Origin of the sequence: Deinococcus aquatilis DSM 23025 (genome assembly GCF_000378445.1) — a bacterium.
Classification (GTDB): Bacteria; Deinococcota; Deinococci; order Deinococcales; family Deinococcaceae; genus Deinococcus; species Deinococcus aquatilis.
Genome location: NZ_KB899700.1, coordinates 1 through 115343, shown reverse-complemented (window position 1 = coordinate 115343; position 115343 = coordinate 1). Strand labels below are relative to the sequence as shown.

General features: G+C 60.5%; 89 protein-coding genes and 2 pseudogenes (1 of these 91 running past the window's edge). 45 read left to right on the top strand and 46 right to left on the bottom strand.

The window, feature by feature from the left end; all coding sequences use genetic code 11:
• The 18 genes from F561_RS0105215 to F561_RS27775 all read right to left on the bottom strand — a co-directional run.
• Nucleotides 1-4331, bottom strand: partial view of a hypothetical protein gene (locus tag F561_RS0105215; protein WP_020621305.1) — the 5' portion only. Its footprint begins 730 nt before the window's first position; the window shows 4331 of its 5061 coding nt (coding positions 1-4331); it begins with the start codon at nucleotides 4329-4331; its stop codon lies off the left edge, out of view.
• A complete protein-coding gene (locus F561_RS0105210; RefSeq protein WP_019008895.1) occupies nucleotides 4328-4807 on the bottom strand; it encodes a hypothetical protein in 480 nt (159 codons plus the stop codon). Before F561_RS0105210 ends, F561_RS0105215 begins: the two co-directional genes overlap by 4 nt.
• Nucleotides 4797-5462, bottom strand: a complete 666-nt coding sequence (locus F561_RS0105205) for a hypothetical protein (protein WP_019008894.1) — start codon at nucleotides 5460-5462, stop codon at nucleotides 4797-4799. The genes F561_RS0105210 and F561_RS0105205 overlap by 11 nt, the downstream gene beginning before the upstream one ends.
• Nucleotides 5463-5702: 240 nt before the next feature.
• Nucleotides 5703-7388 (bottom strand): VgrG-related protein, encoded by a 1686-nt coding sequence (locus F561_RS0105200; protein ID WP_019008893.1) that lies wholly within the window; start codon nucleotides 7386-7388, stop codon nucleotides 5703-5705.
• Entirely contained in the window at nucleotides 7385-7969 is a 585-nt protein-coding gene (locus F561_RS0105195; protein ID WP_019008892.1) for a CIS tube protein, read from the bottom strand. Before F561_RS0105195 ends, F561_RS0105200 begins: the two co-directional genes overlap by 4 nt.
• Before the next feature lie 139 nt (nucleotides 7970-8108).
• Nucleotides 8109-12122, bottom strand: coding sequence for an FHA domain-containing serine/threonine-protein kinase (locus F561_RS0105190; protein WP_019008891.1), 4014 nt, complete (start codon nucleotides 12120-12122; stop codon nucleotides 8109-8111).
• Nucleotides 12119-13108: a phage tail protein gene (locus F561_RS0105185; protein WP_019008890.1), complete on the bottom strand. Its 990-nt coding sequence runs from the start codon at nucleotides 13106-13108 to the stop codon at nucleotides 12119-12121. Before F561_RS0105185 ends, F561_RS0105190 begins: the two co-directional genes overlap by 4 nt.
• Nucleotides 13105-15162, bottom strand: a complete 2058-nt coding sequence (locus tag F561_RS0105180; protein WP_019008889.1) for a putative baseplate assembly protein — start codon at nucleotides 15160-15162, stop codon at nucleotides 13105-13107. The genes F561_RS0105185 and F561_RS0105180 overlap by 4 nt, the downstream gene beginning before the upstream one ends.
• 196 nt (nucleotides 15163-15358) lie before the next feature.
• A complete protein-coding gene (locus F561_RS0105175) occupies nucleotides 15359-15769 on the bottom strand; it encodes a GPW/gp25 family protein (RefSeq protein ID WP_019008888.1) in 411 nt (136 codons plus the stop codon).
• On the bottom strand, nucleotides 15766-17877 hold the full coding sequence (locus tag F561_RS0105170; protein ID WP_157451584.1) for an ATP-binding protein: 2112 nt from the start codon (nucleotides 17875-17877) through the stop codon (nucleotides 15766-15768). Before F561_RS0105170 ends, F561_RS0105175 begins: the two co-directional genes overlap by 4 nt.
• A gap of 50 nt (nucleotides 17878-17927) precedes the next feature.
• Complete coding sequence (locus F561_RS0105165) at nucleotides 17928-18896, bottom strand: hypothetical protein (RefSeq protein WP_019008886.1); 969 nt, start codon at nucleotides 18894-18896, stop codon at nucleotides 17928-17930.
• Nucleotides 18893-24028, bottom strand: a complete 5136-nt coding sequence (locus F561_RS0105160; RefSeq protein ID WP_019008885.1) for an eCIS core domain-containing protein — start codon at nucleotides 24026-24028, stop codon at nucleotides 18893-18895. The genes F561_RS0105165 and F561_RS0105160 overlap by 4 nt, the downstream gene beginning before the upstream one ends.
• Nucleotides 24029-24087: 59 nt before the next feature.
• Entirely contained in the window at nucleotides 24088-24546 is a 459-nt protein-coding gene (locus tag F561_RS0105155; protein WP_019008884.1) for a phage tail protein, read from the bottom strand.
• A 39-nt stretch (nucleotides 24547-24585) separates the two neighbouring features.
• Nucleotides 24586-24777 carry a hypothetical protein gene (locus F561_RS28675; protein ID WP_157451583.1) on the bottom strand — a complete coding sequence of 64 codons (192 nt, stop codon included), beginning with the start codon at nucleotides 24775-24777 and terminating at the stop codon, nucleotides 24586-24588.
• Nucleotides 24774-25247, bottom strand: coding sequence for a hypothetical protein (locus F561_RS0105145; protein WP_019008882.1), 474 nt, complete (start codon nucleotides 25245-25247; stop codon nucleotides 24774-24776). Before F561_RS0105145 ends, F561_RS28675 begins: the two co-directional genes overlap by 4 nt.
• A 7-nt stretch (nucleotides 25248-25254) precedes the next feature.
• Complete coding sequence (locus F561_RS0105140; protein ID WP_026298618.1) at nucleotides 25255-25701, bottom strand: phage tail protein; 447 nt, start codon at nucleotides 25699-25701, stop codon at nucleotides 25255-25257.
• Between the two features lie 116 nt (nucleotides 25702-25817).
• Complete coding sequence (locus F561_RS0105135) at nucleotides 25818-27458, bottom strand: phage tail sheath family protein (RefSeq protein ID WP_019008880.1); 1641 nt, start codon at nucleotides 27456-27458, stop codon at nucleotides 25818-25820.
• A 233-nt stretch (nucleotides 27459-27691) separates the two neighbouring features.
• Entirely contained in the window at nucleotides 27692-27949 is a 258-nt protein-coding gene (locus F561_RS27775) for a PAAR domain-containing protein (protein WP_083922326.1), read from the bottom strand.
• Nucleotides 27950-28143: 194 nt separating this feature from the next.
• Here F561_RS27775 and F561_RS24825 point away from each other — a divergent pair, with 194 nt between their 5' ends.
• Nucleotides 28144-28959 (top strand): Pvc16 family protein, encoded by an 816-nt coding sequence (locus F561_RS24825; RefSeq protein WP_051096823.1) that lies wholly within the window; start codon nucleotides 28144-28146, stop codon nucleotides 28957-28959.
• Between the two features lie 24 nt (nucleotides 28960-28983).
• Here the strand turns inward: F561_RS24825 and F561_RS0105125 are convergent, their stop codons facing one another.
• Nucleotides 28984-29331 (bottom strand): hypothetical protein, encoded by a 348-nt coding sequence (locus F561_RS0105125; protein ID WP_019008879.1) that lies wholly within the window; start codon nucleotides 29329-29331, stop codon nucleotides 28984-28986.
• Between the two features lie 184 nt (nucleotides 29332-29515).
• On the bottom strand, nucleotides 29516-31903 hold the full coding sequence (locus F561_RS0105120) for a putative bifunctional diguanylate cyclase/phosphodiesterase (protein ID WP_245556433.1): 2388 nt from the start codon (nucleotides 31901-31903) through the stop codon (nucleotides 29516-29518).
• A 521-nt stretch (nucleotides 31904-32424) separates the two neighbouring features.
• Here F561_RS0105120 and F561_RS0105115 point away from each other — a divergent pair.
• A complete protein-coding gene (locus F561_RS0105115) occupies nucleotides 32425-33408 on the top strand; it encodes an IS4 family transposase (protein WP_051096829.1) in 984 nt (327 codons plus the stop codon).
• Nucleotides 33409-33546: 138 nt separating this feature from the next.
• On the opposite strand, the gene F561_RS0105110 is transcribed toward F561_RS0105115, so the two are convergent.
• Nucleotides 33547-34449 carry an MBL fold metallo-hydrolase gene (locus F561_RS0105110; protein ID WP_019008876.1) on the bottom strand — a complete coding sequence of 301 codons (903 nt, stop codon included), beginning with the start codon at nucleotides 34447-34449 and terminating at the stop codon, nucleotides 33547-33549.
• A 442-nt stretch (nucleotides 34450-34891) separates the two neighbouring features.
• On the opposite strand from F561_RS0105110, the gene F561_RS0105105 reads away from it, so the two are divergent.
• The 8 genes from F561_RS0105105 to F561_RS30300 are packed head-to-tail and all read left to right on the top strand — an operon-like array spanning nucleotide 34892 to nucleotide 45393.
• Complete coding sequence (locus tag F561_RS0105105; RefSeq protein ID WP_026298616.1) at nucleotides 34892-36523, top strand: tyrosine-protein kinase domain-containing protein; 1632 nt, start codon at nucleotides 34892-34894, stop codon at nucleotides 36521-36523.
• 33 nt (nucleotides 36524-36556) lie between these two features.
• Nucleotides 36557-37993: a lipopolysaccharide biosynthesis protein gene (locus tag F561_RS0105100; RefSeq protein WP_019008874.1), complete on the top strand. Its 1437-nt coding sequence runs from the start codon at nucleotides 36557-36559 to the stop codon at nucleotides 37991-37993.
• Nucleotides 37990-39342 (top strand): hypothetical protein, encoded by a 1353-nt coding sequence (locus F561_RS0105095; RefSeq protein WP_019008873.1) that lies wholly within the window; start codon nucleotides 37990-37992, stop codon nucleotides 39340-39342. The genes F561_RS0105100 and F561_RS0105095 overlap by 4 nt, the downstream gene beginning before the upstream one ends.
• Entirely contained in the window at nucleotides 39339-40514 is a 1176-nt protein-coding gene (locus F561_RS0105090; RefSeq protein WP_019008872.1) for a glycosyltransferase, read from the top strand. Before F561_RS0105095 ends, F561_RS0105090 begins: the two co-directional genes overlap by 4 nt.
• On the top strand, nucleotides 40511-41662 hold the full coding sequence (locus F561_RS24820; protein ID WP_019008871.1) for a glycosyltransferase: 1152 nt from the start codon (nucleotides 40511-40513) through the stop codon (nucleotides 41660-41662). The genes F561_RS0105090 and F561_RS24820 overlap by 4 nt, the downstream gene beginning before the upstream one ends.
• Nucleotides 41659-42693, top strand: a complete 1035-nt coding sequence (locus tag F561_RS0105080) for a polysaccharide biosynthesis protein (RefSeq protein WP_019008870.1) — start codon at nucleotides 41659-41661, stop codon at nucleotides 42691-42693. The genes F561_RS24820 and F561_RS0105080 overlap by 4 nt, the downstream gene beginning before the upstream one ends.
• The gene (gene wecB, locus F561_RS0105075; protein ID WP_026298615.1) at nucleotides 42690-43820 is read left to right on the top strand and encodes a non-hydrolyzing UDP-N-acetylglucosamine 2-epimerase; all 1131 of its coding nucleotides are present in this window, start codon (nucleotides 42690-42692) and stop codon (nucleotides 43818-43820) included. The genes F561_RS0105080 and wecB overlap by 4 nt, the downstream gene beginning before the upstream one ends.
• A gap of 4 nt (nucleotides 43821-43824) precedes the next feature.
• Nucleotides 43825-45393 carry a hybrid nucleoside-diphosphate sugar epimerase/sugar transferase gene (locus F561_RS30300; RefSeq protein ID WP_019008868.1) on the top strand — a complete coding sequence of 523 codons (1569 nt, stop codon included), beginning with the start codon at nucleotides 43825-43827 and terminating at the stop codon, nucleotides 45391-45393.
• On the opposite strand, the gene F561_RS0105065 is transcribed toward F561_RS30300, so the two are convergent.
• Both F561_RS0105065 and F561_RS30475 read right to left on the bottom strand, forming a co-directional pair.
• A complete protein-coding gene (locus F561_RS0105065; RefSeq protein ID WP_157451581.1) occupies nucleotides 45387-46184 on the bottom strand; it encodes a hypothetical protein in 798 nt (265 codons plus the stop codon). The two genes, F561_RS30300 and F561_RS0105065, sit on opposite strands and share 7 nt — an antisense overlap.
• A gap of 29 nt (nucleotides 46185-46213) precedes the next feature.
• Nucleotides 46214-47350 carry an O-antigen ligase family protein gene (locus F561_RS30475; protein ID WP_425386913.1) on the bottom strand — a complete coding sequence of 379 codons (1137 nt, stop codon included), beginning with the start codon at nucleotides 47348-47350 and terminating at the stop codon, nucleotides 46214-46216.
• 657 nt (nucleotides 47351-48007) lie between these two features.
• On the opposite strand from F561_RS30475, the gene F561_RS30470 reads away from it, so the two are divergent.
• From F561_RS30470 to F561_RS0105050, 3 genes are all read left to right on the top strand, one after another.
• On the top strand, nucleotides 48008-48148 hold the full coding sequence (locus F561_RS30470) for a transposase (protein ID WP_157451580.1): 141 nt from the start codon (nucleotides 48008-48010) through the stop codon (nucleotides 48146-48148).
• A 238-nt stretch (nucleotides 48149-48386) separates the two neighbouring features.
• A complete protein-coding gene (locus F561_RS24815; protein WP_040379897.1) occupies nucleotides 48387-50219 on the top strand; it encodes a polysaccharide biosynthesis protein in 1833 nt (610 codons plus the stop codon).
• 369 nt (nucleotides 50220-50588) lie between these two features.
• Nucleotides 50589-52337, top strand: coding sequence for an FG-GAP repeat domain-containing protein (locus F561_RS0105050; RefSeq protein ID WP_019008864.1), 1749 nt, complete (start codon nucleotides 50589-50591; stop codon nucleotides 52335-52337).
• 71 nt (nucleotides 52338-52408) lie between these two features.
• Here the strand turns inward: F561_RS0105050 and F561_RS29885 are convergent, their stop codons facing one another.
• The 4 genes from F561_RS29885 to F561_RS0105030 all read right to left on the bottom strand — a co-directional run bounded on the left by F561_RS29885 (nucleotide 52409) and on the right by F561_RS0105030 (nucleotide 55773).
• Nucleotides 52409-52873 carry a transposase gene (locus F561_RS29885; protein ID WP_019008863.1) on the bottom strand — a complete coding sequence of 155 codons (465 nt, stop codon included), beginning with the start codon at nucleotides 52871-52873 and terminating at the stop codon, nucleotides 52409-52411.
• Nucleotides 52870-53358 carry a hypothetical protein gene (locus F561_RS29880; protein ID WP_245556432.1) on the bottom strand — a complete coding sequence of 163 codons (489 nt, stop codon included), beginning with the start codon at nucleotides 53356-53358 and terminating at the stop codon, nucleotides 52870-52872. The genes F561_RS29885 and F561_RS29880 overlap by 4 nt, the downstream gene beginning before the upstream one ends.
• 295 nt (nucleotides 53359-53653) lie before the next feature.
• Nucleotides 53654-54535 (bottom strand): dTDP-4-dehydrorhamnose reductase family protein, encoded by an 882-nt coding sequence (locus tag F561_RS24805; protein ID WP_019008861.1) that lies wholly within the window; start codon nucleotides 54533-54535, stop codon nucleotides 53654-53656.
• A complete protein-coding gene (locus tag F561_RS0105030; protein ID WP_026298614.1) occupies nucleotides 54532-55773 on the bottom strand; it encodes a glycosyltransferase family 4 protein in 1242 nt (413 codons plus the stop codon). Before F561_RS0105030 ends, F561_RS24805 begins: the two co-directional genes overlap by 4 nt.
• A gap of 1924 nt (nucleotides 55774-57697) precedes the next feature.
• Between F561_RS0105030 and F561_RS0105025 the strand changes: the two genes are divergently transcribed.
• Entirely contained in the window at nucleotides 57698-60025 is a 2328-nt protein-coding gene (locus F561_RS0105025) for a DUF11 domain-containing protein (protein ID WP_019008859.1), read from the top strand.
• 444 nt (nucleotides 60026-60469) lie between these two features.
• Here F561_RS0105025 and F561_RS0105020 read toward each other — a convergent pair whose 3' ends face one another.
• A complete protein-coding gene (locus F561_RS0105020) occupies nucleotides 60470-61309 on the bottom strand; it encodes a transposase (RefSeq protein ID WP_245556431.1) in 840 nt (279 codons plus the stop codon).
• Between the two features lie 440 nt (nucleotides 61310-61749).
• Here F561_RS0105020 and F561_RS29875 point away from each other — a divergent pair, with 440 nt between their 5' ends.
• Together F561_RS29875 and F561_RS29870 are read left to right on the top strand one after the other, a co-directional pair.
• The gene (locus F561_RS29875; protein ID WP_019008857.1) at nucleotides 61750-62187 is read left to right on the top strand and encodes an IS110 family transposase; all 438 of its coding nucleotides are present in this window, start codon (nucleotides 61750-61752) and stop codon (nucleotides 62185-62187) included.
• Nucleotides 62127-62702, top strand: a complete 576-nt coding sequence (locus tag F561_RS29870; RefSeq protein ID WP_245556430.1) for a transposase — start codon at nucleotides 62127-62129, stop codon at nucleotides 62700-62702. The genes F561_RS29875 and F561_RS29870 overlap by 61 nt, the downstream gene beginning before the upstream one ends.
• Before the next feature lie 503 nt (nucleotides 62703-63205).
• Here the strand turns inward: F561_RS29870 and F561_RS28665 are convergent.
• Nucleotides 63206-64639, bottom strand: coding sequence for a hypothetical protein (locus tag F561_RS28665; RefSeq protein ID WP_157451578.1), 1434 nt, complete (start codon nucleotides 64637-64639; stop codon nucleotides 63206-63208).
• A gap of 862 nt (nucleotides 64640-65501) precedes the next feature.
• Between F561_RS28665 and F561_RS0105005 the strand changes: the two genes are divergently transcribed.
• Nucleotides 65502-65762 carry a cold-shock protein gene (locus tag F561_RS0105005; protein ID WP_019008855.1) on the top strand — a complete coding sequence of 87 codons (261 nt, stop codon included), beginning with the start codon at nucleotides 65502-65504 and terminating at the stop codon, nucleotides 65760-65762.
• A gap of 76 nt (nucleotides 65763-65838) precedes the next feature.
• Here the strand turns inward: F561_RS0105005 and F561_RS0105000 are convergent, their stop codons facing one another.
• The 5 genes from F561_RS0105000 to F561_RS0104980 form a co-directional block, all read right to left on the bottom strand.
• A complete protein-coding gene (locus tag F561_RS0105000) occupies nucleotides 65839-67323 on the bottom strand; it encodes a serine hydrolase (protein ID WP_019008854.1) in 1485 nt (494 codons plus the stop codon).
• Nucleotides 67324-67412: 89 nt separating this feature from the next.
• A complete protein-coding gene (locus F561_RS0104995) occupies nucleotides 67413-68540 on the bottom strand; it encodes an FAD-dependent oxidoreductase (RefSeq protein WP_019008853.1) in 1128 nt (375 codons plus the stop codon).
• Nucleotides 68533-69264 carry a class I SAM-dependent methyltransferase gene (locus F561_RS0104990; RefSeq protein ID WP_019008852.1) on the bottom strand — a complete coding sequence of 244 codons (732 nt, stop codon included), beginning with the start codon at nucleotides 69262-69264 and terminating at the stop codon, nucleotides 68533-68535. The genes F561_RS0104995 and F561_RS0104990 overlap by 8 nt, the downstream gene beginning before the upstream one ends.
• Nucleotides 69265-70401, bottom strand: coding sequence for a type III polyketide synthase (locus F561_RS0104985; RefSeq protein ID WP_019008851.1), 1137 nt, complete (start codon nucleotides 70399-70401; stop codon nucleotides 69265-69267).
• 178 nt (nucleotides 70402-70579) lie between these two features.
• Nucleotides 70580-70813: a hypothetical protein gene (locus F561_RS0104980; RefSeq protein ID WP_019008850.1), complete on the bottom strand. Its 234-nt coding sequence runs from the start codon at nucleotides 70811-70813 to the stop codon at nucleotides 70580-70582.
• Nucleotides 70814-70943: 130 nt separating this feature from the next.
• Between F561_RS0104980 and F561_RS0104975 the strand changes: the two genes are divergently transcribed.
• The 7 genes from F561_RS0104975 to F561_RS0104945 all read left to right on the top strand — a co-directional run bounded on the left by F561_RS0104975 (nucleotide 70944) and on the right by F561_RS0104945 (nucleotide 77385).
• Nucleotides 70944-71624 carry a hypothetical protein gene (locus F561_RS0104975; protein ID WP_157451577.1) on the top strand — a complete coding sequence of 227 codons (681 nt, stop codon included), beginning with the start codon at nucleotides 70944-70946 and terminating at the stop codon, nucleotides 71622-71624.
• Nucleotides 71625-71814: 190 nt separating this feature from the next.
• Nucleotides 71815-72693, top strand: a complete 879-nt coding sequence (locus F561_RS0104970) for a hypothetical protein (protein WP_019008848.1) — start codon at nucleotides 71815-71817, stop codon at nucleotides 72691-72693.
• Between the two features lie 174 nt (nucleotides 72694-72867).
• Nucleotides 72868-74157 (top strand): glycosyltransferase, encoded by a 1290-nt coding sequence (locus F561_RS0104965; protein WP_019008847.1) that lies wholly within the window; start codon nucleotides 72868-72870, stop codon nucleotides 74155-74157.
• Nucleotides 74154-75194 (top strand): dTDP-glucose 4,6-dehydratase, encoded by a 1041-nt coding sequence (gene rfbB / locus F561_RS0104960; RefSeq protein WP_026298612.1) that lies wholly within the window; start codon nucleotides 74154-74156, stop codon nucleotides 75192-75194. Before F561_RS0104965 ends, rfbB begins: the two co-directional genes overlap by 4 nt.
• Nucleotides 75191-76090 carry a glucose-1-phosphate thymidylyltransferase RfbA gene (rfbA, locus tag F561_RS0104955; protein ID WP_019008845.1) on the top strand — a complete coding sequence of 300 codons (900 nt, stop codon included), beginning with the start codon at nucleotides 75191-75193 and terminating at the stop codon, nucleotides 76088-76090. Before rfbB ends, rfbA begins: the two co-directional genes overlap by 4 nt.
• Before the next feature lie 24 nt (nucleotides 76091-76114).
• The gene (locus F561_RS0104950) at nucleotides 76115-76654 is read left to right on the top strand and encodes a dTDP-4-dehydrorhamnose 3,5-epimerase family protein (protein WP_040379888.1); all 540 of its coding nucleotides are present in this window, start codon (nucleotides 76115-76117) and stop codon (nucleotides 76652-76654) included.
• Nucleotides 76651-77385: an SDR family oxidoreductase gene (locus F561_RS0104945; RefSeq protein ID WP_019008843.1), complete on the top strand. Its 735-nt coding sequence runs from the start codon at nucleotides 76651-76653 to the stop codon at nucleotides 77383-77385. The genes F561_RS0104950 and F561_RS0104945 overlap by 4 nt, the downstream gene beginning before the upstream one ends.
• Here the strand turns inward: F561_RS0104945 and F561_RS0104940 are convergent.
• Nucleotides 77364-77900, bottom strand: coding sequence for a glycosyl-4,4'-diaponeurosporenoate acyltransferase CrtO family protein (locus tag F561_RS0104940; protein WP_019008842.1), 537 nt, complete (start codon nucleotides 77898-77900; stop codon nucleotides 77364-77366). The genes F561_RS0104945 and F561_RS0104940 overlap by 22 nt on opposite strands.
• A gap of 244 nt (nucleotides 77901-78144) precedes the next feature.
• Between F561_RS0104940 and F561_RS0104935 the strand changes: the two genes are divergently transcribed.
• Nucleotides 78145-79305, top strand: a complete 1161-nt coding sequence (locus F561_RS0104935) for an ABC transporter permease (protein WP_019008841.1) — start codon at nucleotides 78145-78147, stop codon at nucleotides 79303-79305.
• A 38-nt stretch (nucleotides 79306-79343) separates the two neighbouring features.
• Here F561_RS0104935 and F561_RS0104930 read toward each other — a convergent pair whose 3' ends face one another.
• Together F561_RS0104930 and nhaA are read right to left on the bottom strand one after the other, a co-directional pair.
• Nucleotides 79344-80204, bottom strand: a complete 861-nt coding sequence (locus F561_RS0104930) for a site-specific integrase (RefSeq protein WP_019008840.1) — start codon at nucleotides 80202-80204, stop codon at nucleotides 79344-79346.
• A 182-nt stretch (nucleotides 80205-80386) separates the two neighbouring features.
• The gene (nhaA, locus tag F561_RS0104925) at nucleotides 80387-81685 is read right to left on the bottom strand and encodes a Na+/H+ antiporter NhaA (RefSeq protein ID WP_019008839.1); all 1299 of its coding nucleotides are present in this window, start codon (nucleotides 81683-81685) and stop codon (nucleotides 80387-80389) included.
• Nucleotides 81686-81980: 295 nt separating this feature from the next.
• On the opposite strand from nhaA, the gene modA reads away from it, so the two are divergent.
• The gene (gene modA / locus F561_RS0104920) at nucleotides 81981-82751 is read left to right on the top strand and encodes a molybdate ABC transporter substrate-binding protein (RefSeq protein ID WP_019008838.1); all 771 of its coding nucleotides are present in this window, start codon (nucleotides 81981-81983) and stop codon (nucleotides 82749-82751) included.
• 380 nt (nucleotides 82752-83131) lie between these two features.
• Nucleotides 83132-83896, top strand: a complete 765-nt coding sequence (locus F561_RS0104915) for an ABC transporter permease (RefSeq protein WP_019008837.1) — start codon at nucleotides 83132-83134, stop codon at nucleotides 83894-83896.
• Nucleotides 83897-84196: 300 nt separating this feature from the next.
• Here the strand turns inward: F561_RS0104915 and F561_RS0104910 are convergent, their stop codons facing one another.
• Both F561_RS0104910 and F561_RS0104905 read right to left on the bottom strand, forming a co-directional pair.
• A complete protein-coding gene (locus tag F561_RS0104910; RefSeq protein WP_157451574.1) occupies nucleotides 84197-84652 on the bottom strand; it encodes a hypothetical protein in 456 nt (151 codons plus the stop codon).
• 361 nt (nucleotides 84653-85013) lie between these two features.
• A complete protein-coding gene (locus tag F561_RS0104905; protein ID WP_019008835.1) occupies nucleotides 85014-87056 on the bottom strand; it encodes a zinc metalloprotease in 2043 nt (680 codons plus the stop codon).
• 239 nt (nucleotides 87057-87295) lie between these two features.
• On the opposite strand from F561_RS0104905, the gene F561_RS0104900 reads away from it, so the two are divergent.
• The 4 genes from F561_RS0104900 to F561_RS0104885 all read left to right on the top strand — a co-directional run bounded on the left by F561_RS0104900 (nucleotide 87296) and on the right by F561_RS0104885 (nucleotide 91343).
• The gene (locus tag F561_RS0104900; protein WP_019008834.1) at nucleotides 87296-87997 is read left to right on the top strand and encodes a glycerophosphodiester phosphodiesterase; all 702 of its coding nucleotides are present in this window, start codon (nucleotides 87296-87298) and stop codon (nucleotides 87995-87997) included.
• A 52-nt stretch (nucleotides 87998-88049) separates the two neighbouring features.
• On the top strand, nucleotides 88050-89342 hold the full coding sequence (locus tag F561_RS0104895; RefSeq protein ID WP_019008833.1) for an ABC transporter substrate-binding protein: 1293 nt from the start codon (nucleotides 88050-88052) through the stop codon (nucleotides 89340-89342).
• Between the two features lie 188 nt (nucleotides 89343-89530).
• Nucleotides 89531-90475: a carbohydrate ABC transporter permease gene (locus tag F561_RS0104890; protein ID WP_019008832.1), complete on the top strand. Its 945-nt coding sequence runs from the start codon at nucleotides 89531-89533 to the stop codon at nucleotides 90473-90475.
• Nucleotides 90465-91343, top strand: a complete 879-nt coding sequence (locus F561_RS0104885) for a carbohydrate ABC transporter permease (RefSeq protein ID WP_019008831.1) — start codon at nucleotides 90465-90467, stop codon at nucleotides 91341-91343. Before F561_RS0104890 ends, F561_RS0104885 begins: the two co-directional genes overlap by 11 nt.
• A gap of 74 nt (nucleotides 91344-91417) precedes the next feature.
• Here the strand turns inward: F561_RS0104885 and F561_RS0104880 are convergent, their stop codons facing one another.
• Nucleotides 91418-91921, bottom strand: a complete 504-nt coding sequence (locus F561_RS0104880) for a DcrB-related protein (protein WP_083922320.1) — start codon at nucleotides 91919-91921, stop codon at nucleotides 91418-91420.
• A 320-nt stretch (nucleotides 91922-92241) separates the two neighbouring features.
• On the opposite strand from F561_RS0104880, the gene F561_RS0104875 reads away from it, so the two are divergent.
• The gene (locus F561_RS0104875) at nucleotides 92242-93654 is read left to right on the top strand and encodes a mercuric reductase (RefSeq protein ID WP_019008829.1); all 1413 of its coding nucleotides are present in this window, start codon (nucleotides 92242-92244) and stop codon (nucleotides 93652-93654) included.
• Nucleotides 93655-93743: 89 nt separating this feature from the next.
• On the opposite strand, the gene F561_RS0104870 is transcribed toward F561_RS0104875, so the two are convergent.
• Nucleotides 93744-94457 carry an IclR family transcriptional regulator gene (locus tag F561_RS0104870; RefSeq protein WP_019008828.1) on the bottom strand — a complete coding sequence of 238 codons (714 nt, stop codon included), beginning with the start codon at nucleotides 94455-94457 and terminating at the stop codon, nucleotides 93744-93746.
• Nucleotides 94458-94531: 74 nt separating this feature from the next.
• Between F561_RS0104870 and hutU the strand changes: the two genes are divergently transcribed.
• From hutU to F561_RS0104840, 6 genes are all read left to right on the top strand, one after another.
• Nucleotides 94532-96220, top strand: a complete 1689-nt coding sequence (gene hutU, locus F561_RS0104865; RefSeq protein WP_019008827.1) for a urocanate hydratase — start codon at nucleotides 94532-94534, stop codon at nucleotides 96218-96220.
• A gap of 11 nt (nucleotides 96221-96231) precedes the next feature.
• Entirely contained in the window at nucleotides 96232-96828 is a 597-nt protein-coding gene (locus tag F561_RS0104860) for a hypothetical protein (RefSeq protein ID WP_019008826.1), read from the top strand.
• Nucleotides 96825-97757, top strand: coding sequence for an arginase family protein (locus tag F561_RS0104855; protein WP_019008825.1), 933 nt, complete (start codon nucleotides 96825-96827; stop codon nucleotides 97755-97757). The genes F561_RS0104860 and F561_RS0104855 overlap by 4 nt, the downstream gene beginning before the upstream one ends.
• A complete protein-coding gene (gene hutI, locus F561_RS0104850; protein WP_019008824.1) occupies nucleotides 97744-98979 on the top strand; it encodes an imidazolonepropionase in 1236 nt (411 codons plus the stop codon). The genes F561_RS0104855 and hutI overlap by 14 nt, the downstream gene beginning before the upstream one ends.
• Complete coding sequence (gene hutH / locus F561_RS0104845; protein WP_019008823.1) at nucleotides 98976-100508, top strand: histidine ammonia-lyase; 1533 nt, start codon at nucleotides 98976-98978, stop codon at nucleotides 100506-100508. The genes hutI and hutH overlap by 4 nt, the downstream gene beginning before the upstream one ends.
• 917 nt (nucleotides 100509-101425) lie before the next feature.
• Nucleotides 101426-102292 (top strand): site-specific integrase, encoded by an 867-nt coding sequence (locus tag F561_RS0104840; protein WP_019008822.1) that lies wholly within the window; start codon nucleotides 101426-101428, stop codon nucleotides 102290-102292.
• A 290-nt stretch (nucleotides 102293-102582) separates the two neighbouring features.
• Here the strand turns inward: F561_RS0104840 and F561_RS28660 are convergent, their stop codons facing one another.
• A complete protein-coding gene (locus F561_RS28660; RefSeq protein ID WP_157451573.1) occupies nucleotides 102583-102963 on the bottom strand; it encodes a hypothetical protein in 381 nt (126 codons plus the stop codon).
• Between the two features lie 245 nt (nucleotides 102964-103208).
• Nucleotides 103209-104789 (bottom strand): choice-of-anchor I family protein, encoded by a 1581-nt coding sequence (locus F561_RS0104825; protein ID WP_019008819.1) that lies wholly within the window; start codon nucleotides 104787-104789, stop codon nucleotides 103209-103211.
• A gap of 317 nt (nucleotides 104790-105106) precedes the next feature.
• On the opposite strand from F561_RS0104825, the pseudogene F561_RS27740 reads away from it, so the two are divergent.
• The 7 genes and pseudogenes from F561_RS27740 to F561_RS0104790 all read left to right on the top strand — a co-directional run.
• A pseudogene (locus tag F561_RS27740) lies at nucleotides 105107-105756 on the top strand (IS5 family transposase); the annotation flags it as partial.
• Nucleotides 105757-106375: 619 nt separating this feature from the next.
• Nucleotides 106376-106894, top strand: a pseudogene (locus tag F561_RS24795) (transposase); the annotation flags it as partial.
• 83 nt (nucleotides 106895-106977) lie between these two features.
• The gene (locus tag F561_RS28655; RefSeq protein WP_157451572.1) at nucleotides 106978-108378 is read left to right on the top strand and encodes a hypothetical protein; all 1401 of its coding nucleotides are present in this window, start codon (nucleotides 106978-106980) and stop codon (nucleotides 108376-108378) included.
• Nucleotides 108379-108456: 78 nt separating this feature from the next.
• Nucleotides 108457-109062, top strand: coding sequence for an alginate O-acetyltransferase AlgF (locus F561_RS27735; protein ID WP_083922318.1), 606 nt, complete (start codon nucleotides 108457-108459; stop codon nucleotides 109060-109062).
• Between the two features lie 28 nt (nucleotides 109063-109090).
• The gene (locus tag F561_RS0104800) at nucleotides 109091-110512 is read left to right on the top strand and encodes an MBOAT family O-acyltransferase (RefSeq protein ID WP_019008814.1); all 1422 of its coding nucleotides are present in this window, start codon (nucleotides 109091-109093) and stop codon (nucleotides 110510-110512) included.
• 7 nt (nucleotides 110513-110519) lie between these two features.
• A complete protein-coding gene (locus F561_RS0104795; protein ID WP_019008813.1) occupies nucleotides 110520-111620 on the top strand; it encodes an alginate O-acetyltransferase AlgX-related protein in 1101 nt (366 codons plus the stop codon).
• Between the two features lie 28 nt (nucleotides 111621-111648).
• Nucleotides 111649-112941 carry an alginate O-acetyltransferase AlgX-related protein gene (locus F561_RS0104790; protein ID WP_083922317.1) on the top strand — a complete coding sequence of 431 codons (1293 nt, stop codon included), beginning with the start codon at nucleotides 111649-111651 and terminating at the stop codon, nucleotides 112939-112941.
• A gap of 183 nt (nucleotides 112942-113124) precedes the next feature.
• Here the strand turns inward: F561_RS0104790 and F561_RS29630 are convergent, their stop codons facing one another.
• From F561_RS29630 to F561_RS0104775, 3 genes are all read right to left on the bottom strand, one after another.
• Nucleotides 113125-113469, bottom strand: a complete 345-nt coding sequence (locus tag F561_RS29630) for a transposase (RefSeq protein ID WP_211214793.1) — start codon at nucleotides 113467-113469, stop codon at nucleotides 113125-113127.
• 586 nt (nucleotides 113470-114055) lie between these two features.
• Complete coding sequence (locus tag F561_RS0104780) at nucleotides 114056-114715, bottom strand: IS630 family transposase (protein WP_245556434.1); 660 nt, start codon at nucleotides 114713-114715, stop codon at nucleotides 114056-114058.
• 14 nt (nucleotides 114716-114729) lie between these two features.
• Nucleotides 114730-115182, bottom strand: coding sequence for a helix-turn-helix domain-containing protein (locus tag F561_RS0104775; protein WP_019008809.1), 453 nt, complete (start codon nucleotides 115180-115182; stop codon nucleotides 114730-114732).
• Nucleotides 115183-115343 lie beyond the last annotated feature (161 nt).

Below are 115343 nucleotides of genomic sequence, written 5' to 3'. Positions count from 1 at the left end.
TCCGGCCCGCCTGCATTCTGAGTGGTGGCGCTACGCCGATTCGGATTCTGATAGTGGTTCCAGCGGTCGATCTGCGGATTGCTTTCCAGCAGGGGCCGCTCGATGGTGGCAAAGACGCGGGTGGGGAGCGCCCCGTCCACGAACAGGTGAATATTGCCGCTCGCGCCCGTGGCGTACTTCATCGACGCTTTCATCCAGACCAGATCGGCCAACCGGACATCGGTTTCAAATTCCTTGTAAAGCGCCAGGGCTTCCAGCGCCTTCCCGCCTGGGGTGCCGTCGATGGCGTCGCCGCCGCGCTGGAGGTGATCCAGGGCCATGTCGCGGTTGCCGGGGCCGGAATAGAAGCTGGACTGATCGCCCCGCGTGGAGAAGTCCAGATCATCGACCTGCCGCAGGTATTCCAGCATTTTCTGCTTGGCCGGGCTGTCGGGAATCTCGCTGATGCGCGTCTGCAACTTCTGGTCGAATTCCTGCAAGGCCTTCTGCTGCCGCGCCTGAATGCGCTGCTGATGCTGCTGGGCCTTCCACTGCTCGCGGGTGGTGCTGCGGTCAGGGCCAGCCGGGGCATTGGCCTCCGCCGGGACCGTTTCGGGCTGGGTCCCCCCCCGCCCAGTCTGCTGCGGCGCGTCTGCGGTGGGCGGCGTGTTGGTGGGGGTGGATTCGCCGCCGTTATTGGCTCTGGCGTTCTGTTCCGTTGCCGTTGTCGTCCCGGTCTCTCTGACGGGCAGAGGCTCGGTGGTGGCCGCGTTTCGGGGGGTTCCCGCCGTCTGGTCGCCCAGCAGGTGCGGCGGGGTTTCTCCCGGTGTGGTGGGCGTGTTCTGGTGGCCTGCGCTCCCGGCGGGCGGGGCCGGAACATGCGGCGCGGGCATCCCCTTGCCGCCGATGCTGCCCAGTTTGGTGCCGAAGTTGGTCAGCGTTTCGCCTGCGGCCACCACTGCGCGGTTGTTCAGGACCACGTCGTCCAGCCTTGCGTTGAAGCGGCTGAGCGTGCGGCCCGTATTGGGAAACTCGGTCTGGAAGCGGGTGGTCAGGCCGCCCACCTTGTCGTTGAGGAAGGTCTGGATGCGTGGGCTTTGCCCCAGCCGAGCAAGGCCGCTGCCGCCCACGTTCATGGCGAGGTTCTTGGCGATATTGCCCGCGCTGAAGGTGGCCCCGAGGTCGTATTTGATGCCGAACACGCCCTGATTGGCGTACCCGCTGGCGACCTCGCCCGCCAGCCCGACGCCGGTATTGATGGTGCCTTCCAGCCCGAGTGTGATGCCGGTCTGGGCCAGTTTGCCCATGCCACGCGCCACCAACGCGGTGGTGACGCCCTTGGTGAGTGCTGTGGCTGCCGCGCCGCCGACGCCCCCGAACGCGCCTCCGATGGCCCCGCCGAGCGCCGCCGCGCCGTAGGCTTTCCAGCCGCTGAATTTGCCGTCCACCAGATCTTTGAGGCCCTGACTGGCCACTGCGCTGGCCGCTCCGATCAGGATGCCGAGGCCGATCAGGGCCACCACGCCGATGCCGGTGGCAGCCAGGGCCACCATCGCCGCCGTGACCACCACCGCCACCACGACGTCGATCAGGATCCCCACCGCTGCTTTCCAGCGCGGCTTCACGGCGTCGGCAGCAGCTTCGGCTTTCTCGGTGATGGTCGGGTCTTCGGCCTTGTTGCCCCCGCTGCCCTGATCTTTGGCCGCCACCAGCGCGGTCTGAAAGTCCTTGATGGCCTGTCCCAACTTGCCTTTCAGGGAGTCTCCGACCTTCTTGGTGTCGGTCTTGAAACGCTCGCCGGTGGTCTTGAAACTGGCCCGAATGCCCGTGAGCATGGCCGTACTCTGCTGTTTGTACGCCTTGCCCTGCGTTCCGAACGCTGTCCGGGCCTGGGCCGCCAGTTGTGTCAGGCCCGTGCTGGCGCTGGTGGCCGCCGCCGTACAGGCCGTGCGGGCCTGCGTGCCCAGCGCCGTCAGACCGCTGGCGGCCTGCGTGCCCGTGCGGGTCAGACTGCCCGCGCTGCCCGCCGCACTGGTCGTCATTCCCCGGCTGGCTCCCTGCGCGGCCTGCCGCATGTGCGCCAGAAATCCGGCCATCCCCTTGGCAAAAGTGGCCGAGTCCTGATCCAGATGACGGGCACTGGTTGTGCGGGCCGCTCCGATCTGACGGGTCAGCCCTGCTTTGGCCTGCGCCGCCTGCGTGCTCAGGGCCGAAACGCTGCGGCTGGCCTGCTGTTTCACCGCGCCCTGCTGCTGGCGTGCGGTCTGACGTGCCCCGGTCTGAAGGCTGCTGCGGGTCTGGGCGATGCCGGCCACCGCCGCCTGCTTCTGCGCGGCAATGGCGGCCAGTTGCGCCGCTTTCAGGGCGTCGGCCTGCCGGATTGCCGCCTGCTGGGCCGCATTCATCTGGGCAAACAGGGCCGCCTGACTCTGGGCCAGAGAAGCGAGGTACTGCGCCAACAGTTGCCCGTTGCCTTGCAGCACGGCTCCCTTGGACTCCGGCAGTTTGGCGGCCTGTTCGTTGGCCGCCTCCCTGAAGCTCTCGGCAAAGCTCTTGCCCACCTCGCGGGCGGCGTCTACTTTGGCCTGCCGCTTGTTCTTGGGATAGTCCTCCCCGTTTTTGAAGTCTTCCCAGCCGCTCTGTTTGGGCAGAGCCTCAGCGGCGTACTGGCTGGCACGGCTGTTGCCCAGTGCCGTCGCCTGCCCCGCCACCGTGCTGCCCGCCGCCTTCATCCCCGAAACTGCCGCGCTGAATTCCGCGTTGGTGCGGGTATCGAGGGCCGTCTTGGCGCTGGTGAGTTGGGTTTTCAGGGCGGTGAGGGCCTGCTGCGCCGCCTGTTTCTGCCGCGCCCCCTCCTGCCGGATACCCTGCACCGTGCTCCGGTGCGCCGCATTGACCTGCGCCGTGCTGCGGGTCGCGGCCGCCTGTACCCGCGCTGTGGCCGCGCTCGCCGCCGCCGCGATCTGGCTCTCTGCCGTCTTCAGCGCCGCCGCGATGCGGGCTTCTGCGGCCCGCGCCGCACCCTGCACCTTGGCCGCGCCGCTGCTCCGCGCCGCATCAATCTGCGCGGTCTGCTTGCCCGCCGCGTCCAGGGCCGCAGTCAGCGCTTTCTGGTTGGCCTTGCGGTCCTTGTCGGCCTCTTTTTTCAGGGCGGCGGCCTTCACCGTCACGCTGGGCACGGGGCTGGCTCCGCGTTTCTTGCCGGACGCTCTGCTGGGTTGTTTTTCAGACTGGGTTGCGGCCTGCTCCGGCTGGCGCTTCTGTTGCTGCCGCGCCTGCTTCAATTTGCCCCATTCACGAGGCTCAAACACGGCGGCCTTGCCCAGCGTGGCGGTGGGCCGGACATTCAGACCGCTGGCGCTCAGAGCGTCCAGACGGACCAGTTTCAGGTCTTTGGGAGCAGCTTTATTGGCCGGAGCTTTGGCCGGTGCCGCCGCCTGTTTGCTCTGGGGCGTCTTGGCCCGTGGCGCTGCGGTGACTGGTTTCCTGGTCGGTGCAGGGGTGGTTTTGGCCGGAGTGGGGCGGCCCTGAGGCGTGGTGGACGGACGTTTGGTCGGCGGTGTACCTGATCGCGTCGTCGAAACGGCCGTGACGACCGGGCTTCCGGACGCTGCTGGGGCGGCTACGCCTCCTGTTTCGCTCCCGCCTGCGGGCCGCAGCACGCCGCTTGGTGCCGCTTTGGCGCTCACCTGCACCGGGGGAGTGGGTTGTGGGTTGGCGTGTTCGGCCAGCAGCGCTGCGGGGTCGTTCACGGCCCGTTCCAGCGCGGCCCGTTCTCCGGGGCGCATGGCCGAGATCAGTCCGACGACGGCGCGGCCCAGCAACTGACGGTCGCTGGCATCCGGCAGGGCATTCAGCGCGGCGGCGAGGTCGGTGGGGGTGGCCTGCGTGCCCAGTTTGCGGTACTGCTGGGCGAGTTGCAGCGCCAGTTGTTTCATGGTGCCCAGTTCCGCGCCCTGATCCAGTGCCCCCGACGCTGCCCGCGCCTGCCGCTGGCCCTGTAACTGCCCGGCCAGACGCCCCACCAGGGCGGCCAGCGGCCCAGAGGTAGGCACTGTCCCGACGCCAGCAGGCAGGCTCGGCGTCTCGCCCATGTTGCCGAAACTGGGCAGACCAGGTAGGGGCGGGACCTCCGGGCCGTTTTTAAGGAAGGTTGTTGCTGTCCCCGTTCTCAGTGGAGCCGCACTGTCTGCTGTGCCCGTCAGTCCGTCCGGGGCGGGTTCTTCCCATTGCGGCAGACCTGTCCCAGACGGACGGGAGTTCAGGTCGGAGGCGTTGCCCGGCGTGCCTTCCCCCTGCAACCGGCGTTTTCTCAGTTCCTCCTGCCGCTTCTCTTCTTGCCAACCCGTCATTGCCTCACCTCACTGCTGTATTGCCCTGCGTTCCGGCGTCCTGTACGGCGGCCAGAAGCCCACACCTGCCACGCCGCCCAACCCGCGAAGAGGTCCAGCCCCAGGAGTAAGGCCCCCAACGTCAGCGGTAATCCGGTGCCGTCCAAGGCCTGCACGTTGGACTGGTCGGGCAGATAACGCACGGCCACGCGGCCTGTTCGCTGGGCCTGCTGGGCGGCTTCTGCGCCAATCGGCAATGTGCCCACCAACGCCAATGGAGCGGGCAACTGGTAGCGCACGCTGCTCTGCGGCATCAGGCTGCGTGGGCCGGGAGCCGATAAAAATTCGAGTACCCGCGCCTGGACCACCACACCGCGCCCGGCCAATGCCTGTTGCCGCCGCCAGTCCTGCACGAGCGAAAGATGCATCCAGACGAGGGCCAGCAGCAAGACCAGCAGACAGGCTCCGCCGAGCCAGAGCGCCAGATTAGCCTTCATGCTCTGGCTCCAGTGCTATCTCCAGTGGGCGGCCCAGCAGCTCCGCGTAATCGAAACTGGGCAGGGCAGGCAGCGGCACAGCCAGCGGCGCGACTGGAGCCGGGATCTGGCCTGCCAGCGTGCCCTGAATCCACTGCGGCGAGACCCGGCTCAGGAGGCTGAGAAGTGCCAGCATGGCCGGATGCTGTTTCGGGTCGGTGGGCGAGGAGGGGAGACCGGTCTGAACCGGGGCTGGTGCTGCCGCCAGAGCGTCCTGAGCCTGTGCCAGGCGGACTTCCAGCGCACTCAGGCGGGCCTCTGCCGCCGCCAGATTCTCCTGATCTGCTCCCAATGCCGCCGCAAATGTTTCAGGCGTGCGGGCACTGAGCAGATCGCCCAGATCGTCCACGTTCAGTTCCCGTACCAGATGGGCCAGATAATCCGGGTCGCCCAGCAGTTGGGCGGCGGCGGCTTCGGCCTCGGCAGTGCTCAGGCGGTAGGGGGCCAGCGCCGAGGCGGGCAGGCGGTACACCTGACCCCAGAGGTCCAGAACTTCTTGCAGGTCTGCCGCGCCGCTGGGAGGCACTTCACTGGGGCGGGTGGGCCACTGGAACACCGCGCCGCTGAGGGGGTCGGTCAGCAGGACAGGAGCAGTGAGACTGGCTGGATTGCTCATGGGATCATCTCCTTGCGCCGCACGGGTGACAGCGTGTCTATCGCTCGATTTAAACCTGGATTCATCCGTCACCACGCCTTTTGCCTTGCCCACACACCACTGACCACGCTCCTCTCTAAGTACGTCGTCGCTAACATTCCGCTTGATCCCAAAGGGCGGGATAAAGCTCCATTCCCACGACGACATACTTTCTTCGGTACTCGCTCTGCTCGGTTCATCTAAAGATGAACGGCGACCTACTCAGTTCAGGTTGATCAGTGTGCCCTTCACGTCCACGTTGCCGCCGCCGCCATCGATCAGCACGCCACTCTGGGCGCGAATTTCGACCCGGCCTTTGCTGCTCACCTTGATGAGGTTGGCCTTGGAATCCAGCAAGACCTCATTGCCACTCTTGTCTTTGATCAGAATGCTGGGGCTGCTGTCGCTGTCGTCCAGAATGATTTCGTGGCCCAGCCGGGAACGGATGATGCGTTTGGTCACGCGCCCGCTCTTCACGACCTCCGCCTTGGCTTTGGGCGGGGCGTCGCTGCCGTTCCAGAGGCCGCCCAGCACGTAGGGAAAGTGGATGTCGCCCTGCTCGAAGCCCACCAGCACCTCGTCGTTCACCTCGGGCGTGAACATCACCCCCCGCGTGGGGCCGCCGCCCACACTGACCACCCGCGCCCAGTCGCTCTCATCCTTCTCGGTCAGGGCCGGGAATTTGACCTTCACGCGGCCCTGTCCCTGCGGGTCGTCGTTGTTGGTCACGATGCCGATCATGAATCCGGTCTGGCCGCTGCCCGCACTGCCGCCGCCCGCTGCCCCGGACGCCGCCGCCGGGCCGCCCAGCATTGCCGCCACGCCCTCTTCCCGCCCGCCAGAAATGCTGAATTCGGTCACGTAGCCCTGCTGGGTGCGGTAGCGGTGGCGCACGCTGGAGGTCACGTATTCGCCCTCAAAGCGCGTGCCCACGCCCGTGATCTTGATGGTGGTTCCGGCCGTCAGACGCGGCGTGCCTCCGCAGGTTCCGGTGGCCTCCACCAGTCCCTCGGCGCGGCGGTTGCGGCTGGCCTGTGCCAGAGCGTCGGCGTAGCCTTGCTGGCGCACCACCGTCCCGCTCTGGGTTTCGGGGGCGGGCAGATTGAAGGCATTCTGGCTGACCTGCTCGCTGCGGGTCGGGTCCTGCACCTGCGCTTTCCCCTGCCCGCGCTCGGCCTGCGCCACCACCGCCTGCTTTTTCTGCGGATCCCAGCCGCGCACGGTGGTCCGGCTGGTCTGGTCAAGGCTGCTCAGGCGCGGCAAAAAAGCACTCAGGTTCTCGCGCCAGCGCAGTTCCAGGGTGCCCTCACCTTTGGGAGCGTGGCAGTGCAGGGTGTCGCCTTCCACATACAGCACGAACCCCAGCCGCGCCGCCCGCTGCCGCAGGAAGGCCAGATTGGACTGGTTGTGTTGCAGCACGTAGTCGTGCACCGCCCGCGCCTCGCCCACCTCGGCCTTGAGGCCCAGTTCGGAGGCGATTTTGCGGACCAGGTCCATATCGGTCACATTCTGAAAGGAGCGGGTCTGGTTGCCGCGTGCCAGTCGGTGCAGGCGGTCGAAGGCCCGCACGGTCAGGGTCTGGGTGTGGCCCTCAAATTGCGGCTCCACCTCCACGATTTCGCCCCGGAAAATGGCTTCCTGCTCGCCGCCGCGCTGCACCGCCGCCGTCACCTCCAGCCTGGCTCCCAGTTTCAGGCGGTCACTGTCGATCAGGTCGATGCTGGCGTCCCGAAAGGTCACGGTGGCGCTGTCGGGCAGGGTCAGGCTGCTGTCCACCACCACTTCCTGAAGGGCCTGCATCAGTTCGGGCGGCGGGGTCTGACCGTCCAGCGTCAGGTACAGCTGCGCCACCGCGCCGCGCACGCTGCTGGGCACCTGAGCGCCGGAGGAGGGCGAGCTGGCGGTCATGTGTCGTTCCTGTTCTTGCGGAGGTCCAGCCCTCCCCGGCTGGCCCGCGCCGCGCTGCGGTACTGTTCGCTGATCTGATAGGTATCGGCGCTCCCGCCGGGCTTGAGTTTGCCGTTATCGGCCTGCTTGAGCTGCAACTTCACCACGGCCCGCACGGGCATGCCGTTGGGCATGAACAGCGTAAATTGCTGCTCCATACTCTCGATCACGGCCTCGAACAGCCACGTTTTGCCCCAGACGAACAGCACGGTGGGCGGACGGCCTTTTTTGGTCTTGGGGTCGCGCAGCCGGTCGTCGATATAGGTCAGGTTCCAGATTTTGTCGGTGTACTTGCGGACATCCTCCACCACCGTTTCCGAGGGGCGGTCGTAGTAGGTGTCGAAAAACAGTTCCAGCGCCATGTTGCTGGTGTTGCCGCCGCCGAAGGTGAGGTCGGAGGCGTCCTTGGTGCTGTTGTCGGCCTGGCCCCAGTTCACGTTCTTGGTGATGGTGTATTCCTTGGGATTGAACATGCAGGGAATCACTTCACGGGTGGGTTCGAGGCGGATGATCTGGGCTTTGGCGAGCTGTCCGTCGGACATGGGGAAACCTCCTGCGGCCTACGAAGTTCGGAAAGTGGAAGGTGGGCGTGGTCAGTCATGAACCGGAGAAAAATCGTGCTGGCCGAAGAATTGACCTCTGAATCCGTGTCTTCCCACAGCCCACCCGTGTCGCCCCGGTTTACCGGCAATCCTGCGGTTTGGGCGTGTTGGGACGCCAGCCACACCAACGCTCGCTCTGCTGACGCTCACTGTAAGGGCCTGCAAACGACTTGGAATCGGAACTGAAACGAACCACAAAGGAAATATTGTTGGCTTCCCCGTCAGGCACGGTCACGCGGGCATTGACGGTATAGCTGCCGGGGCTGCCGAACACCGATCCGGTGATGGTGCCGCGCACGCCGTCGCGCCGCTCGCCAAAATTGAAGGTTCCGGTGACGCGGGTGCGGTTGACCTTCAGAACCATGCTGCCGAAGCTGTGTTGCCACTGCCCGTCGAGTTCGTGTGGGGCGGTGGGAGCAGGGGTGGCCGCCGGACGCGTCGCAGGCGTGGGACGCGGCGCCACGGTGGGCCGGGATGGGACGGCGGTGGTGGGGGCCGGAGTCGGGGTGGCCGTTGTGGGTGGCGGTGTCGTCGGCCGGGGCGGGGGAGCCGCAGCCACCACACGCGGGGCCGTGAAATTCACCTTGGCGGTGGCTTTCAGCGGGCGCTCGCCTTCGCCCACCACCAGCGTATAGGCGGTATCGGCAGCCACTTGCAGCACCACGCGGCCCGTGGCCGGAAAGCGTCGGCCCGCCAGTGGCCCGATCAGGGGCTGAATCCGCACCGTGTTCACGCCCTGTACCTGCCAGCTCAGCGTGACCGGCTGCGCTCCGGTGATCTGCGGCTTGTCTACCCGGAAGGCCAGAATTTTGGCAGGCGCGGGAAAGGTGATGGTGGGGCGCGGCACAGGCGGCGCGGCACGGGCAGTCACAGAAGGACGGGCTGCCGGGGTCGGCGCCGGTGTTGAGGGGGGAGTGGGCGTCGGGGTCGGCGTCGCCACGACAGCAGGCGTCGGGTCCTGGGTCTGTTCTGGTACAGGATCAGGCACCACTACAGGATCAGGCGTGGGCGGCGGCGTGATCACGATCGGGGTTGGTTCCAGCACGTTCACGCCCGCCGATACGGTGTCCTGCTGACCCGAAGAGTTGGTGGCGATCAGCGTAAACACGCCCGATTGCCCCGGCGCAGACACGGGCAGGCTGCCGTTGGTCGGCAGAGACTGGGTGCCCGAGGCGGTGGTCAGCTGCACCGTCTGGGCGTCGCTGGTACTCCAGGTCACGGTCACGTTGCCGCCCACACTGACCGTATCGGGCGACACCGAAAAGCCTGTGATCTTGGGCGGGCGGGCGCTGATGGTGAGGGCAGCGGTGGCCTGCACGTCTTCCAGACCGTTGCTGGCCCGCAGCACGTAGCTGGTGTTCTGGGTGGGCGACACGGGCACGCTGCCCTGCGGCGGAACGGGGCCGATGGGGTCGATGGTCACGTTGGTGGCGTTCAGTACGTTCCAGCGCAGGGTGGCGGTCTGCCCGGCGGTCAGGGTCTGGGCCGAGAGATCGAACTGGGCCACGCTGGGCGGCAACACGGTCACGTCGGTGCTGCGCGACACCGGGCCGCCGCCCGAATCGGCCTGCAGGCGCACCGTCACGTCTTTGGTGAGGGTAAAACTCTGCTTGCCTTTGGCCGCCACCGTGCCGAACGGCTCGAGCTGCACGCGGTCCACGTTGGTCACTTCCCAGGCCACCGTGATGGGTTTGCCGATCTTGCCGCTGGCCGGACTGACGGTAAAGACCTTGATTTCGGCGGCCCGCAGCTTGGGCGTCACGGTCAGTTCGCGCCTGGATTCGCGCAGCCAGCCGCGGGCCACCAGCGTATAGGTGCTCGCCTGCGTGATTCCGGGCAGGCCGAGCTGACCCGTACCCTTCAGCGCCGCGTTCTTGCCCGCGTCGGAAGGCAGCAGCCGGACGCTGCGTGCCCCGCTGGTGTCCCAGTTCAGCACGAAGGCCTGCCCGGTCAGGGGCGCGTTGCCCTTCAGCGCGAAGGCCGTGATTTCGGGCGGGCGCGTGACCCACCAGCCCAGCAGCCCGAGCAGGACCAGCAGCACTGGCAGCAGCCACAGCGGAATCAATGGATTGTGTTGTAGCCGGGCCAGCACCGGCACGGGGTCGTGGCGGTCGGCGTTGATCAGCACTTTCAGGTTGCGGTGCGTGGTCGTCCCGATCCAGCGAATGGGCACGCGCACCTTCATGGGCTGGCCCATGCCCTGACCGGGATCGGTGTGGACATTCGCCACAAAATTATCGACCCGGATTTTGCCGATGCCCTCGCGCAGCCGCATCCAGATGCCCGACAGCACCGCCCGCAGGTTCACGATGTTGCTGAGGTTGCCGCTGGTGGGCATGGCAAACACTTCCTGCCAGCGCGGTAGCAGGCGGACGGCGTCCTCGTCGTCGGCAATGGTGGGCGAGTACACCAGGGGCGTGTTGCCGCCGTTGGTTACGCTCAGGTCGTAGCGGGTGCGGAACCAGACCCGCCGCAGCCCCGGCGTCAGGGTGGCCTGCGTCTCGAAATACGGCAGCACCGTCCAGCGCATCTCGGCGCGGCCCATCTCCTGCGGATTCTCGCGGGAGCGGGCCACCACCGTCGCCGTGTACTCTCCGGCCAGAGCGTCCGGGGTTCGGGGCACCAGAATGTGCAGTGTGGCTGGTCCCTGCGTGCCGGGATTCAGCTGCACCTCGAAATGGGCGTTCTGAATCCAGTGCTCGGGCACGCCCTCCACGCTGAGGCGGAAGTGATCCACGGTGCGCCCGGTATTCGCCAGCACCAGCGGCAGGGCGCTGGGCACGCCGGGGGTCAGGGTCAGTTCCAGCACCGACGGATTGACCACGATGCGCGGCTGGGCGGCCACCGTGTACGGCGCGTGCAGGTACAGCCAGTACGGGCGCACGTACAGCAGTTCTCCGTAGGGCCAGGTCGCCGGGGTCATCGCCGGAAGCGGCACGGTGTCCATCACGCTGGGGTTGGTGGCGTTCAGGTCGGTGGCGAGCACCTGTCCGGGCCGGAATTCCAGGCTCAGGTGGTGGCGCGAAATTCCGGCATGATCCAGCACCACGTCGTTGCCGGGGCCGCGCCCGATGGTGGCGGTGGGGTTGGGCAGGACCTCGTGGCGCAGCAGTTGGCGGTCTTCGCCGTAGATCAGCAGCCGGGGATGTGGGGAGCGGTCGGTGGGCGGGACCACCTGCGGCTTCTGGGGCATCTGCGCCAGCGGCGGCAATACCACCGTCGGTTCTGGGCCGCTGGGCAGCATCCGGTTGATGATGGCCTGCAAGGACTGTTCCAGCGCCGCTGCCGATGCTGGCCGGTCTTCGGGCCGCTTGGCGAGGCAGGTCAGGATCAGCTCTTCCACGTCTTCGGGCAGGCCGGGGCGCAGGCGGCTGGGCTGCACGGCGGCGCTGTACTGGTGGCGCTCGAAGGCTTCGGCGGCGGTGCGGGTCTCGAAGGGCACGAGTCCCGTCACCAGTTCGTACAGGATCACGCCCAGCGCGTACAGGTCGCTGCGGGGGTCGCCCTGTACGCCCCGGCACTGCTCGGGACTGAGGTAGGTCAGGCTGCTGCCCAGCTGTTCATGGGTGCCGTAGCTGGCCGAGCGCAGATCCGCCAGTCCGAAATCGCTGAGTTGCAGGGTGTAGCCGCCGCGTCCCAGCAGGGCCTTTCCCGGTTGCAGCAGTAGGTTTTCGGGCTTGAGATTGCCGTGCATCAGCCCCATCTGGTGGGCGTAGGCCAGCCCGCTGGCCGCCTGACGCAGCAGGTCCAGCGCCACCAGCAGGTCGGCGGGTTCCTGGGCGCGGCTCTGGAATTGCAGCAGTTGCCGCAGGGAGCCGCGTTCGGCCAGCACCATCCGGTAAAACACCCGGTTGTCCCGCTCGCTGGGCGGCTCGGCGGGCAAGATATGGGCATGGCTCAGCGACATGACCTTGCTCAGCAGCCCCTCGAGCTGGATCAGCAGGTGCGCCTGAGCTTTGTTCGTGTCGGCCAGCACGCGCACGGCGTAGGTTTTGCCGTCGTCCAGATCGGTGGCGGCGTAGACCTCACCGAGCCAGCCCGTGCCCAGCGAGCGCAGCAGTTGATACTGCGCCATGATGCGCGAGGTGGTCATGGGTGGCCTCCCGGTGCGGGCGTCTGCGTGGTCAGGGTCACGAATTCCAGTTCGTAGTGCACATGCGCGGGCGTGTGCTGGCTCACGATGTCGGCCACCAGTTCGCGCCGCTGGGCCTGATCGGTGGGCGGTTCCTGTGCGTCTTCCGGCACCACGATTTTGAGGTGATGGGGCCGGGACGCGTCCTCTTCCAGCGCCGCCGTGACGCCGCAGGCGATTTCCAGCGCCCGCGTGAGGCCGTAACGGGTGCCCCGCCAGCGGTAGAGCGTCATGGATTCGCGCACCCACTCGCGCCGCCGCTGTTCGGGCCAGCGTTCATCCAGGCTCAGGCCCAGCCAGCCGCTCAGCCAGTTCAGAAATTCGGGCGGGCTGGTGCGCGGATCGAAATACATCGCCAGATGATCCTGGCGGTGTTGCAGCGGCTCCCACAGATTCTCGAAGATGCGCAGGTAGCGCCCCGCAAAATCCGATTCCTCGAACAGGGCCGGAAGGTAAGCGAGGTAGCTGCTGGCCCCACCCGACAGCAGTTGTGGGCGCTGGGGCACCCGCGCAGGCCGCAGCGGATGCAGGCGTAGCCCATCGCGCACCCGGGTTGCTCTGTCGGTGGCGGCGGGCAGGGGCACGGGCGCGGCGTCGGCGCTGTAGGTCAGCGAAAAGGGGCCGATCTGGATTTCGTCTCCGGCGCCGATCAGGGTGGGCGAGTGGGCCTGAAGGCGGCGTCCGTTCAGGAAGGTGGAATTGTTGCCCAGATCGGTCAGCAGCAGTTGGCCGCTGTCGTCGCGGGCCAGTTCCGCGTGCCGGATGGCCACCCCCGCGTCGGGCAGGGGCAGGCCGTTGTCTGGGGTGCGTCCCACCGACAGCAGCCGCATCTCCAGCGCCACCGCCCGAAGGGTCTCGCCGCCGCGCCGCACGCTGAGCTGACCGCCGCTGCTGGGTGTGGAGGGGGTCAGCTCCGGTCCGTTCGTTGCGTCTCCCGGTCCGGTCATCCTTCCACCTCCACCCGGTGAATATCGGACACGATCACGGCCTGTGGAGGCAGGTTCAGGCTGCCCGACACGGCTTCATGCTGCTGGGGTTGGCCGGGTTCGGTCAGCACCACCTGAATGTCCTCGACCACTTCCACGCCGCGCAGGCCGCGCAACAGGCCGTACAGTTCGGGCATGCCCAGCGTGCGGCCAAAGGGCCAGCCTGTGCCCTCCGGTCCGCCCGTGTAGGGGTTCAGGTAGGCGTACAGCGCGTTCTGTGCCGCGCGGCGCAGCAGGTCGCGTTCGCTGCGGCTGGCGCCGCTGTGGGCACGCAGCGTGGCGGTCACGCTCAGCCACACGTACTGCGGCTGCCTGAGTTCCAGAATCGTTCCGATGGGGCGGCGTTCATCCAGAAAAGCCTGCGCCTGCGCCCGCAATTCTGCCGAGAGGGTCAGCGATTCGGGCGCGATGCGGCCCGCCGGGTCGGAGGCAGGCGGCAGGGCAGGCAGCACCACCAGCGTGACCCGTCCGGCAGGCACCTGCACGGCCCGCAGATTGCCCGGATAGTTGGCCGCGCTCGCCACCGTGTTGGCGGTCAGGCAGTGGGCGCGGGCCACGCCGTCCAGTTGCTCGGCCAGAAACTCGTAATCGTCGCGGGTCACGGCGCGGGTGCGGGTTCGCAGGATGCGCGGGACCCGCTGAATGGCGTCTTCAAGGGACTGCGCGTTGCGCCCCCCGGTGGCGGGCTTGTGGTTTACCACCCGCGCCACATACGGAATGCTGGACTTCAGCACGCTGAGGGTGCGTTCGGGCACGTTGCCCAGCACGCCGCCGCTGTAGCTGTAACGCCGCATCCGCAGGGTGCTTCCGGCGGGCGGCACGGCCCCGAAGCGGTACACGCTGCCGTCGGGTTGCAGCAGGGTGGGGCCGAAGGTCACGGTGCCGTCTTGCAGGTCCAGCCGGAAATGGCGGTCGTCGGCAGAGGAATCGCTGAAATCGGTCACCGGCGTCCAGATGGTCGTTTCGCTCTGCCGGTCGGAGCCGGGCCGGTCCGAACTGGCCCGCTGGGACACCTCCAGCACATCCTGATCGGGTTCGGGCGACAGGACCGGGCCGTACATCAGTTGAAAGGTCTGTCCCGCGTTGCCGTCGCTTTCGCCCAGCAGCTCCCCGTACACCACCGTGGCGTGGCGGGCAGCCACCGTCGCGCCCCTCGATTCGGCCTGGATCGCTTCCACGTCGGGGCTGACCTTGTAGCCCGCGTAATTCTGCTCGCTGGTCAGGCGGCAGCGCAGCCAGAAGCCCACCTGCCCAAAAAATTCGCCTTCCTGCAAGCTGGGGAGGCGCAAAATCAGTTCGCCGGGCACGTTGAAGGCCGCCGTGCCGTCGTATTCCACCTCACAGGGCACCCAACGCTGCGCCCCGCCCTGCCACGCCTCCCAGACAAAGGGCGGTTCCTGCGGATTGACCCCGGCCCCACCGGCCACCTCGACTGTCAGCACCAGCGCCAGCACATGGTGACTCAGGTCTGCGCCGAAGGCCAGCAGGAAGGCGTCGCCGGGCACCGGCTGGTGGCTGAACACCGGAAATTTCTGTCCTGGCAGGCTCAGGCGGCCCAGATCGTGCTGCACGAACTGGTTGTCTGCCGAGACGGTGTTGGCGCTGTACACGTTCAGCAGTTCGGGCGGGCGCACGGTCAGCGGCTGCTCGGTGCTGAACACGGTGGCCTCCGAGACCTCGGTGCGGATGGTCGCCACCTCGGTGCCCGCCGCGATGCTCAGGGGCGTGTCCTGCGGGGCACTCAGGTAAAAGGTCACGGGCGCGGTGGCGGCGCGGGGTGGATCAAGTTGCAGGCCGATCATCTCAAGGAACGTGATGAACATTTTCTGCGGCACCTGATTCACGCGGGCCAGCATCAGGTCGGTCATCCACGCGAAGACTTCCAGCAGAGCGATGCCGGGGTCGGAGGCGTTGTGATCGGTCCATTCGGGGCAATACACCGGAATCAGGCGCTTGGCCTCGTCCAGCAGGTCATCAAAGCGGCGGTCATCCAGATTCACGGTGGGCAGGGGCACTTACGAACCTCCGCGTCCGGTGGGCACCAGACGGCGAGAACAGAACAGGTGAAAGGAGTGGAAAGGGGGGGGTGGGAGAGGCGTGCCGACAGAAGCTCGGATTTCAGCAGGCGCAGAGAGGAGGAAGGCAGAGGGTAAGAATACAGAGCGGCTGGCTCTGGCATGGGCAAACAGAGTGGGGGAGAAGGGCATCATTCTAGCTCTCTTCGCCTTCCGGCAGGCGGTAGTAGGGGAACACCAGCGAGGCAGGCTGATGCTGCCCGCGCAGGCGATATTCGATGTGAACCAGGATGCGTGAGGCGTCGGCGGGATCGGTGGTGGCGTCTACATGCACCAGTTCTATGCGCGGTTCCCAGACCCTCAGCGCCTCGTCTACGTAATAGGCCGCCAGGCCCAGCGTGGTCGCGTCGTTGGGCGCAAAAATCAGTTCGTGAATGCGGCAGCCGTATTCGGGGCGCATCACGCGCTGGCCTTTGGGGGTCATCAGCAACATCAGAATGCTCTGGGTCACGGCCTGCTCGCCGCGCACCATCGCCACCCGCCCACGCGGATTGACAGCCACCGGAAAGGCCCAGCCTGCACCCAGCACGTCGGTATCTGGGGTCATGCCTGCCCCCGGACGCCGAGTTCAGACGCGCCGCTCTGCGTGCCGGAGCTGCTTCCACTCCCCAGATTCAGGCGGCCTGTCTTGCGGAATTCCAGTTGCAGGGCCTCGCGCATCAGGTTCATGCCCAGCGCCTCGCCCCGCGATACCGCCAGATACAGGGCGTTGACGGCCACGTTGCGGATGCTGCCCCCGGCCAGCGTGACCTGCGCCAATTCACCAAAGTCCAGTCCCTCCACATCCACCCCCGCCGGAAACACCTGCCGCCACAGCCGCTCGCGCTCGCGGGCCTGCGGAGCGCGGAAGGGCAACACGAATTGCAGCCGCCGCATAAAGGCGATGTCCATGCTGCTTTCCAGGTTGGTGGTCAGGATCGCCACGCCGCTGAAGGCCTCCAGCCGCTGAAGCAGGTAATTGACCTGAATATTGGCGTAGCGGTCATGCGCGTCCTTGACCTCGCTGCGCTTACCGAACAGGGCGTCGGCCTCATCGAACAGCAGCACCGCGCCGCCGTCGTCTGCGGCATCGAACACCAGTTTCAGATTCTTCTCGGTTTCCCCGATGTACTTGCTGACCATGCCTGACAGGTCGATGCGGTACAGGTCCAGATTCAGGGCGTTGGCGACCACCTCGGCAGAAAGGGTTTTGCCTGTCCCGCTGGGGCCACTGAACAGCGCGGCCACCGCCCGCCCCCGCCCGCCCGTGGGAGCGCCCAGCAGGTCGTTCACGGCGGCGCGGTGTTGCACGTGCGCCACGATCTGCCGCAGCACGCTCAGATCGGAGTCGGCCAGAATCACGTCGTCCCAGGTGGCTCCAGTTGAGACCCGCTGCGCCAGCCCGCCGATGCGCCGCCGACCCGCCACCCGGCAGGCCGTCCATGCCCGGTCCAGCCGCGCTGCATACCCGGCATTTCCCGGCAGGTCAGCCCGCACCTCCCGCGCCAGCGATCCGATCCGGGCGGCGTCCAGATGGAACTGGTCGGTGAGGCGCTGAAGGGCGGCCAACTGGGGATCAGGCAGGCCCAGAGCGGCGGCCCACAGCGCCCGCTGTTCCTGCACGCTGGGCTTGTGTACCTCCAGCGGCAGCACGGCGCGGGCCACCTGAAGGGGCAGGGCGTCCTCGCAGACCACCACCACCGGGCCAGCGGCGGCGTCCATCGCAGCGGCCACGAGGTTGCCCATCGCGCCTTCCTCGGTGTCTCCGGTGGCGTCCAGCAGCACGGCCATGCCCTTCAGACGCGAATCGCGGGCCAGCGCCCGTAGCCGGGCGGCGCGTTCGTCAGGCTGACCCTCTTTCGCGGGTTGTGCCAAACCTGATGAACCTGGCCCCGATGAGTTCAGTCCCGCCAGATTCACCACCAGCACGCCCGCTTTCAGGCCGCCCAATGCGCGGCGGGCCACCTCCTGCCGGGCGCTGGCATCCGCGCCGTACAGCAGGCCCGCCCGCCCTGCCGGGTCGCCGTCCAGAAAGCCCTGCAACTGGCCCACCAGTCCTTCCTGACTGTCGCTGAGGGCCACCTGTCCCACCAGCGACGCCGGAATAAGCTGGGCCACACCGTCCAGCGCCGGGTCAGGCGCGTCGTGGCCCTGCAAAAAGGCCAGCACACCTGCCGGAATGCTCAGCCCGCGCAGGCTCTGGTCGAAGGTCAGGCCCGCCCGCGTGTCCAGCAGCCCCCAGCGCAGCAGCGGCCCTCCCGGCAAAAAGGCCTGCGGCGACGCTCCTTCCAGTCCACCCAGCCACAACAGGGCCAGATGCGGGGTCAGCGTGCCCATGCTCAGCTCGTCTCCGAATCCCAGTGCCGCCGCCGCCACCCGCCGAAACCGCAGCGGAAACAGTTCGCAGGCCACGCACAGGCCCACCACCGCGCCCTCAAATTCGCTCAGATCAAAGGCGCGGGACAGGCGGTGCAGCCGGTTCTCCCCGCCGCCGTGGACTTGCAGCAGGGCGCTGGCGTCTCCGCTGTCGTCGCCCTCGAAAATCCGCAGAAACAGGTCCACCTCGGCGGCCAGCAGTTGATGCGGCGGCACAAGCTGAGAGAGCGGAGCAGAGGAAGGGGCAGGCGGGGCGCTGGCCTCCGGGTCGGTACGTGATTTGGGGGTTCGGGAGGGCATGGGGAGTCTCGACTTTGAGGAGAAGGGGGCTTGGATGGATAGGGGCGGAGTTACGGGGAAGGGTCGGTGTGCTGGTCGGCCCGGCGCTCTGCGGGCGGGAGGTCGTCGGTCTCCTGTTCCCAGTCGGCAAACAGGCGGATGGTGGCGGCCCTCACCACTTCCAGACGGGCTTTTGCCAGGGCCTCTTCCACCTCCGGGCGGCGGGTCTGGGCCTCCAGCGCCTCCCGTCCAGATTTTCCTCCACCCTGCGATACCCGGACAAACGAGCCGAAGCGGGCGCGGCCTCTGGGGGCCATCATCAACGTGGCTGGCTCAGGGCTGGACTGACCAGATGTGGACTGATCTGAATGGGGAGGGGCAGCCTGCTGCACACTCCACGGGGCCAGCAGGTGACGCTCCAGCCACGCGCTGCGGCCAAACCAGCCGCTCTCGACCAGAAAGTTCTGTTGGAAATCTTGTAGAGAGACGGTCTGCCCGGCAGCGCCCCTTCTGGCCCGGAAATAGGCCCGCAGCAACTCGGTACGCTCGGCCCGGACTTCCTGAAGATCCTCGGGGCGCAGCTCGGATTCCTGCCGGAAATCATCCTCCTGAATCTGCCCGCCGGAGCGCGTCTCCCGGATCAGGGCGCGGGCGCGGTCTCCCTCGATCAGCGGCGCGTCCGCCTCCCCGTGCAGCCGCAGATCAAGGGGGGCGGTTTTCAGAATCGCCCGCAAGGTGTCTTCCGGGGGAAGGGTCTGCTCTGCGCGTTCCTGCGCCGTTCCACTGGGCGCGGCGTGCCGCCCTCGCTGAAGCCTCGCCAGCAGGGAAGCGGACGTTTCTGTCCCGTTATCGTCCTGGGTCTGGTCGGTCTGCCTGGAGGCTGACTCAGCTCCTGTCTTACCTGCATTCGGATCAGCGTCTGGGTCGGCCCAGGTCACGCCCGCCTCGCCTGCCTTCGATGTGGGCAACACCCTGGGCAGCGCGTCCCGCACCTCGCTTGCGTCCTGTCCGTGCGTTTCGTGCTCCGGCAACTGGGTCATGTCCGCCTCCTCATTTCAGTTTCCAGGCGGCGCCTGAGAACGCCGTAGACCTGCTGTGCCAACAGATCCAGATCGGTCTGCTGCGCCTTTGATGGCTGGCGCGAGGTGGCGGCGACTGGGGAAGAAGACGGCGACGAGGTGGGTGCGGCGCTGGGCGATGGGCTGGGCAGGGCCGGAGGAGGGGGCGCGGGTTCTGTCACCTGGCGGTCTGTGGACGCGGCGTAGATCGGGGCCGGGCCACTGGAAGGACTGGCAGCCGGAGGGGGGGCCGCTGGAAGGGCATTCGGCTGGAAGGTTGGAGCCGCTGCCGGAGCCTGGCTGCTGCTGTCTTCCCAGAACGGCATCGGCTCCCAGGGGGCGGGCAGGCGGGCAGGAGCAGCAGTGTTCGGTGCGGCAGCTGGTGTGAAGCCCGTTGAGGCCGGACGGGGCGGCGCGGCGCTCACCGGACGGGGGCGCGTGGCCTGTACAGCGGGGCTAGATGATGGACTGACCCCCAATGAATGGACCGGAGTCTCTGAGCGATTCTGCAGGCTGGGCTGCCCCTGCGCCCTGGCCGATGCCCGCACCGCGCCCTCGACGTGGAGGGCCAGGGCTTCTTCGCCCAGGGAGCTGGCCCTTGCATTGCGGTTGGGTGTTGCCTGCACCAGTTGGGGCACAAAATCGGGCCTGCGGGCGCGGAGGGCGTGCGTCAGTTCGTGGGCCAGCACTCCCAGGCCAGAGGGCGACCTCAGGTCCACATTCGGCCCCAGGATCACGATGTCTCCGATGGTCAGGGCCTCGGCGCGGTGCTGGTTCAGGATCGGCTGTGTGCCCGCGTGCTGCACGACAGGAATATCGTTGACCCGCACGCCCAGAGCATTCGCCATCTGCCGCGACACGGAGGGAGCCAGGACAGAGACTGCCGCCGCAGGCCTTGCCAGAGGCGCAGTGAGCGCAGACAGAGGCAGGCGGGCAGGAGGGAAGGTGGGGGAGAGTGCCGCAGCGGGAAGGGACGTTGCTGGGAGAGCGGCAGGCAACAGTGATGAGGTTGCCTCTGGCTGAACAGAGGGAGCCAGGACAGAGACTGCCGCCGCAGGCGTTACCAGAAGCGCAGTGGGCGCAGACAGAGGCAAGCGGGCAGGAGGGAAGGTAGGGGAGAATGCCGCAGTGGGAAGAGACGTTGCTGGGAGAGCAGCAGGCAACAGTGATGAGGTTGCCTCTGGCTGAACGGAGGGAGCCAGGATAGAGACTGCCGCCGCAGGCGTTGCCAGAGGCGCAGTGGGCGCAGACAGAGGCAAGCGGGCAGGAGGGAAGGTAGGGGAGAATGCCGCAGTGGGAAGAGACGTTGCCGGGAGAGCAGCAGGCAACAGTGATGAGGTTGCCTCTGGCTGAACGGAGGGAGCCAGGACAGAGACTGCAGCCGCAGGCGTTGTCAGAGGCACAGTGGGCGCAGACAGAGGCAGGATGCCAGAAGGAAGGGTAAGGGAGAATGCCGCAGCAGAAAGGGACGTTGCCGGGAGAGCAGCCACCAACAGTGATGAGGTCACCCCTGTTTGAGCCAGCCGCATACCTTCCACATTGACCGACGGAAGCGGCGGCAGAATCAGATTCCCGGCGCTCGGATTGCCACTGTTCAGATTCGTGATCGCCACCTGCTGAAGCGTCTGCGACGGCAGCACTCGGCTCGGCTGAACTTGTCCCAGCTGCGGCGGGATTGGGCCAACAGACAGTGGGCCTGAAAGGTGAGGCATCGGGGCAATACCGGGGAAAGCGAACAGAGAAGGCAGCGACGCGGGCATCGGTTGCAGGGCCAGCGGGCCGGAGCTATACGGCGTGGGCAGAGCAGGTGGCGCGTCAGCAGGAGGCACCATCACCTGACCGAAAGGGTCGGGAAAAACGGGTGCCCAGGGCGCTTCCTGGCCTGTTGGCTCCTGATTTACAATGGCTGACTGCATCGCTTCTGGCAGCAGTTCTGAGGTCTGTCCCTCGGTGGGCTGCACCCTGACTTGCCTTGCCTCCACTGCCTGACGCTGTATGGCGGGTATGGTCTGCACCACGACTGCAAGATTGGAGTGCCCCACAGGAGTTGCAGTGGCTAAACCCAGTGCAGATGGCTGGGTCACTGGGACCATCCCAACGTCCCGAGCTTCCGGGAATCTGGCTGCCGCAGAACTGCTGGAGCCAGGGATCAATCTTGCGGCAATATTTGCCTGTGGTACAGAAACCGCCTGTGGAACCGGAGCGGGAAACGTCGGCGTGGGCAGACTCGGTTCCAGCATCGGTGCGGGCAACGGCATCAGGCTGGGCGTATGAACGCTGGGCAGATCAGATGGTGTGTTGGAAGTGCGCGCGATTGGAAGGGTAGGCGGGGCCTGCAAAGCAGAAGATGCCGCCGGGATGATGGAAACCCCCCGTACCGCCTGGGTTAGTTCGTGTGCAGCGTCGTTTTGGGAGAGGTCGGGTAGGCTGCCCTGAACAAACGGGAGTGGGAGGGAAGCCAACTCTGGTTCTACCCCGGCTGAGGCGTTGGTCGCGGTGGGCTGTGTCTGCTCGTCTGCCAGTGTGCGGCTTTCTGTCGGCACAGGTCTGGGCACAAGGGAGACCGACAGCGGAAGCGCACCGCTGGATTGCACGTCGGGCAACAGGGCCACAGGCAACGTTTCAGCGGATTCGCCTCTCTCCTGTACCAGTCCCAGTGAAGTGGCCCCCGCAGGAGCGGCCACCGTGGGCAGGGTGGGGGCCGCAACGCTCAAAGTCTCTCCGTCTGTGATCTGGGCAGCGGGCAGAGGCCGGGTCGCCGCTGCCAGTAGCTCGGTGCTGGAGAGATTGACACTGGAGAGGGTGTCGCTTGCGGCGTCAATTGTGAGGGAAGCAGGAGCCTGCGTCAGAGGTTCTGGTGCCGCTTCCTGCTCAGCCGTTTTGGCAGCGGCACGCGCCTGGGCGGTGGGCAGGGCACCTTCTGGCACCGGCTGAGGTCCAGGCTGAGGCTCCTGCTCGGTCACCTGTACGGCCGAAGAAGCGTCGTTCACTGGGTCACTGAGCTGTGTAGGGGTGGCCCCGGATCTGGTCTGGTCCACATCTGGTCGATCCATATTCGGCACTGGTGCTTCAGGCTGACCCTGACCCGGATTCATGGCCTCTGCCATGCCGACGTTTCTTGGAGCCAGCGGCAGTCCGGCCAGTTCGACGGGCGGCGCTGAACTATGTCCCTCTTCGTCGCTTTGATCTGCGGTTTGAGACCGGGCCTGCGGCTCACGCGCCGTCTGACCGGGTGAAGCGGGAATTGGGCCAGAGCCAGCGGGCGGCGTACTGGTGGCCTGTCCATCGGCACGGGGCCGGGCAGTGGCGCGAAAACGGGAAGCGGCAGCCGGAGCCGCAGAGGGCACCGTTGCAGGAAGCGGCGGCGTGGGAGTTGACGCTCCGGAGGGACCGGTTGCTTTCTGCACCGGACTGGGCGGATTCGGCGCTGCTGGGGCGCGGCGCAGTTGCCCAGTGGTCAATTCCTCGAAGCTCAGCATCCGCGTTTCGGTGGTGCCCTCCTCTTCGGCGTCGGCCATCCGGTTCAGGCGGTCAAACACCGACATGACCTCGGCGTGCGGCAACTCCTCGAACGCGGGCGCAGTGGGGGCGCGGGGAGAGGGACTGGCCGGGCTGCCTGCGTCGGCCTCTGCGGCAGGACGCCGGGTGGGGCGCGGTCTGCGCGGCAGGATGACTCCGATATCCAGGTCGCCGCCGCGCATGATGGCCTCAATGGCCTTCAACTCGTCGGCCTTGAGTCTCTGCTCTGTGGGCGTGGCAGGCTGGGCCCCGACGGCTTCTGCCGAGATTGGGGGTTCTTCTGGGGCTACCTCAACAGTCTGGGCGGCCTCCACCTGTGGTTCACTGGTCTCCGGCTGTTCTGCCTGGGCGGGCGCAGCAGATGCAGAAGAATCGGTATCTGTCGTGATGGCTGGTGTCCGGGAACCAGCTCCTTGAGTCAGAGCGTCTGGGGCCACAACGGACGGCGGGGACGCAGGCGCGGGAGAGGCGGCCGCAGGGCTGGGATCAACGTTTACCTGTGGCGTGCTGACTTCCCGTAACTCGGCCTGATCTGAAGGCGCTTCAGGCTGTCCCTCTGGGGCCTGAGCCGGAGTCGGAGGGGCCATGTCTGCGGAAGTCGCGAACGGCTGAACAGCGGCAGCAGTCTGAGGTTCGGTTACCTCTGTGGCGTCAGGAGCCAGTGACGCTGCTGGGGCAGCCAGAGCCGCAGCCAGGAGCGGCGCAGCTTCCTGAGGTGGAACAGGCTGGACGGGTGCGATCTCAATAGGCGCGGCCTGAACGGGTACAGACGCAGGGGCCGAGTCGGAATCGGAATTGGCCGAGCCTGCCTGAGACGTCTCCTGAGGCACGGGCGCAATGGGGGCGGCTTCCGGTTCAGGTTGTGCCAGATCATTGAGGGCCATCACTTCCCGGAAGGTGGCGCGGCGCGGTGTGGAGCGGGTGGGCACGTCGGCTGCGGCGGGGGAGTCCTGAGGATCAGTCGGCAGCGTGGAAGCTGACGCCGGATTCACAGCCTCAGCGCGGGTCAGCAACTCCTGAGGACTGGGGAAAGCCGCGTCGGTCAGGGCCTGGAACTGGGCTGTGTCAGCGGTCTGGGTCGGTGGTTCATCCGGTCTGGGCGCGACAGGAGATGCGCCTGATAAAGCAGTCTCTTGTTGGATGTGATCTGAAAAGGGCACTTCTGGAGTTGGTGGGGTCGAAAAAGGCGCAACTGGAAGGGGTGAAATTGGAATGGCAGCAGGGGCCATCTGGGACGCTGCCACCGCTTGCAGCGAGACTGCCTCGGGTTCGGGAGACCGGTTCGCCTGCGGGGGGGCAGAAAGTGGGCGGTTCCATTCCGGCTCGTTGGGGAAGAGAGGAGCAGAGGCTTCCGGCATAGGCACGGCTGAGGGCGGCACAGACACCAACCGGGCAGGGACGCGCCAGACGGTCGGCGCAGCAGCCGGGGCCGCTGGCGCAGAGGAAAACGGTGCAGAGGAGAAGGAGGTCGCTGAAGGCTGTCCCGCCAGGTTGCTGCCCACCAGAGGCGCGGGGCCGACTCCAAACTCTTGCTGCGTCACGGCCAAAAATTCTGGATGGCGCAGGCTGTCCAGACGGGTTTTGAAGGTTGACATGGCCCCTCCTTTCTGGGTGACGTCGTTTGAAGTGGGCTGGGGGGCAGGGGGAGTCTGGATCAGGTATTCAGCAGCAGGACGCCCTGATAGGTCAGTTCCAGTGTTTCTATGGCGGCGGCGTCACCGGTGGCAGCCAGGGCTGGGCCGCTCCATTTGACCGGGTAGGCGTTCAGCAGTTCGTAGCGGGCCAGCAATTCGCCGTTGGTGCGGAAGGTGCGGACCGTGATGGTGCGGCGGTCCATCACGCCCTGCATGATCCTCAGGTACCAGTGCAGCAGTTCGTTGCCCACTGTGACGCCGCGTTTGAGGGTCACGTTGCCTGCCCGCGAGCGCACCGGAATTTTCAGCACACTGTCGTTCACGCCGCCCTCGATCACGTCCATCGTTTCCGTTTCCAGTTGCAGGCCCGAAATTTCAGAAAATACGGCCCGCTCCAGCTGGTCTACCGAGATGTGATACCGCTGACTGGCATGGGCCTGAAAGCGGTCGATCTGGTCTGTGGTGAGCTTGCCCGTCATGCTGTGTCCCCTTCTTTGGGTGTTGGCGTTCCTGGAGATTCAGCGTTCGCCGTCCCGCCGCAGCCGTCCCAGACGCAGGTCTTCTTGCAGCAGGCGGTAGACCCGTTCGGCCAGGTCATCCAGGTCGGTGCCCGCCGGAACCGATGCAGGCCGGGCGGCAGTGGCCTGACTGGGCACCTGATCCCCGTCCTGCCCGCCCCCTGTTGGCCCCGAAGCAACCGGACCGCTCACTGCATCTCTCCCGCAGCCGCCTCGATCCCCTGAGACAGATCAAGTTCAAGAATGGCCTGACAGTGTGGGCACTGCGTTTCGATGAGCCTGGTTTCCATGAACTGGGATTCGGCTCGGCGCGGTTCCTGCATGGCGGCTGAGGCTGGTGCGGGCGCACCGAAAGAAGGCTGGGGCATCCGCGCCCCCGCCGAATTCAGGTTGCTGTACACCTGCTGCAAATAGGAAAAATCCAGTGCTGCCAGCGAGGAGACGAGTTCCGGCGTGATGGTGCGGTACGGCCCCAGCCAGGTAATGACCCGCGCCAGTACCAGGAGGCCGTAGTAGGCCTCGTTGGCACGCACGCGCGGGTCGCCCATCGGCTCGATTTCGTCCAGCGCCGTTGCCAGCCGCATTCCGCCCTGTTGAAAGGCCCGTCCGTCCGGGCTGACCAGTCCCACAGGGAGCGTAAAAGTGTACTCGGCGGCAATCATCCCCTACTCACTGCACGCGCTTGTAGCCTTCGTGCGTGATGGTCAGTTCTTCCACAGCCACCTCGTTGCTCTTGGCGTCGTAGGTGGGGCCGTTGAGCTTGCTGGGCCACGCCCGGTCAAAGGTCCAGCGGGCCACGGCTTCGCCCTTCTGGTTGTACAGCGTGATCGTTCCGCTGCGGCGGGCGGCGTCGATATCGCCTTCCTCGACCTGCCTGCGCCACTGCCACATATCCATGGTGTCGGTGATCCCGCGCTTGAGCACGATGTCGGTGTAGGCCATCGTCCCGGGTTCGCGGATCAGCACGGGGCGTCCGCGCTCGTCGGTGGCCTTGTACTCCACGATCTTGCTTTCGCTGCCCAGGCCGGTGCATTCACGGAAGGCACCCTTCACGCCGTTCTGGAAATCCACGGCGAAATAGGCGGCCACCAACGGGTCTTTATGTGATGCAGTCATGTGTCATCCTCCTCAGAGAAACTAGGGGCCGGTAGAGGCGGCCAGAATAGGGGCGAACGAGGAAATGGTGAGGGGAGGCGGGCAGAGAGAACCTGCTGAACACCGCCCCCAGTGAATTACTGACCGCCGCCGGCGTACTGGCTGAAGCGGAAGCGGATAAATTCGGCGGGCTTGACGGGCGCGATGCCGATTTCGATCTGCAGGATGCCCCGGTCACGCAGTTCGGGTGGATTCAGTTCCTCGTCGCACTTCACGTAGAAGGCCTCGCGTGGGTTCTGCCCGAACAGGGCACCTTCGCGCCACACCGTCATCAGGAAGGCCGTGATGTCGCGGCGAATCTTGGCCCAGAGCGTGTCGTCGTTGGGCTCGAAAACGGCCCATTGCGTACCCTGCTCCACACTCTTCTCGATGTAATTGAACAGGCGGCGCACCGGCACGTAGCGCCAGCGGGCGTCGCTGGAGAGGGTTCGTGCGCCCCACACCCGCACGCCCATGCCGCTGAAGCTGCGGATGCAGTTCACGCCGATGGGGTTCAGGATGTCCTGCTCGCTGCGGGTGATCTGAATGCTCGGACTCAGCACGCCGCGCACGATTTCGTTGGCAGGCGCTTTGTGTACGCCGCGCTCCACATCGCTGCGGGCATAGATTCCGGCCACGAATCCGCTGGGCGGCACCATCATCGGCTGACCGTCGGGGCCGTTGATTTTCATCCACGGGTAGTACATGGCTGCATAGGAGGAATCGAAGTTGGTGGTCTTCTCGCGCCACTCCTTGACCTGTTGGGGCGTCAGGTCGGGCGGCGTGTCCAGAATTGCCATGCGGTTTTGTGCCCGCTCACAGTGGTCGATCAGGGCACGCTGCACTGCGTGGACACCGTTCAGATCGATCAGGCCCTGTTGAAAGGCGCTCATCAGGTCGGGCACGCAGATCATGCTCACGTCTTCGGCCACTTCCAGCCCTTCGATCCCGGTGCGGCCTTCCAGCGACCCCACGAAGGTATTGCTGGGCATGCTCAGGCTGCCTGCATTCAGCGGATTGACCTGATTTTTGAGCAGATATGAGCCGTGTTCCGGCGCACGTTCGGCCAGTGCTCCGATGATGCTGGCCTCGGTCACCTCAATCAGGAGACTTTCGCGGTTCACCACTTCCGTGACGTGGCGCGGGTGCTTTTTGCCAATGCTCAGGTTGGGAAACGTTTCGGTCACGTCGTCGCGGGTCACGCGCAGGGTAAACAGTCCGGCGTCCTCATCGGGGGCTTTGGGGTCTTTGGGTGCCCCGTCTTTTGCAAGCGGGTCTTTGGGCGCGTCTTTTTCGGGCGTGGGCGGCAGCACTTCCAGCTGAATGTCGCTGGTCTGTTCGCCGCGCGCCGCGATGCTCAGAGAGGGCACGGCGCGGCTGGCCCGGCTGGGCAGTTGCAGTGGGCGTACGTCGTCGATGGTTTTGCCCTTGCTGCCTGCTGGGGCCGCCGCCGGAGCGAGGCGCACCACGTAGCAGCGCGTACCGCCGTTGTTGAAGTAGGCGTAGACCGCGTGGGCCAGGTACGCTTTGTCCATATAAGGGTTGCGCGCACCTGTGGCTTCTCCGCTGCCGAAGATTTCAGTGAACTGCTGCCAGTTCGCCACGAAAATAGGCGTATTGGTCGGACCGCTCGGTGCAAATCCGACAAAAGCCGCCGTCGTGGTACTGATGCCCTCGATAGGACGTGGGCCAGCACTCGACTCTTCAATGTAAATGCCCGGGGAAAGAAACTCTGCCATTCTCACCTCTAAGGACCGGGGCATAGATCAACCCATCGGCGCCAAACTATGAAAAACCATGAGTGAATGATGAAGTCGAGGATGGATCCTGCACGCTGAACGGAGCATAGGTAGATTGGCAGCTCAAGATGAGCAAAAGATTATAAATTTTTGTGCTCTGTCTTTATCTCACTCATAATTTATTATTATGTCAATTGATTTGATATAGAGGAAATTAAAATACTGAACTGCTTTCAACCTGCGCTGACCGTGAATTGCGTCGGGGTGAGTAGGGCCGAGCAACCCAGAGTGTCGCCCTGCCGGGCCACGGGTTTTCCTTCAGCACGCACGGTCGGAGATCCACTGACCAACATTTGTGGACCATGAAGCGGTTCTGGGCAAGCGTCGCCCAAACGGGCTATGGGTACGCCCCCCACTAAAACCGTTGCGGCTCCGGTGGTCACGGCTCCCCCATGAACGCTGGGATCCGCTAGTCGGTGAACACTTGGCATCGGCAACCTCCTGTAAGACAAAACTTTGGACTGGGTGGGACGCAGTCAAGTATGCAGCACGCGGGCAGTTTGGGTGCCGTAAGTCCAGCAGGGCAGACTTTAAGGTGTTCTTGAACGATGGGTTCGGCTGCTCCCCGCTCTGTCGACTGCAGTTTTGCGCATTGGCCTCAGCCCGCCGTTGTCTAGAATGCCGCATGCTCAGCCAGATTCACGATGCGTTGCGGACGCTGCTATTTGAAGAAGCACGCCTGCCCGAAGATCAACTTGATATCCGCTTTGGCACGCCAACGGGTGACTGGGTGTCGTCATTGACCCGGCCTACTGTCAACTTCTTTATGCACGACATCACCGAAAATGTGGAGCTGCGCCGGATGGATCAGATGACGGTGCAGGACCGGGGGCGCGTCGTGCAGCATCTCGCGCCGCGCCGCATCAACCTGCGCTACCTGATTACGGTGTTCTTCAAGGCCCAGACCGACGATTCGGGCCGTGATGAATGGGAGGTGCTGTGGCGGGTCCTGGCGGCCCTGATGCGCCATCCCGATTGGCCCGAGGAGGCGCTGCCTCAGGCTGTGCGGCGACTGGGCCTGAGTGTGCATGGACGCGTGGCCCAGCCGGATGGCCCCCGCACCGGGGAACTGTTCAGCGGCCTGGGCCTCAGCCTGCGCCCACACCTGACCTATACCCTCACCGTGCCGCTCGACCTCGATTTGCAGCAGGTGAGCCGCCTGGTGCTGGAGCGCGATACGTCGCTGAATCTGGTGGGCGACCCAGAACCGGCACTTCAGAGCGCCCGCAGTTCGTGGCGGGTGCTGGGCGCGGCGGGCCAACCCCTGGAAGGCGTGTTGGTTACCGCCAGTACGGGCGTTCAGGGCTTCACCGACGAACTCGGGATGGTCACGCTCGATCTACCGCTCAGCGAGGCCCACGCGTTTACGCTGCAAACCCCGGTGGGTGAGGTACAACAGGTGGAGCCTGATGCAGAGACCAACGTGCTGATGTTCGCCTAACGTCAACCGCGTTTCCAGTCCTGTTCAGCGCAACTCGCATTTGTACAGGTAGACCCGGCTGACTTTCAAAAACATCATCAGGAACTCTGTTTTTCCGGCCTGCTTGACGGTGACCCGGTATAGGTCTTTGTCGTTGAAATCGGATCTGTACTGAAAAGAACGGTCCTTGGTCGCCTGTTCCTTGAAGGCCTCATCCATCACGAGCGCCACGATTTTGAACTGTGAGGCGGTGATGGCTTTGGTGGTCGGAGCAGGCTGGGCCTCGATGCTGCCCGCACAGTGGCGGCCCGAATAGGCCAGGGCGTGGGCGTCAATGCCTGCGCGGGTGTTCTGATCCACCGTCTGGGCCTGAGCCAGCGTGCCCTGACCCACCCAACAGAGGGCCAGGCAGATGCCGAGGGCAGTCTTCCTCCCCCTGTTGGCCGGGCCAGTGGCGGGCGCTGAACGCCGCTCCGGCGCTCTTCTGAGGAGGGGGAACCTGAATGCAGTCCGTATCATTCGGGCACTATAAAGACCGTGTGGGCGGCTTCAGGCTGCAAACCCAGCAGGGAGAACCTCAGTCCACCGGACCGGGCGTGAGCACTGGGGCCAACTGCGGGAACGTTTTCATGAGTGCGTCTGCTTCCTGCGGCGGCCCCAGCAGGTAGCCCTGCACGTAGTCACAGTTGTGACGGCGCAAAAAATCCAGTTGTTCAGGGCGCTCGACGCCCTCGACCGTGACGGCCAGATCCAGCGCATGGGCCAGATTCATCACGGCCTTGACCAGCACCTCGTCGCGTATGGAGGCGGCAACGTCTCCGCCGACCTTGTCTGTAAACGTGGCGTCGATTTTCAGGGCGTCCACGGGGTACTGCTTGAGGTAGGCGAGGTTGGAATACCCGGTGCCGAAGTCGTCCACCACCACGCGTACCCCCAACGCCTTGAGACGTTCCAGGGTCAGTTCCGCATCCTGCGCCTGGACCAGCATGCTTTCGGTCAACTCCAGTTCGAGGTGATGCGCGTCCAGTCCTGCCGCGGTCAGTGCCCGGGTCACGGTGTCGATCAGGTCGGGCCGCTGAAACTGCCGGGCGGACAGGTTCACGGCCACCCTGAGGTGAGGCACCTGTGCCACCCACGCCGCCGCCTGAAAACAGGCCTGACGCAGCACCCACGCGCCGATGGGCACGATCAGGCCCGTGACCTCGGCCAGCGGAATGAACTCGCCGGGCAGGATCAGGCCCAACTCGGGATGCTGCCAGCGCAGGAGGGCCTCGGCTCCCACCAATTCTCCGGTGCGGGTATCAAATTGCGGCTGATAGGCCACTCTGAATTCCTGGCGTTCCAGGGCGCGGTGCAGCCCACTTTCCAGCGTCATGGCCGTGAGCGGCTCACCTGTGCCCGTACGGTACAGCGCGTACCCACCTCCCCGCCGCTTGGCCTGATACATGGCGGTGTCGGCCTGCTGAATCAGAAGTTCGGTGCGGGCGCTGCGGCGCGGCAATACGCTGAGGCCCAGGCTGAGTTGCATAAAAATCTCGCGCCCAGCCAGCATGAACGGCTGACTGAAGGTATGGAGGAGGCGTCCAGCCGTCTGCTGCACCTGCTGAGGGGTGGCCGGACTGCCCAGCAGCAGCAAAAACTCGTCGCCGCCCATGCGGGCGAGCAGGTCGCCGGGTTCCAGCGCCCCCCGCAGCCGCACGGCCACCTGCTGCAAGAGGGCGTCCCCGACACTGTGCCCGAGGGTATCGTTGATCAGTTTGAAGCGGTCAAGATCCATCAGACCCACCCCGATCAGCGACTGGCCCGCCTGAGCCTCATCCTTCCCGTCTGCCAGCGCCCGCTCCAGCTCGCGCTCAAAGAGCACCCGGTTGGGGAGGCCCGTCAGGGCGTCATGCAGGGCCAGCCGCTCCAGTACGGCTTGAGAGGCCGAGCGTTCCATGACCAGGGCGGCCAGGCCTGCCGCCGCCTCCAACTTGGCGCGGGCGTCTACATCCGGCCCTGCCGCAGACCGGCTCTCTAACTGCAGGGTGCCCAGCAATTGCCCCCCGCTGCCGGTGATGGCCTGAGTCCAGATCAGGGCGGAGGCAGCCATTCCGGGTACATCCCCATCAGTGGCCTCCGCTTCTCCCTGAGCCGTCAGAACAGTGGGCGGCTCTTCGGGCAGCACGATCACTGCCCGCTGCCCTGCGAACTGCCGCTCCACGCTGTCGACCAGACGGGCCAGCACCTGTGCCAGGGGTGCATTTTTGGCAGCCAGTTCCCACACCTGCGCCCGCTCGGTATCGCCCGCATCGGCCACGGGGGAGTGACTGCGGTGGGCCGCGCTCCAGTGGGCCAGCCAATGGGTCAGGTCACCGTATTCATCTGAAACTGGAGTCAATGACAGTTCGGCCCAGACCACGGGTTCGCCCTCATGCTCCTGGGGGACTTCGACCTGCACGCTGCGGCCAAGTCGCAGGCTTTCACGCAGTTTTCTGATGGTCTGCGCCGAGGTCTGCGGCCCCAACACTTCCTCCAGTGGTCGGCCCAGCAATTCCGCCTCGCTGCGGCCTGTCTCGTGCAGCAATGCTGGATTGACATACAGGATAGACGGCTCATGTTCTTCGCCCTCTGATGCTGCCAGGATCGCCACCCATTCCCGGAACTGGTCGAACGCTGCAATCAGAGAGGGGAGCAGGTGTGTGATGCGCGGCTGGGTCGCCTGAACATTCATCAGATGACGCAGCAGACGGGAAAGCGCGGCCAGGGCTTCCACGTGAAGTTCCCTTTTCGGCTCCCACAGATCGCCTGCACCCCACAGGGTCAGCCTGCCCTGAAGCTCGCCCAGGGCAAAGGTGTACTGCCGTTGCGGCGCAGTGCCCAGGTCATCCGGCACGGGAGATTCCCAGATCAATCCGTCCATCCTGAGATGGAGTTGTGCTGCCTGTGCCTGCCCCAACCTGGCATACAGGGACAGGTAGAGCACCACTGCAGCCTGAAGCTGTGCAGTTTGAGCTGGAGTAGACAACAATGAAACCCAATCGGATGGAGAAACGACTGCAGACAAAACAACCTCAATCCCGAAGATAAGGCTTTTTCTCCCTAGCGTATAGCTGATTCATCACTTGGTGAAGGAATCCCGTCCGATCTTACAACTGACCGAATAAATCTATACAGACTGGGGGTACAAGTATTAAATCTATTCAGGCCAATATGCTTCTTGCCTAGACTAAAGCGACTGATCCTTTAGCTGACCCCTGGGTTATTCTATCTATTGAACAGACCTTCAGTAGCCGACAACTTAGGTTTTACGGTGTCCCAGTCAACGATTTTCGCGAAATTGAGGTTTTGACTGCGATGGAGACGTGAACAGGCGGGAGATTGAGAGGTGTGCAGACCTCATCTCCCGCCTCTCCCCACAGTACCGAACTGGCTGCCGATTTCAAACGCACGGTGCCTTTCCTCCGGATTGACACCCTCCAGCGCCTGATTGACATCGTCCTAGCGATGATCACGGCCCAGAACGTCAACCACCTCAAACTCTCGCCCCACATGCCAGGACACAGCAGTGTGGAAGCGAAAAAACGCCGCGTGGAACGCGGCGTCGGGGATGAGCAGCTCACGATGCGGGTTTTTCTGGCCCTCATTCTGACCCGTATTCCTCCAGGAAAATGGCTGCTGAGTCTTGACCGCACCAACTGGGAGTACGGCGAGTCTCCAATGAATCTGCTGGTCTTGGGCGTCGTGATGGAGGGCTACACCATCCCTTTGGTCTGGGATGCCCTGGAGCACACGGGCAACAGCGATACCAAAACCCGCATGTGGCTGGTCAGCCAACTGCTCCGGGTCTTTCCCGCCTCCCGCTGGCGTGGCCTGGTGGCCGACCGGGAATTTATCGGTGAGGAGTGGTTCCGCTTTCTGCGGAACCACCGCATCAAGCGGGCGGTGCGCGTGAAGAAAAATACCCGGCTGGACGGTCTGCGAGCGTCCGAATGGTTCGACGATATCGCGCCGGGACAGTATCGTTGCCTGGCGGAGAAAGCCTGTGTTTTTGGTGAAGTCATGCAGGTGGTCGCCACAAGGTCACCCGCGGGTGACCTTATCCTCATTGCGACCGATTTCAACGTCTGGGACACGATTTCCCTGTACCGAATGCGCTGGTCGGTGGAATCCACTTTTAGCAGTCTGAAATCCAGAGGCTTTGACCTTGAACGCACTGGGATGGCTGATCCACAAGCACTGGAGCGGCTCTTCGGCTTTGTCGTTTTGGCTTGGCTGAGCTGCTTGCAGGTCGGGGTCTGGAGGTCACAGCACAAGCCCATTAAGACGCTGAAACATGGCCGGAAGGCCATCAGCCTCCCGGCCTACGGAGCGCAATACTTCATTAATGCCCTTCGTTGGGGTCACAAGACGCTCCCCGCACTTCTTATCCTGCTGACCCAGCCTTTATCGCCTCTGGAACAGAAAAAAAGTGGAGTTGTCGGCTACTGAAGAACAGACCTTTGAACAGCCAAAAGGATGGTCCACGGCCCGCAGAGAGAGCTGTTGTCGGTCAGATCAGTCTTGCCTGCCTGGATTATTTGCTGGCTGGGTTCTGAGCCATTCTGGGGGTGAATGTTCCAGTTGAAATTACGCTGCCCAGCGCCGCAACTGCCGCAGCATCAGCAGGCCAGCAGTGATCAGCAAGCCTGCCCGCAACACCTGGCCGCGTGGACTGAGGGGCGGCAGATGAACCACGCCGCTCGTGTCCGTAAGGGCAGGGTGCACCACGTACCGTCCCTGTACTGGACGGGCCACCTCATCAAAGTTCCTGGCCAGACGGCGCAGTTCGTCCCGCAAATGTTGACCTCCCTGAGGGTCGCCGTGTCCAGTTGCGGCCAGAGCAGGTTCCAGTGCCGCCAGCCGCTGCACCGAGGCGCGGGCTTGGTCCCAGTCAGGCGTGTAGTAGGCAGGCGGGCGGTGAATCAACTGGGGCCGCAATGTCAGGGCACCGGTGACCCGCTCCTGTACGGTGGTCACGAAGGCGTCGCCGGCAATCAGCAAGCGGTCTGTCTCTCGCCACAGTGAGACATGGCCCGGCGCGTGCCCCGGTGTGTCCAGGAAAGTCCAGCCTTTCAGCGCTGCCAGTTCCGGGAGCTCGCTCAGCGGGCGAATCTGCGGGCGGAAATTAAAGGGGCCGGGCACGAACAGCGGCGAGAGGGCGCTCATGCTGCCGCCCACGGTCGGGTCGGGCGGTGGGTAGGCCGACTGCCCGGTGAGATACGGCAGTTCCAGGGAGTGGGCATAGATGGGCGTGCCGGGCCACTGCTTCAGCAGTCCCCACAGGCCGCCGATATGATCCAGGTGGCCGTGCGTGAGCACAATGGCTTCTGGGCGTGCGCCTACGCCGTAGCGGGCCTGCGCCGCCCGCCCGATCAGGGGAGCGCTGCCGGGTGCGCCCGCATCCACCAGGATCCAGGCGTGTCCCGGCTCGCCCAGAAAAAAGGCATTCGCCAGGGGGAGCCTCAACCGTTCGACATCGGGTGCGAGCATGTGCCGTCCACCGAAGGCTGAGACGCGGTGGGGAAGGCCGGTACTAAACTGTGCAAGTGCCATGATCCACTGTGCCTATAGAGGCAGGGGTGTGGATGATAAGGTGCCCAGTGGACTCTTCAGAATTCACGTGGACCACAACTGGCCGAGGTTGACAACCTCTGGAGCAGTGGCCAGGAAACAGGTGCGCGCTGCCACCAGCATCCAAGACCTTCAAAGAAACGGTGTTCAGAACGGGTAAAGCCATGGCTCAGGGCCTGAAACGTTCGCTAGAGTGTGTGCGTACGGCGGCTTTAAGGTCGGAGAACACCGGCCTAGGGTTTAAACAGCGTTATGATGGGGCAAGTGGAGCAGTCGGTGGGTTGTTAAAAAGAGAGCTGTCCAGGGCTGCCGCACCATCAGGCAGCCCTAGGGCTGCCTCTGGTATTTGAAAGAGGTATGTATGAATGAAACCCAATTTCGAGAGGTTGACCTTAGTTTTCTGTGGCGCGCGGTAAAGCGGTATTTACCGTTGGTGATCGCACTTCCTTTGTTGCTGGGTCTGTTGACGTTTGCGCTTACACGTCAGCAACCCCCAGTCTATGAGGCGACCGCAACGCTACTCGCCACGAACTCTCAGGGTGCACAGGACGGGTTGACCAGCCAGGCCTTGGTCAGCGCGCCACCTCTGCCGGAAGGGGTGTTGCCGCAGGCACTGCAGAGCGATCAGATTCTTGGCCCGGTTATTGAGGCACTGGGCAAAGAGAGCACAGTCTCCCAGACTGAACGAGACCGACTGACGCAGCAGCTCACAAGAGAGTTGCGTGATCAGAAACTGGAGATATTGACACTGGCCTCGCGTCTAGATTTCAATGGGAACGGCACCTATACGCTGCGTGCTAGGGCGCGGGATTCGCGGGCTGCTCAACTCCTCGCGAACCTGACGAGCCGTGCTCTGGTGGATTGGGACCGCGGGCGCGGCTTGGAAACCATTCGCCGCGGCCTGCAGGGTTTTGACGCTCAGCTCACCGAATTGGATGACCAGCTCGCCGGGGCGGGTTCCACGCCAGCGGAGCGGCAGTCTCTTCAAAGTCGGCGCGCCCGCATTCAGGACAGCCGCACCCAGCTCGCCATCTTGGAAAACTCTGCTGTGAGCGTGCTCGCGCCCTTGGTGGCTGCCCAGGCTCCGCGCCTACCGGTCGCTCCCAAACCGCTCCGGAATGGAGTGCTGGCTGGCCTCGTGGGCTTGTTGCTGGCGGTGGCCGTCGCAGCGCTCTCCAGCGTGTCTGACCGCACCATTCGTCATGAGGATGATCTTCTGTTCTTGAACCTGCCGACCCTCGCTACCCTCCCCCGGGTGCGTCGGCGTGACGTGGTGCTCCGCGGCATTGTGCACGCGACGCGGCAGGCGGGTTCATATGAGGCCATCGGCTTTTTGCGGATCAACCTGTTGTCCGCCCTCAAGGATCAGCCACATCCGGTCGTCATGATCACCAGTACCTTTCCGGGTGAGGGAAAAAGCAGCGTGACTGCCACTCTCGCAGACGGCCTTGCCTCCAGCGGTCAGCGGGTCCTGATTATCGACGCAGATCTGCGCCGCGGCACGCAGGCAGAAGTGTGGCGTAAATACGCTGCTGCCACGACTTGGAGGCCGCTGAGCGGTAGCGGGGGAGCACGAACGACCCAACAAGCCCTGCTGCGGCCCGGAGATGCAGAAGTGTTGCGGGTAGAGGACAACGTCGACATGCTGCCGGCTGGTCCAGGCCTGACCAACAGCCTAAGCGTCTTCAGTCAGGCTGACCTGACTGCTGCCCTAGCCATGTGGCGTCAGCACTATGATGTGGTTCTGGTCGATACAGCTCCTCTCCTCGCCCTTGCTGATGGCCTGGTAGTTGGCCGATATGTGGATGGCGTCCTCATGGTAGTTGAATACGGTAAAACGAATGTCAAGGCGACAGCCGCCGCCTTGCGCCGCGCCCAGGGCAGCGGCCTCAGGGTGCTGGGCTTCGTTCTCAACAAGGCCGATGTGGCGGATGAAGGGGCCTATGGCTACTCTTCCAACTACTCTGCGATCTCTGAGGGAGTCAGAGCGTGAACAAAGCGGTTTTCTGGTCTGATGAGTACACCGATGACCATCTCTGACCAACAGCTGCGCCGCGCTTCCCAGATTACCTTCATCAGCACCCTGATGAACTTTGCGGTCCTCACCCTACAGTTGCTCGTCATCACGCCGCAGTTGATCCGGACAGTCGGCACAGAGATCAATGGTGCGTGGGTAGGTTCAGGTGACCTGCTCCTCTGGCTCCAAGCGTTTGATTTTGGCCTGACGAATTATGCGATCCAGAGAATGAGCGCTGCGCAGGCCCGTGAAGACCTCTCGGAGGTCAGTGGATGGTTCTCGGCCACGCTTGCCATGCTGACGGTACTCGCCCTCTTGATTGTTCTCTTGGGTCCCTTGGCTGCCAATGTTGTGTACCGTCCTTTTGACCTAGCGCCCGGCGCCGAAGCCGAACTCCGGTCAGCGTTTGTCTGGGGCCTAGGAGCTGTAGCGCTTACGATTGTCAGTTACGCCTTTACAGGTTTGGCCCGTGCCCTACAGGCACCGACCATGACGATGGCCTCTGTCATTCTTGGTAGCGTCTTGGGGCTGGCCGTGAGTTGGTGGGCCCTGACACACGGCGCCGGCGTTAAAGCTGTGGCGTACGGCATGGTTGTCCGTGCCGCCGTCAACTTGGCCGGTGGCCTCCTGGCCTTTTCTCTGTTTCACAGGCAGAACTTGGTTCAGCTGCGCATGCCCGGGCGCGTTCATTTACGGGAGGGTTTGGCAGTGATGCCGTACAGTGGATTCGGCGCCCTGGGTTACGCTGTCAGCAACCAGAGTGACAACTTTCTGGTGGGTTCTCTGTTCGGCGCGAATGCTGCGACGCAGTTCAATACCATGCGCCGCGCGGCGGATGTGGCCCGCAGCATCATTGAAACGCTCGGGTACGCCAACTTTGCGGCGTTCAGTCATGTCTTTGCCCGAGATGGTGCCGCCGGCAGCGTCCTCATGTACCGGCGGCTGCTGAACCTCCACAGTCTGTTGTCGCTGGCGCTCTGCGGCGGCTTCATCGTTCTCAATGAATGGTTCATGGGCTGGTGGGTTGGCCCGCGGTTCTACTTGGGCGGTGCTGTGAACGTGCTGATGGCCTTGCAGATTTTCTTTACGACCCGCTCCTACCTGCACAACACTCTCAACCGTGGCATGGACACTCCCCAGTTCGCCTTCGTGATGCTGGTGGTGGAAGCTATCACAAAAGTGTTGTTGGTGCTCCTGATTGCGCGTGCCTTTGGTATCCCGGCACTCCTTCTGGTGGCCCTAGGCGTCGCAGCTCTCAGTATGATGATCATGGCGCGGCGCAACGCAGCCCGCCTTGGCAAGCTCGACTGGCAGTGGGTGGCAGTCACTGCTGCCATCGGTCTGATCGGTTTTGCCCAAACCATTCACCTCTTTGTGGGATTGACCGTCCTTATTGTTCTGACCGGCGGCTTGTTCCTGATGCAGCGCCGTGAGGTAACCGCATGACCGCCCTAAAACGTATCCCTCTGGCGGCGACTCAGCCGGTCACCCTCACACGTCAAACGTCCCTAGCTGTATTGATAGGTCCCCTCATCTTTTTCGAGCTGTATCTCTTAATGACGATTCTGCTCTTCCGGTATGGGCCGTGGCAGTACTTCAACAAGAGTAGCAACGAGATTCTTTTCTTCGCGCTGCTCTACCAGTTGGCCTTGGCTGCCGGATACTTCGTAGCACACGGAATCTACCGCAGACCTCCATTACAGAAGGTCAACATCAATCAGCTCATCACGGTATCGATCGTGGCCAACCTGCTGATCTTTCCTCTGACGTCCTTGGGACGTACAGGAGAATTGTTCCCCAACGTTCTCGCTGGACTAGGTGATCCTGGGAACGCCTACACGCAATCGCTCATTTACCGTGAAACTGGCGTCGGTGCAGTCTTTGAGTATTTGCGGATTATCTTAGGGCCTTTACTGTATTTATATTTTCCGTTGGCTGTGTTCTATTGGGGTCGCCTGAGCAAAAAAATACGATTCTGGACAGTGATGCTCGTTCTTCTTAATATCGCGCTCTTCATTGCTATGGGAACCAACAAAGCTATTGGTGATTATGCAGTGACAGTGCCTCTGCTGATGCTGACAGCGATAGCGGCAGGCAATCTCAGGTTGACCTTAAAGCGGTTGTTGCTGGGATTTGTTCTCGTGGTGGGACTCGTGGGCATGTTTGGCAGCTTCTTTTCGGCCACCATGACGTCCCGTGCAGGGTCCTCTATCGCGTCTGGATATTTTCCGGCCGGCAATACCCGGGTCGATCGGCAGCATCCGTTGCTGCAGGGCCTGCCAGAAGCAGGACGGCCCCTCGTCGTGGGCCTGTCAAATTACATCACGCAGGGGTATTTCGCCATGGGCTTGGCACTGCGTGAACCGTTTGTTCCGATGTATGGCTTGGGCACCTCTCCGTTCGTTCTGCGCCAGTATGAAGCCTTGACCGGGACGACAGGTCTTGAAGAACAAACCTACCCCACCCGCATCACGAAGTACGGTTGGCTTAAAGATCAGTACTGGTCGTCTATGTATCTGTGGTTGGCGTCCGATCTGAGCTTCTGGGGAATTCCTTTTTTCTGCTTCTTTCTGGGTATGGTTCTGTATACGTCTTGGCGGGACACCATTGAGACGCACAACCTTTGGGCGTTGAATCTGGTCGCGCTCAACATCATCGTGCTCTTTTATTTCTCCTCCAATAACCAGATAGGTCAAGCGGGCGAGCCGCTGTGGACCTATATCGTGGTGTTTTTCTTGTGGCTGAGCTCTCGGCGCGGTATACGGTTTACTCTGGCAAGTCGGGGGTCAAGTTGACGGAGCGAGAGTTAAAAATTCTTTTTATTGGGAGCGTGGTTCCAGATACCGCCGAGTTCCGGACACCGGCCTTTTCACGGGCAGGCAATCTGGCGCAGCAGGGCCTCCTTGACGGCATGGCAGACGCCGGTGCCCAACTGAAGCTTCTCAGCTTCCAACCTGTTCCAGCGTTTCCGCGTAGCCGGCAACTGACGGTGCTAGGGCGGTGGCTCGGCGGCCGGCATCAGCAGCGGACTCTGCCTTTTTTGAATCTGCCCTACCTCAAACAGATTTCTCTGGCGGGTGGCATTCTGTTTGCCGGGATGGCCGCAATCCGGCAGCAGCGCCCAGACTACTTGATGAGCTATAACGTCAACAGCTTCGTCTCTGGTCCTCTGGGCGTTCTCTCAAAGGCCTTCCATATTCCCTACATTCCTGTTGTCTATGATGTCGATGTCCCAGGATCGACCGTCCCTGACAGGTTGTACCAGCGTTGGGAGTATGCCTGGGCACGGCGCGTGCTTCCAAGATTGCGGGGGGCAGTCGTCGGTACAGCGCTGATTGGTCACAATCTGATGCCGGGCCGTCCTAGGGTGATTGTTGAGGGCGGTCTCAACTGGAGCCAGCAACAATATGCTCCCGGTACTCCCACGCAAGACCCTACCTTTGACATCGTCTTTGCCGGTGCCCTAGAACGGTACAACGGAATAGACGTCATGCTGGAAGCGCTGCAACACTTGCCCAGCGACGTGCGGCTGCATATTGCCGGGCAAGGCGCACTGAAGAGCGCAGTGGAAGCCGCCGCTGTAAATGACCCGAGGGTTATCTATCATGGACTTCTGGATATGGCTGGCTTGCGTACGCTGTACGCTCAAGGCGACCTGTTGATCAACCACCGCAGTGATCTGCGCCTTGATAGCCGTTATGTGTTTCCATCCAAATTGATCGAATACCTTGCCAGCGGTCTCCCGGTACTTTCTACCCGCTTCCGCAGCCTTCCAGATGACTATCTGCCTTTCATGGGCGTTATTGCCGACGAATCTTCTCAGGCCCTCGCTCAAGCTGTCAGGGACGTCATGGCTGAGCCACACACCGCTTGGAACCGTGCTGCCAGAGGGCGCGAGTTTGTCATAGCGCATAAGGCCTGGGCAATACAGGGAAGGCGTATTCTCGACTTTCTGGAGATGGTATGAGCGGCAACCTAAATTACGATGTTTTGATCGTATTGGATTACTATCTTCCGGGCCGGAAGGCCGGCGGTCCGGTGACGACTGTCGCCAATATGATGGAAGCCTTAGGCGATGACCTTAAGTTTTTAATTGTGACGCGCCGGCATGACATAGACGGTACCGTCTATAGCGATCTGGAACCAGGTCGCATTGCCCGGATGGGGAAAGCTGATGTCCTTTACCTTGACGGCACTCAGCAGAGCAATCTGGATCTGCTGCAGTATGCACGTCTTTCGGGAGCACGCACCCTCTACCTGAATTCCTTTTTCTCCCCACTGTCTCTGCGGTTCTTGCTCATGAAACGACTCGGCTTGTTGAAAATGAACGTGGTCCTTGCGCCGCGCGGAGAATTTTCAGCAGCTGCTTACGCTCTTAAGGGGCCTAAGAAACGTATTTACCGCTATCTCGTCGACCGGCTCGGCCTGCTTAATGGCATCCGTTGGCAAGTGTCTAGTGAGCATGAGGAAGCAGAGCTGCGCCGCGTCCTGGGCCTGCGCGAAGACGTAATGATTGCTCCCGATCTCTTCGCGGCGCAGGACGTTCCTACTGGAACCCATGAGGGCGGCCTGGTGTTCATTTCGCGGATTTCGCCCAAGAAAAACCTGCATTACGCATTGGATTGTCTGCAACATGTTGAGCTGCCGGTCTCCTTGGACATCTATGGTCCCTTAGAAGATTCTGTATATTGGGCGGCCTGCCAAGCGCAGATTCGCAGGCTGCCTTCTCATATCACTGTTCGCTACTGCGGGACTCTTGAATATGATCAGGTGCAGGCAACCTTCAGTCGTTACGCAGCGTTCTTGTTTCCAACCTTGGGGGAAAATTACGGTCACGTGATTCCTGAAGCCCTTTCCGCTGGCACGCCTGTCATTCTGAGTGACCGAACCCCTTGGCAGGATCTGGAAGAGGCTGGGGTAGGCTGGGTGCGGTCCCTGGATCAACCTCATACCTACGTTGAGGCGATTCAAGACGCTGTTCTCGGGACGCCTGAGCAACGACAGGAACGCGCAGTGCGCTGCGCTGCTTATGCGCGGGCCGTTCGGACTGACCCAGAAATTCACCCGAAAAATCTTAAGCTATTCACTCAACCTTTCAGAAGAGGTATGCCATGAATGTAAACGACTTTGCAGGAAAGACCGTCATGATTACCGGAGGCACAGGCTCCTTCGGCCACGAACTTCTTGACCTTATCCGGGAAACCGAAGTCAAGGAAATCCGTATTTTTAGCCGTGATGAGCTGAAGCAAGAACTTATGCGCATCAAACTCAAGGACAAGCGCGTGAGGTTCCATATCGGCGATGTTCGTGACCGTGACAGTGTCGATCAGGCGATGCGCGGAGTCGACCTGGCTTTCCATGCCGCAGCCCTCAAGCAGGTGCCGTCTTGTGAGTTCTTCCCTATGCAGGCCTTGATGACGAATGTGGTCGGTTCCCACAATGTGGTCGAGTCGGCCATCAATCACCAAATCGAATCCTTGGTTTGCCTGAGTACGGATAAAGCCGTGTTGCCTGTTAACGCCATGGGAATGACGAAAGGCTTGATGGAAAAAGTCGCCCAAGCGGCCGCCCGTGGCCTCGGGGAAGGTGATACCAAAGTTAGCTCTGTGCGTTACGGCAATGTGATGTACTCACGCGGCTCAGTGATCCCGCTCTTTATCAGTCAGATGAAGCAGGGCCTCCCGTTAACGGTCACGGATCCGGAAATGACGCGGTTCCTGCTGTCTCTGCGCAGCGCCATCGACCTCGTATTGTTCGCTTTTCAGCACGCCAGTCAGGGTGACGTTTTTGTTCGGAAAGCTCCTGCCAGTACAGTGAAGGACCTCGCACAGGCGCTCAAGAACCTCTTCCGTTCCGATGTGCCGATTGAGGTGATCGGTACCCGTCACGCTGAGAAACTCTTCGAGACCCTTGCCACTGCGGGGGAGATCGCCCGCGCCGAAGACATGGGCGCCTACCTGCGGGTCTTTATGGATGACCGCGATCTCAACTACGCGAAGTACTTTACAGAAGGTCGTCCAGACGAGCTCGTCCTGGACGATTACACATCGCACAACACAGAGCGTCTCACTGTGCCCCAGATCGAGGAACTGCTTCTTTCCCTTCCTGATGTGCAGCGTGAGCTGCAGCTCGCAGGTCTGCGTTGAAACGTTTAAAAGTGATGACCGTTGTCGGTACCCGGCCAGAGATCATCCGGCTCTCCCGGGTCATCGCCAAGCTGGATGAGCATACCGATCATGTGCTCATCCATACGGGTCAGAATTTTGACTATGAACTGAACGAGATCTTTTTTCAGGAATTAGGGGTACGCCGCCCTGACGCGTTTTTGAACGCTGCGGGTGCAAATGCTGCCGAAACGATCGGGCAGATTATGATCAAGATCAACCCGCTGCTGGAAGAGCACCAGCCTGAAGCCTTGTTGCTGCTGGGTGATACCAACAGCTGCCTCACAGCGATCCCTGCCAAGCGCCTCAAAATCCCCATCTTCCACATGGAAGCTGGCAACCGCTGCTATGACCAGCGCGTACCTGAGGAAACCAATCGCAAGATTGTCGACCATACAAGTGACATCAACCTGCCTTACAGTGATATCGCGCGGGAGAATCTTCTGCGGGAGAACTTCGATCCGGCCCGGGTCATTAAGACGGGTAGCCCTATGTTTGAAGTGCTTGAAGCCTACCGTGATCAGATTGCCGCTTCACCAGTTCTGGGTGAGCTTGGTTTGGAACGCGGCCAGTACTTCGTTGTGAGTGCCCACCGGGAGGAGAACGTTGATGCCCCTGAGCAGCTCGCGCGGCTGGCAACCACCCTGGATGCCCTTGCTGAGAAGTACGGTCAGCGCATCATCTTTTCCACCCATCCCCGCACCCAAAAACGCATCTCCGCTGCTGGCCTGAAATTTCATCCGCTGGTCGAGTTGATGAAACCCTTGGGCTTTTTCAGCTACGTGCACCTTCAAATGCACGCCCGCGCTGTCCTCTCGGACAGTGGCACCATCAGTGAAGAAGCGTCCATTCTGAATTTTCCTGCTCTAACGCTGCGCGAAACGCACGAGCGCCCAGAAGGGATGGAAGAGACGGCCGTGATCATGACAGGACTCAATCCTGACCGTGTACTGCAGGCCGTCGAGGTTCTCGATACCCAGGCACGCGGTGACATTCGCCAGCTGCGTCTGCCGGCCGATTACAGCATGCCGAACGTCTCTGATAAGGTGTTGCGGATTATTTTGAGCTACACGGATTACGTCAACCATTACGTATGGCACCGCGGATAAGCCCGTGAGCAGCGCCACTGCACTGATCGTGGGGGCCAGCGGCTTTGTCGGCAAGGCGCTGTGCCGCGACCTCTTGGCCCGTGGTTATAGAGTCATCGCTGCCGCTCGGTCTCCGCAGAGTCTGCCTCCGGGGGTTGTCCACCAGCCTCTGGGTGACCTGAGCAGTGACCTGGATTGGGCGGGGATGCTCAGCGGTGTTGACTACGTTATCTATCTTGCGGCGCGGGTGCACGTCATGAATGACACCCACCCTCGTCCCCTTGAGGCCTACCGGGCACTCAACACTGCTGCGCCACTTGCCCTTGCACAAGCCGCTGCAGCCGCTGGGGTGCGACACTTCGTGTACCTGAGCTCTGTGAAGGTGAACGGCGAATTGAGCGACCGACCTCTGACAGAAGTCGATCCACCTGCACCCACAGATCCTTACGGCATCTCTAAGTGGGAGGCTGAACAAGCTCTCCTGAACCTTGGGGCACGTCAGGGCTTGCCCCTCAGTATTCTGCGTCCTCCCCTGGTCTATGGCCCTGGGGTCAAAGCCAATTTCTTGCAATTGATTGGCGCTGTAAAGCGCGGGGTTCCTCTCCCGCTTGCCTCTGTCGGTAACCGCCGGAGCATGGTTTACATAGGTAACCTCACGGACGCCATTGCTTTCGTCATGGGGACTCCCGCAACTGCTGGCCATACCTTTTTTGTCGACGACGGACCGGGCCTCTCCACAGCCCAACTCGTGCGCCACATAGCAGCAGGCCTCGGACAATCCGCGCGTTTGTTGGCGTTTCCCCCGGTCTTGCTCGAACAGGGAGGAGCGTTGATCGGCCGCTCGGACATGGTCCGCCGGTTGACACGTTCCTTAGAGGTAGATTCCGGCCTGCTGCGTACTTTCGGTTGGATTCCCCCCTACTCCTCTGAGGTGGGGCTACGCGAAACCGTAGCTGACTTTGTGCTGAAGGAAGCGGCGGCTTCATCTGGAGGTCCTTACCGTCTTACTGTGCGTCAACGCCTTTACCTCAGGGCCCGGCGCCTTGTTGAGCCGTTGCTTGCTGGCGGCGCGCTACTCGTCTTGGCACCGCTGCTGCTCTTGCTCGCCCTGATGATCCGTGTGACCAGTCCTGGACCAGCGCTATTTGTGCAGACGCGTGCTGGGCGCGGCCATCGTCCGTTCCAGATCTACAAATTCCGGACGATGCGCAGTGACGCTCCGCAGCTCTCCACTGAAGAGATGCGCCGTCAAGGCCTCAGCCCCATCACGGCGCTGGGGGTTGTGCTTCGGCGTACCAGCCTTGACGAATTGCCGCAGTTGCTCAATGTCTTGAAGGGCGAGATGAGCTTCGTTGGCCCTCGCCCCGCCCTCATGAGTCAGGCTCCTGTCTTACAAGGCCGTGAGGGATGCGGGGTTGATCAGTTGCCTCCTGGCATTACTGGCCTCGCTCAGGTCAGGGGAAGAGACGACCTTAGTGACCAGGAAAAGGTTCGGTATGACGCCACCTATCTGCGTCACCTTGACCTGACAGCTGACCTGCTGATACTCCGTGAGACCCTCCGGAGCGTCTTGCGGGCCAAAGGCACCTATTGAGTGAGAGGGGTGAAGTCAACACGGTCAATAAAAAGATTGCGGTACTTCACCTGTCGCCCGGCAAAGTTTGTAACGCTCAGCTGAACAGCTGAAGCAGTCCTTAACGGAAGGCGGAATGATGCCCGGCCCTTGATTTCTTGATTTAGCAGAATGGCTCCTTCCTGCTGAACCAGAAGTTGAGGGCCGGTACCATTGACAGCCGGTCCACTGACAGTCAAATACAGGTCTCCTGCTTCACAGGGCTCAAGACGTTGCCCCTTGAGATCGTACACAGCTCCTGTCGTGGCTCCCTGGAATGTGATGCGTTGCTGGTCACGGACAAGGGCGGACGTGCAGCGTGTCCGGCCCACAACTGCCAAGCGCTCGAGCGTCACTATTCGGTACAGGGCGTCAGTCTCGTCGTTCGGGAACGCCAGAATCACCCGCCCAGACAGGCCAACATCCAGCTCGAAGGTCTGGGGTTTATCAACGAGCTCTTCACGCTGCCCGGCATCCGTTCGCAGCACGAGGAGAGGCGCGCCGCCATTGGTTGCCAGGTCTCCGCGGGCTTCAATGATCAAGCGTCCGGGTTGGCAGTAGTTGAGCTCCACACTTCCAGGAATAACAAAATATCCTTTGCTGCCTTGCCACTCTCCCGGCAGTGCTGGCGGTTGTGAACTGACGAAATTTGATGCCCCTGGCGTACACGTGCCTTGCCGGAAGGGCGTGAACTCTGGTGAGGTGGGAAGAAGACGAATTGCCACTCCCAGCATCACAAGCACACCGATTGGCAACAGTAACTTAAGCAGCATGACGCTGAACCGAGTCTCCCCTGTGGGTGTCATGGCTGTCCCTCACTGACCCGAACCTCAGTTGTCCAAGTTCGGCTGGCCAGAGAACGAGTGTGCCATGGACTACTTGTCCCCGGCCAGAGTCGCAACTCAAGGCGGTACAGGCCTTTTGGCTCCGTGGCCGCTTTCACTTCACCCCTGCCGACCTGAGAAGGACTGGGTAAGGGCCCGATCAACCACTGCCAGGCCGATGGTTGACCTGCAACGACGGTGAAGGGCTTACTGGTCACCGTAACGCAGCTTATGCGGCAAGCCCGGAGATGTGCACGGTACTGGCCTGGAGGCGCGCGAAACTGCGCAGCGGCAGCGTACGGTTCGTCACTGCGCCACTGTGTTGGAGCGATCAGTCCCACGATGTGCAGCGCGCCTGGTGGCGCGCCTGACGGCACGAAACTGGTCCAGAGAGGAAACGCAGTAATCAGGAGTATGGCTGCGCCCCAGCCTGCCGCAGCAGGAAAACCAACTCGCCAGGACAGTTTCCAATTACTCAAAGCCCATCCCGCTGTAAGCCAGAATATTTCTGAGAAAAATGGCCCAGGAACTGGCGTGACATTGTCCGTCAAATCTGCAAATAGGAGTCCCACAAGCAGAGTTACGGTCAAAGGGCGTGCAGTTGTCACGGCGCCCACCACTGCGCCACCTAGGAGCAGGAAGAGTCCGGCTGTCCCAATGAGCCCCGTTTCTCCTAAAGCTTGCAGCGCTCCGTTATGGGCGATGACCCAAGTATTGTTGACCTGCTGCAGGAGAGCGGGACATCCAATGCCCCGCACCTCTAGCGCTTCAAACCATGTGCAGCTCCCCCCGGGTGGGGCAAGGCGAGGTCCAAGAAGTAATGAACCCGTTCCACTCCAGGGGAATGCCTGAATCACACTGAAAGCGTCATTCCAGACGAGGTCACGTCCAGTCAGATCTAGTGTGCCAAGCCGCTGTAGAGCAGTGCCCTGCAGGCGTTGCGGCAGCGCTCCGAAGAACACCAATAGCGCTGCTGGTAAAAAGATCAGAGCTGCAAGCTTCAGAGGCCTATGGCTGCGCTGTTGCTGGTAGGCAACGAGGACCAGTATGCCGAGCAACGCCGTGATCAATGGTCCACGGCTCCCGCTTAGTAGAGCTGTAATGAGCGCCAGCATGCCCAAAGGAAGCCGCCAAGCTAAACCCAGTCGCCAGCTCTCTCCTTTTTCTCGTGCCAGTGCCAGCCATAGGCCCACCGCGCCTGCCAAGCCCAGAGCCACCGGTGTGTAATACGGATGACTCAGTCTCAATTGCGTCAGGTCCCAACCCTGCAGTGCCAAACCATTTAAAAGTGCTGTGAGATAGACAACAGTGAGCCCCCAGCGCAGTGCATGGAGGTGCACTGGATGGCCAAGGGAAGCGCCCAAGGCCAACAATCCCACCACCATGGAACTGCGCAGTAAGGCTGTGCCTATTGCCAGCAGAGGCTCCGGGCTCAGAAGGGCGGCGAGCACCTGCGCTGAGAGATAAAAGCCGATTAAAGCCAGAGCCAAGCGTGACAGGTTATGCCATTGGCGAAGACCGAAGACGCTCAAGATAGCCAGAGGGGGCACAATAGGTAGCAGGGTCAACCAAGCGAGCCAGGTCCAGCTTGCTCTGGTGGTAGGCGGGTGATGAAGGGGCGTAGTCATGCCGACTCATGGTACGTGAGACTTCTCCATAAAAGCGTTCGTCAGCTTGACCAGCTGTTGGAGTGACCCCCTCGGACAGAACCACAGGCCAAGACACTTCGCCCCTGTCAGCGGATACGCTGATTGCATCGCGAAGGAGATCAGATGCCAGGACGAAATCACAGCCGCGAATTCAAACTTGAGGTGGTCAGCCAGATCAACACCGGCCAACACACCACCGCCCATCTCAGCCAGACTCACTCCCTAGCTCCGAGCTTGATTCATCGGTGGCGCAAAGAGGTGTAGGCGCGTGGGGAAGCCGCTTTTACCGATGGTGCCACGACGGATCGCAGCGACGAACTCCGGATTGCCGAGCTGGAACGGTACTGCGGTCAGTTGGCTCTGGAGAACACGATCTTAGATAGAGTTATATTGAGCTGATATTCCTGCACTAATCTATGTCCTCCGCACCTCGCTAGGAGTGCACAGCATAGGTGGGCTGCGGTGTGAGCCGCTTAATCTCAGTTCTTTAGGAGTTTGTACCATGAAGGCGAATCCGTCACTACTAATAAAATTACTTTTTGACTTGGGATTGTGGACGGTGGCGGCTGTATTGGCTTATGCCTTTCGTAAGCCATCCATGTTGTCTTCCGGAATTCCAAGCAATGTATGGGGATATGTGCTTATTAGCATGGTGGTCATGAGCTTGATCGCTTGGTATTACCATTTGCCTCGGCAGGTTTGGCAACGTGTGGGTACCTTGGATCTGCTTGTGCTGGCACGTGTGGTTGTGATTACTACTTTGATCATGTTTGCAACAGGGTTTTTTCTACAAGAATGGTTGCAACTTCCACGGAGCGTACCCTTACTGGCTGGAGTATTAGGTTTTCTGATGATGGGTGGAATACGCCTTGCTACCCGTTTGATGAACGAACAGGTGCGGCGGCAGGTGGCTGGTCCTCAACAACGAGTTTTAATAGTTGGTGCAGGCGATGCAGGTAGTCTGATTGCCCGTGAAATGCAACGTCATCCAGAAGCAGGACTTTTACCTATAGGGTTCTTGGATGATGAACCGAGTAAGCAGCGTCAGCGGGTGGTGGGCCTCACAGTCTTTGGTCAAGTTGAGGATTTGGTCGCTATTGCGCAACGTGAAGGCGCACAGGAAGTATTGATTGCAGTGCCGTCAGCCACAGGTGACTTTGTACGGCGTGTCGTAGATCTGGCGCATCAAGCGCATATAAGACATCGAATTATTCCTGGCATGTTTGAAATTTTGAATGGTACCGTCAGCATCAATCAGATCAGGGACGTCAATCTGGAAGATTTGTTACGCCGTCCTGCCGTTAGACTGAATACGGATGAGATTGCAGGTTATCTTCGGGGCAGAGTCATCTTGGTGACAGGTGCAGGTGGCAGTATTGGGTCTGAAATCGTGCGGCAAATCGCAGCGTTCACCCCGTCAACTATTTTGCTCTTTGGGCGAGGAGAAAATAGTATTTTTAGTATTCAACAAGAACTCTCCCGTACTTGGCCAGAGATTAAACAAATCGGGTTGATTGGAGATGTGCGCGATGAAACCCGCTTGAGCGCAGTCTTCAGGGAATATCGTCCAGAAGTCGTATTTCATGCAGCGGCCCACAAACACGTGCCGTTGATGGAACAGAGTCCTTCAGAAGCCATACTGAATAACGTTATCGGTACACGCAACGTGGTAGATCTGTGTTTAGAGTATGGTGTTACGCGTCTAGTCAATATCTCGACTGATAAAGCTGTGAATCCCACGAGTGTTATGGGTGCTTCCAAGCGTGTGGCAGAAATGGTCGTATCAGCAGGAGCGGCACGTACCCGTGAAACCCAGAGTTTCGTGTCTGTACGTTTTGGGAATGTGTTGGGCAGCCGCGGAAGTGTTGTTCCTACCTTTATGGCACAAATTAGAGCAGGTGGCCCCATTACTGTGACGCATCCAGAAATGGTTCGCTACTTCATGACTATTCCGGAGGCGGCACGCTTGGTACTGCAAGCGGGTGGTTTAGCTGAAAATGGCAAAGTATATGTACTTAATATGGGTGCGCCTGTTAAAATCTCTGACCTAGCACATGATGTTATTCGTCTCAGTGGTGCTCAGAATGTCGACGTAGTGTATAGTGGTATCCGACCTGGTGAAAAGCTTTACGAAGAGCTGCTTACCAATGGAGAGGGAACGGCCACGACCACCCACAGTGAAATTTTTAGTGCCAAATTGGGCAAGGTTGACCCTGGCACTATTTTGGAACAATTGCGGTTGCTCTACACGCATGCCCAAGAAAATGATGCGGTCGCTATTCGCAGTGATCTGGCTCAGATGATCCCAGAAAACAAGTTCGGGAGTATTCGGTAACGTTGAGCTTTAAAGCGGCAGTCGACTGAGAGCGGGACATTGTTGCTGAACTCTTCTTGCACTCAACCCGTTTTGAGGGCAGTGAACGAAGGGTTCAGCTCTCTTATGGTGATCTGCCGGCAGATCAGAGTCGACGTCCCCACAATCGCCCACAGGCCGCCGTGCGGTCTGCTTTGTTGTGCATTTTTTGAAGACGGCTGTTCTCTACACTCTGCAGCAGCGAACAGAGAGTAGTTTAGATGTATGAAGAGCAATTTGTTCAGAGCATCGCTCCTCGGTTTCTCACTTATAGCCTGCAGCGCTCCGCCTGCTGTAGAACCCACGCCCCAACCGCCACTCTCTCCTGAACCCATCCCGCCGGCACCCTCAGTGCTGACCCTGAACCGGGTTCTCGGGGCGGTGCCAAAGGACGTGTATTACTCCAACGAAATTACCGTCGATTGGATCACCCAACCGACAAGCATCACTTTTAGCGGCGGTATGCTGATTATTAATGGTCTACCCGTGTATGCGTCGGACGCCTTCGTCTTTCCAGGTGACCGGGTGAGCGTCGCTTTAGAAGCACCCGGAATCTGGGACAGCACTGTGCAGAGCACTCTGACCGTGGGTGACCGGCAGGGCGTTTTTGCCGTCACGACAGCCACAAGCGAGAACACACTCCCACCTCTTCCAAAGGAGAAGCAACTTCGCTCGTTTTTGCCAGTGCCAATTGGCGGCCGCGTCACCAGCGAGGCGGTCGCGCACCCTCCTTACCGTCAGCCAATGACAGTAACTGTCAGAGGCGGGGAACTTTTCGTCGACGGCAGGCAGGTTGTTTCCAACACTGCAGTGATTGATTACGGACAGAGTTTCCGCATTCGCCTAACGACTCCTCCAGAGGGCGACGCGACGGTCTCTGCGACTGCTGAGTTTAATGGTGTGACCTACACCTTTTCCGCCACAACACCTCGGTCACACTTCAAACTGCCGGCTCCCACCACGGCTGTAGTCTCTCAGGAAGCGAGTTTTGTCGACGCTCGGGTCACAGACATGAACGGCGACCGTATAGATGACCTCGTTATTCTCAAAACTGTGCCGGACTCCAGCCGCGTAGGCGCTCCTGTACAATTGATTGCCAGCACGTACTTGAGCGACGGCAATGGGCACTTCACCACGGGCGGCTCCTGTCAGGACAGCTTGGCTTTAGGCTCTCAAGGGCAGGTCGTCGCTAAAGACCTAAACGGCGATGCGAACGTAGACCTCCTCATCACGAGTCGACCTGACGACTTCCGAAATTTACAGAGCCGTCTGAGTGTCTGTTTCGGTGATGGAACAAGGATTGCCAGACCCAGCCGGGAATTACTGCAGGTGAACTTCCGCATCGCTAAAATCGAAGCGGGAGACATTGATGGTGACGGTCAGCAGGATCTGGTCGCCATTGATGCAGACCGCCGCCTTATCTGGATGAGGAACAGCAACGGCATGTTCCCCACCGTGCAGGATATCGCCTATGGGATTGGTGGGACTCCTACTGAGAGCCTGACTGTTAGACCCGTGACCTACAATGAACAGGCGGATATTGTGGTGAATAAACCTGGTTGCCACGTATTCTCAGCAGCCAACGGTACCCCCGCTTCCTTAACCCAAGGAGACGTTCTTGGAACTCAGGTCGTAGATATGGACGGCGACAGTGTATTCGACTTGATTGGCATAGGGGCTGGCGCCGACAGGAGCGTGACGATCTGCTACCGCCAGGCAACCGGCGGCGTCTCCCGCACGCATACCAGCCAAGCACTTGTGTCTGGCATGTACCGCGGTGGACAGGCCCTCCGTGCCAACGAGGACAACTTTTCAGATGTCGTTACTGAAATTGGTGAGAAGACTTCGATTGCAGACACAGCTGGGATCAGCGTTTTCCCAAACAATGGAAAGGGAGAGTTTGGCTGGCTCGTTCCTTCTTTCCAGGGCCGATACGGCATTGAGTACGGTTTTCCGGATTTAAAACACAATAGCCGGGTAATCAGCATACTGAAAGGACAATTCAATACTGACCGGAAAGAGGATTTGATCATTCTCGTGCGAAGTGAAACTCACCCTATGGTGAACGACCTTTACGCTGTCTCTTTCTTAAAAAGGTAGCTTCAGCCATACGATCCAATACAGGGTGAGGCGATTTCGTACACATGGAGTTAAGCCTAATCTCAATAGACTCAGTACCCGACACTTTCTGAATTGAGCGTCTGGCTGGATTTCAGAAGCCCAATGAGTTGAAGTGCTTCCGCCTCCCCACGCTCGTGGATGCGGGCGAATGTCCGCACGAGGGTTCGGAGGCCCAGCGTCACCACACTCCAGGCTCGCCGACCATGTACTTTCACGGTGCACGTTTGGAGAAGACCCACCAGCACGCACCAGACGTACGCCAGGGTCAGCAGGCAGAGCAGGCGCTCCACGATCACGTGGAGCGTCATGTGGGTACTTTCCAGCTTGAATCCCTTGCTTTTCAAAGCCCGGAACAGACACTCAATGCGGAACCTCTTGCGATACCCGGACAGGATGCGGCTGGCAGAACCGGAGGTGCTGGCAATGACCAGCGCCTCTCCATCCTGGGTGTACGTCAGGACGACATTCATCGGTTGACCGTAAACCTCAGCCTGATCCACGAGGATACCTTTCATCCCTGGCTGCAGTCCCTGCAGCCAGTCTCGTGGAGGAGAGCCGTCAATGAACGTGTCTTGTCGGAGGCGGACACAGAGGGGAATCCCCGCACGAGACAGCTCAGTGATCCAGTCTTCAGGGTGAATTCACGATCGGCATAGAGCATGGCGATCTCCCGACAGGACAGGAGGCACAACACATCACTTATCAGGGTCAGCCGGATCTCGGTGCGGCTGCTGCCCCCATGGGGCAGCAGCTCGAAGAGCAGTGGAATGGCGACACCACGCCACAAGACGGCCAGTACCAACGCGTTCACATCTAACTGTCCCAGCTTCCAGTGGGTATGGTCAAGGATAAATTCCCGCTTCCGGGCCTCCAGAAGCAGCTTCAGCACAACCACTGCGACATCAGCCGGGCACAGGGGATGATGGTTGAAGAACCGCTCCATTCGGCGAATAACCGAAGGGCTGAGCGCTTCCCGGGAAGCGCTCAGCCCGCTCCGCATGCCGGACGTCCTTGGTTTGGAGGAGTGCCAAGACGACGAGAGAAAGGAGCTCCACTTAGTTTTTGCGGTCTTCCGGGAAATGAGCAAGAAAGCAGCGCGTCAGATGGGTTAGCGTGGCAGGAGACGCGCTCTGTTCTGACGGATCAGACGAGAGATTTCAACCCGTCAAAAAGTGTCGGGTACTGAGCGGCAAATCATATACAGCATTGAACAAACTTGGTCCGTTCATGACGCCGTCAGTTGTGCATGGCCGCATTACAAGTGCGGTGACTCATCCAGGATGGTGTCATGAACATCAGGTCGACGTGAGCGTGCGCGTGGTGGCGGGAGGTTGGGCAGCCATCTCCTGAACCATTTCGGACCAGCTGGGCGGCTTATACCCGAAGTCATCACGAAAGCGGCGTGAATCAAGACTTCGGTCAATGACAAACTGATCGTCTGGGACTACCTCCAGATCCAATTTATACGCATCGCATATCAAATTTAACAGGTCATATTTATTGATAGGTTCACTGGAGACTTGATAAAGACCAGAGGCTTGAGGATGCTGGGTCAAAAGTTGTTCAATCACTCTGGAGAGCTCCAGTGTGGTCAGGCCACTAAAAATTGCTTGCCGGAAGCCCTTGGTTTGCCCCTTTTGCGCCAGGACCCACTCGAGTAAGCTGGTCTTACGCGACAACTCCGGTCCGATTATCGATGTGCGGAGCGTTAGCGTATGTGGATCCGTCACTTCACCCAGCAGTTTGCTGCGACCGTAGAGATCATCTGCATCTGGAAAATCCGTTTCCTGATACATGCCTTGGCGGCCAGAGAAGACGCAATCTGTGCTCAGGTGCACGAGACGCGCGCCGCCCAAGCGGGTGAGCTCTGACAGTCGATGAGGAAGAAGAGAATTGATTTCCAGACTGGGGATACTCTCTTTAGCAGAGTGGCGTTGCTTGACAATCCCGACTGCGTTTACCACTGCGTCTGGTCTGAAGTCTGCCATAACTTCTGCCAAGCGGTCACTTGAACGTACATCAATGCCTGTGTACATATTGTCACGGTTGAATAAACCGTAATTTGCGTAAGAGCTGAAATCCTGACGAACTGTAATGCGTACATCGTGTCGCTCACGTACAAGTTGATAGAACTGATGACCGAACATTCCGTCGCCGCCGAGAATTAGGATTTTCATTGTTTGTTCTCCTCGTGATGTATGACAAGTTCTTCGAGTGTTTCTTCCAGCTGCGTCAGAAGGTGGTTACGCTCGAAATGCATAAGAAAGTATGCTCGGCCGCGTGTTCCCATTGCCGCGCGTTCGGTGGCACTGCAGGCAGCAAGTTCCCGTACCGCATCTGCCAGAGCCTGAGGCCGCTCTGCTGGTACGGCTACACCTGCACCGGCATCTAGAGTCACGCGGGCCCCTTCTCCATTCAAGGAGGCGATAATGGGTCTACCACACGCCAAATAAGACTGTAGCTTTGAAGGTATAGTTGCTTCAAATGCTGGGTCATCTTTGAGGCTGACTAGGAGGGCGTCTGCTAAGGCGAAGAAACGTGGCATGCTTTGCGCTGGATAGCTGCCGAGCAGTCGGAACTGCGTGCCCAAGTTGCGGTGGCGGATCTGGTCTTCAAGCCATCCGCGTTGTCGCCCATCACCGAGAATAATCCAACGCACTGGGGCGTCACGGAGTAGATCAGCCGCTGCCACAAGGGTTTCTAGGTCTTGGCTGACACCCAAGTTTCCCGCAAACATAACATTCATGATCCCGTCATCCGGCACCAGATGACGCTCTGGTGCGTCGGCTGGTACTTCAACAGGTTGGTAAAAGGACTCCGCACTGTTGGGTAGGTACCGGATACGTGAGAGCGGCGTGCCATGTTCAACTAAAGACCGGGTGAATGCTCGTGACTGCACCAACAGGAGGTCACAATGGGCGTAGATCCAGCGCACCAGTTGGCTGACGAGGTGCAGGGCCCGTGGATAACTCAGTGTGCCCGTCGCAACGAGACTTTCCGGCCACAAATCCTGCACCCAGAACGCCACTGGAGCACGAAAATATCGTCGCAAGATCGCTGCGGGGACCCCGATAGTAATGGGCGAAGGCTCAAAGACCAGGATGACATCCGGCCTTTGGACCATGCGGGGGCCGAACAGGGATGCACTTAGCGCAAAAGACAGATAGTTCAGAATCAGGCGCATCCCTCGGCCATCACCTCGGGGAGCTAATGGAACACGCTGAATCTGTACGTGCCCGAACTGTTGACTCTGAGGCCGAGGTGACCTATATCCCTCAAAAAAGCGGCCTGACGGATAGTTAGGAAAACCTGTCAACACCTCTACCTGGTGCCCACGTTCCTGCAATCCCTGAGCAACATCATTGATGCGAAATGTTTCCGGCCAGAAGTACTGCGTCAAAATCAGAATATTCAAATGCTGTTCCGTAGTTTGAAGCTCAAGAATGGATCCATCATGCTCCTAATCTCCCCTCCGCTTCTCGGCACACCTCTTTAAGTTTAGCTCAAGGTCCCAGTTGAGTTTGTCTGGGAATCGCGCACTTCCAGTTACGCGGGTTTCCGCCAGCCTGAATTCTACTGGGCTCTTGTGCTGAGGAGTCGAATGTCGTTGGAGGTTGGCCGGATCAGATTGACCCCGTTGCGAACATGCTAACAGGGTCTTCAGAAGGATAAGTTGGTGCTCCAAGAAATTCTTCAAGCAGCATTGCGAGTCTTCGCCAGTGAGGTAAGTGCAGACCAAGGCGTGACATAGCCATTCGAACCTCGGCCATGGGCCGCCAGTCATGACGGAACACGAATTGATAGCTGGCGGTCCCGCAGAGTCTTTCCAGAGTTCCCACCTGGCCGGGACACCTTGGAGTGAACCGAGCACGGTCCTATGGGAAGACCTCGCGGTTGAAGTGCGGTCGCTGCTTTCGTCACTGTTCACCAGGATCGGTGTAGGGCGGCCCTCGGCCTACAAGACGGTGACGGCTTCGTTAAGCGTGAACCTGGCGAGGTGCATCGACAAGCTACACACCACCCGGCTGCCTCAGACCACGCGCGAAAGAACGTTCAGCTCAGAGTCAATCAATAGATGCCCTCTGGGAGGGAAAAGCGCGTGGCATTGATCTGCGCCCGGCGTCCTGCAGTCTTAGGAGTAAGCACCCATCTTTGAAGGTTTCTCGTTTTCCGAGACTGCAGGGGACAGCAGTGCAGTTCACGCAGCGCCGTGTGGATGCTCTGCAGGCCAACCTTTTCGCTTGGCCAGCACCTTTGCCCCGAAGCCGGGTACAGTAACGCGGTTTGGCGGACCTGTTCGTCAGGTGATCCCGGTGCTACCGCGCAGCGCAACTGCGCACTGGTCTCATGGTCTTGGCGTCGCCATTATAGAAAATCTGTTTATTGGGCGAAACGCCGTGAGCTGGGTCTGCTGCAGAATCATCAGTTCTGTCACTGTCCGAGCCACCGCACTTTTGGCGCGGTAGCCAATTCCAGTTTCTCCTCTGCCATGTGCTTGAGCCGGTCGTTCTCCAACAGACTGACCCCTACCCCCTGATCCGGACGGTCTCCGGTGAGGCGGGCACGGCCCGCCTCCAAGAACTGAGCTGGGGATCAGGAGGTCATCGACAGTGTGCTGCCGGGCCGCTTTTGCCACGTCCAGTTCGCTGTTTAAGACGCCTCCGGACAATCGTTTCCCTGGCGTCGGCCATCTTGATTTTTCGCTTTGCTCGTCCCTGGCTTCAGAAGAGCCAGCTTCTGAAAGTCATTCTTTGAGGCATTACGCCGGCAGAGGACACTCTCATGCTTGTGTGTTTTTCGACACTTATGGCAGTTAAGATGGGCAAATATGAGAAAGAGGGGAATATTTATATGAGAGACACATTTAGATTGCGTGATATATGATCCATTTTTAAATATTTTCGACTCATATGTGAATAAAACCTCTTCAACGCCCACAAATTATGAAGGCCGAGATAAGTGTAGATGAGGAGATGAACTATAGCTGAGTATCTAATGGCCAGCCTTTGTGTCTAGACTAGTCGAGCTCCAATTAAGTGCGGCCGCAGAGCTACTGAATCCCAGTAGTTCATGTGTGGACGCTGAAATGCTGTTCGCGTTCTTTGTATCTAAGTAGTGTTCAAGGAGAAAGTATGAATCATAAGTTAGGCTTGCTTGGCATTACCGGTCTTCTCCTTCTCGCATCCTGTGGCACTACCCCGACCACGGGAGTAGCCCCAACTCCCGCACCTATTGCCACTACTCCTTCAAATCCCACTACACCAGGACTGAAGCCCAGTGTTGTTCAAGGCGCCTACTACCTGACTCCTGACGGAGTGCGGGTTACCATCACACCAGACATGCTGCAGAATGCCGGCACCCGCTTTGTCTTCTACGCATGGCTGGAAGATGAGCAGGGTGGCATCAATACCGCTAATGTCGGTGGTACCAGCTTCGCTGATCCTGGCCTTCCCACAGCGAGTGAGCGTACCGAAGTGGCACCTATCCAGAACCAAAATCTCTTGGCTGGATACGTCGGCTATAAGGCTGACAACGGACAAGTCTATCCTGTCATCGGTGCAGGCGTGCGTTGGGATATTCAAGACCGTGGACCTACGACCATCCAGTTTTCGGCGGCCGATGATGGTGGCGGTCCCGGTGGTGATGGACTTGGGCCGCAATACATCAACGACCGTGCCAAGAGCGCATGGACCTATACGAACAGCTCAACCGGCAGCAATGCTCGTTTTCCAAGCCAGCCCACCAAGCCGTTCTACAACCTGACAGGCATCGGAACTCCCGATACCAACGGCTTTACGTGGTCTGCCTTGTGGAGTCCTGACGAAGTTTCGACCAATGCGCAAGTTGTGGCAATTGCATACATCAACGGCACAGAAGTCGACAAGTTTGTGCTCAACAAGACCTTTGCTCCCAGTGCTGCGCTCAACATCACGAAAACGATTGACAATGCCAATGCAGGTCTCAATGAATCGCGCAACTTTACGATCACTGTCACCAACACTGGCTTGGCCGCTGCGACCAACATTCAGCTCAATGATGTGCTCCGTTCTGGCAATGCAGATACGTACTCGTCGACTGCTCCTGCAGGCACCACCGCCAACGCGACGGATGGCTTTACGGCTGCATTTGACCTGCAACCGGGCGAGAGCCGCAGCTTTGTCTTGCCTGCCCAGGCCAGTGCTACCGGCGTCTACTGCGACGTCGCAAGCATCACGAACTTCGTCAACGGCGACTTCGGTCTCGTGAACCCTACGGCTGGTAGCCTCCAAGCGGAAGCTTGCTTGACGGTAACTGCTCCTCAGTTGAACATCATCAAAACCTTGGTGGACGCCGCTGGCAACCCCATCGCCAACAACCAAACGGTTGGAGCAAATACTCCTGTGTTTGCCCGCATCACAGTGACCAACGGCGGAAACGCTGTAGCCAACAATGTGGTGTTGCGCGACGCCTTGAACACGCCGAACGGCAGCACGTATAGCATTGTCAGTGCACCTGTGGCTTCACCTGCTGGAGTGGCCATCACTCAAGATGCACCGACACGCGGCTTTAGCAGCGCTCCATTTACGCTGGCTCCTGGAGCTGCACAGAGCTTCACTTTCTCGGCAGCGGGCAGTGCCCCGGGCACCTACTGTGACATTGCTGATTTCACGAGCAGCAACGGTAACCCCAACACCAATGTCTCTGAAAACGTCTGCTTTACCGTGGTAACACCACAGCTGACGATTGACAAGTTCAACACTCCTGTCGCAGGTGGGCGTGCCACCAACACGCTGTTGCCTGGGGACAGCTTTAACAGCACCATCACGATTGCGAACAGCGGAACCGGTCCAGCCACCCAAGTGGTTGCCCGTGACTTGCTCTCCCGGATGGCTGGCGGTACTACATCTGGTGTGAACTTTGGTAGTGGCACTTACACTCTTCGGACCGGTGGGGTCGTCAACCAGACCGGAATGTTGACCAGTGATGGAAACTTTGCAACTGCGCCGAGCCTCACGATTGCTTCTGGCCAAACCCTCACTCTGAACTTGGTGAGCAGCGTACCTGCTGGCGCGCGTGCCGGCGAGTACTGCGACACCGGTAGTTTCACCAGCAGCAACGCTGGCACGGGTCAGGACATCGACTGCGTCAATGTGGTTAACTTCGTTTCCGAGCAAACTCAACTTACCGATCAGATTGATCCCATCCGTCAGGGTGACACTACCGGCACCGTACTCTCCAGCGCCCTGATTGTAGAGCTGTCTTCCAATGAGGGAGCGCGCAACAACGCAATTACGTACAATTTCGGTACCACTGACCCCTTCAATCAGGTCACGCCTGGTGTCTTTGGCTTTGACAGCACTGCTCTCTACTACGATCCGACCCCGACTCGTGATCCCCAAACCGGTGCAGTCACAAGCGATTTCCAGAGCCCGACCGCCAGTCTGCTTGTTAATGGAACGGACTTCACGTTGAGTGCCGCCGCTGGCGTCGGCCGTCAATCGGTTGACTTTAGGGATGATTTCGTCATCCAGCCTGGTGGAGTTGTCTACGTGAGGACCCACGTATTTGCACCCGCAGGAACGGTAGCGCGTCAATATCAGCAGACGCTGTACTGGACCAACAACGCTCAGTTCACGGGTGTGGCTCTGCAAAACTTCAAAGCTGAATCTACGACTGTTATTCCTTAAACCTTTTCAACCTGTATCACATCTATAGAGGAGCTCCCGATCAGGGGAGCTCCTCTTTATGGTGTATGGCGACACATCAGCTGTGGGGTAGCTCACTTCTTTGACGATATGAGTCTGCTCAGTCTCAGCCGTGAGCACAGTGTCACGGCGTTCGCGCGTCCTGGTGGACCTTTCTTACCAGGGGAAGTTTTCACGCGTTGTGACATTCAACACGCGGCACCAAGGCGTCCATTTGGAACTCCTCTGGGGGCACTTGGATGAAACGGAAGCGCATCAACTTTCCTTCGCAAAAAAGGCCCCAGCTCTCCTCAGGACATACCGTTCCTGACGGGCAATATCTAATGTGCGTTGGAGCTGTTTAATCTCCACTTGCTCTGGGGTTTGCCCCGCTTTCCCATGACCAGGAAAGACTACTGCCATCTGGCTTGCGAGCGCAATGACGCCTCAGTACCCGACACTTTCTGAATTGAGCGTCTGGCTGGATTTCAGAAGCCCAATGAGTTGAAGTGCTTCCGCCTCCCCACGCTCGTGGATGCGGGCGAATGTCCGCACGAGGGTTCGGAGGCCCAGCGTCACCACGCTCCAGGCTCGCCGACCATGTACTTTCACGGTGCACGTTTGGAGAAGACCCACCAGCACGCACCAGACGTACGCCAGGGTCAGCAGACAGAGCAGGCGCTCCACGATCACGTGGAGCGTCATGTGGGTGCTTTCCAGCTTGAATCCCTTGCTTTTCAAAGCCCGAAACAGACACTCAATGCGGAACCTCTGGCGATACCCGGACAGGATGCGGCTGGCAGAACCGGAGGTGCTGGCAATGACCAGCACCTCCCCATCTCGGGTGTAGGTGAGGACGACATTCATCGGTTGACCGTAAACCTCAGCCTGATCCACGAGGATACCTTTCATCCCTGGCTGCAGAGACTGCAGCCAGTCTCGTGCAGGAGAGCCGTCAATGAACGTGTCTTGTCGGAGGCGGACATAGAGGGGAATCCCCGTACGAGACAGCTCACTGATCCAGTCTTGGCCAATGAATTCCCGGTCGGCATAGAGCACCGCAATCTCTTGGCAGGACAGGAGGCAAAGCACGTCGTTCATCAGGGTCAGCCGGATTTCGGTGCTGCTGCTGCCCCCGTGAGGCAGCAGCTCGAAGAGCAGTGGAATGGCGACACCACGCCACAAGACGGCCAGCATCAGCGCGTTCACGTCTGACTGTCCCAGCTTCCAGTGGGTACGGTCAAGGATGAATTCTCGCTTCCAGGCCTCCGGAAGCAGCTTCAGCACAACCACTGCGACATCAGCCGGGCACAGGGGATGATGGTTGAAGAACCGCTCAGCCAGCTCCGCATGCCGGACGTCCTTGGCCTGAAGCAGCGCCAAGACAACGAGAGAAAGCAGTTCCTCTTGGTTCTTGCGGTACTCCGGAAAGTGGGCACAAAAGCAGTGAGACAGTTGGGTCAGCGTGGCAGGAGACGCGCTTTGTTCTGACGGATCAGACGAGAGATTTCAACCCCTCAGAAAATGTCTGTATGTCAACAATAAGGTGAGGAGAGAGCGTCGCCCTCAAAATGTCTGCGCTTGTCGCCTGTACCCGAATTGCGCGTTCTCTGTCTCAACGGCACCACACCGCTGCTCTTCGCTTGAGACCAGGCTGCCTCCGGGCCCGATCCAGAACAGACCTGCGCGGGTGGGGGTGAAACGCCGAACATCTTCTGGAGGACGCCATGATCATTCTTGGACTTGATCCCCACCCCACGACCCATACCGCCGTTGCTCTCGATTCGCGTGGAGTGGTACTGGACAGCCTCAGCGTCAAGAACGACGCCGACGGCCTGAATCAGTTGTGGGCTTGGTCTGCTCGTTTTGAAGAGCACTGCTGGGCCATTGAAGGTGCAGGCAACCGGTATGTGGCTCTCCTGCTGGCCCTGCTCTTTGCCAATGATCAGTCGGTGTATCACATCCACCCCAGCCTGACCAGTCAGTACCGTGCACGGCGGGGCAAGAAAAAGAACGACCTGGTCGATGCCGAGAACGTCGCCCGGGTGCTGTGCTGGCCAACCCGCAACTCCCGCCCGACCAGCTCAGCGAGCAGCGTACCCGTTTGCAGGAATTGTCCCGCACGCGGGACAAGCTGGCTCAGCAGCGCAAAGCGAACCAGATGATGCTCGAAGTACTTCCAGAGACCACGGCTGTCTCGCTGAGCACCGTCCTGCAGGCGGTGTTGACTTCTCTCGAAGCAGCATTGAAAGAGCTGGAACACGCCATGGCGACCCTGGTCGCTCAGGTGGCTCCCACCCTGTTGACGTTGCAGGGGATTGGCGTCCTGCTGGCCGGCACGGTGCTCGCCGAAGTCGGTGACATCAAGCGGTTTGAGACTGTCAATCATTTCGCCAGTGATTGCGGCGCTGCCCCAGTTGAACGGGGGAGTGGGAAGAACACGCGTTGGTGCGTGAGTGTCGGTGGCCACCGACAGCTCAATCGGGTGCTCCATCTGATGGCCTTGACGCGCCTGCGCTGTGATGAACGTGAACGCACCAAAACATTCGTGACCAAGAAAGAACAGGAGGGAAAAACGAAACGAGCGGCACTTCGAGCACTCAAGACCTACCTGGCCCGCGAGCTGTACCGAACCTCGCAGGCCCGTCACCTGGGCGGCCCCATCCCCGCCCCTTCATAGGATCTTTTTGGGTCTTTTCTCTGCCGACTTGACATACCAGGTTCGGGTACTGAGCAATGACGCAGTGCTGAGGTCCTGCCCCTCAAGTTCTTGGTCACCTACACACAGGTCAGATCAGGCTCATTCACGAGCCGGACGGCTTCAAATTCTTCGGTGTACTGCTTGCGTTCGAACATGCCTCACCTTGGGTCAATTCTCAAGGCGTTTCTTTAGGTCCGCCAAAGCCAGGTATCCTCACTCTGACCAATCTTTCTAGAAAAATTACAGGCCTCGATTTTGAAGGAAGAAAAGCAGAAGGGGTAGTCGAAGGTTTCATAGAAGAAATGTCCTGAAATGCAGGCAGGGCAGAGGGTGAACTGTCGTTTATCTACACAATGGGCAGCGGGCAAACTCAGTAGGTGACAACTTCACTTCCAGCAGCTTCCTAGGGTGGTTGTCAGCGCCTGACTTGGCTGGCACACAAGATATCTGGTAGCGAAACACGACAGTCAGGACGACGAAGTTCAAATAACATTGGATGCTTCAAAACTCACGCCATTGAAGCTCAGCTCCAGTAGAGGAACAGAAAGTTCTTCCGCAAGACTGATTCGCCCGGTATCTGCCTCAATAATGATTTGCACCTGTGAGAGGCCTTCAACGGTGCGCGCTTGGACAGTGAATGTGTCGGTTACGGACGGCCTGAATCCCACGGGGAGGACACCTAAGGTTGCGTCCTTTTGGGTAGTACCGCCATTGAGACTGCCACTGAGGGTCACTGTACCGTGCAGACCGTTCGGTTTTTTTATAAAACGAACGGGGGGTCTCCCAGCCGTAACTTGTCTTGAGGGCTCCAAGTATAGGGTCTTGTATATCCCCATGGTTCCCATGCCTTGGTCATCTACTTCAAACCCTGGCGTAGTTTCCCAGATATTGGGTCCTATTATAGTATTTTTGGCATTTCCATCGATACGAAGCCCTGGGGTTTTGTATGGAGCGCTGATTGTATTGTTATATATTTGTGTACCATTAGTAGCTCCGAGCCGGAGAGCACTTATGCTCGGAGTTATGGGTGCTAAGTAGTTTCCAGCAACGGTGGCTCCCTCTATTTCCTCGCCAGTTTCTCCTCCTTGCAAGTAAACAAGAGCATTCCCGACTCCCTGTCCTTTAGACCCAAGTTCCATGTTGTTGTTGACAATTCGAACCCGTGTGCCAGTCATGATGTAGAGGCCACCTGCATTAGTAAAGTTGCAACCAGAGATTAGCAACTGACTGGCATCAGCTCCGCTCCTTTCTATTGTGTTCAGTTGAAAGACAATTCTCCCCTTTCCAGTAAAAGTAATGTCTTCAAATGTTATGGAATCTCCACCGCCAAACACCTCGACTCCACCGTCTATGGTGCTATTTGTAAATACACTTGTGAAAAATGCATCTCGCTCATCTAACTCATTAGTTATTTTTAAAGCCGCCGCAGATGAACTGCGTAAGAGTACTCTGGTCATCTCAAAGCGGCTCATGCGCCGCCCCTCACCAGTGAGGTTTAAATGCAGCGCATGTCGTCCACCATTTGCAACGAGCACTAGATTAGAAACTTGAGTCATTTCTCTTACATTTCCATCGTCTGGAGGAGAAATGGTCAATAAATCTGTGCTCGGTAGAACATCAGGCAGAAAAGTCACTGGAGCATAAATTCCTCGACCAATTAAATTTGCTTGTCCATCAGTGGTGAGCCCGGGAGTCATGCCGCCAAGAGCTAGATTGGCCTGGGTGCCGTCAAGTGTGCTCTCAAGTGCGGACTCCATTGATGCCGGTGATGACTGAACATTCCGAAAATTGGATGACTTTGACTCATCTGCAGCATGTTCTGTCTCTCGAGGCATAGAGCGGGGAAAAACAATAATTAAAGCAATGGAGAGTGGTAAAATCATCCATTTTGCTTGGGTCGACTTCCGAAAAGCCATAGTCTCACCTTACGGGCACTACATGAGCAACCACTCCACTCAGGTTTGGAAAATAGATGTTCCACAGCCGGGGAGCTTCCTGACTTCTCTTGAAACTGTTGGGAGCCGGGCAGAATACCTAGATTGAGAAGAATGGACATCGTATTCCGGCAGGATCGCTTCGACGAAGCGTGAAGTCAGACCACACCAAACTCGACTTCCTCCAACATGTATCCCCACGTGCTGACGTCCTCCTCTAGGTTGACGTGCCAAGGGCCAACGGATCAATCGTGTTTAGACGTGCCCGCAATCGGTTGGCGTGCCCGGCAGGTCGTCATCATCCGTCTTCAGCACTCAGCGGAAACGGCACGAATCTCCTGTGGTACATCACCATGCACCACAACAATGCCTCAAGAGAGGTGATCACGATGATGATGCCTGTGGCGTCCCCCGCCAGGGCATGACAGGTGCGCGAATCAATTCACACAGTCGCACCAACATCAGTTTTGCCGACGCATAGCCCTCGGATGTCTCCGACCTGTATGAATCGGAACTCCTTGGCCATATAGAAACGGAGGACGAGGTTGTTACCATCGGTAGCGTGATTGGGTAGCCCCACCTGCGTCAGAAAGACCGTGGTCCTTCGTGAGTGGCCATGTAGTCAGGGCAGCGGGTGAAGGGTTCCGCATCGCTGCACCCAGTATTGGTTCATGCGCCAGCAAGTTCAAATCATCGGGAACTTTGCCTCTCAGGCTACCACTGTACATATCCACCTCAAAGAGGTATAATTCTCAAAGAGTTTTCCTCAGTACGCAGTGAACAAGGGGCGCTCCAGGTAATCTACCTGACGCCTTTTCGTATTTTGGGATTCGAGGAGTAGAACATGGCCGTAGGTAAAGTGAAATGGTTTAACGCAGAGAAAGGCTTTGGCTTCATCGAAACACCCGGCAGCCCCGACGTGTTCGCGCACTTCAGCGCCATCCAGAGCAGCGGCTTCAAGAAGCTGAACGAAGGCGATGAAGTGGAATTTGAAGTGGAAGAAGGCCAGCGCGGCAAAGGCCCCCAGGCCAAGAACATCGTTGTCACGAAGGCTGCTCCTGCACCTGCGTTCAGCGACCGCCCTCGCCGCGACGACCGCTGGTAATCCAACCCAATCTTCAATCTAGAGAAGGGAGCCTTTGCGGGTTCCCTTCTTTTTGGTCTGCTTCCCGACTCTGCTCCTATCGCAGCAGCTTGAGCAGGGCTCCATAGAGAGCGAAGAACTGCCCCTCATTCAGGGCGCGGACATCGTTCCAGGTGGCGCTAATACACAGAACACGGCCCATTTTGGTCGTCACCTGTGTGGTCAGATTCAGCACGCCAACTTCGCTGCCGCCCTTGTAGCTCACGCGTTCAAAGTCGCTGGGTGCGGCCAGACCTAGATTCAGTTGTGTCTCGGGCAAGGGGGCAACGTCAGCCATCAAGTCACACAGGCGCTCGGTGCTGGCGAACCATTCCACATCCTGTGCCACTGGGCCGCCTGCGAACACGCTGACACTCGGAAGCGGCGCGGTGGCGGCCTGGGCCAAGACGGAGCGCCGCTCTGCCCGGTTCAGGCCCGCTGAGCGGTAAGCCCGTAGCAACTCCAGATTGGCTGGATTTTTCAGGGCGAACAGTTCGCGGGTGTTGGGGATGGCAGTCTGCCCCAGCCGCGCCTCGACTCCTGCGCGGCCCACCGTCCGCAACAGCAGGTCGGTCGCGGTGTTGTCGCTCACGCTGATCATGCGGGCGGCCAGATCGCGCAGGGTATAGCGGTTGCCTGCTGGCTCATTCTGAAGTGTGCCGCTGGGCAGGCTTTTGTCGGTTTCCTCCAGCGTCACCTCGTCTGTCCAGGCCCGCTGTCCTGCATTGATCTGGGCCTGCAACTCGCCTAGAATCGCCAGCTTGAAGGTGGAACCCACCGCCAGCAGACGGCCTGGATTCAGGGCGGCGAGCGGCTGACTGCTACCCACCTCCCGCACCAGCAGGTTGACCCGGCCCGGCAACCCGGCAAAGGCCGCCTGAGCCTCGGTCAACGATCCGAACGAGACTTCGGGCGTGACTGGGGCGATGACCAGGCCTGAAATCTTTCCCTGATTGTTGAGCGTAAAGGTCGTGACATTGATTGCGCCGCGTTCAAAAATGACCTGTGGGACAGGCTTGGAGACATCCACCCGGACGTAGGCTCCCAGCTGGGCACGCACACTGTCCACTGTTTCTTGCAAGGTCGCGGCAGGCACCGCAGCCAGAAAGTCTGGAGCGAACAGGGCGGCATCTACCTGATCCGGTTTAAAGATATGGGTGAGGAGGGAACTGGCCTGAGAGGGGGCAGTTGGCTGGGCGGCGGCTGAAGCTGGGCCGGGCACCGCGCCGAAACTGGTCAGGCGGCCCTGCGCATCTACAGGCGCGGTGGTAACCAGGAGTGTGCCCCGCTCGAACACGGTCAACGGTTGCCCCTGAGTGGTGTCCAGCCGTACAAACGCGCCGTACGCCTTCCGAATCCCGGCCAGTTGTGCGGCAATGGTTTCAAAAGGCACCTGCGCCAGAAATTCGGGGGCGAACCAGTCGGCCTGTGGCTGCTCGGCCTGCAGTAGACGGGTCAGCGCCTGATCTGAGGGACTCAGGGGACTCTCCTGGGCGGCGGCAAAGGTGGCAGCAGTCAGAGCAATCAGCAGAGAAGGGCGCATGTCTGACCGTACCAGAAGAGAAAAGTTTTGTGCTGAACTCTGCCCAGAAGTCGGCAGTGCCGCATGCTACTGGCAGCTTTTGTGCTGCGCTACAGCCACCGCATCGTGAACGCTTTTGCCAGAAGGGGTTGTGCGCCTGACCTCAGCAGTGTGCCCACCAGTCGCTCCCGGCGCTGCTGCGCGGCTCCCCGTGCAGGGCGTCCGAAAAACATATTGGCCTCAGCCTGCCGGGTGGCAATCAGGGCCGACCGCCGCCGCCTGCGTCCGAAGTCAGCCAGCGCCGATTGCCCCGCTCCACCACCCAACAGGTCTGCCAGTGCCGCTGCGTCCAGCCAGCCCAGATTCATGCCCTGCCCCCCAATCGGGCTGACCTCGTGGGCCGCGTCTCCGATCAGGATCAGGCGGCCCCTCACCATCTGGGCGGTGAGGTGGTGGCGCACCTCGAAGGCGCTGAGCATCGAGCATTCGCGGTGGGGAAGGTAGTACCCCCCGCGGCTGTGCACGAGGGCGGTCAGGTCGGCGGCCACTGCATCGGTCAGGAGCGAGTCTGTGCGGGCCACCCAGCGCCGAAGGCCCCCCGGCAACGGAAAGGATTCCAGCACCCCGCCTGCGTGCAGTCCGATGACTGCCGCCTGCCCGAACACGGTGGTATCGGGGAAATCGCCCATCAGGTACTTGTCGGCGTAGGTGGCCCCCGGATAGGGAATCCCGGCCAACTGACGCGTGAGGCTGCGGCACCCGTCAGCGCCCACGACGTAGCGGGCCTGTGCTGTATGCGGCTGCCCGTGCTGCTCATACCTGACCGTGACGTGTGAACCCTCCTCCTGCACGGTCTTCACCTCTGCCTGTCGCCGCAGGGTGCCGGGGGCCAACCGCTCCAGCTCTGCTTCCAGAATCTGTTCGGTGCGCTGCTGGGGAAGCGACAGGATAAACGGAAAGCGGGCCGATACTGAGCTGAAATCCAGTTCGCCCAGCACGGCTCCGCGCTCGCCACGCACGAGGCCGGAGGTGATCGGCACGCCCGCCGCCAGCAGGGGAGAGGCGATGCCCAGCACCTCAAACGCCTCCAGCGCGGGGGGGTGGATGCCGATGGCCCGCGAGTGTGCCCCGGCCTCGGCGCGGCGTTCCAGAATCTGGACACTCAGGCCACGCGCAGACAGCAGGCAGCCCAGAAACAATCCGACCGGGCCGCCGCCCACGATCAGCACGTCAAGCATGGTCGGCCCGGTAGGTCAGCAGCGTGCGGTAGGGCCACTGCCGCTGCACCTGCCACCCTCGCGGCGCGGTCCTCGCCAGTTCCGGGGCAGTAAAGCTGCGGCGAATAGACAGCAGTCCGTCTTCGCGGATAAACGACCCCCGGAACCAGGGCCCGATGCCCACAGCAAAAGCGGCGTAGGCAAGGGCGCTGCGCTCCAGATCGCTGTGAATCACGGCCACGCGGCACAGTTTCTGGCTGTCGTCCAGCAGGGCCGCCAGTTCGGGGGCCGTCAGGTGATGCAGCAAGTGGTTGGAGGTAATGAAGTCGAAGCTCTGGCCTTCCTGCACGAGGTCGCCGCTGAACGCCTGCCGGAACCTCAGGCCCTGCTGAGGCGGCAGGCTGGAGGCATAGGCCACTGCCCGGGCATCGGCATCTATGGCCGTGATCTGCAACCGGAAACCGTCGCGGGCGGCCCAGTGCGCCAGTTTGCGCGGCACGTCGCCGCCGCCCGACCCAATATCCAGCAGAGAGGCGGGCTGCACCGAGGTGGCCTGCTGCCGCGCCAGATGGGGCCGCAGGTGCCGCAGATACACCTGCCGCCAGCCCGACACCAGTGCATTCACGGTGGAAAATTGGGCATAGGTGCGGTGCAGCGTAGCGAGGTCGCAGTCCGGCTCATCCATTCGTTCCCGCAGTTCAGTGGCGCGGCGGCCAAAATTCAGAGGAGTCAGCGCCAGCGTCATTCAGTCCAGCCCCGAGAGTTTGGTGAGCAGGCCCGATTCGACGGTCAGGCCCGGCCCAAAGGCCATCGCGCACACCCGCTCCTCGTCGTGGGCGCTATGCAGCAGGCTCCGCAGAATGAACAGCACAGTGGCGCTGCTCATGTTGCCGTATTCCCGCAACACTTCCCGCGAGGGCTGCAGTTGCTCGGCACTGAGGTTCAGGGCGCCCTGCACCTTGTCCAGAATGCTGCGTCCCCCAGGATGAATGGCCCAGTGTTCGATCTGGCTGTGAACGGCCTCAGCCAGCGCAGGATCACGCGCCAGCAGCGGCACCAGGGCACCCGAAATATGCGTCTCAATGATGGACGGCACGTAGGTACTCAGCACCATGTCGTAACCCTGATCCCCGATCGTCCACGCCATATCCGCCTCACCCACGCCCGCCGGTGTGAGGGTAGTTTCAAAGTGATCCATCCTGAGCACGGGCGTGCCGGGACTGGGCCGCCGGGCACTGACCAGCGCGGCGGCGGCGCCATCGGCAAACACGGAACTGGCGATCAGGGTATCGGGGTCGTTGGAGGCGTGCATGTGTAGGGTACACAGTTCGGCGCTGACCACCAGCACCACCGCCGTAGGGTCAGCCTCGCAAAACGCCTTGGCCATCTTGAGGGCCGGAAACGCCGCGTAGCAGCCCATGAAGCCCACATGAAAGCGCTGCACGTCGGGCCGCAGACCGAGTGCCCGCACCACGGCATAATCGGGACCGGGGGCAAAAAAGCCGGTGCAGGACACCGTGACCACATGCGTGATGTCACCCGGCTGAAGGCTGGGGCTGGCGGCCATGACCTGCCGGGCGGCCTGCACGAACAGTCGGCTGGCTTCGACGATATAGAACTCGTTGCGTGCGCCGGTGGTGGGCTTGAGCATCTGGCGCGTGGCGGGGTCGTAGAAGAGGCCCGCCGCTTCGTCGGGGCCGCGTTTGAACTCTCCGATGGCGCTGTGGCGCTGATCGATGCCCGAGGCATTGAAAATGGTGCCGACAATGCGCTGCCCGAGGCGGTCAAGTTCCGGCTGGGCTTTCATCACCTCCCGGATCACCGACTGCGGGTAGACATGCGGCGGCACCGCAGTTTCGATGGCATGCAGAAAGACAGACATGGTGCAGGCTAGAGTGGCAAGCTGACTGGCTCTGTCTTCTTTCTTGAGGTTGTATTGGTATTTACGGCAAAAATCATCAGAAAGCTGAACCGTTAAGTTTCAATCAAGGAAGGGATGAATCCCGATCTGTCGGTTCAGTAAGCAATTACGCCGATACTTCCGGCCTGTCCGACCTCTCTTAACCTCTTTCGCTGCATTCCTGCGCGGGTGTAAAGGAACGGATCTCGTATTCCAGGTGAACAGGTAGCTCAGGCTCGGCCTGTCGGCGGCGAAGGTGCTCGGCCTGCGCCAACACGTGCACGGCCTGGGTCACCTTGCCGATCCACAGTGGGCCTTCATAGACCACGGTCGACCGCTCGCCATCTGCCCAGCGCAGCGCGACCAGCCATTTTTTGGCCTGTAGGACGGACACCCGTCATGATGGCCTGAGTTCTCCGATGACTTTGTTACGTGTGACACAGTATTCAGCCATTCGTGCTGTCAGTTGAGATGAACGGGGCTTTCACGCCTCCTCTTCTTCCAATGATCTAAGCTGGTCCTGAATGCACCGCCTTCTTCGCTCTGCAAGTCGCCGCCTCTGTTGCCTGACGGTGGCCACCATGCTGGGCAGTGCGGGCGCACACGGCGAGGCCGATTCCGACCTGCGCGGCGTGACGCTGTGCCTAGACCCAGCGGCGGTACAGGTGACCTTTGAGGCCGTGCCGCCTGAGCGTGTGGCACAGGCCCGGCCCCAACTGGAAGCGGCCCTGACCCAACGCCTGACCACTGCCCTCGAACAGGACGGGGTGCGCTCCGAGCGGCGGCCCTCCTGTACCGGGCAGGTCGGCCAGACGAGGATGCAGATCAGCGTGCGTTACCTTGATCCGCGCAGTTATATCGGCTACGGCCAGAACACCTACAGCTACACGGTGTCGCTGAAGGTCAACGGGGCAGGGGCGGCAGCCACCCGTCAGAAGCGCGGTTTCAGCGCCGGATGGTCCGAACTGTACTCGGAGACAGGCACGCGGCGACCCTTTGAGGCCATCATCACCGAATGGGGCGAGGAACTGGCCCGCGACCTGACCGCTGTGTGGCGGCGCGACAATCCCAGCCTTCCCGAGCGCCTGATCCGGCCAGGGCCGCTGCGGTCCACGCTTCTGGCGGCAATGGTTGTCATCATGCTGATTTCATCAGTTGTGCTGGTCCGTTTGTTGAGAAGGGGTCAATCCCGTTCGACAGGATAGGAGACCATTATTTCTTGCAGCACAGTCATTAAAACTGGTCTGCCAACGTTAAGAAAACCTGTGAAGTGTAGTCAGCGCGGCGTCATGCTGAGGCGGTAGACCGGGGAGAACCTTCCGGTAGGAGGGAGTCTCTCACCGTGTGGAAGTCCCGGAAGTCCGGCTTTCCGCGTCCCGCCTCACAAGGAGTGCTATGTCTAACGCTTTTTCTGCCCGCCGTACCCACCTGATCCGTCCAGCATTGGCCCTTCTGACCCTGGGCAGCCTCGCGCCTCTGGCCGCCGCCCAGAACCGGGTCCAGGCCCAGTCCATCGTCGTCAATCCGACCGTCGTGAGCCTCACGCTGATCAATGCCGACACCGAACGCCCTGTGCCCGGCTACGATCCGATCGCGCCGAATGCCACGCTCGACCTGTCCAAGTTGCCGCCGCGCCTGAATGTGCGGGCCAACACTGCGGGCAAGGTGGGCAGCGTGCGTTTCGGGCTGGACAATCAGGGCAATTTCCGCACCGAGAGCAGCGGTCCTTACGCCCTGTGCAGTGACAGCGGCGGCAATTATGCGGCCTGTGCCCCCAACGTGTTTGCACCCGGCAATCACCAGATCAGCGCCACCAGTTACGCGTCCGGCAACGGCAGCGGCGCGGCTGGCCCCTCGGTGCGCGTGAACCTGACCATCGTCAGGAGCGCGGCTCCGGCGCTGGCCGTGACCAGCCTGACCCTCATCAACGCCGATACCGACCGCCCGGTGCCGGGGTATGACCCCATTCCTGCTGGAGCGCGGCTGAAGCTCTCCGCCCTGCCCCGCCACCTGAACGTGCGGGCCAACGTATCGGCGGGCGTGGGCAGCGTTCGCTTTACGGGCACCGGCAAGACCGTGCTGGAAAACGAGGCGCCTTTCGCCCTGTGCGTCGATGGCCGCGACAACTCCGGCAAGAAGGGCAACTACTACGCCTGTGACGCCAGCGTGTTTTCGCCCGGCGACCACCGGATCGTGGCGACTCCATTTTCCAAGATGTTTGCGGGCGGCACGGCTGGCGCGGCTGTGACCTGGAGCTTTACAGTCGATAGGTAAGCGCGGCAGGCTTGCCTTGGAGGCGTCAGGGTGGGGCAGATGGGGAAAACCTGTCTGCCCCACCCACTGCGTTATGAGGCAGGCCAGCAAAATGGCTGGGCCGTGTTACAACAGGGCCGTGTTACCACCTGAATTCGCGGCACAGCCAGCACAGGGAGGCGTCTGCTGAAGATTTTGATTGCTTCACAACCTATTGCGGGCCACCTTCAACCTCTTCTGCCTATCGCGCAGGAACTGGTGCGGCGGGGTCACGAGCTGCGCTGGTACACGGGCCGCAAGTATGCGGCGGCGGTGGAGCGCACCGGGGCCGTATGGGAGCCGTTCATTCATGCCCGCGACTTTGACGATGCTCACTTTGAGACGGCGTTTCCGGGCCGGGACGCCCTGACGGGGTTACGTCAGATCAAGTTCGATATTCAGCACGTTTTCGTGGGGCAGATTGAGGCGCAGTTCCGGGACATCCAGATTCTTCAGCGCTTCTGGCGGCCCGACGCGGTGCTGGCCGAACAGACCCTGATCGCGCCGCTGCTGCTGGCCGAAGTGGGTGGCCCACCCTGCGCTCTGCTGGGCGTGTTGCCGCTGGGCATCGTCAGCACCGACACTGCGCCATTTGGACTGGGCGTGCTGCCGAACGCCTCGGGCTGGGGCCGCCTGAGGAACCGGGCGCTGCACTGGGCGGCACCACACCTGATTTTCGGGGCCGCCTCGCGCCAGTTGGCAGGCCAGTGCAGGCGGATGGGGGTCCGGCCCCGCCCATTTGTGCCGCCCACCGCCCCGCACCTGATGTTGCAGGCCAGCGTGCCGTCCTTCGAGTACCCAGCCCACGATCAGCCGCCGCAACTGCATTTCATCGGCCCGATGACCCCCCCCTTGCCTGCCCGGTGGAGCCTGCCGGAGTGGTGGCCAGAGCTGACCGAGCACCCCAAAACCCGCCCGGTGGTACTGGTGACGCAGGGCACGCTGGCCACCGATCCCCGCGCCCTGATCTGGCCGACCTTACAGGCGCTGGGCACCGAAGACATGCTGGTGATCGCCGCGGGCGTGCAGGACACGGCGCTTCCCGGCCCACTGCCTGCCAATGCCCGCACGACGGCTTTTGTTCCATTTTCTCTGCTTCTGCCCTATGTGGATGTGTATGTCACCAATGGCGGCTACGGCGGCGTTCAGCAGGCACTGGCACACGGCATTCCCATTGTGGCGGCAGGCACCAGCGAGGACAAGGCGGAAGTTGCCAACCGGGTGCAGGTGGCGGGCGTGGGCCTGAATCTCCGAACCCACGCGCCCACGTCCGCCAGGTTGCTTGAAGCGGTGCGAACCCTGCTGCCCGTGCAAAATCCAATGCGTGCCCGTGCCCGCGCCCTGGCTGCCGAGATGGGCCGCCACGACGCCCCCAACGAGGCTGCGAGTCTGGTCGAGCAGTTGGCGAGAACGGGCCAGCCGGTGTATGCGGGAGGGACGCAATGAGTGGGACGTTGCCCCAAAATCTTCTTGTCACGGGCGGATGTGGTTTTATCGGCAGCAACTTTGTGCGTTTCTGGCTCTCGCGCCATCCACAGTGCCGGATCGTGGTCTATGACCTGCTCACCTATGCGGGCCGCCAGGAAAATTTGGCCGACTGCTGGGCGCACCCGAATCTACAGCTGGTGATAGGCGATATTTCCAACCAGGAGCAGGTTCTTCAGGTCTGTCAGGATCACGCCATTGATCTGATCATCAATTTTGCGGCTGAAACGCACGTCGATCAGTCGATTGTGCGTCCCCTCGTTTTTACCGAAACCAATGTGCGCGGTACTCACGTCCTGCTGGAAGTTGCCCGTGAACTTGAAATCCGGTTTCATCAGGTGTCTACCGATGAGGTGTACGGACATGTGCCCGAGCCGCAGCAGCGTCTAGAGCAAGACGCTCTGTCGCCCCGAAGTCCTTACGCCGCCAGCAAAGCCGCAGCAGACCAACTGGTTCAGGCCTATTTCATCACCTACGGGCTGAGGGTGACGACGACCCGTGGAAGCAATACAGTCGGTCCCTATCAGCATCCTGAAAAAGCAGTGCCCCTTTTTTCTACCAACGCCCTCCTGGACAGAGAGCTGCCCGTTTATGGCGACGGCCTTCAGCAGCGCGACTACACCCATGTGCATGATCACTGCACAGGCATCGAAGCGGTTTTGTTGCATGGGCAACCAGGAGAAATTTACAACGTAGGTACTGGAGCAGAAATCGCCAATCTGGAGATGGTGGCCGTGATTCTGGACACTCTCGGTAAAGACCACCGCCTGGTCAAGCATGTCAAAGACCGTCCCGGTCATGATCGGCGGTACTCGGTCAATGTGACCAAGTTGCGTGCCCTCGGGTGGGTACCCCAGTACACCTGTCAGCAGGCGATTGCCGAAACCGCCCAGTGGTATGCCGGACATGCCGACTGGTGGCAACCGATTCGCGAGGGATCTTTTCGTCAGTATTACCAGGAGCAGTACTCCGCCCGCCTGCCGGATACCGGGGCATGACCGCCCCCCCTGTCCGCCGGGGAATCATCCTGGCCGGAGGCGCGGGTACCCGGCTCTATCCGGCGACGCAGGCGGTGTCCAAGCAGCTTCTGCCGCTGTACGACAAGCCGATGATCTACTATCCGCTGACCACGCTGATGCTTGGTGGCCTGCGCGAAGTGCTGATTATTTCTACACCCCGCGACACCCCGCTTTTTCAGCACCTTCTGGGAGACGGCTCTCAGTGGGGTATTTCGCTGAGCTACGCGGTGCAGGATCAACCTCAGGGAATCGCTCAGGCGCTCCTGATCGGAGCAGATTTTTTGCGCGGTCAGGCGTGCGCCCTGATTCTGGGTGACAATGTCTTTTACGGCAACGATCTGGCGCAGTATTTGCGTGCTGCTCACCAGCAGGTCTCTGGGGCAACGATCTTCGGCTATCAGGTGCGCGACCCACACCGGTACGGGGTCATCGGCTTCGATGCTGAAGGCCAGGTGAACTCCTTGCAGGAGAAACCGGCGCATCCCCAGTCTGATTTCGTTGTCACCGGGCTGTACTACTACGATGAACAGGCCACCCGGATGGCGGGCCAGCTTGAGCCTTCGGCCCGTGGAGAACTCGAAATTACGGAGATCAACCGTGCCTACCTGGAGCAGGGACAGCTCAAGGTGCAGATGCTGGGGCGAGGATTCGCCTGGCTGGATGCAGGCACCCATGACAGCATGCTGGAGGCCGGAACCTTCATTCAAACCATCGAGCGCCGTCAAGGGCTGAAGATTGCCTCGCCGGAAGAAATTGCCTGGCGGCAGGAGTGGATCACCACGGCGCAACTGCTTGAGCAGGCCCAGCAGTACGGCAACAGTCCGTATGGACAGTACCTTCTCAAAGTGGGCCGGGAAGGCCGGGCGTCCCCCTGAAACCGCCGGGACGAGGATAAAAGGATGAAAATTTTGTTGCCTCCATCGATCCAAGATGCACTGACTTTCGAGACCTACCCGCCCCCGCCCTCCATTACGGGAGTCCGGATACAGCCGCTACGAAAGATACGGAGTTCAAACGGCGCTTTTATGGAGTACCTCCGCCTGAACGAAACGGGTGTAGAGGGGCTACCGGACCCGTTGACTCCACGCCAGATCAGTGTGGCCTGGGCAGCGCCGGGGCGGGTCAACGCCTTTCATATCCACGTCAAGACAGAGCAAAACGAGCTGTGGTGTGTCCTGACGGGTCAGCTGCTGGTCTGGTTGGTTGATGTCCGCGCCGACAGCGCCACACTGGGCGTCAAGCGCAGACTGATTCTCACCGGAGAAGAACCTGCGTTGCTGTCGATTCCCAGTGGAGTGGCTCACGGTTATCAGGCAGGGGATGCGGGCGCGACTCTTCTGTATACGGCAGACGCTCAGTTCGACCTTCAAGACCCCAACGAGGGCCGCATCCCCTGGGATCATTTCGGGCCTGAGCTGTGGGATGAGGACCGGGGGTGAAGATCTTGCTGACGGGTGGCAGCGGCAGACTGGGAACAGAACTGCGTGCACTGCTTCCGAACGTTGTTGCACCCACGCACGCTGAGCTGGACATCACGGACGCTGCGCAGGTGGACAGGGTGGTTGCTCAGGAGCGTCCAGAGCTGATCATTCACGCCGCTGCCTATACCGATGTGGCCGGGGCAGAGCGTCAGCGGGAAGCCTGCTGGAAGGTCAATGTGGAAGGCACCCGCCATGTGGTTCATGCGGCCAATGCGCTGGGCAGTCGGCTGGTCTATATCAGCACCGATTATGTTTTTGATGGCATTCAGGGCGATTACCGGGAAGAAGATTCACCCGGCTTGCCAGTCAATTATTACGGCCTTACCAAACTGGTCGCGGAGGAAGCGGCGCGTGCGGCGAGGCGTCATCTGATCATTCGCACCAGTTTTCGCCCCCGGATGTTCCCCTACGCTGTGGCCTACAGTGACGCCTACACCAGTCAGGATTATGTGGATTTGATCGCTCCTGAGATTGCGCTGGCCGTATTACATGTGGCGGAGTTGGAAGTGGAAACCCTGCATATTGCCACCGAGCGTAAAAGTGTGTTTGAGCTTGCCCGCCGCCGCAGCCCGGAGGTTCAGGAGGGAAGCCGCACCACGGCGGGCACACCGCTTCCCCGCGACGTGAGCCTCAACGTGCAGCGTTGGCAGAGGTTGAAACGCCGAATTCAGCCCACCCCCAACCTCTGAAGCCGTGACCGCATGGTGCGCTGGAGCAGCACCGGATAGACCTGGAAAAACAGGTTGGCCCCCAGCAGCCACGCCGCCGTGTTCCAGCTCCCGAGCGCGGCGGCGGCCACCACCAGCCCGAAACCGATGGCCCCCAGCAGTACATGACTGAACTCAGCCTCCCGCGTCGCCCGCTCGTAGGTGACCAGCGATGCCCGCCTGCCGCTGAAGCCCTGTGCTGTGCGGCGAAACTGCTCCCATCCGACCCAGCGCAGGAGTTGCATGTAGCGCATCACGCCCAGCGCCCGGTAGGTGCCTGCCTCCCAGCCGCGTACCCGGAACCAGCGGCCCCGCAACTCTGGCTGCACAGCCCTCAAGACGAACAGCGCCCAACGCATCAGGGCGATATGGACGGTCACGGCAAACAGCGGCCCATGGATGCCGAAGATCCGCGCTGCCAGCCAGCCCACGGCCGCCACCCCCACCAGTCCCGGCACAGTGCCCAGCCAGGCCAGATGAGACGAAGGTTGAGGCATGGGCCGAGCATAGCGGTGATAAATGGAGAAATGCGACCAGACCGCCGGGGCACTGCCGGGATAGGTTGGCAGATGTGATCCTGCCTCCGGCTCTCTCCTCCCACACGCGCAACAGCGCTGGACATGCGTCTGTACTGCATGGCCTGTCAGTTTGCTTCCTCTGGGCTGCAATTCAGGCAGGTCCAGCAAGAAATCCGGTCGCCCGGTTGGACGCCCGCCCGAGAAGCTTTCAGGTGCAAGCCGTATGAAGAGCAGAGACCTGTGGATCTTGGCGTGGCGCGGCCTGATTCGCCGTCCTGTTCGGGCGGCCCTGACCACAGCGGGGCTGGCGGTGGCCGTGGCGAGCATGGTGCTGTTCCTGTCGCTGGGAGAGGGCGTACGGCGGGTGTTTACTCAGGAGGTGGGCAGCATCGGCCCCGACTTGCAGGTGTCGCTGAACGGCTTTGCTCAGGGGCTGCTGCCTGCGCCCAATCTGGAGGCCAGCACCGCCGACGATCTGCGGGCCCTGACAGAAGAACTGGGGTTTGCCCAGATCACGCCTGTCGTGACCAACCTGCGTCAGGCCCTTGACCCCAAGCAGAGCGCCGTGTTTTACGGTCTGCCTGCCGAAAGCGGGATTCAGGCGCTGTTTTCTGGGGTGCAGGCGGCGCAGGGTCGGCTGCTGCGGCCCGCCGACGAAGGACAGCCTGTGGCGGTGCTGGGAGCCAGAATTGCCCAGAATCTGGGTCTGAAACTGGGCAGTTCGCTGCGGCTGAACCGGCAGGCCAGCGTGCGTGTGATCGGCATCATTCGCCCCGAAAACAGCCTGACCGATACGTTCATCTTCCTGCCCATCGGCACCCTGCAAGCCGCGCTGGGAGCGCAGGGCAAGGTGTCGCTGGTGGCGATCAAACTGCTGCGGCGGGCCTCGGCAGGCCGCACCGCCGACATCCTCTCGGGGCGGCTCAAGCTGGAAGTCCAGACCCAATCGGACTTCGTGGGCTTTGTCGACCGCGCCCTGAAGATCAGTGACGCCGCCCGCCTGGGGATCTCGTTGATTGCCGTGCTGGTAGGCGGTCTGGCCGTTGCCAACACCGTCATGATGGGCGTGTTCGAGCGAATGCGCGAGTTTGCCACCCTGCGGGCTGTGGGGGCGCGGCCTGCGTTCGTGCGGGCCCTGGTCCTGGCTGAAAGTGTGCTGCTGGCGCTGGTCGGGGGCGCAGTAGGAGTCCTGCTGGGCTGGGCGGGAACCGGGGGCGTCAACCTGTACACCCAGAATCTGGCGGGCATAGACGCGGCGGCCCTCACGCCCCGGCTGCTGGGGCTGGCGTTCGGAATCTCGTTGGTGTTGGGGCTGGCAGCGGGCCTGCTCCCTGCGCGTGCAGCGGGAAAAGTCCAGATCGTATCGGCTCTGGGCCGGGCCTGAGTCTGCCCAGGTCAACCCGGCAGAGCGAGTCTTGAGCCTCAGCTTTCTTCTCTCCCGCGTACTCCCAGGGTCTGTGCCACATCCAGCGCCAATTTGTAGGCCTGAGGATCGCTGAATCCAGCTTGCTGAGCAGTCAGGTCGTGGTCGCGGAGGCCGCAGCGCCTCAGCACGGCTGGACTGACAAACTCCACATTGGCAGCGCGGCAGAGTTTGAGTGTCTGTAGCCTCAGGGCGTCGAGGCTGTCATAGGGAAAAATTTGCAGCTCTTCGGAAGCGTGGAGCGGGCCGCCTGCACGGGTCAAAAGTGGCTGAAGGGCGGCCTGTGCCGAAGCGCTGAGTACGCTCAATGTGCGGCGGCGCAGCAGGGTTCCCCGCGCCGAATCGAGCGCCCCCCAGCGCAGCGCGATCAGTTCGCGGGCCTGCATCGCGTGTTCATAGGTCAGGGTCAACGCGGCGCAGAGCGTGTCGTCCAGGGCGGCGGCGTGCAGGAGCAACTGCCGGATTTCGGCGGCAGAGGGCAGCGGATCGGTGGAGCGTACCGGCGGCGGCGAGGGAAAGTCACGCAGGGGGTCACGCCCGATCAGTTCTTCCCGCAGCAGCGCCTGGTACACGCCCCGCAGGGTGCTCAGGCGGGCAATGACCGTGTTGGGGCTAACGGTTTTGCCGTGTTGATGGTGGTGGAGCGGCCCATACAACCACGTCTGAAAATCGGCGGGAGGATGCAGCAGATTCACATGATCGGCCTGCGCCTGAGCAAAAATCGCCTTTAGATTGGCCCGCACCTGTGGCAAGGGGCGGCTCAGAAGTCCAGCCGTATGCAGCGTGGCAGTCAGCTGCTCCAGATCGGCGTCGCGAAGTGCCTGAATAAGCACCAGAGCGCGTTCTTCCTGTGGATTCATGGTGATAGGAGTGTAGATCCGGGAGAATTGTTGTGTATTTATTTGTATACACGATCTTTCTGATTATCCCGCCTTCAGATTCTCGGTCTGTACAGCACCCACATCAAAGGCGGACGCCTTCGCAGACGCCCGCCTGATCAACCTCAATATCCTTCCGGATTTCCACGTCGGTCAAGCTCAGCTCAGAGATTCGCCTCTGCTTTTATCGACGCCGAATTCTGTTTCTCCTGACGGGTGGCCATCAGTAACCAGACTGCGCCCAACACCGCCGCAATCACCGAGGCGATCAATACACCCAGTTTGGCCTGGGTCAGCAGCGCCGCATCGTCAAACGCGAGGTTGGACACGAACAGGCTCATGGTAAAGCCGATGCCTGCCAGCAGCCCTGCGCCGACCATCTGCGGCCAGGTAACTCGCCGGGGGAGGGCCGCCACACCCATCCGTACCGCCAGCCATGCACCCCCCACCACGCCCAGCGGTTTGCCCAGCAGCAGGCCCAGCGTGACCCCCAACGACACGGTACCGAGGCCGCCCGACGACACGGCGACGCCCGCGTTCATCAGCGCGAAGACGGGCAACACGGCAAAGGTGACGACCGGGTGCAGGGCGTGTTCCAGGCGGTGCAGCGGACTCTGAGAGCGCTCCAGCTGGTCTTCGAGATCGCGCAGGCGTGCCCCGACCTGCTCGCCGCGTCCGGGTTTGGCCGCGTTGGTCAGGGAGGCCAGGTATCCGGCAGGGTCAGGCTTGCGAATCGGCACGGCGAAGGCCAGCAGGACTCCGGCGATGGTGGCGTGTAGCCCCGACTGCAGGACGAAAAACCACAGCAAGATGCCCAGCACGGCATACAGCTTGAGGCTCACCACGCCGCGCCGTCCGCATACCAGGGCCGCGCCCCAGGTCAGGGCGGCCAGTCCCAGGAAGGCGAGCTGCACCCCGGAGGTGTAAAACAGGGCGATGACCAGCACCGCGCCCAGATCATCCACGATGGCGAGGGCGGTCAGGAAGACCTTGAGGCCCACAGGCACGCGTGAACCCAGCAACGCCAGCACGCCCAACGCAAAGGCGATATCGGTCGCCATCGGCACGCCCCAGCCCGAGGTGCCCGGCCCCCCTGCGTTCAGCAGCGCGTAGATCCCCGCTGGAATCAGCATGCCTCCCGCCGCTGCCGCTACAGCCAGGGTGGCCCGCCGCCGGGAGGCCAGTTCACCGATCAGCAGTTCACGCTTGATTTCCAGCCCGACCAGCAGGAAAAACACCGCCATCAGGCCATCGTTGACCCAGTGCTCCAGCGAGAGCCTGAGGGACGACTCACCGAGGTTCAGAGAAAAGTAGGTCTTTTGAAAGGTGGCGTAGCTGTCACGCAGGGGCGAATTGGCCCAGACGAAGGCGATCAGCGCCGTGCAGACCAGCAGCAGGCCTGCAAAAGCTCCATTGTGAACAAACCGGGCAAAGGGAGAAGCAGCAACAGGGGACGGTGACATAAAACCTCCAGAACAGGGACAGCGGATCGAAAAGGGGACAGCAGCAAATGTGCCTGAACCAAACAGATGCACAGAGAAGCGAAAAAAAGACACGACATAAACAAAAGCGGAGGCCGATATGCGGACTCCACCAGGTCAACGTATGGCCGTTGGCACCTGCCGTCAGAACGGCGTTACTGTGAATCAAGTGTACGGCACCGCAGGCAACGACTGTAAGGAGATAAGGTGTCGGTAAAGACAGAGCAGTGGGATGAGGCCGCGCCCCTGGCTCCCACACCACGACATACTTGAGCCGATGCGCTCTTTTGTTGCTCTGCTTTCTCTCAGCCTCGGCGCGGCTTCCCTGAGTGGTGCCCAGGCTGCCCAGCTCACCGTGTTCGCGGCGTCCAGTCTCACCGACGCTTTTACCGAAATAGGTCAGAAATTCGATGCCCAGACCGGAAACAGGACGGTGTTTCAGTTCGCCGGCTCGCAGGCCCTCCGCACGCAGTTGGAGCAGGGCGCACAGGCCGACGTGTTCGCCAGTGCCAACGCCGCCCAGTTCGACCCGCTCGTCAGGGCAGGCCGCGCCGCACCGGGTCAGACTTTTGCCCGCAACCGCCTGACCGTCATTGCGCCCAGAAGCAGTTCGGCAGTCAAGACGTTGGCCGACCTCGCCCGCCCCGGCGTCCGGCTGGTGCTGGCCGACAAGAATGTGCCCGTCGGAGACGCCACCCGCAGAGCCTTTGACCTGATCACGAAAGCCGGAACCTACGGAAGCGACTTTGGCAGGCGTGTGCAGGCCAATGTGGTCAGCGAGGAACCCAATGTGCGGCAGCTGGCCGTGAAAATTCAGCTGGGACAGGGGGACGCGGCAGTGGTCTATGTCAGCGACGTGACGCCCCCCCTCAAAAAAGACGTGAGAACCATCGGCCTGCCGACGCGCTTCAATCCGCTGGTCAGTTACCCTGTCGGCCCTCTGGCCTCCAGCCGGAACCCAGCGGCGGCGCGGGCCTTCATCGCCTACGTGCTGTCTGCCGAGGGCCAGCGCGTGCTGGGCAAGTGGGGCTTTGTCAGGGCACGTTAGAGCAGGGGTCCAAAGCACCGCGTCAGACAAGAGACTTCCGATACTTCCATTCGGTCAACAGCAAACCATACTTTTGACCACCGCTCTCGATTGGCCGAGATGGATGGGCCGGGATAGATTGGCGTGGTGTCTGTGCCGCGCCGCGTCCCCCGTCCAGTTGATCGACCCGGCCTGCAACGTTCCGGCCAGTTCCCGTATAGCCGCCAGCCAGCCGCCTCGGCGTTCAGCTCAGGGAAGCTGCCTTTTGTCCCAGCCGCTTGCCTGCGCGGGTATTCAGGTCACTTCTCGCCAAATTTCAATACGGCGGGATTCGCCTGGGATCGGTCCGATAAGTTCCGACCCGGCCAGGTCAGGCCATAAAACGCCCGTCCTGGCCGCCGTTGCCACTGGCCCTGAGCGCCGTCCTGGTGGTCTTTTTGCTGTTGCCGACGCTGGTGCTGCTGGGTCGCGGGATCACCGCCGACTTTTTGCCCACGCTGCTGAGTCCAGTGGTCGTGGACGCCCTGCGGGTCAGTGTGTGGACTTCGGGCCTGAGTCTGCTGCTGACAGTGTTGCTGGGCACCCCCACGGCCTGGCTGCTGTCCCGTCGCCGCTTTCCCGGTCACGCGCTGCTGGAAACGCTGCTGGACTTGCCCATCACCTTGCCTCCGGTGGTGGCGGGTGTGGCGCTGCTGCTCACTTTCGGCCAGTCGGGAGTGCTGGGCCGCCCGCTGGAACTGGCCGGAATCGGCCTCGCCTTCAGTCCGGCGGCGGTGGTGCTGGCCCTGCTGTTTACCAGTGCGCCCTACTACGTTCGCACAGCCAGAGCGGGCTTTTCTGCCTACGACCCGGACATAGAAGCGGCGGCGCGGGTGGACGGGGCCGGGGGCGCGGGCGTCTTCTGGCGCATCACCGTCCCCCTCGCGTTGCCATTTTTGCTGGAAGGCCTGGTGCTGGCCTGGGCACGCTCGCTGGGCGAATTCGGAGCCACCATCCTGTTTGCCGGATCGTTGCAGGGCCGAACCCGCACCATTCCCCTCGCCATCTACAGCGCCCTGGAAAGCGATCTGCGGCCCGCGCTGGTGCTCAGCGCGATCATGGTGGCCTTCGCCTTCGGGGTGCTGCTGCTGGTGCGCGTCCTGACGGCGGGGCGGCGCGGGAGCTGAGTGGCCCAGAGTTCCTTCTCATACCAAATTGCGATGATTCGTGAGAATCATCCGAGCAGAGCGAGTAGCAAAAAGTACGGGCTGGCGGCGATGGACGAACATCTGGTGCTTTTCCGGATGTTCGGGAATCAGAGCAAGTCCGTATCAACTGTTACTCCGGGAACTGACCTGAAGGCGGCAGATTCGGCAAGCGGCAAGGCAGACCTGCACAGCCCCGAACAGGAACGAGGACCAAAAAAAGTGTGCCGTGGAGGGCATTCCCCCACGGCACACCTGAAGTCAGAAGCTGTTGACCACGCGCTAGAGCTTCAGCGCCGCCTCTGTACGCAGGGCCGCCGCCCGCACGAGGCGCGTGACGGTGGCGCGGTCTGGAGTGGTCAGCAGCGCGGTGACCGTTTCTGCTCCCAGCCATTGCCCGTAAGCCAGGCGGGCCAGTTGTGGTGGGCCGTCCGGGGTTGCCAACCGGGCGCGGGTCAGCAGGGTGCGCAGGCGGGCCGTCTGAGCGGTACGGACACGCTCCAACTGTTGCCGCTGGGTGGCCGACAGTTCGGCGTTCAGCTCGGCATTCAGGCGGTCGGCATCACCGATTTCCAGGGCGGGAGCCGCCTGAAGCGAGTCCAACAGGGAAGACAGCCGCTCACGTTGACTGGAGGTCAGCATCAGTGCGGGGTCGGTCAGTTGGCGCAACGTGACCAGAAGTTCCAGCACCGGGCGCACGGCATTCAGGCGGGGGTCAGTGCTGGCATACGGATTCATGGACGTCCCCTGAACAAGTGGCGAGCCAGGAACGGTGCGGGGAGAGGTGAGCAGAGGGGAAGTGGCCTGCGCTACAGACTGCGGGGCCAGAAAACCACCCGTCAACAGACTCAGGAGGGCCGCTCTCAGCCACCCCGACATCCGGCCTTTCCTCCCAGCTTTCATCTGCAATTCAACCATCTGCCCTCCCTCCAGACACAGCGCCGCAACCCAGCACAGGGCGGGAGGGTCGTGGCCCTGTCCGCCCTGCGGGTGTGGTTTTCCGGTGTGGGTTCACCAGCCTATGGTGATGAACCGAGATGACCAACGTCTTATTGAGCTGCTTCAGACCGGAGTGGCCCGTTCAGCAGACCTCCTGGCGTTACTTCGACAGGCGGAGTTTGGTCAGGTAATCGTTGGTTTCAGGCCGAATCGCCGTGCCCTTCACGGGCAAGAAGTTGTTGACGCGGCGGGGTTGGGGTTTGGCGGCGGTAGAGAGACCGTCCAGACGCTCGTACCACTTGTAGGCTTCCACATTCACGCCAGCGCTGCGGGCCGCTTCGATCACGGCGCGGTAGCCCTTGTGCGCCTGCGACGCTGCTTCCAGATAGTTCATGTTCTGGTAGTTGCCCAGCGCACTGGCAAACAGCGTATCGGCGTTTCCGGCGGCAGCATTGACTGCCTGTACCTTGCCCGCTTCCTGCACCAGCTCCAGCACGGCGTTGGTGTTGTTCAGGTAGGCAGCGGTCAGGTAACGGTACTGGCTGTCGAGGTTGAACTGGCCGAAGCCGCGAGTCAGGTCGTTGTACGACATCACGGTGTTGCTCATGTCGCCCGCATTCACGAAGGCGAAATCGGCGCTGGGGCCGTAATCGGTGTTGGTCTCGGCATCGTAGCCGTCATGGGGGTGAGACAGGCTGAAATGGTGGCCGGTTTCGTGTGTAATGGTGTCGGTAAAGCCGTAGCCTGCGACTTCATTCAGGTCAGGCGTCAGGAAGCTGTAAACCAGGGCCTGCGTGCCGGTCACGCCGTCGTCGATGGCCACGCCCAACAGTCCGGGCTGGGTGTTCTGATCGTCGTTGAAGGCGTAGATGGGCACCTGATAGGCGGTCAGCGTCTTGTACTGCTCGCGCACCTCGTTCAGGCCCAGATTGAAGAGGCGGTCACCCGTGTAGTCGGCCCGGTCGGGGGAGCAGATATCGTTGATCGTTTCAGGAAACAGGCACTTGTAGGCGTCGAACAGGTCGCCCGTGAGCGGCGTGGTGCGGACCGAGTTGGTCAGGGTGGCAAACGGCTGAAGCGGCTGCAAGCGGCTCTGAGACAGTTGCGCTTTGAACACCTGATCTACGGGCTTGGCCCCGGCTCCCTGCTCGAAGGCCACATTCAGGTTGATGTTTTCGGGCATGTTGGGCGGCGTCAACGAGGCGCGGTAGATGGGCGAGGGCGTAAACAGCAGGTTCAGCGCCACATAGCGCGTGACCAGGGCCAGATCGGGGCCGACCTTGGTGAAGAAACGGTAGGTGGCCTTGCGCGTGCCGTATTCCCAGATGGGGGGCATCCGGTAATCGGGCACCCCGTCCCCGTCGACATCAGCAGAGGTGACGTCCCAGTTGTTTGTCCACGCCTCTGGGTTGGCCGAGAGATCGTAGAACCACACACGCTGGTTTTTGCCCTCACGCGGCGTCCCGCCCCAGGCGTTGGTCCGGCGCGACGCTCTGGCCCCGAACGCGGTGTTGGTATCGCTGTCTTTGGCTTCGGCGCGGGTGTAGCTGTGGAATTTGAAGTCGGACCGTCCGTACCAGTTGACCAGAAATACGGTGTACTGGCTGCTGTCCACGCCGATCCTGGCGGCGTTGTCGGCCAGCCAGTTCTCGGCCACCGCGCCGTCGACTTCCAGATTTCCGGTCACGGGGCGGGCAATGTTGGTCGCCGGGGTTTCGCAGTTGGGAGTGCTCCCGTCTGCGGGCACGTCCTGACAGTTGTAGGCTTTCTGGTAGTAGGTCAGGGCCTTTTCGCTGCCATTGTTCGTCAGATACGAGAAAAAACCGTCCTCGAAGCTCTGGTTGGCGTACACGAAATTGTAATCGTACTGGTAGCTGTTGCCGGTGGGTTCCAGCGTGCCGTACGCCGAAGGAATCCGGGCAATGTTGCGCCCGGTCGCCGGCAGGAGGCCATCAAAATCGCTGACATTCACGTCGCGGGGGCCTGCCACCTGACCGGGCCGGGTCGCGTCGTAGCCCACCATGACGACATTGACCTTGATCTTGGCCTCAATTTCCCGGTGCTGACCCGGCTTCAGGGTATTCAGGTTGAACACGTCAGGATTTGGCGGGACGACAGGGCCAGTCGGATCGGTGGGGCCGCCGCAGGCAGAGAGAGTCAGGGTGAGGCCCAGCAACGTCAACGCACCAAATCTTGCTTTCATCGTTTCTCCTTTAAGCTGTGAGGCACAGAGTAGACACCCGTCCCCCTCCTGTTGATGAATCTGCGTTGGGAATAAGTCCATCTCAGTGTCATCTGTGGGTTCCGGTACGATACCACCACCGAGAAAATTCCGTAGAGCTTTGCCTCTCTGCCCAGCGACTGCCCTTTGCAACCCGTTCTGATCGCCGTTCCTGTTCTCTCCTGACACGGCCACCGCCGCCACGCTTTACCCTGACGGCCATGACGCCTTTGCTGCTGGGCCACCGAGGAACCCCCCGCCTCCACCGCGAGAACACGTTGACCGGATTTCAGGCCGCGTTGGACGCCGGACTGGACGGCATAGAACTGGATGTGCGCCGCCTGAACGACGGAACGCTGGTTATTCACCACGACGCCGCGCTTCAGGATGGCCGCCAGTTGCCGCAGATGCAGAGCGCGGAACTTCCCGCCGACGTACCCACCCTGGCCGCCACGCTTGCCTGGGCCGCCGACACGGGCGCGTACGTGAACATAGAGATCAAGGTCGAGGCCACGCGCCCCGACGACCGGGTCCACCGCACCCTGGACGCGGTACTGGCTTATGGCCTGCGTGAACGCGTGATCATCAGCAGTTTCAGCCCGCTGGTGCTGGCGGCGGCGCTGAACCATTCACCCTCCATAGAGCGCGGCCTGCTGATTCACCGGGCGTACCGCTTTGGCCCGCTGGACGCCGTGCCTGTGGTGATGCGGCGCCTGAAGGCAGCGGCCCTGCACCCCATGTTCCCGCTGATCGACGAACGCCTGATGACGCAGGCGCGGGCGCACGGCTGGCGCGTGAACACCTGGACAGTGAACGATCCAGCAGAGGTGGCGCGGCTGGTCGCCCTCGGCGTGGACGGTCTGATCGGAGATCTCCCGGAAGTCTTGCTCACCGCCCTTTCAGCAAAACAAATGACAGTCTAGTCAAGTGTGAGGTGGGTTGCTCTTGACAAGGCGCTGATAGGAGGCGTCTACTTTGGTCAACGTGAAAACTATCTTGCTGACGCTGGCCCTGACGGGTACAGCCACTGCCCAGACCACCGTTGAATTCTGGCACTCTTTCGGGGACGCCAAGCGCACAGGCTGGATTCAGGCCCGCGCAGACGAGTTCAACAAGGCCAACCCCGGCATCAAGGTGGTGCCCAGCTACAAGGGCAGCTACAACGACAGCCTCCAGGCCACCATCCTGGCCGCCCGCCAGAACAAGGCCCCGGCACTGGTCCAGATTTTTGAAGTGGGCAGCCAACTGGCCCTCGACAGCGGCGCGTTTCAGCCGGTCAGCGGCATCAAGGCCGTGGATTTCAGCGATTACATCAAGCCCGTCATCAACTATTACACCATCGGCGGGAAGGTCAACAGCTTGCCCTTCAATTCCAGCAGCCCGGTGCTGTATTTCAACCAGGAGCTGATGAAAAAGGCGGGCCTGAACCCCAAAACGCCCCCCACCACCTACAGCGGCCTGCTCAAAGCCTGCCAGAAGATCGAGGCCGCCAAGCTGGGCGCGACCTGCTTCGGCATGAGCCTGAACGGCTGGTTCGTGGAACAGTGGATGGCGCAGCAGGGCGCGTCCTTGCTGAACAACGGCAACGGGCGTCAGGGCCGCGCCACCGCCACCAACCTCGACAGCGCCGCTGCCAAGAACATCTTCAGCTTCTTCAAGACCTTGCAGGCCAACAAAGCCTTCACCTACACCGGCAAACTGGAAGACTGGGACGGTAGCGACGCCATCTTCACCAACCAGAAGACCGTGTTCCACATCACCTCGACTGCCGACATCGGTAACATTCGTGACGCCGCCAAAACCAGTGGATTTACGGTGGGCGTGGGCGTGCTGCCCATTGCCGACGGCACCAAGCGCAACGGCGTTGTCATCGGCGGCGCGTCTCTGTGGGTTTCCAAGAGCGTGAGCAAGGCGCAGGCCGAAGGCGCACTGGATTTTGCGCTGTACATGACCAACACCAAAAACATGGCCGACTGGCACAAACTGACCGGCTATTACCCCGTGCGCCAGAGCAGCATCGAGCTGCTGCGTAAGCAGGGCTGGTTCACGCAGTCACCGCTGCAACTCGTGGCTTTCAACCAGCTCACCAAAACCGTGCCCAGCCCCGCCACCGCAGGCGGCCTGAACGGCGCGGCCATCCAGACCCGCAAGATCATCGAAGAAGGAATCCAGAAGGTACTGGCGGGCCAGAGCGTAGACGCCGCCATGCAGGAAACCAAAGCCCGCGCCGACGCCGCACTGAACGAGTACAACGCCAACTTCAAGTAAGAAGGCTGGGAGCGATGGGTTCTGAGCCCTAAGCTCTGGCCCCTGACCACAGCTCCAGCCGACTGACCTTCCGGCGGCCTGCGTTCCCTGCATCTGGGAAAGCGGGCCGTACTCGGTCTATTCAACTGTCCACCCAGTGTTGCCCGAGCAGCGCTGTCTAAGGAGTCCCTGCCTGTGAGAACCCGATCATGCTGAAGCCTGCTGCCACCCGTGCCCAACCCACCACCGAGGCCGAAGAACGCGCCGTGTTCCGGGGCGTGGCGCTGCCGTGGGCGTTCTTGCTGCCCAGCCTCCTGATTCTGGCTGTATTCGTGTACCTGCCCGCGCTGCAAACCCTGCGGCTGGCCGCCTACCGCGCCAACGTGATTCTGGGCACCGAGCGTTTCGTGGGGCTGGCGAACTTTACCGAATTGCTCCTCAGTCCGGCCTACCGTCAGGTGGCGCTGCAAACCCTCGTGTTTACGGTACTGACCGTCAGCCTGGGCCTGCTGTCGGCCTTGGGGCTGGCGTGGCTGGCGAGCCGTCCCATTCGCGGGGCCAACACCTACCGGCTGCTGCTGATCTACCCCTACGCCCTCAGTCCGGCCATCGCCGGTACGCTGTGGCTGTTCCTGTTCAATCCGGAGATCGGGGTGGTCAACCAGATTCTGGGCTCGCTGTTCGATGTGCGCCCGCGCTGGCTGGATACGCCCAGCCTCGCCTTCGGGCTGGTCACGCTGGCAGCGATCTGGAAAGGGCTGGCCTACAACATCGTGTTTTATCTGGCCTCCATTCAGAACCTGCCCGGCGACGTGATGGAAGCTGCCGAAATCGACGGCGCGTCGGGGGCACAGGTGTTCTGGCGGGTGGCCTTTCCGCTGCTCACGCCGATCACCTTCTTTCTGGTGTTCACCAACATCATTGCCGCGCTGTTCGATTCCTTCGCGCTCACCGACATTCTGACCAAAGGCGGGCCGTACACGGGCAACGCCGGGGCCACCACCTTCCTCGTCTATCAGCTGTACCAGGACGGTTTCGTCAATTTCAAAACCGGAGCGGCAGCGGCTCAGGCGGCCCTGATGCTGGCGCTGGTGGCCTTCATCACCTGGATGCAGTTCCGGGTTGGAGAACGGCAGGTGCACTATGGCGCGTGAGTTGCGGGGAGGCGCGGTGGGCGTCGGACAGGTCGGCGCAGGCCGGGGCAGAGGCAGGCATGGGCGCGTCTGGGTCACGCATCTGGCCCTGATCGTGGCAATCCTGATTATCAGTGCGCCGCTGCTGTTTGCCCTGATCAAATCCACCCAGATTTCCAGCGATGTTCTGAGTCCCAAACTGTTGCCGGGCGGCGCGTTTTTCGACAACCTGTCGGGCGTGTGGGTGGACGCCAAGCTGGGACGATACATGTTCAACAGCACGGTGCTGGCCGTATCCGTCACGGTGGGCAAAACCATCCTGTCCTTGCTGGCGGCCCTGGCCTTCGTGTATTTCCGCTTTCCCCTGAAGGGTCTGGCCTTCACGCTGGTGCTGCTGTCGCTGATGTTGCCCACCGAGGTGCTGATTATCGCCCTGTTTGATCTGGTCAGTCAGGATCTGAAGTGGGCCGATACCTACGCCGCGATCATCGTGCCGTTTCTGGCGAGCGCCACAGGAACTTTTTTGTTCCGGCAGCACTTCATGAATATCCCCACCAGTCTGGCCGACGCCGCCCGCATCGACGGCTGCGGCCCGCTGCTGTACCTGACCCGCATCCTGATTCCCATGAGCTGGAATACCATCGGGGCGCTGGCCGTCATTCAGTTCGTGTATGCGTGGGATCAGTACATCTGGCCGCTGGTGATTTTGCAGAACGATGACAAACAGGTGGTACAGGTCGGTTTGCGCCGTCTGATCGAAGTGGGCGGCCAGACCGACTGGGGCGCCGTGATGGCGGGCGCGATCGTGACCATGATTCCGCCGCTGATCGTCTTTACGGCCCTGCAAAAGCAGTTCAGCCGGGGCTTTGCGCTCACGGAAGACAAGTGAACTGAAGCCGTTGGAGGACAGAGGCAGGCCCAGAGCAACATCCTGGGCCTGCCTCTCTTTGTGCTTGTGCCGGCTCAGCGCCTGAACTTGAAGCTCTTGACGAATGCGGCCATCACCGGGGTCAGGCTGGCCCTGTCCTTGAACTGTGTGGTGCCCGTCAGCACATACGCCTTGCCGCCCGACAGCGCAAACGTCTGCATAAAGTACAGGTTGAATTCACCCTGTCGGCCACTGAAAATCTGTTCGCGCCCCGCCACGCCGCCCAGCGTTACGTTGCGTGACGACACCAGTTTGTAATCGGTGATCACACGTTTCAGGGTGCCCTGCGCGGCCTGCGCGTACTGCGAGATGGTCACGCCGGCTGGCAGCGGCTCTACAGTCACGTTGCTATTTACCGAGAACTTGCCGCCAGAAGTTGGGGCGACGAAGGCCACGACCACCCCCGGTACGCTGACCTGTTTCCAACCTCTGGGGGCCGTGACCGCGAACCCTTCAGCAGCGTTGACATATTCAGCGCCTGCCACCGAAACCGAAGCGAGGGCAGCCAGCACGACTCCAGACCGTAAAGAATGTTGCATGGGCTGAGCTTACGGGGGAGCCTGCCGGGTCGTCTTGGGAAAATCTGAGGAGAGGGTTCATGGGCCGGGAGGCGCGTGGGCTGAGGTGGATTCTGCGTCCGTCTGAACCTTACCTGAACCTTGCGCCCTCACGTTGCGTACCTTGATATAGAGGATAGAGATGTGCGGTTGCTTGAGCAATCTGGCTGGAATGACTCTGCGTATTCGCCTATTCCGCGCTTATCCCACCCGGTCTTTTCCCCGTTTCCACTCCAAAGGATATTCCATGACCCAATCAATCTCTGATGCCGTCGCCCCTCGCCCCCCCCATGTGACCGCCCATGCCTGAGGCGCTGGTGATCGGGGCGGGGCAGTCAGGCGGCCCGCTGGCAGGCGCACTGGCCCGCGCGGGGTGGTCGGTGACGTTGGTGGAGCGCGAACATGTCGGCGGCACCTGCGTGAATGAGGGCTGCACGCCCACCAAAACCATGATTGCCAGCGCCCACGCCGCGCATGTGGCCCGGCACTCGGCGGCCCTGGGCGTCCATGCCGGGACCGTGCGGGTTGATCTGGGCCAGATTGTGGACCGGGTGCAGGGCATTGTGGGCAGTTTCCGGGAGGGCAGCGAAGCCGGAATTGTGCAGGCGGGCGTACAACTGGTCTACGGCAGCGCCCGTTTTACTGGTGTGCGGGAAGTGGAGGTGGCCCTGAACGGCGGCGGCACACGGCAACTCCGCGCGGATTCGGTGTTCATCAACGCCGGGGCCAGACCCCGCATGCCCGAGGTGCCCGGACTGGCCGATGTCGGGGCCATGACCTCGCGGGAAATCCTGCACCTGCGCGACCTGCCCACGCATCTGCTGATTCTGGGCGGCGGTTACATCAGCCTCGAATTTGCTCAGTTGTTTGCCCGCCTCGGCAGCCGGGTCACGGTGATCGACACTGGCCCGCGCCTCCTGCCCCACGAAGATGAGGACGTGGCAGCGTCCCTGCGGCAGGCCCTGGAAGCAGAGGGCGTGGGCTTTGTGCTGGGCGCACAACTGGCCCGCGCCGAACGCAGCGGGGAAGAGGTGACGCTGCATCTCACCGGTCAGGATGCCAGTCAGGATGGCGGCCGGACCCTCTGCGGCTCGCATCTGCTGGTGGCCGTGGGCCGGATTCCCAACACCGAAACCCTGAACGTGCAGGCCACCGGCGCGGCCCTGGATAAGCATGGATTTATCGTGGTGGACGATCACCTCCAGGCTGCTGAGGGCGTGTATGCCCTGGGAGACATCAAGGGCGGCCCGGCCTTTACCCATATCTCCTACGACGATTACCGGATTGTGCGCGACGCCGTGCTGCACGGCCAGCAACGCCGGGTCAGCGAGCGCCCCGCGCCCTATACGCTGTTTACCGACCCGCAGCTGGGCCGCGTGGGACTGGACCGCCAGCAGGCGCAGAAGCTGGATCGTCCCACCCGGATCTACACCCTGCCGATGACCTCGGTGGCCCGCGCCATAGAAACCGGAGCCACGGCTGGACTGATGCGGGCTGTGGTGGACGACCAAACTGACCAACTGTTGGGCGTGACCGTGCTGGGACCGGAAGGCGGCGAGATCATGAGCGCCCTGCAACTGGCGATGATGGGCAGCCTGACGGCGACCACGCTGCGGAACGCGGTCCTGGCACACCCGACCCTCAGCGAATCCATCAACAACCTGTTTATGGGTGTGCCAGAAGTGGTACAGGGAAAGCGGGAAGCGGCGGGCTGAATCCACCTGCTCAGGAAGGTCTGCAAGTTCCGCACAGAGGCGGAAACCGACATGTGCGGCACTCTGTTTAATTCCAGATCGGTGCTGTCCTATCCCGGCAAAGCCCAGGGCCGCGTTGCCTGCCGGGTGCGGGCCAGCACGCGCCGTTCCCGCGCCAGGTAGCGGCTGGACGGCAACTGCACCCCAAAGGCGGCGACCACTTCACCTTCCCAGAACAGGGGCAAGCCCACGGCGCAGTGACCGGGAATCCACTCCTCTATCGAGTGGGCGTAGGCGTCGGCCCGCACGCGCTCCAGCTCTCCGGCCCATTCGTCGGGCGTGGTGATGGTGCTCGGCGTAAACCGCTCGAAGGTGGGTAGGGGTGCGCCGCTGTAGGCATACAGGATTTTCCCGGCGGCGGTGGCATTGGCGGGCAGCGTCACGTCGGTCTGCACGGCGGTGTGGTGCGCTTCCGGGTCGCCAAGGGCGCGGTGGATACACACCACCCGGTCTTCTTCGAGCACACACAAAAACCCCAGTCCCCGTGTGGCCTGTGCCAGATCGGCCAGGGCGCTGCGGGCACGCGAAAACCAGGGCAGCGCGTCGGTCAGCAGCGCCCCGAAATCGGCCAGTTGCCAGCTCAGGCGGTAGCGCCCGCCCGGAATGTGCCGCAGGAATCCGGCCCCCGCCAGCCCCGACAGATAAAACTGCGCGGTGGAACGCGGCCAGCCCAGATGCGCGGCCAGTGGGCGTGATCCCCATTCCGGCTTCTGCACCGTGAAGGCCCGCAATACGGTGGCGGCTTTGTCCAGCGAGGGCGACATGCAGCCATCCTACCGCGCAATATGGTTGGACACACACCTTGAGGGGAGGGGGTCTGAGGCCGAAGACTGGAGCCATGACCTCTGAACCTGTTTCTGTGCCTCAGGCCCCCGTGATCCGCGCCCCACGCGGCAGCACCCGCACCGCCAAAGGCTGGATTCAGGAAGCCGCCAAGCGCATGCTGATGAATAATCTCGATCCCGAAGTGGCCGAGCATCCCGAAGACCTGATCGTGTACGGTGGGCGCGGCAAGGCGGCGCGGGACTGGCCCAGCTTTCACAAGATCGTGGAAGTGCTGGACCGACTGGACAACGACCAGACCCTGCTGGTGCAGTCGGGCAAGCCGGTGGCGGTGCTGAATACGCACACCCTCGCGCCCCGCGTCCTGATCGCCAATTCCAACCTCGTGCCGCACTGGGCCAACTGGGAAACCTTCGACAAACTCGATCAGGCCGGACTCATGATGTACGGCCAGATGACCGCCGGATCGTGGATTTATATCGGCACGCAGGGCATCTTGCAGGGCACCTACGAAACGTTCGCGGGCGCGGCGGCCAAGCATTTCGGCGGCACACTGAAGGGAACGATTACGGTCACGGCAGGCTTGGGCGGCATGGGCGGAGCGCAGCCCCTCGCGGTCAAGCTGGCGGGCGGCGTGTGCATCTGCATCGACATAGACGAGAGCCGCATTCAGAAAAGGCTGGATACGCGATATCTGGATATGGTCGCGGGTAGTCTGGATGAAGCCCTGGCGCTGGCCGAGGCAGCCAAAGCCGAAGGCAAGGCCCTGAGCATCGGCTTACTCGGCAACGCTGCCGACGTGATACCCGAACTGGTGCGCCGCAACTTTACCCCCGACCTGATCACCGACCAGACCAGCGCCCACGACCCGATGTGGGGCTACCTGCCCAAAGCTGAGGCCGACGAGGACGTGAACGAACTGCGCCGCAGCCAGCCCGACGAGTATCTGCGCCGTGCCCGCGCCGCGATGGCCGAGCATGTCCGGGCCATCATCGAACTCCAGAAGCGGGGGGCGGTGGCCTTCGATTACGGCAACAACCTGCGCGAACAGGCCCGGATCGGCGGCGTAGACGACGCATTTTCCTACCCCGGTTTCGTACCTGCCTTTATCCGCGATTCCTTCTGCGAGGGGCGCGGGCCGTTTCGCTGGGTGGCCCTCAGTGGCGATCCCGCCGATATTTACGCCACCGACAGGGCGCTGCTGGAACTCTTTCCGAACGACGCCCGCCTGCAGGCGTGGCTGACCTATGCCGCCGACCAGATCGCCTTTCAGGGCCTGCCCGCCCGGATCTGCTGGCTGGGCTACCGGGAGCGTGATCTCGCCGCCAAACTGTTCAATGAAATGGTGGCCGATGGCCGTCTGAGCGCTCCCATCGTCATTGGCCGCGATCATCTGGACGCCGGAAGTGTTGCCAGTCCCTACCGCGAAACTGAAGCCATGCTGGACGGCTCTGACGCCGTATCCGACTGGCCGCTGCTGAACTTTGCCACCGGGGTCGCCTCGGGCGCAGGCTGGATGAGCTTTCATCACGGCGGCGGCGTGGGCATGGGCTACAGCCAGCATTCGGGCCTCGTGGCGGTGGCCGACGGTTCCGAGGAAGCCGCGTGGAGACTCTCACGCTGCCTCACCAACGATCCCGCGATGGGCGTCATTCGCCATGCCGACGCGGGCTACGAACTCGCGCAGAACGTGGCGCGGGAACGGGGACTGGATTTGCCGAGCCTCGGCATTCAAAACAGGTGAGGAGGAATCTCATGGCGACCCCGAACGTCGTATACCTGCTGACAGGTGTGTTGTCTCTGGCGGTTTCTGCTCAGGCACAAAACGACCCGCCACCTGCACCAGTGACCTACACCGTGACGCTTCGAAGTGGTCTGAAGGTCGCGGTGCCCGCTCCTGCTCCCATTGCCCATCCGGACGGCGGCTGGGTCACCTGGCAGTTTGAGCGCAAAGCCGCTTCTGCAGATGGGCGGTTTGTGGCCGTGATGTTTCTCAAAGATGCGGTCTTTGCCAAAGACAACGTCACCGTGGTGAGTCTCGTCAAGCCGGATGGGAAGATCGTGTCCCTGCCCAACAGCGATGTGAACATCCTGAACTGGACGCCGGATGGTCAGTACCTGCTGGGGGGCGGCGTGAATACCCTGCGCCTCTGGAACACCAACGGCAAGGTCAGAAGTCGTGTGCTGGACAGTATCGGTGCTCTGGATACCACACCTGGTTTTGCCTGCGTCTCGCCACTTTCCTTTGATGAGGCTGCCGTGACCGTTCAGCGTCTCCGTCTGCCTCAACTTCGGCCCGCAGGTACGTTTTCCCTGCCCAGAGCACCCACCCAAGAAGGATTTTGCCGATGACTGCACCGACCCACCTCCCCTACGGCGGCATCGCCACCTTCGCCCGCGCCCCCATCGTCCACCCGGATAGAGACTGGCAAGCCTTCGCCGCCGTGCTGGGTATTCCCTACGACATTGCCCTCGGCTTTCGCCCCGGTGCACGTTTTGCCCCGCGTGCCCTGCGGGAAGCCAGCCTGCGTTCGGTGCCGCCGTTTACGGGTCTGGATGGGCGAGTACGGCTTGACCCGGCCCAGTACCCAGACCCGCTGATCGTGGATGCGGGCGACGTGATCTTGCCCAGTCTGGAATCCGAACTGGCCCGCGAGCGCATCACGGCGGCGGCGCGGGCCGTCAAATCGCGCTGCCGTCTGCCCATCTTTCTGGGCGGAGACCACAGCGTCACCTATCCGCTTCTGCGGGCTTTTGCTGACGTTCCCGACCTGCATGTGATCCAGCTCGACGCCCATCTGGACTTCACCGATACCCGCAACGATACCCGGTACAGCAATTCCAGCCCCTTCCGGCGGGCCGTGGAAGACCTGCCCAACCTCGTGCATATCACCACGTTTGGCCTGCGCGGGCTGCGCTTTGACGGCGAGGCGGTGGCGGCGGCGCGGGCGCGGGGGCATACGCTGGTGCCGATGGAAGAGGTGGAGGCCCAGTTTCAGGACATTCTGGCTGGCCTGCCTGCTCAGCGTCCGGTGTACCTCAGCGTCGATGTAGACGCCTTTGATCCCGCCGTGTTGCCCGGAACGAGCAGCCCCGAACCCGACGGGTTTTCCTATGCGCTGGCCCTGCGCCTGATCCGCGAGGTGGTGCGCCGTCATTCGGTGGTGGCGCTGGACGTGGTGGAACTGGCCCCCAACCTCGATCTCACCGGACGCAGCGAACTGCTGGCTGCCCGCCTGATCATGGAAACGCTGGCCGAGGTGTTCGATGTCCGCTCGTGAAAGCCGGACTCTTTTCGTGGGGATTTCCCAACTGGTCACGCCGCAGGCTGGCCCCCAGCGCGGCGCGGCCATGCGCGACCTGACCCTGGTTCCGGGGGCGGCGATGGTGGTCGAAGACGGCGTGATCGTCTGGGTCGGCCCCGAGAGCGAAGCCCCGAAAAACGCCTTCAACTCTGATCAGGTGCGTGATCTTGGCGGTGTGGCGGTCACTCCTGCCCTCACCGACCCACACACCCACGCGGTCTGGGCCGGAGACCGACTCGGGGATTTTGAAGCCCGCGTGCAGGGTGTCCCCTACGAAACGATCCTGGCGCGGGGCGGTGGCATCCGCTCCACCATGCGGGCCACCGCTGCCGCCAGCCTGCCTGAACTGGTGACGCTGGCCCTGCCGCGTGTGCAGGCGCTTTTGCGTTCCGGCGCGACCACCATAGAAATCAAGAGCGGCTACGGTCTGGATTTTGACGCCGAACTGCGGATGCTGGAAGCGGTGCGTCTGCTGCAAACCCAGACATCAGCCACGCTGTTGCCCACGCTGCTGCTGCATGTTCCGCCCGCAGAGGGCCGCGCCGAATACGTGCAGGACGTGTGCCTTACCCTGATTCCTCGCGTGGCAGGAGAGAGGCTGGCAACGGCGGTGGACGTGTTCTGCGAGCGCGAGGCGTTCAGCGTGGAAGAAACCCGCCAGTTTTTCGCGGCGGCCCGTTCACATGGCCTGAACCTCAAACTGCATGCCGACCAGTTTCATGCCCTCGGCGGCACGGAGCTGGCCTGCGAACTCGGGGCGCTGAGCGTGGATCATCTGGAAGCCAGTGCAGAAGCGCAGATTGCCGCGCTGGGCCGCAGTGCTACCGTTGCCACCATTCTTCCGGGTGTGACCCTGCATCTGGATCTGCCTGCCGCGCCCGTCCGTCAACTCATCGAAGCAGGCGCGTGTGTGGCGCTGGGCACTGACCTGAACCCCGGCAGCTCGCCGCTGTACAGCGCACAATTGGCGTTGGCGCTGGGCGTGCGCCTCAACCGCCTGACCCCCGCCGAAGCCCTGACCGCCGCCACTGTGAACGCCGCCGCTGCACTTGGGCTGACCGACCGGGGCGCACTCGTTCCCGGCATGCGGGCCGACTTTCTGACTCTGCATTCCGCCGACTGGCGCGATCTTCCCTATACGTTGGGCACAACTCCCATTCAGTTGGTTGTTGTGGCCGGACAGGAGCTTTCTCTATGATCTTGGATTCTATTCTGACCCTCTCCGACTTTGAGCGGGTGGTGCGTGGACACGAAGAAGTAACGCTGGCCCCCGCCGCCCGCGAACGCATTCATCTGGCCCGCGCTGTTATCGAGCGCATCGTGGACGGCACCGAGGCGGTGTACGGCGTGAATACCGGCTTCGGTAAATTTGCCACCATCGGCATAGACCGGGGCCAGCTCGAACAGCTTCAGCACAATCTGATCGTGTCTCACGCCATCGGCATGGGTGCGCCGCTGCCCGCCGAGGTGGTGCGCGGCATGCTGCTGTTGCGGGCGCAGTCGCTGGCGCTGGGTCATTCGGGGGTGCGTGAAGAAGTCGTCGATCTGTTGCTGGCGCTGCTGAATGCCGGAGCGCATCCGGTCATTCCGGCTCAGGGATCGGTGGGCGCATCGGGCGACCTCGCACCGCTGGCGCATCTGGCCCTGGCGCTGATTGGTCGGGGCGAGATAGAACACGCCGGACAGGTGCGCCCCGCCGCCGACGTGCTGGCCGAGCTGAACCTCACCCCACTGACCTTGCAGGCCAAAGAGGGCCTCGCGCTGATCAACGGCACGCAACTGATGGGCAGTCTGCTGGCCCTCAGCGTGCTGGATGCTCAAACCTTGCTCCGCACTGCTAATCTGGCGGCCGCCATGACCATTGAGGGCATGCGCGGTAGCCATCAGCCTTTCCGCGATGACGTGGTGCGGTTGCGGCCCCATCCCGGTGCGTTGGAAGTGGCCGCTGAACTTCGCTCGCATCTGCGAGACAGTGCCATTGCTCCTTCTCATGCCGATTGTGGCCGGGTTCAGGATGCCTACAGCCTGCGGGCCGTGCCTCAAGTCCACGGAGCCACGTTGGATGTGCTGCATCATGCCGAGCGCGTGCTGGCCGTAGAATTCGCCTCTGTCACCGATAACCCGCTGGTGTTGCCCGCGACCAATGAGGTCATCAGTGGCGGCAACTTTCACGGGCAACCGCTGGCGCTGACTGCCGACGCGCTGACGGTGGCCGTGGCCGAACTCGCCAGCATTTCCGAGCGCCGCTGCGAGCAATTGCTCAATCCGGCCCTCTCTGGCCTGCCCGGATTCCTGACGCCGCAACCGGGCCTCAGCAGCGGCCTGATGATCGCGCAGTACACCGCCGCCGCCCTGGTCAGCGAAAACAAGGTGTTGAGTCATCCGGCCAGCGTGGATAGCATCCCCACCAGCGCCAATCAGGAAGATCACGTCAGTATGGGGGCGCACGCCTGCCGCAAGCTGCGCGACGTGCTGGACAATTCTTTTGCAGTGATCAGCATCGAGTTGCTGTGTGGGGCGCAGGCGCTGGAGATGCAGGCCATGAAGTTCAAGCCGCTGGCTCCCGGTGTGGGCGTCGGGGCAGCGTATACCCGTATTCGGCAGGAAGTCGCCACGCTGGATGCTGACCGCTACTTCAAACCTGAGTTGGATGCTTTGTTGAAGGCTGTGAAAAGCGGAGCGGTGATCCGTGCAGCAACCAGAACTGTAGCTGACTTGTCGGTCTGAATTACGTAATTCAGAGGATGGTGGCGGGCATCTTCTGGGATGCTCGCCCTCATTCTTCAATTTGACACTTATTGGGTTTGGCAACGTCCAACTCTTAGGCTGTTGTGTGGCCAGTTGCCTTAGGAGTAGCACCCAACCCTTGTTCTCCCTTCAAAAGGTTGCCCTCTAGGCCAGAATCAATGAGTTCATACGGATTTCCAGAAGGCGAAATCTTAAAATAGGAGCGCTCCGTAAATTGCTGTCTGAAAAGTATGTCCTAGACGCCTGAAATGCATCAGCCTCACAGGAAGGCCAGGAAGCCCCCTCAAACGATGATCGAGGGCAAAAGGACCTGGGAACAAAAGAGAATGGACAGGCGATAGCGGAGTATATTTTCAAACTAAGTTGGATTAGTACGAAAAACACCTTCCAAGAGTCCAACCGTTGCCAGATGCCAGATGTCTCCTGTAGTGGCAAGTGTAAAGCCAGCGGTATATGACACTACTTCCCTGAATTTCTTGTGTTGGTTGTTTCAGACCTTGCCCTCTATGTCGTCCTGAGTTTTTAGGGGGCGTTTTTGCCTGGACACATTGCTTCAATCGAGGCTATTAACGATATGTGCGACAGTTAGGAAGGATATTTTTATGTTGGAATAACAAGTCTACAAACCAAGACCAAGACTTCAAGTCATCTTCCAGACTCGACATACCACTGTAAGCGGATATCAGCTTCAATCTAAAAAAGTTTTCCCAACCCTAGAGGAGGTGAAACCGCCTAAAGGTCTGGGGGGTTCAGTCTTACATCCGGCTTATGCGAGCGCCTGAGCAGGCAGCAACATATGACCTCCACCATCAGCTACTGATCTGACCAAGCTCTCCACACTGTAGCTTAACGCTTACACTTGACATAATTATTCCTGCGTAATTTAGACTACAGCTATGCATCCTGCTGACGAGCATGCCCAGAAACTGACCCTTGCTCTGCGAAAGTATGATCTTGACCACCTGATTGCCCTGTTACCTGATCTTTCACCAAGCCAGCCTAAGCATGTACTGCGGGCACATCTCAAATTCGTGTTTGAACAGGCCCAGAAAGACAAGCTGGATCTACTTCATCCACCCGCTGATTTTCAGACGTGGTTACAGGAACCGCTCAGGCGCACGCGTCACGCCGATAAACAAGCGCAGCCCAACACGGTCCATGCCCGCGCTACGTTACTGACACGACTTTACCGCCTGCTCCAGGAAGCAGGATTGATCCAGCAACAGCCGTTGCAGGGGCTTCCGCGCCCCACAGTCGTACCGACCAAACGGCTGCCGCATCCCGACACAGTTCGCCGCCTTCATCTCCAGACCCAACCTGATGCTGCACTCCACGGAGCGCTGATGTTGATCCATCATCTAGCCTTCACTACAGGTGAACTGCTGGCTCTGGAGTGGGAACACATCGACTTTCCGCGCAACCAATTGTTGCGTCGCCGCACGGCCTCTCCCCTGCCCGATTCTGTACGGCAAGCTCTTGAACGCCTGTCAGAAACGCAGGGCGGCCCGCTCTACGCCAGTGGAAAGGTCTTACCTTACCCCACCGATCAGGCGTTCAGACAGGCGCTCTGGCAAGCCAGTAAAGATGCAAACACCGATCTGGTGCCGCCCGCCACTTTGCGTCTGGCTGGACTACATGCCAATGGGCAGCAATTGACTTCCATGCAGGCAGGGTTTATTGATGAGCGAGCTTTTGAGGATGCCCGCATCGTAGTAGCAGCCCTGAGTATGGAGAATGAGGGGGAAGCGGGGCAACAAAAATAAATTAGATTGAGAGAAAAGTGCTGTGCCACAGAGGTGTGTCATGTAATGCAGATGCCGCATTGTTATTACCAAATAATTTCAGCCGAGCAGTTCATTCGTACGCAAAGTTCAACCATTCCAACTTTGTCGAAGGACGATACAACCCGCAGTTCTGGCTGCTCAGAGACTTGATGTAGGGCAAGATATCGGGCTAAACCACTTACCCTACGAAACTTTTCATCAGCTTGGGTACCTCACGGTCCAATGCACGCAGGTACACGCTGGCTTTGGCCGCAAAAATCAGCACCGATTCACGGTAGGTATGAAAGCTGGTTTCTACCGTATAGCGACATCTGTCCGCGTGGATCATGGGGACGCGACAGGTCATCGTTGCTCAGGGCATTCAGCGCACCAAACAGTTCAGCATCCAGTTGGGCAAACCACGCCTGAATCTGGGCAGTGGTCTGAATCTCTTGAGGAGTCACCATATCAAATTTGAGCTTCAGAGTCCGAAACGGCTCGCTGTAAGCAGCCTGAATTTCTGCCTGTTCCAGCAAAAGACGGCGCACAGTCAGGGCCGCACCACCCGGCGAGAAGTCCAGGTCGGCATCTGTTATTTCACCAAATACACTGTCACGGAGGGTGTGGGTGAGGTCGATCAGGTGAGTACGCTGCTCGGTCAATCGGTTCATAATCTCTCCGCAGGCTGGTCAATACTGATTGTCTTCTAACGTAGCTTATTTTATCATTTTGCGCTTAACGTAATGCAATCTGCTCATCCAGTCCCGTACAGACGCCATAGAGCGAGAGGAATAGAGGAGACGTAGGGCACAGTCACCTTATGCGTCAGCTCTCCAAAAACAGCCTGAAGTAACCCCACTCCGTGCCAAAAAGAGGCGGAGTGGGGCGGTTCCCGCTCAGGAGGCCGGACTTAACTTTACCGACTCTGAAGCGCCTTAGTCACGTTAATCAAGCTGACCGAACCTGCCGGGTCGATGGAATAGTCGTCGTTCGGTTCACCCTCGTTGGCGACCAGCAGCAGTGAGCCGTCGGGCGTGAAGGTGAGCATATCGGGTAGTGCGCCGACAGTCACGGCAGGAGCACGTTCGGTGCCGTCGCTGTTCAGGAAAGCCACCTTACCGGGATTGGTTTTGACGGCGTCCTGTACGGCCACCGCCACCACACCGTTTTTGACCGTCACGCTGTTGGCACTGGCCCCGTACCTGCTCAGGTCGACTGTGCCCACCCGTGCAGGCCTGACCGGGTCGGCAATGCTGAGCATATCCAGCCCACCGGTTGCTCCATTCACCACGAACAGACGTTTGCTGGCAGGGTCGTAGGCGGGAATCTCGGCTGCTCCCTTGTCGTAGGAATAAGGCGTGACCTGATGGCGGCCCAGCAGGGTCAGGTTGCCCGAATCAGCCACGCTATACAGGGTCGTGGAGCCACTGACCTCGTTGGCAACGACCAGCATATTTTTGCCGCTAGGACTTTCAGCGGCGGGAATGAAGAGAAGCCCTTCTGGACCGAGGTCGCCTGCCAGACCGCTGTTGGGGGCAGCAGTGGGAGTCACGGTGTTGGCATAGGCCACAAACGCTGGGGCAGCGGGCGTGCTCACGTCCAGCACCATGACGCCGCCCGTGCGTTCCAGACCCACAAAAGCCAGGGTTTTCCCGGCCACCTGACCCACCGTCACGCCTTCGGGTTCCGGGCCTTTATTGTCGCTACGGGTGTCACGGGTACTGTTGGTGCCGCCCGAATTGAAGCTTGAGGGCGTCAGCTCCGCCGTTTTGCGCTCAAAGAGGTCGCCCGTATCGGCCACGCGGGTCAGGTCAGTTGTCCAGACACTCATGCTGCGGCCCCCGAAGGACACCAACCGGTCAGCGTCCCCGTCACCGTCCACATCGGCATCTACCCGACTCACCAACAGGCGGCCCAGCGCAGCGTCCTGCTGCAGGGCCGCAGCGTTGGGAAAGGTGGCCGCATCCAGCTTCAGGTCAGAGACCTTGATGGTGTCGGTAAACGCCGCGTAGTCGCGAGTATCGCCCTCGTTGGCCGTCAGAAGATAGGTCTGGCCGCCGCTGGAAAAGCTGGCGATGGCGTCGGGCATATAGGCACCCTGCACGGGCCAGTTCTGGATGTTGATGCCGCCGTCCCTGTCACTGGCGTCCAGCCCCATCCCCACCGCCGAGTGATCTTTAAGGCCCAGCGACTTCAGACCTGTCCAGGTGGCAGTAGTCAGGTCGAGCGTCGCCACTGCGTTACTTTCCTGCACCGTCACGTAGGCAGTTTTGCCGTCCGGCGCAACCGTGATGTATTCAGGCTCGGCGTCTCTGGACAGCAGGCCGCCAGGAGTCCCGCCGCGTAGCTTCAGCGTGGGCTGCTGGGCGTCGAAGCTTTCAAACCCCAGGGTCGTGACCAGCGCCAGATCGGGGGTCTGCGGCTGCACGCAGGCCGTCAACGAGACACTGAGCGTGAGTGTCGCCAAAGCCAGCCGGGCCGGAACAGGAAGTCTCATACGGCCCGGTTTATCAGGGGAGTTTCAGCGGGAGGTCAAGCCTTCATCCGGCACTACTCGATCGGCTGGATTTCCGACAGGGTGGTGGAGGCCGACTCGGTGCGCTGCTGACGCAGATTGCCCAAATCTTTTGTCTCAAGCGGCAGGTGCAAGCCCCATTCCCACGACAACGTACTTTTTTCGATACTCGCTTCACAAAGTGAATCTATGGATCAAGTCCGCTCTACTTCATTTCATATGCATCGTTGTCTACTCAGCCCACAGGGACAGCCTAAGTCCACCCCTAAACCTGGCTCCTCCCTAGAGATCATCCGGAAATGCGTACCAGGGCCCAGTGGGAGCGACTCCCGCGGCCGGATTATCCGCCCAAGTCCACCTGTTTCGAGCGTTTTCAAGAGTGGAATGAGCGCGCCGTATTTCCGAATGTTTTGGGGCAGCTCTACGAGTTGCTGGAGGAACAGGAATTGCTCGATCTCCGGGAAGCCTTCATTGACGGCACCTTCAGTGCCGCAAAAAAGGGGGCTCAGACGTCGGCCCGACCAAGAAGGGCAAGGGCACCAACATCATGCTGATGATGGACGCGAGCGGTCTGCCGCTCGCTGTCCACACGGTCTCAGGCAGCCCCGGTGAAGTGACGCTGGTTCACGACACTCTGGAGACGTCTTTCGGCTTGGACTTCCCACGCCGGTTGATTGGGGACAAGGCCTACGACAGCGACCCTTTGGATGCAGAACTGGCCACGCTGGGGATTGAAATGATTGCGCCGAATTGCAGAAACCGGAAACACAAAACGCAAGATGGACGACCGCTGCGCCGCGACAAGCGGCGCTGGAAAGTTGAGCGAACCATCGCTTGGTTGCCATCGTTCCGCCGTGTCCGAACCCGCGACGAGCGCAAAGCCCAGAACTTCTTGGGTTTTGTTCAGCTAGCCTGCATCCTCATCCTGCTGCGCCGAATTTCCGGATGATCTCTAGAAAGAGGTGACCGGAAACAAACAGATGAGTGCGCTTAGGGCTGCTGGGAGAATCTGTCTTTGTTCACTGGAGACTGCATGTGAGGCAACCTGCGCGCCGAAGGTCAGTGAAGAGCGTTCTGAGGCTCAAGCTCCTTGCTGTCCTCTGCCGGCTAAGCATCACTCTAACGGGAAGCGCTGAACGCCTGTTCTTACCGAAGTCAAATGTTCTCTCAGACTCATGAACACTAGGTGCGTTCTCGCGCCTCGGCTCTCTGCTTCATGACCCTACGGTAAGAGTTACGAGACGTTGAGACGTGCAGACTGGCTGCACGTGGCTCAAGTTCTCGGGGTGCGTCCTTTCACTCTACTGGATGCTCACGTTCTAGCACGGCTTGACCGTCTTCTCCTCTTCCTGCTCCTCGGTGTCATTCTTGCCCATTTGGCCCGTCGCCGTTTTGTGACGTTCCGTTCCCAAGAGAAGACCTCGCAGATACGTTTGAAACGTCGCTCGCTGTGTGGACGCGTAAACACCGCGTCGAACAGCTGTCAATACTGCTCCAACGGTTCAGGAATGAGTTGCTGGGTGTTTATTCCCTAGCTTGCACCCGTTCCGTGAGTCAACGGAGTACCAATAACTCATCTGGAGACCATCGTTTGTCCAGCAGAGCGCTGTACCGAAGTGATCATTGATTCCATGCCGCTTCCCATTCGTCGTCCTAAACGTGGGAAACGCTGTGCGTTTCCCGGTGCACGTTGGGGTCATGGCACTTAAGGAGATGTCTACGGCTACAAATTGCACGCTTAGGTTTCACCTGCCGGGCAGGTCATGCAGTACCTCATCCAACCGGCCAACTTGTATGACACCACCGTTGGGTACGAACTGAACCGCCGATGGCCTGACTTTGACAGCCCAAAGATCATTGGCGACAAGGGCTACGGCAGCTTAGGTTTTGTCTTTCCGCCCAAAACCAATACCAGATACGACACCGGGTGGCGGGAAGACCGCCACCCAAAATTGCGGAAACGAATTGAAACGGTGTTCTCTCAACTCGTTGAAGCTCAGATTCGCTCTGTCCAAACCAAAACCCTGCTCTCACTTCGCTTCCGAGTTGTCCTAGCCGTACTCGCCCACAATCTTACCCAGCCCTAAACGGGGTTCCTTAACGCTTCTGTAACGCCAGCCAGCGCACACTTGCCGCTATCTTCTCCAGACCAAGTAAAGGATGTGTCGTCGTGAAACAGCTACTTCTTTTGTCCCTTGTTTTGACAGCGAATTACGTCGTTGCACAGGGCACAACTAGCCAGGGTCGAGCATTTGATAGCATCCAATTAACAAACAGCACCGTCTCTTATAGTCTTTCCACTACTTCCTCATCTAGTCAGTATGCGAGACGTAATATCAACTATCAACTTACTCCTCCACCCCAAACATATGATGTTTTAAGTGATGAATCGGTTAGCTATAACGGGCCACTAATTATTAGGCAAGGAGGATCATATAGCGGGAATTGGGAGAGTCAAAATCCAAAAGTACCCGTAATTGACATTCGGACCAACGAACCGGTCATCATCGAAAACTCGAATCTACGTGGGCGTGGAAACTTGATTAGTGGCTTTGGAAGTCGAGTAACAATACGCAATGTTAACGGCTATGGGCTTAATCCCAACGTTGCTGGCCAAATAGTAGGCAAATTTGCCAATCTAGAAGAATTCAAGAACATTATTATCGAGAATAATTATATAGAGGGCACATCTGGTATCTATATCAGAGAGTACAGAGGCGACCCTAGAAAATACGAAGGTGTTCGCATTCTGAGAAATTATATTCTCAATACCGATGGACGTAGAAGCGATGGAGAGGGTGGATTTACCGATAAGCGAAAGATTACACAGACCATATTTTTTAATCATGTGCAGCGCATTCCTCAAGCTGAGATTGCTTGGAATCAGATCATAAACGAGCCTGGTAAAAGTTTAACAGAAGAGAATATTAACATGTACGTCAGTAGTGGTATACCTGAAAGTCCAATTCTTATCCATAACAATTATATTCAAGGGGCATACAACGCTCAACCTTGGCGGGATAAAGACTACTCGGGCGGGGGTATTTTACTCGGTGATGGAGTGACAAAGAATCCGAGTGAGGCTGGACATATACGTGTCTATAATAATCAAGTAGTGAATGCTTCAAACCATAGTCTAAGTATCACTGGCGGCATTGACAACCAAATATACAATAACAGAGTAGTTTTTAGTGGGCGTCTACCTGACGGGCGCATCATTGCCGATAACTTAACTGCGGGATCGATTATATGGGACTCAAATAACCAGATGAAATTTAAGCCTCCTACTTTCTACGGAAATATTTTGAGGGACAATTATTTTGCTGTAACGAATTTAAAGGGAGATGGTAGTTTGTACTTCAATCAGCCTTGGTGGACACCCAGCTGTAAAGATGAAGGAATGACTTGTAGCCATAACATTGATGGAGGGCAAGCGACAATGGACATGGAAAGGAAGGAATACGAGCTGTGGCTCAGCAAAGTGCTTGTGCATAAAGTTAAAATTGGTTCATCGACTTCAACTATGCCTACCACCTATACGCTGTTTCCTTACCGAGACTCTTCAGAATAAAACGACGATAGTGTGAATTTTCAGATGCAACCGCTTTAACCACCTCTATAGGGGAAACTAACATAAGGAAGTGTGAAAATGAGAAAAATGGGATTTGTTTTCGTGTTGATGGCAATGACTACCTCAGCAGCTCAAGGATTAGATTCACTCTATGCACCTGCTCCGCCAGCAAACAGTGCTTTTGTCCGCGTTCTCAACGCTACAGCAGTAACAGTCGATGCTACAATCTCAAATAAAGTAATCAGTGTGCCGAAATTTGGGGTAGGAGATTATCTAGTGATACCAAGAGGTAATATTCTTGTTTCATCGAAAAAGTCCAGCGCTACTTTTTCTATTAACGAAGGTAAGTTCTATTCAGCAATATGGAACGGGAGAGCCTTCAAAATGATAACCGACGTCAGCCATGACAATCGTGCGAAAGCCCTCTTGATTGTCTACAATATGAGCAGCTTTCCAGGCTTAGATTTAAAGACTGCCGATGGTCAATTGGCGATTGTTACAAAAATACCAGCAGGAGAGAGTGGCTCTCGAGCGGTGAATGGGATCACTGTAGATTTAGCTGCCTTCAATGGAAACAAAATGCTGACTAATTTTAAGGGCGTGTCGTTGGAACGCGGCAAAGCTTACAGCATTGTTATTACCGATGCAGGCTCAAGCTTGACGGTCAATACCACTGCTAAGTAGCGCTGTCTCGCTTAGATAGAGGTCATATATGGTCTTCAGCTCCAACGTTTTCCTGTTCTTGTTTCTACCACTGTTCCTGATCGTCTATTACCTGTTGCCTTTCAAGGGGCGGAGCGCGTGGATTCTGGTCGGCAGCTACGCCCTGTATTCGTGGTGGCGCGTCGATTTCCTGTGGCTGCTGGTGGCCATCACTGGCGCGGCTTACGTTTACGGCCTGGTACTGGATAAACAGCCGGACGGCCCCCGACGGCGCTGGACCCTGACCTCGGCCCTCGTCCTCAACCTCGCTGCCCTGGGCTATTTCAAATACGCCAACTTCGGCATCGACAGCTTCAATGCCCTGACGACCAGCCTTGGCCTACAGGCCTTCAGTTGGACACCCATCCTGTTGCCCATCGGCCTGAGCTTTTTTATCTTCCATGCCATCAGCTACATCGTGGATGTCTACCGCCGCGAAGAACCCCCCACCCACAAGCTGCTGGATTTCGCCGCCTTCATCGCCCTGTTTCCGCACCTGATCGCAGGCCCGGTCCTGAAATACAACCTGCTGGCCGACCAGTTCCGTACCCGCACCCATACGCTGGAAAAGTTCAGCTACGGCGCCACCCGCTTCATGACCGGCTTCGCCAAAAAGGTCTTGATTGCCGATACCATCGCTCCACTCGTCACCGCCAGCTTTAACCAGCCCAGCCCGACGATGGGTGATGCGTGGTTGGGAGCCTTGGCCTATACCTTGCAACTGTATTTCGACTTCAGTGGATACAGCGATATGGCGATTGGCTTGGCGGCCATGATGGGCTTCAAGTTCCCCGAGAACTTCAACCATCCGTACATCAGCCGCTCGATTACCGAATTCTGGCGCAGATGGCATATGAGCCTGAGCAGTTGGCTGCGCGAGTACCTCTACATCAGCTTGGGGGGCAACCGGCATGGTCGCGCCCGGACGTACCTGAACCTGTGGCTGACGATGGTGCTGGGCGGGTTGTGGCATGGGGCCAACTGGACATTCGTGCTGTGGGGCGTGTGGCACGGCAGCATCCTCGCCATCGAGCGCCGGATGAAAGAGGCCAATCTATGGAAACCCAGCCCAGCGTGGTTGACCATTCCGGGCACGCTCTTGCTGGTGATGGTGGGCTGGGTGATGTTCCGGGCAGACAACGTGCCGGACGCCTTCCGGATGTACCGGGGCATGCTGGGTCTGAACGGCGTGGGACTGAGCGATACGTTGGCCTGGCAGGTCAAACCGAGCGTGCTGGTCACGATGCTGCTGGGCGGTGTGTTGGTGTACGCCGCGCCTGTGTGGGGCCACCGGGTTGGGGATGTGGGCAGCAAGCTCTTGCGTCCCCGTCTGGCGGTGGCTGCGACGGTGGTGCTGTTGCCGCTGTTCGTGGTCGCCATCTTGAAATTATCGGCGCAAAGCTATACCCCCTTCCTCTACTTCCAGTTCTGAGGTTTGCATGACTGAATTTGCCCAGGACACGATCAAACCGAACATCAACAACCCCGCCGCGCCCCGCCTGTTGCATTGGTTGCCCGCCGCCTTCCTGTTAAGTGTGGTGGGTCTTGGAGCCGTCGGAACCCTGACCAGTCCGGGCTTTCGGGAGCGGGTCACAGGAAAAGACCTGATCACCGGCACCTGGCAACTGACTTGGGAAAAGGGTCTGGATGCCAAGGTGCCCTGGCGAGATCCCAGCGTGAGTCTGTGGGGCAGCCTGAACTATCGCCTGTTCGGGGAAGCCCGTGACGGCGCACTGGTCGGCGAAGACGGTTGGCTGTTCACCAGTGAGGAGTACCAGAGTGGGCCAAACGACGCCGCAGAGATGGCTGCCAAAGTGAAGTACGTTCAGCAGGTTCGAGCCGAGCTTGCCAAAGACGGAGCGAAGTTGGTGGTTGCGTTGATTCCGGCCAAAACCCGCCTGTATCCCGAATTCTTGTCTGCCCACGTGCCTAGCCAGAAGGCCAATGTTTACGCTTCTTTCCAAGCAGCACTGACTCAAGCGGGCATTGCCGTACCCGACCTGCTCGCCAGTTTTCAGGCCGAGAAGCAGAAAGACGCCGGAGACCTGTTCTTCCGTACAGATACGCACTGGACGCCATATGGGGCGATGGTGGCAGCCCAAACATTGGCTCCGGCTATCAGAGACTTGGTTCCCGATTTGCCGCCTGCCCAATATGCAGTGGAGGCCAAAGCAGCTACCGCACGCAGCGGCGATCTCCTCCGTTATGTGCTTGGCCCAGTGCCGGACGAGGTTCAGGAATTGGAGTACACCCGCACCGACGAGGGCGAAGGCGGGCTGTTGGGTGACGAAATTTTGGCTGTCACGTTGGTGGGAACCAGCTACAGTGCCGAAAGCAAGGACAACGTGTGGCATTTTGCCGAGGCGCTCTCACGAGCCTTGGGTACCCAAGTGCTCAACGCCGCGCAAGAAGGCAAAGGCCCCCTCGTACCCATGCGTGAATACCTGACTGGTGAAGACCGTAAAAACAATCCACCACAGGTCGTGATCTGGGAATTTCCAGAACGGTTCCTCTCTCGTTCTTACGCCTCTTCACATTAAGTGCGATCTTTCCTTTTTAGGAGCGTCTATGCCTATAAGAAGACCTTATATACTTTTGGCCTTACCATTTTTGGCTATCCCGGCGGTAGTCCAGCACGCATCAGCTGCTCCTGATGAAACCCCAAAACTATGTGAATCGGTAAGTAACTTTGAGGACAGTAACTATATAACCAGTTTGGGCGACCGCCTATTGGTTAAATCTGGATTTGAATACTATTGGGGAATATCAGAACAAGATCGAGCATATATGAAAGAAATGCAAATCCTTATAAACAAATATAATTTGAAAATTATTGCTCTCCCAATTCCGTACCAAGCTGAAATCTATGTTAACGACAGGAACAACCCTGTTACAGCTCTATACAGTCCAGATAGGGCCGCAAAAAACTATAAACTTCAACTGGATAATTTAAATTTACATGGCTTCTATGCAATTGATATAGCTTCCCTAGCGAAATCATCTATAGGAAAGTACGACTTTTTTGCTAAACGCGACCATCACTGGACTGGATTGGCCATGGAATCTGTAGCCAACAGTATCGAGAAGCTTGTAGATGAAAGAGGTTTTGAGATTCAGAGAAATGCCCAAACTGATTTGAAGAGATCTATCACTGACTATACAGGTTCAATTGCAGAAAATCTTAACAAAAGATGTGGGTTTAAATTTTCATCTCCAGAGCAGAGGACGTTTTACACCCTGTCAATAACTACCCAAGAGTCGCTCCTTGGAGACACCAATACGGATGTGGTTATGGTCGGAGACAGCTATAGCATCCCCTTTTTTGGCTTTGACAAAATAGTCAGCGATAAGCTAAAGACGCCTATTATCAATCTCAGTGTCAACGGAGGTGGTTGCTGTAGCTCAATCAACGGATATTTTGCCAGCCTAAAACCAAATGATCCAAAGCCTAAGCTGGTCATCTGGACGGCCTTAATGGTACTAACTAACGCTAATCAAATAAGGGAGATGAAACCAAGCATTTATCAGGCTTATGAGCGTACGGCTCCTATTCGGGACTTTCTAGATTCAGAATCAAATGGTTCAGCATGGACATTTGAATCAACGCTGGACGCGAAAAAAAGATATTATATTAAGATAAAAGCCGAAGGGAAAAAGATTGAAAAATTAAAATTGGATATTAACTACGGCAAAGAATCAGAGAGCATTACACTTTATAGGAAAGTAGATCAGCAGAGCCAAAGCTACACGACAGAATTCTATTACGAATTAAAACCGAATGTGTCATATATAGATTCATTGCTTTTTGATAAGTTATCCGGGACTAATTATAATGTAGGCTTGTATAGCTATACTAAATGAGGGTCAAATCCATCTTTTAGGATCTTTGATAAATATTCCGCACTCAATATATCAGTTTTCTATAACATAATGAGTCAGTTATTATTGATATCGGTTCAAATACAAGTTACTACCCTCTTTATTGATCTTGGCTGAAGTTTACGACGGAAGGTAGCTGTAAAGCAGCTGTTTTGGCAACCGGATCTACCGGACGCGCTGCCAACCAATTCGGAGGCGGGCCTTCAGCTCCTTCAACGTTCGCGCACAGAAGTTGCCTAAAACATTGCGCTTCACGTAGGCCCACACCCGCTCGATAGGATTGAGCGCTGGTTTATAGGGCGGGAGAGAGGACAAGGACAGACGCGTTTCACCCGCAACGAAGGCCGTCACGGCCTTCGTTTTATGAATGCTGGCGTGGTCCAACACCACGAGGAAATCGCCTGAAACGTGCGTTAAGAGATGTTGAAAGAAGCGAATCACTTGGGGGCCTGTGAAGGCCCCCTGCTGCGTGTGCTGCAGAAACTGACCTGCACTGGTGATCGCACTCAGGGTGGATACCTTATCTCAACGTTGAGGGCGACAGCACCAAGGCAGCAGGGGACTGCTGTTCGTGCCGAGTCATCACCTTTTCCTGACATTGAAAGGCGCAACAGGCGATGCATTTTCGGCAGAAAATGGTCATCACCCGCCTGAGTTTCGGCGTATGCTGCCCTCATGGCTCAGTTCATGACCGAGCGGCGCTCCACGCGTCGCGGGCGGGCAGCCTGAACGGCCCCTTGACCGGGGTCTGACCCGCCCACATTCACCCGCGACGCGCGGGGTGAATCCATCCGGAACCGCCCTTCACGTGAGCATGTCCGTCATCATCGCCAGCGCATCATTCGCCGCAGACTGCGGTACGCCTACGTGGGGGAGCGGTCCCTCAATCCGATCTGGGGCTGGGTGTACGCCGCCCGCGGACAGGCCAGCAAGAACAACACCGTGTGTTCGTGTGGGCTGTGCCGCGCCGAGAAATATCGGGATCGGCCTCGGCACAAGCACGGGGAAGAATCAAGAGGAGGGACAGGCACGCACCCTGTCCCTCCCTTGTTGACCGGTGTTGTTTCGACCAGACTAAATTCTCTCTAGTACAGTGTCAACCGATCATTTTAGGGTACAGGCGGCAAAGTTTGATCCGGGCGTCTGGGGTCGTGAATTGCCAGCGGATGGGGATGGCCGCCGTTGTGCGGCGGCCGATCCAGTGAGCCACAGTGCTCTCCAAAGCGGCCTGATCGCCGACCCGTTCCTGAAGCGCCTGGCGAGCGAGCGCCGAGAACTCCAGTTCCTGCATGTTCAGCCAGGAGCCGTGCCGAGGCGTGAAATGGAAGTCAAACCGCGCGGCGAGCCGCCGCGCTTCGGGGGCGGGAAAGGCGTGATACAGCGCCGCCTTGGAATGCGTGGAGAGATTGTCCTGCACCAGGACAATCTGCACGGCATCGGGGTAGGCCTCTGACACGCGCTTCAGAGCGTGGGCGTCGTCGATGCTCGTGCGCCGCGCGGTCACCCAGGCGTCGCGGCGGCCCGTCAGCGGCTCGACCCATCCAAAGACGTTGGCCGTACCACAACGTTCGTACTCGCTGTCCTGGCGCTGGAGCCGTCCAGGCGCAGCCTGGACAGGTTGCAGCACGTCCCGGATCAACTGGCAGGGCTTCTCGTCGAAACAGATCACCGGGAAGCGAGCGTTCACTGGACGCTCGTAGACGTCCAGCACGTCCTCCATGGCGCAGACGAAGGCCGCGTTCTGTTCGGGTGGAATGCACCACTGCTGTTTCAGATGCGGCCTGAGTGAATTTTTTTCAGCGTTTTCCGCACCGTCTCGCGGGAGATGCTGTCCACGAGCTGTAATCTGACCAACTCATCGCTCAGCATCTGCAGCGTCCAACTGGACTCGCCGTTCGGTGTCTCACTGCAGGCCAAGGTGATCAGCTGGGCTTCGACCCGCCCGTCCACTTTCTGCGGGATGCCCTTATCTTTGCGTGGCGCCCGCTGCAGCACGGCCTGCAGGCCGTGCTGCACGTACCGTTTGCGCGTGACCTCCACGGTATGCACGGTGATCCCCAACGCCTTGGCGATGTCGGCATCATTGCGGGATTCGCCCTGTTGGTCAGCCATCAGTAACAGCCGCGCCCGCGTAATAGCCTGTGCGCTCCGTGTTCCACTGCGCGTGAACGCCCGCAGTTCCGTCCGTTCAGCCTCTGCCAGCCTGACCAGATGCTTCTTCATGCCTCAACGTACCCGAAGTCATAGGTTATTCGGTTGACGCTGTACTAGTGGGTCACTTGCCACGGGTGTAGGCGTTCACTGGACGGCCTGCAGGGTGTTCGCTCCAGAACCTCCCAGAGGGTATCTCCGTGCATAGGCTCGCTGACGGCGAGCCTTTCTTT

Excerpts from the sequence above, each read along its gene's own strand:
- F561_RS0105210 (WP_019008895.1), bottom strand. The coding sequence starts at position 4,807 with ATGAAGGCTAATCTGGCGCTCTGGCTCGGCGGAGCCTGTCTGCTGGTC.
- F561_RS0105205 (WP_019008894.1), bottom strand. The coding sequence starts at position 5,462 with ATGAGCAATCCAGCCAGTCTCACTGCTCCTGTCCTGCTGACCGACCCC.
- F561_RS0105200 (WP_019008893.1), bottom strand. The coding sequence starts at position 7,388 with ATGACCGCCAGCTCGCCCTCCTCCGGCGCTCAGGTGCCCAGCAGCGTG.
- F561_RS0105195 (WP_019008892.1), bottom strand. The coding sequence starts at position 7,969 with ATGTCCGACGGACAGCTCGCCAAAGCCCAGATCATCCGCCTCGAACCC.
- F561_RS0105190 (WP_019008891.1), bottom strand. The coding sequence starts at position 12,122 with ATGACCACCTCGCGCATCATGGCGCAGTATCAACTGCTGCGCTCGCTG.
- F561_RS0105185 (WP_019008890.1), bottom strand. The coding sequence starts at position 13,108 with ATGACCGGACCGGGAGACGCAACGAACGGACCGGAGCTGACCCCCTCC.
- F561_RS0105175 (WP_019008888.1), bottom strand. The coding sequence starts at position 15,769 with ATGACCCCAGATACCGACGTGCTGGGTGCAGGCTGGGCCTTTCCGGTG.
- F561_RS0105170 (WP_157451584.1), bottom strand. The coding sequence starts at position 17,877 with ATGCCCTCCCGAACCCCCAAATCACGTACCGACCCGGAGGCCAGCGCC.
- F561_RS0105165 (WP_019008886.1), bottom strand. The coding sequence starts at position 18,896 with ATGACCCAGTTGCCGGAGCACGAAACGCACGGACAGGACGCAAGCGAG.
- F561_RS0105160 (WP_019008885.1), bottom strand. The coding sequence starts at position 24,028 with ATGTCAACCTTCAAAACCCGTCTGGACAGCCTGCGCCATCCAGAATTT.
- F561_RS0105155 (WP_019008884.1), bottom strand. The coding sequence starts at position 24,546 with ATGACGGGCAAGCTCACCACAGACCAGATCGACCGCTTTCAGGCCCAT.
- F561_RS0105145 (WP_019008882.1), bottom strand. The coding sequence starts at position 25,247 with ATGATTGCCGCCGAGTACACTTTTACGCTCCCTGTGGGACTGGTCAGC.
- F561_RS0105140 (WP_026298618.1), bottom strand. The coding sequence starts at position 25,701 with ATGACTGCATCACATAAAGACCCGTTGGTGGCCGCCTATTTCGCCGTG.
- F561_RS0105135 (WP_019008880.1), bottom strand. The coding sequence starts at position 27,458 with ATGGCAGAGTTTCTTTCCCCGGGCATTTACATTGAAGAGTCGAGTGCT.
- F561_RS27775 (WP_083922326.1), bottom strand. The coding sequence starts at position 27,949 with ATGCCAAGTGTTCACCGACTAGCGGATCCCAGCGTTCATGGGGGAGCC.
- F561_RS24825 (WP_051096823.1), top strand. The coding sequence starts at position 28,144 with ATGCTCAGCCAGATTCACGATGCGTTGCGGACGCTGCTATTTGAAGAA.
- F561_RS0105115 (WP_051096829.1), top strand. The coding sequence starts at position 32,425 with ATGATCACGGCCCAGAACGTCAACCACCTCAAACTCTCGCCCCACATG.
- F561_RS0105110 (WP_019008876.1), bottom strand. The coding sequence starts at position 34,449 with ATGCTCGCACCCGATGTCGAACGGTTGAGGCTCCCCCTGGCGAATGCC.
- F561_RS0105105 (WP_026298616.1), top strand. The coding sequence starts at position 34,892 with ATGAATGAAACCCAATTTCGAGAGGTTGACCTTAGTTTTCTGTGGCGC.
- F561_RS0105100 (WP_019008874.1), top strand. The coding sequence starts at position 36,557 with ATGACCATCTCTGACCAACAGCTGCGCCGCGCTTCCCAGATTACCTTC.
- F561_RS0105095 (WP_019008873.1), top strand. The coding sequence starts at position 37,990 with ATGACCGCCCTAAAACGTATCCCTCTGGCGGCGACTCAGCCGGTCACC.
- F561_RS24820 (WP_019008871.1), top strand. The coding sequence starts at position 40,511 with ATGAGCGGCAACCTAAATTACGATGTTTTGATCGTATTGGATTACTAT.
- F561_RS0105080 (WP_019008870.1), top strand. The coding sequence starts at position 41,659 with ATGAATGTAAACGACTTTGCAGGAAAGACCGTCATGATTACCGGAGGC.
- F561_RS0105065 (WP_157451581.1), bottom strand. The coding sequence starts at position 46,184 with ATGCTGCTTAAGTTACTGTTGCCAATCGGTGTGCTTGTGATGCTGGGA.
- F561_RS30475 (WP_425386913.1), bottom strand. The coding sequence starts at position 47,350 with ATGCTGGCGCTCATTACAGCTCTACTAAGCGGGAGCCGTGGACCATTG.
- F561_RS30470 (WP_157451580.1), top strand. The coding sequence starts at position 48,008 with ATGCCAGGACGAAATCACAGCCGCGAATTCAAACTTGAGGTGGTCAGC.
- F561_RS24815 (WP_040379897.1), top strand. The coding sequence starts at position 48,387 with ATGAAGGCGAATCCGTCACTACTAATAAAATTACTTTTTGACTTGGGA.
- F561_RS29885 (WP_019008863.1), bottom strand. The coding sequence starts at position 52,873 with ATGAAAGGTATCCTCGTGGATCAGGCTGAGGTTTACGGTCAACCGATG.
- F561_RS29880 (WP_245556432.1), bottom strand. The coding sequence starts at position 53,358 with ATGCGGAGCGGGCTGAGCGCTTCCCGGGAAGCGCTCAGCCCTTCGGTT.
- F561_RS24805 (WP_019008861.1), bottom strand. The coding sequence starts at position 54,535 with ATGAAAATCCTAATTCTCGGCGGCGACGGAATGTTCGGTCATCAGTTC.
- F561_RS0105025 (WP_019008859.1), top strand. The coding sequence starts at position 57,698 with ATGCTGCAGAATGCCGGCACCCGCTTTGTCTTCTACGCATGGCTGGAA.
- F561_RS29875 (WP_019008857.1), top strand. The coding sequence starts at position 61,750 with ATGATCATTCTTGGACTTGATCCCCACCCCACGACCCATACCGCCGTT.
- F561_RS28665 (WP_157451578.1), bottom strand. The coding sequence starts at position 64,639 with ATGGCTTTTCGGAAGTCGACCCAAGCAAAATGGATGATTTTACCACTC.
- F561_RS0105005 (WP_019008855.1), top strand. The coding sequence starts at position 65,502 with ATGGCCGTAGGTAAAGTGAAATGGTTTAACGCAGAGAAAGGCTTTGGC.
- F561_RS0105000 (WP_019008854.1), bottom strand. The coding sequence starts at position 67,323 with ATGCGCCCTTCTCTGCTGATTGCTCTGACTGCTGCCACCTTTGCCGCC.
- F561_RS0104995 (WP_019008853.1), bottom strand. The coding sequence starts at position 68,540 with ATGCTTGACGTGCTGATCGTGGGCGGCGGCCCGGTCGGATTGTTTCTG.
- F561_RS0104990 (WP_019008852.1), bottom strand. The coding sequence starts at position 69,264 with ATGACGCTGGCGCTGACTCCTCTGAATTTTGGCCGCCGCGCCACTGAA.
- F561_RS0104985 (WP_019008851.1), bottom strand. The coding sequence starts at position 70,401 with ATGTCTGTCTTTCTGCATGCCATCGAAACTGCGGTGCCGCCGCATGTC.
- F561_RS0104975 (WP_157451577.1), top strand. The coding sequence starts at position 70,944 with ATGCACCGCCTTCTTCGCTCTGCAAGTCGCCGCCTCTGTTGCCTGACG.
- F561_RS0104970 (WP_019008848.1), top strand. The coding sequence starts at position 71,815 with ATGTCTAACGCTTTTTCTGCCCGCCGTACCCACCTGATCCGTCCAGCA.
- rfbB (WP_026298612.1), top strand. The coding sequence starts at position 74,154 with ATGAGTGGGACGTTGCCCCAAAATCTTCTTGTCACGGGCGGATGTGGT.
- rfbA (WP_019008845.1), top strand. The coding sequence starts at position 75,191 with ATGACCGCCCCCCCTGTCCGCCGGGGAATCATCCTGGCCGGAGGCGCG.
- F561_RS0104950 (WP_040379888.1), top strand. The coding sequence starts at position 76,115 with ATGAAAATTTTGTTGCCTCCATCGATCCAAGATGCACTGACTTTCGAG.
- F561_RS0104940 (WP_019008842.1), bottom strand. The coding sequence starts at position 77,900 with ATGCCTCAACCTTCGTCTCATCTGGCCTGGCTGGGCACTGTGCCGGGA.
- F561_RS0104935 (WP_019008841.1), top strand. The coding sequence starts at position 78,145 with ATGAAGAGCAGAGACCTGTGGATCTTGGCGTGGCGCGGCCTGATTCGC.
- F561_RS0104930 (WP_019008840.1), bottom strand. The coding sequence starts at position 80,204 with ATGAATCCACAGGAAGAACGCGCTCTGGTGCTTATTCAGGCACTTCGC.
- nhaA (WP_019008839.1), bottom strand. The coding sequence starts at position 81,685 with ATGTCACCGTCCCCTGTTGCTGCTTCTCCCTTTGCCCGGTTTGTTCAC.
- modA (WP_019008838.1), top strand. The coding sequence starts at position 81,981 with ATGCGCTCTTTTGTTGCTCTGCTTTCTCTCAGCCTCGGCGCGGCTTCC.
- F561_RS0104910 (WP_157451574.1), bottom strand. The coding sequence starts at position 84,652 with ATGAATCCGTATGCCAGCACTGACCCCCGCCTGAATGCCGTGCGCCCG.
- F561_RS0104905 (WP_019008835.1), bottom strand. The coding sequence starts at position 87,056 with ATGAAAGCAAGATTTGGTGCGTTGACGTTGCTGGGCCTCACCCTGACT.
- F561_RS0104900 (WP_019008834.1), top strand. The coding sequence starts at position 87,296 with ATGACGCCTTTGCTGCTGGGCCACCGAGGAACCCCCCGCCTCCACCGC.
- F561_RS0104890 (WP_019008832.1), top strand. The coding sequence starts at position 89,531 with ATGCTGAAGCCTGCTGCCACCCGTGCCCAACCCACCACCGAGGCCGAA.
- F561_RS0104885 (WP_019008831.1), top strand. The coding sequence starts at position 90,465 with ATGGCGCGTGAGTTGCGGGGAGGCGCGGTGGGCGTCGGACAGGTCGGC.
- F561_RS0104880 (WP_083922320.1), bottom strand. The coding sequence starts at position 91,921 with ATGCAACATTCTTTACGGTCTGGAGTCGTGCTGGCTGCCCTCGCTTCG.
- F561_RS0104875 (WP_019008829.1), top strand. The coding sequence starts at position 92,242 with ATGCCTGAGGCGCTGGTGATCGGGGCGGGGCAGTCAGGCGGCCCGCTG.
- F561_RS0104870 (WP_019008828.1), bottom strand. The coding sequence starts at position 94,457 with ATGTCGCCCTCGCTGGACAAAGCCGCCACCGTATTGCGGGCCTTCACG.
- hutU (WP_019008827.1), top strand. The coding sequence starts at position 94,532 with ATGACCTCTGAACCTGTTTCTGTGCCTCAGGCCCCCGTGATCCGCGCC.
- F561_RS0104860 (WP_019008826.1), top strand. The coding sequence starts at position 96,232 with ATGGCGACCCCGAACGTCGTATACCTGCTGACAGGTGTGTTGTCTCTG.
- F561_RS0104855 (WP_019008825.1), top strand. The coding sequence starts at position 96,825 with ATGACTGCACCGACCCACCTCCCCTACGGCGGCATCGCCACCTTCGCC.
- hutI (WP_019008824.1), top strand. The coding sequence starts at position 97,744 with ATGTCCGCTCGTGAAAGCCGGACTCTTTTCGTGGGGATTTCCCAACTG.
- hutH (WP_019008823.1), top strand. The coding sequence starts at position 98,976 with ATGATCTTGGATTCTATTCTGACCCTCTCCGACTTTGAGCGGGTGGTG.
- F561_RS0104840 (WP_019008822.1), top strand. The coding sequence starts at position 101,426 with ATGCATCCTGCTGACGAGCATGCCCAGAAACTGACCCTTGCTCTGCGA.
- F561_RS28660 (WP_157451573.1), bottom strand. The coding sequence starts at position 102,963 with ATGAACCGATTGACCGAGCAGCGTACTCACCTGATCGACCTCACCCAC.
- F561_RS0104825 (WP_019008819.1), bottom strand. The coding sequence starts at position 104,789 with ATGAGACTTCCTGTTCCGGCCCGGCTGGCTTTGGCGACACTCACGCTC.
- F561_RS27735 (WP_083922318.1), top strand. The coding sequence starts at position 108,457 with ATGAGAAAAATGGGATTTGTTTTCGTGTTGATGGCAATGACTACCTCA.
- F561_RS0104800 (WP_019008814.1), top strand. The coding sequence starts at position 109,091 with ATGGTCTTCAGCTCCAACGTTTTCCTGTTCTTGTTTCTACCACTGTTC.
- F561_RS0104795 (WP_019008813.1), top strand. The coding sequence starts at position 110,520 with ATGACTGAATTTGCCCAGGACACGATCAAACCGAACATCAACAACCCC.
- F561_RS0104790 (WP_083922317.1), top strand. The coding sequence starts at position 111,649 with ATGCCTATAAGAAGACCTTATATACTTTTGGCCTTACCATTTTTGGCT.
- F561_RS0104775 (WP_019008809.1), bottom strand. The coding sequence starts at position 115,182 with ATGAAGAAGCATCTGGTCAGGCTGGCAGAGGCTGAACGGACGGAACTG.